Source organism: Pontibacter flavimaris (assembly GCF_001907195.1).
GTDB classification, from domain to species: Bacteria; Bacteroidota; Bacteroidia; order Cytophagales; family Hymenobacteraceae; genus Pontibacter; species Pontibacter flavimaris.
In genome coordinates this window covers 1-115,343 of record NZ_LVWA01000013.1, presented here as the reverse complement: position 1 = coordinate 115,343, position 115,343 = coordinate 1, and the positions used below count along the sequence as shown (strand labels likewise).

Genomic DNA, 115,343 nt, shown 5'->3' with positions numbered 1-115,343 from the left:
ATACCTGGAAAACGGGGCTCAGGATAAACGTGTAGAGAAACGTCACCACATGGATCGGGCCGCCTAAAAGGAAACCGATCACCAGCACAACACTTTCCACCGCCATCCGGGCCTTACTCACCGATAGCTTGGTGCGGTCCGAGATCGTCAGCATGAAGCCGTCGCGGGGGCCGGCCCCTATGCCTCCCGCCACATACAGGCCACCGGCCATGCCCGTAACAAGTATAGCCAGCAGCAGCCACACGTAATCAAGCCAGGTATGGGTTGCTTCCGGAAGAATGTCCAGCCACAGGAAAAAGTCCATGAAGGGGCCGATGAGCAGCGCGTTGAGGAACGTGCCGATGTTGACGTACTTCCGGCTAATGAAGAGCGAGACCAGTATGAGCGCCATGCCCACCAGCACGCTCCAGGTGCCGATGCTCCAGCCGAATCTCTCCGAGATGGCCACGTTCAGCACATCCCAGGGGTGCAGGCCCAGGTGCCGCACCTTCACCGAGATACCCACCCCGAGGCCAAACAAAACAAGCCCCAGGAAAAAGAAAGTATAGCGAATCACCCAGTTGCGCAGGGTATCCGATCCAGAAGATAAAGCCATACTGCAAGCTTAAGCAAATCCGGCCACTCTGCCATCGCCGCCGGCTAAAAAACGGGCCGGAAAGCGTGCAAAAAAAGACTCCCCGCCAACGCTGGCGGGGAGTCCGGGTAGATAGGTAGTAGTTATACTTTTGGGGCTTAGATGCCGCCGGCCCCGCCGTTGCCGTCGCCTTGCTTGGTGTCGTCGTTGCGGATGCTGCGCTTGCGGCGCGGCTGCTTCTGCTTCTCCATCTTTCCGAAGCGGTAATCGAAGGTAACGCGGGCACCGCGGTTGTAGTTGTTGATGCGCATGCGCTGGGTGAAGTCGATGGCCTCCACGTCGTTGTTCATCTTCATGCTCTTGCGGAAGGGGTTATCCAGGCCCAGGCTCAGGCCGCCTTTGCCTTCAAACAGCTCTTTCTTAAAGGCCAGCGAGTGGTACGAGAAGGAGGCAAACTTGCCCTGCAGCTGTATTCTGCGCGAGTTGAAGCCGCCGTTAAACTGGGCGCTGAAGCCTTTGCCAAAGTCATAGGAGGTATTACCGTTGATGTTATACATCCAGCCGCTGTTTTCGTACAGCGAGCTCTTCAGGTCCACGTAGTAAACGTTTCCGCTGCCGCTCACCGACCAGGCCTTTACAGGCTTAACAGATCCGAACAGGCTGACGCCGTAGGTCTTGTTCTGAGCCACGTTGGCAAAAGTGAGGATGGTGTTATCACCCTCCAGGTCCGGCACTGTCTCGATGGCGTTATCCGTTTCGCGCATGTACAGGTTGGCGCTGACGGAGGCCGTTTTGAAGTAGGTGCTGTAGCCTAACTCGTACAGGTTGGTCAACTCGGCATCCAGGCGAGGATTACCGCGCACGATTGTTCCGGGTGCCTGTTCCTGGTCAAATGGGTTCAGGAAGAACAGCGACGGGCGCTGGATACGCTGCGTGAAGTTGGCCTTTAGCGTATGCTTCTCCTTCAACGTATAAGACAAAGCTATACTTGGGATCAGGTTGTCGTAGCTGTCGGAGTACTTCTCACGCTCCTGGCTGCCGTTCTCCAGCACCTGAAAGTAATCACCCTCGATTTCGGTGTGCTCGTAACGGGTACCTACTTTAAAGTTGAGTTTCTTAAGGGCAAAGCCGTAGGTAAAGTAGGAGGCGTACACATCCTGCGCATAATCGAAGTTCAGGTTACTGTTAGCCGAACCGTTCTCTGCCACAAAAATATCGCGGTAGAAGCCGTCGCTCTTCACATCCCGGAAGATGGACTTGGCGCCCAGTTCCAGCGTGGTCTTGTTGTCGAAAGGCTGCACGTAATCGGCCTGGAAGGTCAGCTCGTTGTTGGCGCCGTCGTTGTTGTTGCGCTGCAGGAAGAATGGCTCCTCGCCGGCAGTATAGCGGTCCTGGTAGTTGCGGGTGTCGGTGTCGGTCATGGTGTACTGCGACAGGATCGCCAGTTCCTGGCCCTGTTTCCCGAACGTATGCACATAGTCCAGGTTCAGGTCCGTGCCCAGGCGCTTGTTGCGGTTCTCGATGTCGGTGTTGAACGTATAAGCCGGATCTTCCACGCCGTTCTCAGTGAAGCGCTGCAGCTGGTCGTTCTCCATTCTGAACTGGCCGCCGTTGCGGCGCACGCCACCCGAGATAGTGTTTTTGGCATTGATGTCGTAGTCGAAACCGAGCTGCGCATTCATAAAGGCACCCCGGATCTTGGTGTCGCCGTACTGCTCACGCCTGCTCTGCAACCCATCCTCATTGTTAAAGGTGGTAATGTTGCTCATGTCGCCGTGGTTGTAGAAGTGCACCCCGCTGCCGGTGGCATTGATGCCCAGCTTGCCGCGACGCACGTTCAGGCTGGCGTTGCCGTTGCTGGCGCGCGTGCCGCCCGTAACTGCTACAGAGCCGCTCACACCTTCCAGTCCATTGTCTTTTTTGGTAATGATGTTGATGATGCCTGCCGTTCCTTCAGCGTCATACTTGGCTGACGGGCTGGTGATCACTTCCACGGTTTTGATCATATCCGCCGGTATCTGCTTGAGTGCATCGGCCACGCTGCCCGCCATGATGGAAGACGGCTTGTTGTTGATGAGCACGCGCACGTTGCCGCTGCCGCGCAGCTGCACGTTGCCGTCGGTGTCCACGCTCAGGGCCGGCACTTTCTGCAGCACGTCGGCAGCGTTGCCGCCGGCGTTGGTAATGTCTTTCTCGGCGTTGTACACCGTGCGGTCGATTTTCTCTTCCACCAGCGGCTTCTCGCCGGTAATCACCACCTCGCTCAGTTTCTTGGTGTCAGAGGCCAGCGAGATCGTGCCCACGTTCACCTCGGCGTTATCAGAGGCGATGGTGACGTTCTCCACCACCTGCTGCTGGTAGCCCAGAAACGACACGTTGAGTTTATACTTGCCGGCCGCCACTTTCTGGATCGTGAAGCTGCCTTTGTCGTCGGCCATGGTGCCGTCGATCGCCTTGCCGGTGCTCAGGTTGATGAGGGCCACGGTGGCGAACTCCACAGGCTTCCTGGTGTCGGCATCCAGCACCACACCGCTGATTCTGGCGTTTCCTTTCGGGGCAGGCATGGTGGCTTGCTGTTGTTGCGGGCTTGCCTGCTGCGGCGCCTGTGCCCATCCCGCCGTGGTGCTCAGGCCAAGCAGGATCAGTAGTAAATGCTTCTTCATAGTTTATGCGTTCTGGTGGTCGGTTAATTTCATACTTGTAAACGTCTTCATACGCGCTGTTTCTGGTTCTTCACACTACAAAGTAAAGCGGCAAAACTGTACCGCTAAAACAGAATATACCAATGCACAGCGTTTCTAGATGAATAGCCTTTGGCACCCGATAAGCCGTTGGTGGGGATAAACCGGGCCTTGGTCGGCTGTGGAGTGGGGCAGCGGCAGAAAGAATGCAATTGCAGAAGTATAAAAAGCGGCTCAACCTGCTGTAAGGGCACAAGGTAGGGCAAGGCTTATACTTTGCAGGTTAGCCCGGGTGCAGGGATGATACCTGATCAGGAAGCATGAAAGTATGGATGGGACCGGAATGGACCTTATACTTTCATCCCATGCTTTGCTATAAAAGAGGCCTGTTTTAGTTGTAATTATCGGCGCGTTTGGCGGTATTCCGGTGGCTAGTGTGTAAATTTGGCCGGGCCTGCAGAAACATTTTTTCCGGTATCCGCACAACCGCCACAGGTCCTGCCAACCATTACACAACAGAGGCATCAGAATAGCATGAACACCCCCTTGAACAAAGCCACTGCTGCGCCTGCTCCGGAGGTAGGTGCGGCAGGAAAGGCTGAGCCGCTTTTCCCGGTTTACCTGAACATGCAGGAGCTACAGACGCTGCTGGTAGGCGGCGGTAACGCGGCGCTCGAACAACTGTCGGCCATACTTGAGGCGAACCCCAGGGCACAGGTACGGCTGGTAACACCGGAGGCAGGCGCAGAGCTGCGCAGGCTGGCGGTCGCGCACCCGAGGGTGGAGCTGGAGCTGCGCGAGTTTCAGGAGGAGGACCTGGAAGGGGTGGAGCTGGTGCTGCTGGCAACCGGGGACCTTCTCTTAGACAAAGCCATTCACGACCTGGCCAGGTCGCGCGGGGTGTTGGTGAGCAGGGCCGGCGCAGCACCCGTGTCTGCTGCAAAACCGAAAGTGCGGGAAGAGCTGGCGGTTCCGGTGCCTAAAATCCTGCTCAAGTATAACCTGACCTCGGTACTGGTGCTGGTATTCTCGGCCATCGCCCTGATGGTGACGGGGCACCTGTTGTTCAGCTACATCCCGCTGCAGACCATAGGTAACCTGGCCCTGGACGTTGCCGCGCAGATCGACTCGGATATTCTCATTTTCATACTTGCCGGCTTTGTGGCGCAGCTGATCGACGGAGCCCTGGGCATGGCCTATGGCGTGAGTGCCACCACGTTTCTGCTGAGCGTAGGGGTGAGCCCGGTGGCAGCCAGCGCCAGTGTGCACGCCTCCGAGATCTTCACCTCCGGCGTATCGGGCTGGATGCACCTCAAGTTCAGGAACGTGAACAACAAGCTGTTTAAGAACATCGTGCTGCCGGGGGTGCTCGGGGCCATCCTGGGTGCGTACCTGCTTGTTACGTTTGAAGAATACCTGTACGTCATCAAGCCGCTGGTGGCGGGGTATACCCTGGTGCTGGGCATCCTGATCCTGCGCAAGGTGCTGCGGAAGAAGGTGAAGAAGCAGCCGGTGAAAAAGCTGGGCGTCCTGGCTACGGCGGGCGGATTTCTGGACGCCATCGGGGGCGGGGGCTGGGGGCCGATCGTGTCGTCCACGCTCATCGCCAAGGGCCGTAACCCCATGTACACCATCGGCTCCGTGAATTTGGCTGAGTTTTTCGTTTCCATTGCCAGCTCGGCTACCTTTGTGGCCTTTGCCGGTATCTCGCACTGGCAGATTATCCTGGGGCTTATACTTGGTGGCTGCATCTCGGCACCCATCGGGGCCATGATGGCGCGCCGTCTGCCGGTTAAGACCATGATGATCATCGTGGGCATTGTAGTGATCATCGTCAGCCTGCGGCTGATCGTGATGGCGCTGCCGTTTTAAGGACTAACTGCTGACCGAGCCCCGCAGATGCAAACGATCGGGGATCTATACAAAAAAGAAATTATATGAGTGATAACACAACCGGGGCCATACGCCTGCAAGCACAGCAATCTCACTACCGGGAGCACTCGGTGCCTTTATACCTTACCTCCAGCTTCACGTTTGAGGACGCTGAACAGGCGCGCGCCGTATTTGCCGACGAGGAGCCGGGGCAGGTATACTCCCGCTACGGCAACCCGAACGTAGACGAGCTGATCCGGAAGATGTGCTTCCTGGAAAAGGCCGAGGATGGCTTTGCCTTCGCCTCCGGGATGGGCGCTATTTTCGGCAGCCTGGGGGCACTGCTGCAGTCCGGCGACCACGTGCTGGCCTGCCGTTCCGTGTTCGGCTCCACGCACCAGTTGCTTACCAACATCTTCCCGAAATGGGGCATTACCTATACGTATGCCGATGCGGCCAAACCGGAGGAGTGGGAAGACCTGATCACGCCCGCGACCAAGCTTATACTTATCGAGACACCTTCTAACCCGGGTCTGGAACTGATCGACCTGGCGTGGTTGGGGGAGCTCAAGCAAAAGCATAACCTGCTGCTGGTGGTGGATAACTGCTTTGCCACGCCCGTCCTGCAGACGCCTGCCGACTATGGCGCGGACCTGGTGCTGCACTCGGCCACCAAGTATATCGATGGGCAGGGCCGTGTGCTGGGAGGTATCGCGGTGGGTAGCAAGGAGCTGATAGCACAGGTACGTTTTTTCGCCCGCCATACCGGTCCGGCGCTCTCGGCGTTTAATGCCTGGATACTGTCGAAAAGCCTGGAGACGCTGAGCCTGCGCATGGAGAAGCACTGCGAAAATGCCCTGAAACTGGCGGAGGCCCTGGAAGGAAATCCGGCCCTGGAGAAGGTAAATTACCCGTTCCTGCCATCGTTTCCGCAGTATGAGCTGGCAAAAAAGCAGATGCGCCTGGGGGGCGGCATTGTCACGCTGCAGGTAAAAGGCGGCTATGAGGCAGCCAAACGTTTTATCGACAACCTGCAGATGGCCAGCATCACCTCCAACCTGGGCGATACCCGTACCATCGTGACGCACCCGGCCTCCACCACGCACTCCAAACTGACCGAGGAAGAGCGGCTGGCCACAGGCATTACGCCGGGCCTGGTGCGCGTTTCGGTGGGCCTGGAAAGTATAAACGACATTCTGGCGGACATGCAACAGGCGCTGGGGCGGGTGTAGCGTTAGCAAATAAGCATCCTCCTGCCCCTTCAGGAGCAGGGCCGTTTCATTTTCTTCGTTTTGTCATCCTGAAAGGATCTTTGTAGCAGATAGCAGTAGCTTAACCTCCCTTCTACCAAGCTTCTTAACAGAATGACAAAACTTAAATAGGCGTTAAATCTGAGCTTAATAGTTTCCCTTTGAAGAGGGTAAGTGGTGATAGCTAAAATCGGTGCAGTTTTTCGAACCATTCATCACGTATAAATTCACTTTTACACCACCTGCAATCGTAGCCTGCAGCCTTTTAATAAAAACACATGGAAGTAAACCTGACACGCGTAGACCAGGATTTTCACTTTGTAGCCACAGGAGCCTCAGGCGTAGAAATCAATATAGATGGCTCGCCGGAGATCGGTGGGCACAACGCCGGCGCCCGCCCGATGGAAATGCTGCTCATGGGCCTGGGCGGCTGCAGCGCCATCGACATCATCCAGATCCTGAAAAAGAAGCGCCAGCCGATCGACTCCTTTAAAATTAACGTGAAGGCCGAGCGGGAGCAGGGAGAATTGCCCTCCGTATTTAAACAGATCCACATCCACTTTATACTTGGCGGAGAACTGGAGGAACTGAAAGTACAACAGGCCATCCAGCTGTCGATGGACAAATACTGCTCGGTGGCGGCTATACTTTACAAGACTGCCACGATCAGTTATACTTTTGAGTTAGTGAAGTAGGGTAGTAGACGAACAAGCTGATTAAATATAAAGCTGCTGCAAGTATAAACCCTCGCTCGCCGGAGGCGAGCGAGGGCAAATGATAACCATATCGCCAGTTTAGCGATAGCGTAAATGTGGCAGTTAATGAAGCCAGTTTCAAACTGGCTGCCATATTTCACCACCTTTACAGCTTCGCTTAAACTGGCGGTAGGAACAGAAATAGAAAAGCCGCTGCAAGTATAAACTGCAGCGGCTTTTCTACTTTATCAGGAAGTATAAACCTGAGGTTAATACTCTACCTCTGCTACCATACCGGCTCCCACCGTGGCGAATGAGGTCTCATCTACCAGTATAAACCCGCCGTTGGAGCGGTTGTCGGCATACTTGTCGAGCAGGAGTGGGGAGGCCGTTTTGATCTGCACGCGGCAGATGTCGTTCAGCTGTATCTGGTCCACGTCCTCCAGGTGGTCGAGCGTGTTGATATCGATTTTATAATCAATATTACGCACCACGCAGCGTGTTTCGGTGGAGTTGTGGCGGAGCAGCAGCTTAGCACCTGGTTTCAGGGCTTTGTGGTGCATCCAGCATATTTCGGCCTCAAACTCCTGGGCTACTTCCAGTCCGTCAGCGGCTTTCACAATCATATCGCCGCGGCTAATGTCCACTTCATCGGCCAGTTGTAGCACCACCGACATCGGCGCAAAGGCCTCCTCCAGCACCCTGCCGCCCAGCTCCACCGATTTAATGGTAGTAGCTTGGCCTGATGGCTGCACGGTTACCTTGTCGCCTGCCCTATAGGTGCCACTGATCACCTTACCGGCGTAGCCACGGTAGTCGTGGTGCTCAGCCGTAAGCGGACGAATGACATACTGCACCGGAAAGCGGGCATCCTCCAGGTTGAAGTCCCGCGATACGGGTACCTGCTCCAGGTGCTCCAGCAGGCTCGGGCCTTTGTACCAGGGCATGGTCAACTCGGAGCCATCCACAATGTTATCGCCTTTCAGGGCGCTTACAGGTATAAAGGTGATTTCTTTGGCGCGCAGCTTGCGGGCAAACCGCCTGTAGTCCGCCACAATCCGGTCGTATACCTCTTCATCATAACCCACCAGGTCCATTTTGTTGATGCAGATAACCAGGTGCGGGATGCCCAGCAGCGAGGAAATGATGGAGTGGCGGCGCGTTTGCTCCTGCACGCCTTTGCGGGCATCTACAAGTATAATAGATAGGTTGGAGTTAGACGCACCCGTTACCATGTTGCGGGTATACTGGATGTGGCCCGGCGCATCGGCGATGATGAACTTGCGCCGCTCGGTGGAGAAGTACTTGTAGGCCACGTCGATGGTGATGCCCTGCTCGCGCTCCGCCTTCAGCCCGTCTGTCAGCAAGGAAAGGTCTACCTGCCCGTCCTCGTTCACGCGGCCGGAGCTTTCAATGGCTTCGAGCTGGTCGGCAAAAATCTGCTTGGTGTCGTAGAGCAGGCGTCCGATGAGGGTGCTTTTGCCGTCGTCTACGTTGCCGGCCGTGATAAATCGTAGTATGTCCATTAAAAATATCCTCCTTTCTTACGGTCTTCCATCGCTGTCTCCGACAGTTTGTCGTCGATGCGGGTAGCGCCGCGCTCACTGATCTTTGACTCCAGAATCTCGGCGATCACGCCGTCAATGTCATGCGCTATACTTTCCACGGCGGCGGTACAGGTCATGTCGCCCACCGTGCGGAAGCGCACCTGCTTGGTTACCACCACGTCGTCCGGCTCCTGGAAGATAAAGTCAGACCAGGCCATCAGCTTGCCGTCGCGCACCAGGCACTCGCGCTCGTGGGTGTAGTAGATGTTGGGCAGCGCTATTTCCTCGCGCTTGATGTAGTTCCACACGTCCAGTTCGGTCCAGTTGGAGATCGGGAACACGCGCACGTTCTCGCCCTTGCTGATGCGGCCGTTGTAGATGTTCCAGAGCTCGGGGCGCTGGCGTTTCGGGTCCCACTGGCCAAACTCGTCCCTAACCGAGAAGATGCGTTCCTTGGCGCGGGCCTTTTCCTCGTCGCGGCGGGCACCGCCAATGCAGGCGTCAAAGCCGAACTCCTCGATGGTCTCCAGCAAGGTATGGGTCTGCAGCGCGTTGCGGCTGGCGTAGCGGCCCTTCGGCTCCGATAGGTTCTTGCGTTTGATGGTTTCCTCCACGTTGCGCACGATCAGTTTCTCGCCCAGGCGCTCAGCCAGCTCGTCGCGGTAGCGGATGGCCTCCGGGAAATTGTGTCCGGTGTCGATGTGCACCAGCGGGAACGGGAACTTGCCGGGCCGGAAGGCCTTCTCGGCCAGCCGCACCAGGGTGATGGAATCCTTGCCTCCTGAGAAAAGCAGGGCCGGTTTCTCAAACTGCCCCGCCACTTCGCGCATAATGTGAATCGCCTCCGCCTCCAACTGATCGAGGTAATCCAGGTATCTCTGTGTCATATCAATTTTGAATGAGTAATGGAGTGACTGAATGACGATGGTTTGTCAAACCTTCACTTTCTAACTCTCTAACTTTTTAACTTTCTAACTTACTTGGCGTGCAGTCCGCACTCTTTTTTGGAGTTGTCCTCCCACCACCAGCGGCCGGCGCGGAAATCCTCTCCCGGCTGAATGGCGCGGGTGCAGGGGGCGCAGCCAATGCTCACAAAGCCTTTGTCGTGCAGCGGGTTATAAGGAATCTGCAGGGCTTTTACCGTGTCCCACACCTCGTCTAAAGTATAATTTAGCAGTGGGTTATACTTTATGAGCTGGTGCGCCTCATCCCACTCCAGCAGCTGCAGGTCCTGGCGTGCGCCTGACTGCCCGGCGCGGATGCCGGTTACCCATACCTGCACGCCCTGCAGGGCGCGGTTCAGGGGCTCCACCTTGCGGATATAGCAGCACTCCTTGCGGTCGTCGATGGAGTTGTAGAAGCTCATCGGGCCTTTGCCATTTACCAGCTGCTCCACGGCCTCGTGCTTCGGAAAGTATACTTCTATCTTTTTGCCGTAGCGCTGGTTGGTTTTGTGCAGCAACGTATAGCTCTCGTTAAAGAGGCGACCGGTATCGAGGGTAAACACGCGTATGGGCAGGTCCTGCTCAAAGATGTAGTGGGTGATGAGCTGGTCCTCCACACCCAGGCTGGAGGAGAAGGCAATGCTGCCGCTGAACTCCGCCGCCAGGTGGCGCAGGCCCTCAGCCGCCGGTAAACCGGCCACGGCGTTCCGCAACGCATCGAGCTTAGCCAGTATTTCCTGTGATATATTCATATAGTAACAAATTGAAACAGAGGTAAAACCAGAACCTTACAGTTCATTGTAAAATGGCGTCCCTGCCATACCCTTTCCGGATAAAGCGACAAAAAGAAACCTGTTTTGTGATGTTCCAAGGCCATACCTGCCACACAAGCGGTATGCCAGAAGCAAATCGGGCTGGTGCTACCTTAGCACGTGCAACAGCAACAACAGCAGGTCTTTAAGGTTTGGACATTTTGGGTAACAGTGGCCCGTGCCGAAGCGAAGCGACGGTTGGCCTTACATGGTGGTGGTGTGGTGTGGTAGGTTTGCATGGCATCGTGTATTTATATGCCCCGGTCCAGCCGGGATAGGATGTGGCACCTTGCTCTTCAACAGGTTGCCAGAGGGTCAGGGAGCCTATTCTCTCGCCTCTTCTCTATAAATTTAATTTACAGACGTTTCCGTCTTTTACTGATACCGCAAAATTAAGGCTTTTTCTGGATTGTGTAAATTTTGGGTAGGTTTTCTTCCGGACAGGCGGCAATTGCACCCTAAGCCGCCATTCTGGTGACATACTTTACCAGCGAGCGCTTGGCAATGGGCAGCAGCGACTGCTCCAGGGGCACCGGCAACGTAGACACGGCGGCGAAGGTGGCGGGGTTGGGAAGCTCCTTCCGCTCTTTTATAAGTTGGATTTTGAGGTGCTCGTGCGTGAGCGTGAGTCCCCGCCGCACGGTTTGCAGGTGCTGTGTTTGAATGCCCCTGTACTTCTCGTAGGTATTCTCAAATACGGTGATGAGGTAGCTGTACACCAGCGTTTCCCGGCCGGGCAAACTCTCCAGGAAAAGGTAGCCCTCGTTATGGTAAATAGGCGTGATGCCCACCGGGGTGATCTCGAGGTGCCGCTCCACGAAATCATACAGCTCTTTGCCCTCCTCCAGCGCCTGGCCGAAAAGTGGCGTGGCGTATTGGATGATCTCCTCTATCTGCTCCATCGTTTCGTCGTCCTGCACGATCTTTTCGTACACCAGCTCCAGCTTCTCGAAGTCGGCGCGGCTGATGCGCTGCGGAAACTTCTCGTACACCAGCTGCTTGTGCTCCTTTACCTGCCTGAGGTTGCGGTAGTGCATGATCAGGTCGGAGAAGATAGGGTAGAGGCGCTGCTTGCCAAACTCAGCTTTGGCGGCCTGCAGGTAAGCCAGCAGCAGGTATTTCTTGTACTCAAAATCCAGGAGTCCTTCGGTAAGCCAGTTGACAGGTAGGGTGTTCATAAGCCTTCAACTTTAATGGTTAATTCCTGTGCTATTAAACGGGGAAAGGGTGGGGGAGGGTTGGGGGTATGCGGAGATAAACAAGCTACAAAAGATGGTATTACCGTTACTCTATTAGCCATTCTGTCCTCAGCAAACCAAAGTATAAAATGCTGGCGCTCCTAGGACCGCTATACTTGATAGAATACTGCAATGCTTAATGTAGGTGTACTTTACAGGAAAGTATAAAGCCCTCCCGCATCTGCTGCAGGGAGGGCTTATACTTTTTTAAAGCTATGTTACCTGAGATGTTATCAGCGACACCATACTTTACCTAAACCCAAAAATCACCGGAAACAAAAACACCACCACAGCCGCCCAGACAAAATACACCGGCAGGTAAAAAGCGATGGTCCTGCCCACGGCTCCCATGTCCTCCTTCTTTGTGAGCGATCTGAGAAGCGTACGGGTTACCAGCAGCAGGTGCACCAGCATCAGGATGTTACTGCCCAGCACCGCCAGCCTGTTCGGCGTAATCCCCCACTCCGCGATCCGGAACAGGATGGCCGATAAGGCGATGCTGTTCACGATAACCGTCACGATGGCCAGGAGCAACAATACCCACGTACCCGCTGTGTCCTGCTCGCTCCTGGACTTATCGGCAATAGAGAAAAAGATAAGCGCCATCACCCCGATCAGCAGCACATTGAACAATATCAGGAAGTCCCGGTCGGTGTAGGGGTCCTTGCCGGAGAAGGGGATAGCGATGAGGTAGATAGTGAGCATGAGCAGCACCAGCGGACTAAAGATCTTGGCGATGACGGGCGATACCTTGTTTACCAGCTGCGGGTTGGTTTGCGTCAGGTAGGTGGCTACGATCGGGATGGCTGCCAGCCCGAAAACGCCGATGTATGCTGCGTAAAACTCCTCTATCTGAATCCCGATGATTGCGAAGAGCCCGATCGTAATCCCGGTCATGAGCACGCCCGCTATCACCAGCAGCGCAGCCATCACCAGCAGGTCGCCGTTGAAGCGGAGGTATCCGAGCCGCCTGTTATAGTTGTGGAAATCGTTGCCGGCAAAGGCTATCCCAAGCAAGGCCCATAGCACCAGGGGCAGGTGCAGACAGGCTAATATAAGGGTGTCGCTCGTGGGGGCGTCGGGCAGCAGGTTGATGTAGACCAGGAGGAGAAGTATGGCCCCGCCAAGTATAGCTCCCTTACCTGCCGGCAGTTTGTTCCGCCAGGCAAAGTATGCCGTGAGCAGCGGAAAGACAATGAAGCCGATGTTTCTGGGGTAAAAGAACGCCTCATCAACAGGCAGGAAAGCGGGGATTTTAGCCAGTATGCCTGCCACCAGCGACGCCATCACCACCAGCAGGATGTCGCGGGCGGAGCCCCAGGAAATGACGTCGCTCTCATAGCTGAGTCTTTCGTTCCAGAAATCCGCCAGCAGGTTTCCCCTCAGCTCGGGATACATCGCCCGGAACTCCTGGGCAAAAGGCGCCTTGTTGTTTCTGTACAGCTTTTCGAGCCCGCCGGGGTCGTGTAGGTGGGTAAGGATTTCGTCTTTCATGGCTGATGTGGTGGGTATGTGGAAAGTATACTGCTGGTGCCAGCGTGTTTTTACAGTTTATCGATCATATCCCCCAGGTCGCTCACGCCAAACGTGAACAGGAAGAGAACAACGCCCAGGATGATTTTCAGGATAAGTGGGACCGGGAAGCCGAGCTTTCGGCGGAAGTAGGCATTTGCCGGCGGAAAGTATACCAATGAGATCAGCAGGTACGCCACTCCCGGAACGGGGTGCACCAACACCATGTTCAGTATGCCCACTATGAGCAGGAGCAGGCCAAATAGCCAGCCGCCAATATCCCCGATGCTCGGCCTGTTGCGCATTTCAGTTTTGCTTTCCATTGTTACTTTAGTTTTTGTTGCCTTTTTATACTTTCTACTCCAGTCTGTGGCTTTTCAACTTTCAAGGTATCATGGCCTAACTTCCGGCGAACGGCGACCCGAAGATACCGACGGCCAGTTCTGCCCAAATGAGGAAGAGCGCTACCAGGAGAAGGGCAATCAGGCCGATCCGGTAATCCATGTTCCTCACTTTCCTGATCACAAGCTCGCACAGCAGGCCGGTGCCAAGCAGCAGCGCGCCCATGAGCACAAAGTCGAACAGGTCCCAGTCTACCTCGCTTGTAAACTGCATGGCTGTAAAGGGAATGAGAAGCAGGCATACTACGGTGAGCACAATGGCTGCAAGTCTTTTGTTTTGCGTGATCATAACGTTCTGGTTTTAAGTGGTTATCTGTTTAATTATTTGTCCCTACAGGTCATGCAGCATCAGCTCTACCTTGTCGAACAGCTCGCCCACGCCCATGGCTGCCCAGAGGATGAAGGCACCCACCAGGATTTTGACCAGCCACATCTTCGGGATAGAGAATCCGAGTACTCTCTGGATGATGACGTTCACGGGGAGGAAGTAGAGGAGCGAAAGCAGCAGGATGAAAATGCCAAAACCGGGGTCGTTCCCCCAGAAGGTATTCACAAAGCCGATGGCGAAAAAGAGGATGCCAAACAGCCAGCTGATGATGGTCAGGGCGGTGGCGCCGTCATTTTTTGCCACTTCTCCCTGGTAGTCGTTCTTGCCGTGCATGGTTTTATACTTTAGATTTTTTAAACACCTTTTCAATTCCGGTCAATCCCACATGGTGCTGGCCAGCCCTAAAACTGTCCCGAGCCAGAGCACGACGAGGAACACAACCAGGCTCAGGAAATAGGCAAAGCCCTCCCGCCACCCGCCCCGGGAGCGGAGATGGTCCATGTTGTAATAGAACAGGCCGCCGAGGGCACCGGCCGCCGGAACCACCAGCAGCGGCCTGATCCACCATAGCGCCGGCCACTCCGGATTAGGGTCTCCGGCACCGAGCAGGAAGAAGGAGATTAGGATCAGGCCAATCCCCGCGCCCGTTAGCATCCGCTTCCCCGCTGAAGCCGGATGGATGGGCTGATTCTGTGATTCGTTTTTGTGAGTCATGCCTTGTAAATTTTAATCGTTCTTAAATAATTCCGTTGTTTATAAAGTACTTTGAAAAGCAAAGTATAAGTATAAAAAAATTAGCTCCCGCTGCGGTTGCTTAAAATTAATTGCTCCAGCGCATCCAGGTGGCTGGTGAAAGCGTCGCGGCCTGCCTTGGTGGCATGGTAGGTCGTGTTCGGCTTGCGGCCCACAAACTGCTTTTCCACGCGCAGGTACTCAGCCTCTTCCAGGGCGCGCAGGTGGCTGGCCAGGTTGCCGTCCGTGAGCTGCAGCGTTTCCTTCAGGGTGTTAAAGTCCACCCGTTCCTCCACCATCAGCACCGACATAATGCCCAGCCGCGCCCTGCTTTCGAAGGCCTTGTTTATATTTTCAAGGTAATCTTTCACCGGCCTGTTAGCGTTCGTATTTATAGTATACCAGCGCCCCGTACACGATGTGCAGCACCCCGAAACCTACCGTCCAGGCCAGCAAGCCATACCCTATAAAGAAGCTGGCGACCAAGCCAAGTATGATTTCGCAGACCCCCAGGTAACGGATATCACTCAACGTATACTTGCTGGCATTCAGTAGGCCGCAGCCGTAAAACAGGAGCATGGCAGGCGCCACCAGGTACAGCAGGTCGTGGTAAACAAGTATGGCGCAGAACACACCGCCCGCCGCCACAGGTATGAACAGGTTCACGAGCATGCGCTCCGTCTTGCTATCCCACACGCGGTGGCTGTTCTTCCTGGCGTTGCGCGCCGTGAAGTAGGTAGCCGAGCAAAGGGCAAGTATAAACACCAGCCCCGCCACCGCCGCCAGAAACATCAGGTTCTCGTGGGTCAGATCGCGGCCCAGGTGCTGGCTGAAGTTGATGTTTTGCGTTGCCAGGTACCATCTGACCACAGCGGCCCCGATAAGCGCCGAAACGCCGGCAGCCACTCCCGAGAGCCCGCTCAGTGAGATAAACCGGGAAGAGCGATCCATGATGTTTCGGATCTCGTGCAGGGTGGCTAACTGGTCTTGCTGCTGGTTCATAATAAAGTACTTTGAGTTTCAAAGTTAATAGTGCTTTACGTAATGTCAAGCGAAAGGAATGAATATTTTAAAAATAATGTGCACTCGGTGCCTATTCGCCATAAGAAATGCCGGAAAGAAAGTATGAAAAGGGGCGGAGGGCCATGTACTAACGGAGGCAGCAGTAGTGGGCGGCTGCCAAACCAAAGCCCCGGCCTTACGTTTAACAGGCAGAACCGGAGCGGTACGCATAAAGTATAAAACCCGCCCATCCATACTTGAAACGAAACAAACTATGAACTACACCGAGCATTACGAAGGCATAAAACTAGACGTGCAGGCCGTTGATATCTCCATTTCCGACGCGCTGCAGCAGGGGGTGCGCGACACCATCGACAAGGTGAAGCGCCACGCAAAAAAGATCGACTCCGTGGATGTATACTTTAAGGAAGAGGCCAGCCATGCTACCAACAGCAAGAGCGTGCGCATGCGCGTGGGTATACCGGGCAACGATGTTTTTGCGCAGGACGAGGGCGACAACTGGTTTGAACTGCTCAAGAACGTGGAGGAGAAACTGAAGCGACAGCTGGAGAAAAGGTAAGCCGCCACCGGCGCAACAAGGCAAACCCGCTGCATTTATACCTGTAGATGCGGCGGGTTTGTCGTTTACCCTTTACCTGCGGGCGTATACTTGCCAGCACAGCCAGAACATCCATAATACTTATTCCACCACATCAGAAGTATAAAATGAGCGATTCCTACTATCGGCACAAAACCATACTTATAACCGGCGGCGCGCAGGGCATTGGCCTGGGCATGGCCTACCGGTTTGCCCAGGAAGGGGCCACCGTCATCATGGCCGATAAAGACGGGGAAGCCGGCCAGCAGGCGGAGCAGTGGCTGCAGGAACAGGGGCATCAAGCCGTGTTTATACTTTGCGATGTAAGTAGGGAGGAGGAGGTGCAGGCGCTGCTGCGGCAGGTGGGGGAAAAGTATAAATCCCTGGATGCGCTCATCAACAACGCCGGCATTGCCGACCCGTTTCAGGGGCCGCTGCAGGAGCTGGATATGGCCGCCTTCGACAGGGTGCTGACTGTGAACCTGCGCGGCCCGCTGCTGTGCGCCAAGAATGCCTTGCCGCTTTTGCAGCTGGCCGAGCACCCGGCCATCCTGAACATCTCCAGCACCCGTGCCTTTATGTCGGAGCCCGATACTTTTGCCTACTCTGCCTCCAAGGGTGGGCTGGAGGCGCTAACCCATTCGCTGGCGGTGAGCCTGGCCCGGGAGCGGGTGCGGGTAAACGCCATCGCCCCGGGCTGGATTGAGGTGGGCGACTGGAAAAAGCAGAGCGAGAAGTATGCGCCGCAGCACACCAAAGAAGACAGCGAGCAGCACCCCGTGGGCAGAGTGGGCCAGCCATCCGACATTGCCGAGGCCGCCCTCTTCCTCTGCTCCGACAAAGCCGGCTTCATCACGGGGCAAAGTATAACGATAGACGGCGGCATGACCGTGAAAATGATCTACGCTTAGCGTTAGAAAGTTGAGAGTGGCTGCTAACAAATAGCGAACATCTAACATCCCCATCCCCGTAGAAAGTATAGAAACAGAGCCAAGCCATGATGAGAGACCTGCCCGAAAACCTGTCGCTGCTTTACGTTACCAACCCCATGTGCGCGTGGTGCTATGGCTTTACGCCGGTGGTGCGCCGCCTGCGGGCCCTGTGGCAGGGGCGGGTAGAGGTGAAGGTGCTTTTCGGGGAGCTGCAGGCGCACGACACGCAGCCGCTGCAGCACGAGCACAAAGAGCGCCTGGCCCTGAGCTGGCACCGCGTGCAGGAGCGCACCTACCTTCCGTTCGAATACCGCTTTTTTATCCAGCGCAGTTTTGTGTTTAACACCGAACCCGCCTGCCGCGCCATGCTCTGCGTGCGCCTGCTGCGGCCCGTGCTTACGCTGGAGGTGCTCCGGGCCATGCACTCCGCCTTTTTCGTGGATAACATCGACCTGAAGGATACCATGGAGCTGGTGCGCCTCGTCCGCCTTTTCGGCATTCCTGAGAACCTGTTCCTGACCCTGTTTGAGTCTGAGGAGATTATGCAGCAGATGGAGGAGGAGTTTGCCTACGTGGACAGCATCGGGGCCACCACCTACCCAAGCGTTTACCTGAGCACCGAGGACGGTCCGCAGCGCCTCGCCGCCGGCTACGTGGACCTGGGGGAGCTGGAGCAGCGCCTGCTGCAGCTGCTGTAGGGCCTCCGGCAGGGGTTTATACTTTATTTATATCCAAAACCCTCTATATAGCTCTTCCAAAGCATCTACAACAACCTCTTTGCTTTTTTTGTCGTATATTAAAACTTCAGTATATTTAAGTGTTCTTGAGTTTTAAATCGAGTAGAGAACCCGACCCCCATATGAGAAGCAAAACGACCACAAACCAAGTTGATGAGTATATAGACAAACTATCGTCGGAGAAACAGTTGCTGGCCCAGGAGGTGCGCCGCATTATCAACGCCTCTGTGGCCCACCTGGAGGAGTGCGTGCGCTGGGACTGTGCCTGCTATTTCTTCTACGGCCCGGTGTGCTACTTCTCCTCCTCGCGCAGCGGTATTCATTTTGGTTTTTTCCGGGGCAAGGAGCTGTCCGACCCGCACCGCCGCCTGGTGAGCCGCAACGGCCAGTACCCGCACATTAAGATCCGCACCATCGCCGATATCGATGAGGCGTACTTCGCCGACCTCGTGCGCGAGGCAGTGCACCTGAACCAGAACTAACTTTTCAGAGGCTGCCCTCGTGGCTGCATTCCTCGCCCGGGCTCTCGAGCTCGATGGTGACGTGCTGTATGTCCATGGCGGCCATCTCCGAGCGCACCCGCTTCTTCAGCTCTTCGGCCTGGGGTAGCGGCAGCGCCGAGGTGGCGACGGCATGCACGGTGAGTACGTTGTAGGCGCCGTCCAGGGTCCAGATGTGCAGGTCGTGCACCGAGTTGATCTCCTCCATCTCCTGCAGCTTTGCCTCCACCGCCTCTGGCTTAATATGGGAAGGGGAGCCCTGCAGCAGGATGTTCATGGTTTCGCGCAAGTTGCGCACCACGTTATACAGCACATACAGCGTTATCACCACCGACAGCAGCGGGTCTATCCAGGGCAGGTCGAAGAAGTATAGGATGATACCGCCCACCAGCACCGCCACCCAGCCCAGCACGTCCTCCATCAGGTGCAGCCGCACCACGCGCTCGTTCAGCGAACTGCCTCCCTTCAGGCGCAGCACAGCCGCCCCATTCACGATCACCCCAAGTATGGCAAAGGCGATCATGCCCGGCACATGCACCTCCTGCGGGTTCCAGATGCGGGGCACTGCCTCCGAAAGTATGATGAAGGAGCCCACCAGCAGCACCACCGAGTTGATCACCGCCCCCAGCAACGCAAAGCGCTTGTAGCCAAAAGTATACTTATGGTCGCGCCCGCGCTTGGCCACATTCTCGAAATACCAGGCCAGGCCCAGCGAGAGCGAGTCGCCCAGATCGTGGAGGGCATCCGAAAGTATGGCTACGCTGTTTATCCAGATGCCGCCTATAATCTCGAGGATGGTAAAGCCCAGGTTCAGGAAAAAAGCCACTTTTATGTTGCTGCCGCTCTGGTGCTGCCCGTGGTGGTGGTGATCGTGTGCCATAGTAGTGTAAAACGGTAAATGCGGTGTTAAGGTGCCTGCCGTCCCGTTGCGGTTTGGCGTGTAGGTTGTACATTTGTAGGCTAATCCTCACAGAAGGCTAATGCAAGCATGCAAACACCCGCCATACATGAAGATACTGCTTATCGAGGATGAACCAAAAGTAGCCTCATTTATTAAGAAGGGACTGGGGGAGCAGGGGTACGAGGTAAGTCAGGCCTACGACGGCAGCCCGGGCGTCCGGCTGGCGCTGCAGAAAGGGTATGAGATCCTATCCCCGATATCATCCTGCCCTACATGAACGGGCTGGACGTTTGCCGCTAGATCAGGCGCCACAACAGCACGGCATCTATCCTGATGCTCACCGCGCTCGGCACCACCGATGACAAGATCACAGGCCTGGACGCCGACGATTACCTGACCAGGCCCTTCGAGTTCAAGGAGCTGCTGACGCGTATCAGGGTCATTCCCAGGCGAAACAGCGAGGGCTTTGGTCGAGCGCTTGGCATCGCCGACCTGGAGACGGACGTGGCCGTAATTGGACCTACATGAAGTATAAATAGTATAACCAGGACAAACATACAGTAAGCGTAACTTTATGGAGAAGATATTTGCGAACAATAAGAAATGGGTTGCCAACAAGTTGGCCGAGGATGGCGATTTCTTTATGAAGCTTGCCAATGGCCAGAAGCCGCGCTACCTCTACATTGGCTGCTCCGATAGCCGTGTGCCCGTGAACGAGATTACCGGCACGGGCCCGGGCGAAATATTTGTGCACCGCAACATCGCCAACATGGTCGTGCACTCGGATATAAACATGCTGTCCGTGCTGCAGTACGCGGTGGAGGTGCTGAAGGTGAAAGACGTGATCGTGTGCGGCCACTACGGTTGTGGCGGTGTGGCTGCGGCGGCCTGTAACAAGCAGTTTGGGCTAATGGACAACTGGCTGCGCAATATAAAGGACGTAATACGCCTGCACGAGCAGGAACTGATGGACATTAAGGATGAGGAGCAGCGCCAACGCCGCCTGGTGGAACTCAACATCATCGAACAGGTGCATAACCTGTCGAAAACGTCGATTATCCAGAACGCCAGGATTAGTAAGGAGGCTCCAAGGCTGTGGGGGTTGGTGTATGATATCCGGGATGGCCTGTTACGCGACCTGAAAGTAGCGGCAAAGGATTTTCAGCAGTATGACCACATCTACTGCGTAACCGGCAAAGTAACCACTACTACCTAAGTGCCTTTTGTTTAGGCTTGGTTGATAAGCGCCTCCCATAGGTAAGGGAGGCGCTTTACTTTTATACTTCTTAGAAGCCCGGCACGTAGCTCAGGGTCAGCTGGAAGGAGGAGTTGCGGCGCTCACGCCCTTCATAGGCACCCTCGTCGTCTATATTCTTCAGGCCGCCATTGTAGCGCAGGCCCAGCCCGATGCCGCTCGGCGCCCGGTAGCCAAGTCCGGCCGCGTAGCCGAAGTCAATAGGGTAAGGATCATCCGTGATATCGGTCTCGGTGGTGGTTGTGGTGTTAGCCCTGCTCACCTCCCGGATGCGCTTGGCCTTCAGCAGGAACGATGCCTGCGGGCCCAGCTCAAAAAACAAGCCGCTCACCTGCAGGTGCAGCAGCACCGGTATATCCAGGTAGTTCAGGCGCAGGCGGTCCTCGGTCTCTACGTCACTGGTGTTAAACGTATACTTGGAGCCTTTGGAAGTATAGAGCACCTCCGTTTGAATGCCGATCAGCTCGTTAAAGCCGTGGCGGGCCGTAATGCCGGCTGTGTAGCCCGGGCGGTAATCATAGTTTTCGGCGTGCTCGCCCCGGAGGGTGCCAAGGTTCAGGCCGGCCTTCACGCCCATGGTCTGGGCGCTGGCTGCTCCTGCCAATAGGGAAAAGCCTATGCCGAGGATAAATTTCTTCATGATAAAGTATAAATTAAAAGCTTTTAAATAGCGGCTAAGGCTATACTGGATCGCCCTGCTGCCCGCAAAAGTATAAAAAGCTTTGAATATAGCCAGCTTAAAATGCAAAAAGCCCCGCTACAGCTGTAGCGGGGCTTTTGTGTGGCGCTTTTGCCACTATCTTTCAGGAAGGCTCACCGACGGTAGCCGCTGGAAAGCGGCCGCCTCTCCGTGTGCCTACCACTCATAATCTCTTCGCGAAGATGATCCGTAAGAGTAGGGAGGTCCGCTATAGGTGTTTCCGTATCCAGACGAGCTCCCATACCGGTTGCCCGTGTTATAGTCGCGGTCTCTGTCGCGGTCGCGCATCTCGTCCATTCTTCTGCGGCGCTCCGCCTCCTCATCCCCGAACCAAGATCTTACCTCGTCGCCGGCGCGGTCGAAGAAGCCTCTGTCCTCGTCACGGTCCCTGTCGTGGCTGGAGGTGTAGCGGTCTCTGTCGTAGCTGCTGCTGCCATAGCCTGATGAGCCGTAGCCAGAGGTGCCCCGGCCTGTTGAGCCATAGTTACTGGTGGTATAGCCAGTGCCGTAGGTGCCGCTTCCGTAGCCTGTAGACCCGCTGCCACTGCCGTAATTGCTGCTGCCGTAGTTTCCGCTGTAGCTAGAGCCACTGCTGTACGTAGAGCCTGGGCTGTAAGACGAGCCGGAACCATAGGAAGAGCTTGGGCTGTAAGACGAGCCGGAGCCATAGCCCGACGAGCGGCCATAGTTAGAGGAGCCATAGTTGCTGCTGCCCCAACGATCGCTGTCGTGATCGCGCATTTCGTCTCTTCTTCTGCGGCGCTCTGCGTCATCATCGCCAAACCATGACTTTACTTCGTCTTTGGAACGGTCCCAGGTGTCGCGGTTGCCGCTGCGGTTGCGGTCATGGTCTGAGTTGTAGCCTGAAGAGCCGTAGCCATAGTTGGATGAGCCGGTGCCGGCAGAGCGGCCATACGATGATGTATTGCCGTAGCCTGAGCTGGAATAGGCGTCTGTGCCTGAGCCCAGATCAGATGATCTGCGGCTGCCGTAGCCACTGTTCGAGCTGTCGTATCCAGTGCGGCGGCTGCGGTTTGTCATGTCGTAATCGTTCGAGTAATAGTTTCTGGCAGATCCTCTTGACTGGGACCTGTCATTGTCATTGAACGGGTTGTAACCCGAGTTCTCATAGCTTCTCATAGGTTTTATTCGTTTTAATTTAAAGATGTTGAATACATGCCAAAGCAAGTGCCGGAAGCAGAAGCATCAGATACTAAATGCTTTCGACGTATTTTTCTACGGCGAGCAGGATGATATGTTATATTATCGCCTGTTTTCATCGCCTCAGGCATCTTTACCCTCCATCAAGCAATCACATCAATCCAATCCTTTACTTCAGTAACGCGCCAACGAGGCAGAGGCGGTGCAATTTCCTGTAAGTATGGACTTATAAGTATAAAGCATTATTGGTATTTTATAAATTGTATTTATACTATGTTTAACGCTGTTTAGAATATGCTCCATATTTTGTTGTTGCTTGTAACTATGTGTGAATGAAGGGTTGCTGTGTAGATTTAGCTGGCTTTTATTGTACTGGATTTGTTTGTTGAATTGTGATTTTTTATAGTAAAGGGTTAGGTTTATTGTTTCGACTTATATAATTTTGTGGCGTGTTGGTTTGAGGTGGCAGCGGTAATGGTTGGCTTAGGAGTACAATTTATACTGCAGATTACCCGATAGCTGCACCATACTTTTAGTCATATTACCTATGAAACTTAAAACTTTGCTCGCCTCCATGGTCGCTGTTGTCACTTTTACAGCCTGTGAGGATATCTTTGAGGGGGGAAGCCTGCAGCCAGATGGTTCTACGCCAAGCTTAACCATCAACAACCCCGGTAAAAACCAAGCCATTACGGCCGCAGGCGGGCTGCGCGTAAACATCACAGCCGTTGACAAAGACAACGTAGAGAACCTGAACTTTACGCTGAGAGGTGAGACGGCCGAGAAGGCGGTCCTGAACTTCAGCATGCAACCAGGCAAGCGCGTGGTGGAGTTTGATACCACCGTTAATGTGAGTGGCATCGCGCCGGGCACCTACAAGCTTGTTGTAGCGGCCACCGATAAGCGCACGAACCTGAGCACCAAAGAGGTAACGGTTAACGTAAAGTAATTGCGATTATTCTTTTCCTGATAAAAAGGCGGCCACGAGCAATCGTGGCCGCCTTTTTTGATGTTAGCGGGTCCGGTTAAAACTGGAACACTACCTGCCACTGCTCGTTCAGCGCCAGCGAGGCATCAAACGGCTCCCCGGTTTTCTGAGAGATAAAGCCCTTGATCTTCGGTGTTTTGCCTTTCAGCAACAGCGCCGCGATCTGCTTTTCCGACAGTTGTTTGCCGCCCATCTCGAAGGGTACTACAAACTGGCAACCCTCCCGGAACCGGCTGCAGCCATAGGCAGCCTTACCCTTCAGCAGCTTGCCCTGCTGGCAGCGCGGGCACTGGGCAAACGGGTCTTTGGCTTCCGCTTTCTCCACCAACTCTAGTTGCAACTGGTTATGGGCGTCCAGCTTCAGGATAGCGTCAAAGCTTTCGCCCTGCGCGTTCTTGAAACCTTTGATGGCAGGTGTCTTTCCTTTGCTGAGCAGGGCCTGTACCTGCTTCTCAGTAAGCTCTTTGCCGTGCTGCTCGATCGGAATCAGAAAGCGGCAGCCCTCTTTGAAGCGGATGCAGCCATAGGCTTTGGAACCTTTCAGGATGTGGCCTTCGTGGCAGGCAGGGCAGGAACCGAGTCCTTTGGTGGGGGCGGCTTCTTTCTTTTCAGCTGGTTTTATACTTGTCTTTTTACTTTTAGCAGCGATGGATTTCTCTTCCTGCTGCGGCTCCAGCGTGACAGTGGCGCGGTCATACTTTACCTCCTGCACCAGGTTGGTCACAAACTCCTGCAGCTCTCTCAGGAAAGCCTCGGCCTTAAACTCGCCGCCCTCGATCTGGCGCAACTTGCGCTCCCACTGCCCGGTCATCTCTGCTGATTTGAGCGTTTCGTTCTTGATCACGCCGATCAGGTCGATGCCCATCTGCGTAGGGATGATCTTCTTTTTGTCCTTGCGGATGTACTGGCGCTTGAAGAGGGTTTCGATGATGGCGGCACGGGTGGAGGGGCGGCCGATGCCGTTCTCCTTCAGTGCCTCCTTCAGCTCCTCGTCGTCCACCTGCCGGCCGGCCGTTTCCATGGCGCGCAGCAGGGTAGCCTCGGTATACTCCTTGGGCGGGTTGGTCATTTTCTTTTCCAGCAACGGCTCGTGCGGCCCATGCTCGCCCTGCTCAAAGTGCGGCAGCACCCCGGCTGTTTCCTCTTCCTCCTTACCCTCTTTTCCGGCAGGTGCGTCCGATGATTTTACCTCCTCAGCCCCGTACAGCACGCGCCAGCCCGGATCGAGAATCTGCTTACCGCGCACCCGGAATGAATAGCCCGCTGACTCAGCCAGCACGGTAGTATTGCTCACGGTACAATCCGGGTAAAAAGCAGCAATGAAACGGCGCGTGATGATGTCGTACACATCGGCCTCGCGGCCATACAGATTGCCGGCCGCATCGCCGGTCGGGATGATGGCGTGGTGGTCGGTCACTTTGTTGTTGTTGAAGACCTTTTTGGTCTTTCGGATCTTGCTCTGCAGCAGCGGCGCCACCTCCTGCCTGTAGTTGCTCAACCCACCTAAGATGCCCGGAATTTTGGGATAAATATCGTCGGGGAGGAAGGTGGTGTCTACGCGGGGGTAGGAGACCACTTTTTTCTCGTAGAGGCTCTGCACCGTCTTCAGCGTCTCGTCGGCCGACATGCCGTGCTTGTTGTTGCACTCGATCTGCAGCGAGGTCAGGTCAAAAAGTTTGGGCGGTGCTTCGGTACCTTTCTTGATCTCCACATCGGTGATGGTGAGCTCATCCTGCCGGATGGCCTCCATGATCTTCTGCGCCTCCTCCTCTTTTTGAAAGCGGCCGTTGGTGCTGGCAAAAGTGGTGTCGCGGTATAGGGTTTTGAGCTCCCAGTAGGGTTGGGGCACAAAGTTGGCGATCTCGTGGTGGCGGTTCACGATCATGGCCAGCGTGGGCGTTTGCACCCGGCCGATGGACAGGGTCTGGCGGCCGCCGTTGGCATACTTTAGCGTGAACAGGCGCGTGGCGTTCAGGCCCAGCAGCCAGTCGCCGATGGCACGGCTCTTGCCAGCCTGGTAGAGGGAATCAAACTCGGAGCCGTCCTTCAGCTTGGCAAAGCCCTGGCGGATGGCGTCCTCCGTGAGCGAGGAGATCCAGAGCCGTTTGAACGGTTTGCTATACTTGGCCTCGGTCAGCACCCAGCGCTGGATCACTTCGCCTTCCTGACCGGCATCCCCGCAGTTGATCACCTCCTCGGCATTGTTGAGGAGTTGCTTTATTATGTTAAACTGCTTCTTCACGCCCGCATCGTTCATCAGCTTGATGCCATACTTGTCGGGCAGCATGGGCAGGTCGTAGAGGCTCCAGCGCTTCCACTCGGGGCGGTAGTCGTCGGGCTCGCGCAGGGTGCAGAAGTGGCCGAAGGTCCAGGTTACCTGGTAGCCATTGCCCTCAAAGTAGCCGTCTTTCCTGGTCCTGGCGCCAAGCACCTGGGCAATCTCTCGGGCTACGCTCGGTTTCTCAGCAATGCAGACTTTCAAGCTGTTAAGAGTTTAGTGTGATGTTCATCAGACTCCAAATTTAGCGTTTTTATGCCGCATCTGCGAATTAAACACGGGCTTATATCGCTGTTGAATAAAGTATGAAAGTTGAAACATTAACTACGCCGGCCGGTTAGAAAGACACAATTTGATGATAGGCCAAATAGCAGTGAGCATATAAGTATACTTTTATAGTTATATGCAGACGGTTCAGGGTATAGCTATACAGGAAACTGTTTAACTGCTAAACCATAAGTAACCGATACCTGTAAAACCCAATGAAGAACGACTACACCACAGTAACATGCATGCTCTAAAAAAATGGCATAGCCGCGGCTTCCTGGCTGCGGGTATCTTATCGCTGGCCCTGCTCAACCAGGCCTGCGAGGAATTTGAATACAGCCCCTACGAGATCAGGCTGGAAGAAGATGAGAAGAACATCAACGGCCGCAACATCGAGCGGATAAACGCCCTGAACATTTCCCCTTCCGATACGCTGCGCTTTATACTTACCGCTGATGCCCAGGGCTTTTATGAGGAGAACGAGAAACTGGTGGCCCACATTAACCGGCGCGACGATACTGACTTCGTAGTGATTGGAGGCGACCTGACGGACTTCGGCCTGACGAAGGAGTTCCGGCTCGTGCATCAGGACTTTAAGACGCTGAAGATGCCTTACGTGGCGGTGGTGGGCAACCACGACGCCATCAACAACGGCAAGCAGGTGTTTACGGCCATGTACGGCGATTACGATACCAGCTTTGCGGTGGGGAATTCCAGATTCATACTTCTGAACACCAACTACCTGGAGTTTGACCAGCAGGTGCCCGACCTGGATTGGCTGGAGGCGGAGCTGCAGGCTGCTCAGGCGTATGAAAACATCTTTGTGATCTCGCACATTCCGCCCACCAACAAGGAGTTTGGAGAGGAGAACGGAGTGCGCTACGGGCAGCTGATGAACCAGTACAACGTTACCTACTCGCTGCACGGGCACAACCACAGCTACAAGCACCATTTTCCGTTTGGGGAGCAGGTGCCGGTGCTGGAGACAGCTGCCACTGAGAAACTGGAGTACATCGTCTTCACCGTGATCGGGAAAGAGGTGACTTTTGAGCGTGTTATAATCTAATCATGAAGCCAAGACTACTCATCCTTATACTTTGCCTCCTCAGCCTGCCCTTTTATACGTTGGCGCAGCAGGACAGCACTGCCATCCGCAAGTGGTACGCACCAGACGCCCTAACGCTGCAGTTTGCCGGCAACGTGGGCATGTTTGCCTTCGGTCCCAACTACAGTTTTGCGCAGGATAAAGTGAACGCCGAGCTGCTCTACGGCTTTGTGCCGAAGTTTGACGCCGAAGAAGTGCTGCACCTGCTCACCATTCGGGGCATCTACAAACCAATTAAAAGAGTGGAGCTAAATGAGAAGTATAAACTCACGCCCCTGCGCCTGAACCTGGGCCTGAGCTATTACTTCCGCGACCAGTTCTCCACCTCCTGGGACAGCTCGTACCCCAAAAACTACTACTGGTGGACCAGCAGCCTGCGTGTAACCGGCGGCCTGGGAGCCGAGCTGCACCGCCCGATCCAGGGCAGCAAAAGTATAAAGCAACTCACGCTATATGGGGAAGTAGGCACTTATGACTTGATCGTGACCTCGGCTGTGAAAGACCCCACGCTCACCGCCTGGGATATCATGAGTTTTGCCATCGGTGTGCGGGCGGGTTTTTAGCTGATAAAGTTCGAAGCATAAAGTATAAAACAGGAAATCAGATGCAGCCGATCGGGAAAACCATTGTTATACTTGGAGTTATACTGGTGGTAGTGGGGCTGGTGGTATGGCTGGCCGGCGACAAATTCAGCTGGTTCGGTCACCTGCCCGGCGACATCCGGGTGGAGAAGAAGAACATGCGCTTCTACGCGCCCATCATGAGTATGCTCCTGCTCAGCATCCTGCTCTCGCTGGTGTTGTGGCTATTCCGCAAGTTCTTTTAGGGGGATGCAGCGGTTTTATACTTTGGCCATACTTTCCTAACTTGCCGCCGTCAAAGTATAAGCCCCCGATGAAAGTCAAGCTCCACAAAGACCTTTACGCTTTGCTGGCCATGGTGCTGGTGTTCCTGCTGCTTTGGCTTTTGTTCTGAGCCATGTTTTTTATACTTTCCAAAACCCTCGATTTCCTGCTGATGCCCCTGGTATGGGTGCTGCTATTGCTGTTCCTGGCTGTCTTTCTAAAGTCTGTTAAGTGGCGCCGTGTTAGCCTGATCAGTGCGCTGGCGATGCTGCTGTTTTTCAGCAATCCCTTTTTCAGCAACCTGGCCTGGCGCGCCTGGGAGGCAAGGCCGGTGCCGGTGAGCGACGTGGGCAAGTATGATGTGGCCGTCGTGCTGACGGGTGTGACTTCCTTTAAGCCCGATATCGTAGACCGCGTGCACACCAACAAAGGAGCCGACCGCTTTTTGCACACGCTGCAGCTCTACCGCCTGGGCAAGGTGGATAAGATTCTGATCACGGGCGGCAAAGGCTTTCTGCTGGACGAGATGCCGCCGGAGGCAGAGCAGCTGCGGCAGGTCATGCTGCTAGCCGGTGTGCCGGATAAAGATATCATCGTAGAGACTGGGGCCGTAAATACCCGCGAGAATGCCGTGTACGCCGCCCAGGTACTGGCGCAGCACCCCAGCTGGAAAAAAATACTCCTGGTAACATCCGCCTTCCACATGCGCCGCTCCGAGGGCTGCTTCCGTAAAGTAGGCGTAACCTTCGACAGCTACCCCACCGATTTCTACTCCTCCGAGCCGGTCTTTACGCCGGATTATACTGTTATTCCCAGCGCCGTCGCTTTCGAGGGCTGGCATCACCTCATCCACGAGATGGCCGGGTATGTAGTATATAAGGTCTTGGGGTATTGTTAATTGCTTTTACTTGCGAAGCTGATCCCCTCACTGGCGCAAGCGTCCACTTGTGTCTTTTTATACTTTAGCCATACTTCCCTAGCTACTGCTTTTCTGCAGAGCAAGTATAGACTGTTCCCTTGGATGGGACTATGGGTGTGTTTATACTTTGACTATGCAACTCATACTTTAGAACTAGCAGTAACAGATTCCCCTCCTTGGATAAGGAGGGGCAGGGGTGGTTGGATTTCGAAGCTCTTAGTCTGGGCCTCACTCACCTCCCTTCCCACAAGATCCTTTCAGGATGACAGCAGAAGGACAAGTATCTTTTCCTTCTCAGGAGAGGTGGTTGAACCCGGTGCTGCATAAAACTCCCTCCCCTGTTTTGGGGGTAGGGGCCCTCGACAAAAGGGGAGGGCCGGGGTGGGGTGATACAGGCGGACCAGGAGGTCCGGAACAGCAGCGTAAACGGAGCCTGTACTGCAAGTCGAACAACCATCAACGAATAACGATCAACGAAAAAGTGTCACGCCACCCAGATACTTTTCTGGTTCACGAACTCGCGGATGCCCAGGTAAGAGAGCTCGCGGCCGTAACCGGATTTTTTGATTCCGCCGAAAGGCATCTCCGGAGAAGAGGCCACCATAGCGTTCACAAACATAGCACCGGTTTCTACTTTGCGGGCCACGCGCAGGCCACACTCCCTGTCCTGCGTCCAGACGGCACCGCCCAGGCCAAAGCGGGAGTCGTTGGCTACTTTTATGGCCTCTTCCTCGTCTTTCACCACCATCACGGCGGCCACCGGACCAAACATCTCCTCTTCATAAGCAGGCATGCCGGGCTTTACGTTCTTCAAAATCATCGGCTTAAAGTAGGCGCTGTCTTTGCCCTCACGGCCGCCGTCCAGCACCACCTCAGCGCCCTGCTTCACCGACTCCTGCACCTGCTTCTCCAGGTCCTCAGCCAGGTCCACGCGTGCCAGCGGGCCGAAGTCGATCTCGTCCTGCAGCGGGTCACCGGTCTTCAGTTTCTCCATTTTGGTCTTAAACTTTTGCAGAAAGGCATCGGCTATACTTTCCACCACGATAAAGCGCTTGGCGGCAATGCAGCTCTGGCCTGTGTTCACCATTCTCGATTTTACCGCAGTTTCAGAAGCCTGCTCCAGGTCGGCGTCCTCCAGCACTATAAAAGCGTCGCTGCCGCCCAGCTCCAGCACCGTTTTCTTTATTTCCTGTCCGGCTTTTTGAGCCACATGCGATCCCGCGCCCTCGCTTCCGGTTAAGGTAACCGCCTTTACGTGCGGATGCTCGATTACCGCATTCACTTCCTTAGATCCGATCAGCAAGGTCTGGAAAACATCCTCTGGAAAGCCGGCCTTGCGCACGATTTCCTCGATGGCCAGGCCACACTGCGGCACGTTGGACGCATGCTTCAGCAGCCCCACATTGCCGGCCATCAGGGCCGGGGCCAGAAAACGGTACGCCTGCCAAAACGGAAAGTTCCAGGGCATTACGGCCAGCACCACGCCCAGCGGCTCAAAGGCGATCAGGCTGCGCTCGGCCTTGGTTTCTATTTCCTCGTCAGCCAGAAAATCGGCGGCGTTATCGGCGTAGTAGCGGCAGGCCAGGGCGCACTTTTTCACCTCGGCTATGCCATCCTTCAGCGGCTTGCCCATCTCCAGCGAAATGATGCGGCCATACTTCTCCGCCTCGCTTTCCAGTATCTCGGCCTGCCGGTTCATGTGCCTGGCGCGCTCCTCAAAGCTTACGTCGCGCCAGCTCCGGAACGCTTTTTCAGCCGCCTCAATTTTCTGCTTTACTTCTGCTGATGTATGCGGGGTAAAGGATTTCACCACTTCGCCGGTAGCTGGGTTTACTGTTTGTATGGCCATAGTTTTATCTTTGTCGTGTTGGGATGTAAATATACGCAACAAGCTGCGCCTAGGCTGAGGCGGCCTTGCTTATACTTTGGTTGCGCTTTAGAAACAAATTCAGGTGGGATTGGGTTTTAAGAAAGATTTACTAGTATATTTTTGATTTTAGAAAACACAACTGAAACCTCAAGGCTGCCAGGCAGTAAGGGGAGTAGCACACATTAGATTCCTATATACCTATATTGACGATCACTTTGAAAAAATTACTGTTGTTTAGCGCCTTTTGTTGGCTTACGTTGCTGCAGGCCTGTGGGCAGGCCACGGACATGTCTTACGCGCTGATGCTGGAGGGGCTTTATAAAGAGACGGTGCCAACCATTGAGTCTGTTCAGTTGAAAACCATAATGGCCTCTGAAACCGAGAAGCCGCTGCTCCTCGATACGCGCCAGCAGGAGGAGTACGACGTTAGCCACCTGGCCGGCGCCCGCTTCCTGGGCTATGAGACGTTTCAGGTAGAGCAGCTGCAGGAGGTGCCAAAGGATGCCCCTATTGTGCTTTACTGCTCGGTGGGCTACCGCAGCGAGCGGGTGGGGGAGCAGCTGAAAGCGGCCGGCTATACCAACGTGCGCCACCTGTACGGGGGCTTGTTTGAGTGGGTGAACCAGGGACTTCCGGTGTATGACAGCAAAGGAAAAACAAACAGAGTGCACGCCTACTCCAGAACATGGGGTGTCTGGCTGCAGAAAGGGGAGAAAGTATATGGGAAAGAATAATCTACTGCTGCTATTTGTGCGCAACCCGGAGCTGGGCAAGGTGAAAACCCGGCTGGCTGCCTCCGTTGGGCCTGAAACGGCGCTGGAAGTATACATTCACCTGCTGCAGCACACCAGGCAGGTAACGCAGGCGCTACCCATGGATAAACTGGTGTACTATGTCGGCGGAGTGAATAAGGATGATATCTGGCCGAATGCTATTTACCAGAAGCGGGAGCAGGTAGACGGGGACCTGGGCCAGCGCATGCAGGCTGCTTTTGCCGCCGCTTACCTGGAGGGGTATACTTCGGTGGTGATCATCGGGAGCGATTGCCTGCAGCTCACGCCGGAGATCATCCTGAAAGCTTACGAAGAGCTGGAGACCCATGATGTGGTGGTGGGTCCGGCGCTGGACGGTGGCTATTACCTGATCGGGATGAACTGCCTGTACCCGCAGCTTTTCCAGAACAAGCAGTGGAGCACCGCGCACGTTTTCCCGGAAACCATCCAGGACCTGCAGCGCCTGAAGCTATCGTACGCCCTGCTGCCCCGCCTCTCCGACGTGGACCAGGTGGAGGATCTGGATGAGGAACTGCTGCGCGATTTCGGGCTGTAGTTTATACTTTGCGGGCATCAAACCTCGCTGTTCCGGACATGCTTGTACGGAACCTTCCTGCTGCGGATTTGTGAACTGCATTAGCCATACTTTATACTTGTACTTCATGGTGCAAGTCTTCAGACTTGTATCCTAACTATGGCGTCGGTTCTATGACCCGACTGGCTTGAAAAGCCATACTTGCATGAGCCATACTTGCTACTTTTCCTGGCGCAAGCGTCCGCTTGTGTCTTCCATAGCCGCTGTTTCCTGTTACTTGATATAAGCTATACCCACCGCTTATTTGTCATCTCGACCTTCGGGAGAGATATCTATAAATTCCAGATAGATCTCTCATTTCATTCGAGATGACAGTGAGAGTGAAAAGTATAAATCCTCTCCTGGAAGGGGCCAAGTTTGGGATTATACTTTGTAGGGACAGGTCGTGACCTGTCCGGGCGAGATAGGCTACTATGAAACTTATACTTTATACTTCAACAGGGGCAATTGCAGGTTCCCATCTCGGGAGCTAGGGCAGTTCGAACCTGTTTATGGAATCATTACACCCCAGCCATACTTCCCATGCTGTAAAGTATAACTCTCAAACTCCTAAACTCTCTAACTCCCCAACTCCCTACAGCCCCAGCAAAGCGTCGTAGCCGTATACGTCATCCCTGAAATGTACCTCCAGCTGCTCATCAACCCAGGAGGTAAAGTATATAATGTGCAGCGGCACGGGCTTCTTTACGCGCACGTAGTGGTTGGGCCTGCCTTGCTCCCAAATCTTCCTCACCCCCTCCGGAGTATAGCCGGAGCCGCGCTCGAGCAGGTAATACGCCAGTTCCACCGGTTTCTCCAGCCGGACGCAGCCGTGGCTGAAGGCGCGATTCGGGTAGTTGAAAAGCTGCTTGGCCTGCGTGTCGTGGAGGTATTGGGGCAGGCGGTTCGGGAACGGGAATTTCACCACCCCCAGCTCGTTATCAGAGCCGTTAAGCTGTATGACGCGGTAATTGAAGTTAGCTGCCGTTATTCGTTTCCAGTCCACCTCCCAGGGGTTTATGCGCACCCAACCGCTGCCGTCGGATTGCTCCAGCACCATGTTCTTTTTGGCTAGGTAGCCCGGGTTTCGCCTTAGAATGGGCACGATCTCCTTGACTGCAATGGACGTAGGCACCTGCCAGTATGGGCTCAGCACCACCATGTCGAGTCGCGAGTGGATCGGGTACGTTTTCACGACAGGCTTCCCCACGATCACGCGCATTTGCAGGATGGTTCTGCCGCTGTCCACCACCTGCATTACAAACTCTGGCAAATTGATGATGGCGTAAGGCTCCTGCTCGCTGGTGAACACAGAATCGTAGCGGGTGAGGTTGATGCGCAGCTGCTCCAGCCGCTTGTCGGGCAGCACGTTGAGGGCAGCCACCGTGTTAGGTCCAATCACTCCGTCGGCAGCCAGGCCGTGGCGCCTCTGAAAGTGCCGCACGGCCGTGCTTATTCCTGAAGTATAAAGAAAGGCACCGGAGGCCGAGTCAAGGGGCAAATCGCCGGTCAGCAGGAGGTTGTCCTGCAGCAGCGCAACGAGCGGGTTGCTGTCGCCGGGGCGGAGCAGGAGGGTGTCGGGGAAAGTATGCCAGCAGCCAGACTTGGCAATGGCCTCGTACTGCAGCAGGGCCTGCTCCATCCTCTCCTTGCTGTAAGGCCTGTAGGGTTGCAGCTGCTCCTGCGCGCGCACCTCCGTCAGTAAGAAAAAGAACAACAAGAGTATGTAGCTTGAGCGGCGCATGTGGAACTGTATAGTAGCTATTAAAGTATACGAAGCGGGACTACCGTCCGGCATGGCTTGCCTCTTTTTCATTTCCGACTAAGGTAGTAGCTTTGCACACCGTAAAAAATGACATTTGTCGCCGCTGATCTATTCACACACCTATGGCATCCTCCATTGATAAGAGCACACTGCGTTTCCTGGCTGACCTGGCCGACAACAATACCCGCGAGTGGTTTACCGACAACAAGTCCCGCTACGAACAGGCGCGCCAGAACTACATCGGCTTTCTGAATGAGCTGTTGCAGGAGATGCAGCAGTTTGAACCCGCCGCCCGGGGCCAGCAAGGCAAGGACCTGGTGTTCCGCATTTACCGCGATGTGCGCTTCTCGAAGGACAAGCGGCCGTACAAGGATCATTTCGGCGCCTATGTGGCGGAAGGAGGGCGCAAATCCATACTTCCGGGCTACTACCTGCACCTGGCAGGCGGCAACAGGTCTTTTTTAGCGGGTGGATTATGGTTCCCTCCGGCGCCGGAACTGAAGGCGGTGCGGCAGGAGATAGACTATAACCTGGAGGAGTTCAGGGCGCTGGTGGAGTCGGAGGAGTTCAGGGAGAAGTTTGGCGCTATTGAGGGCGAGCAGCTGAAAACCACGCCCAAGGGTTACGACAAAGATAATCCTGCCATCCATTACCTGCGCTTTAAGAGCTGGAACGCCGTAATGCCGCTTCCTGATGAGATCGTGCTAGGCCCGGATTTCCTGCAGGTGGTGCTGGATGGGTTCCAATCCCTGAAGCCGCTAAACGATTTCCTGGCCCACCCAATCAGGGATCTGGGGGAAGCGGAAGTATAGCCCGTGCCATAACTATACTTTATCGACCCGGGCACCCTCCTAAAGGATCATACTTAGCAGCAGCACCATCCCGAAACCAGTCAGCGCGATCAGGGTTGTCATGACGCTCCAGGAGCGGAGGGTCTGGCGCTCAGTCAGGCCAAAGTATCTGCTCACCAGCCAGAAGCCGCTGTCGTTTACGTGCGAGAGTATACTTGCCCCGGACGCAATAGCGATCACCACCAGGGCGCGGTGCATGTCGCTAAAGGCTGCACCCTCCAGAAAAGCGGCCGTCATGCCGGCTGCCGTGATCATGGCCACCGTGGAGGATCCCTGCAGGATACGAATGGCCGCAGCCGTCAGGAAGGCGAAGAAGAAGGCGGAGAGACCGTAGCTTGTCATCACCTCGGCCAGCATTTTGCCGGCCCCTGTTTCAGTGAGGATCTGCTTGAACACCCCGCCCGCACCGGTTATAAGGATGATCAGTCCGGCCGGACCAAGGGAGCTGGAGGTAATGGCGAGCAGTTCCTGCCGGCTGAAGCCGCGCTTCACGCCCAGCAGGTACCAGGCCAGCAGGTTGGCCAGGATAAGGGCCACAAACGGATGCCCCAGCATTTTGATCCAGCTTTTGACTCCTTCAGAGAGCGGTAAGGCGGCTCCTAGGGGACTGTCCAGGTAGGTGTTCATCAGGATGAGCAGCAGGGGAAGGCCCAGCAGGCCCAGGATCATGGCAGGAGACGGGAGCTTTTGCGGCGTGGCCTCTGCCTCTATAAAAGAAGCAGGCGTTTCGATATGGATCCTTTTGGCGATGAAACTGGCGAAAAGCGGGCCGCCCACAATGGTGGCAGGGATACCCGCCATAAAGCCCGCCGCGATCACCATGCCCAGGTCGGCACCCAGTATGTCGGCTACGGCCACGGGGCCGGGGGTGGGCGGGATGAAAGCATGCGTAACGGCCAGGCCGGCAAGCAGCGGTATGCCGTAAAACAGCAGCGAGCGGCCTGTCTTTTTCTGCAGGGCATACACCACCGGCACCAGGATCACGAAGGCCACATCAAAGAAAACCGGAATACTCACCAGAAACCCGGTAGCCGCCAGTGCCCAGGAAGCGCGTTTCTCGCCTGTCTTCCGAAGTATAAAACCTGCCAGCGACTGCACCCCGCCCGAGCTCTCCAGGATAGCGCCGAACATGGCCCCGAGGCCTACCACCACCGCAATAAACCCCAGCGTACTGCCCATGCCCTTCTGTATGTTCAGGATGATATCCATGGGTGGCATGCCCGCCAGCAAACCCACCGCAATACTGGCAATGAGCAGCGAGAGGAAGGCCTGTAGCCTGAAGTATAAAATCAGTAAGAGCAGCAGCGCAATACCAGCAACAACGGCAAGCAGCAGGGTGTAGTCGAACATTTTATACTTTGTTTCCGGGGTGGGGGAGGGGTTTGTTTATTTCTTGAAAGCTTCAAAGCTAGTTCGATGGCCTCGTCTCCTTTTCGGAGGCCATAGTATAAACTTCTTAGAAACTCTTCCTCATCTTTAGGGTATCCCAACTCTATATGAGGAGCCACTCCGTCCCCTTCAAGGTGCTGACCCAAACTGTTTTCATAAATTTCATTTGACAGGTATAACGTCCAGCCATTTGGCAGCTTCTTCTCGAGTGCGTCAGAAAGTATGCCCATGGTGCTAGAGCCAATTCTGGTAATCTGACTGACTGCCATGGAGCCAAGGACAAGAGTTTCAGGTGCGCTCGAAGTCTGGTGGCTTGTTAAAAGAGATATAGGTTTGGTATATTTATGCTGAGATGGCTGTAGCGTAATCTTCTGTTCTTTGGTGAAGCCATTAACAGTTTTGGCCCGCTTACTGAATAGATGAGTCTCTTCGTTAAGGAAACGCTTCAATACTTCCATTGAGACGACATCATAGCCTCCCAAATTAAAGCGTAGGTCTAAAATAACCCCTCTCGTATCTCTAAAATCCTGTATAATGGAGTCAAGCAAGGTGCTGATTCCCTTTACCTCGTCTTGCTGATAATTAGGGTTTGAGTCAGACTGCTCCAGGTAGGAGAATAAGTAATCATAACCTGTAAGGGAATCAGGTATGTTGTAATCAGCAAAGAAGAGCATGTTGTTTAGCTGAATATATCCGACATTCCTTTTAATGATTCCCCAGCTAAGTAATCCATCGCCATTCATGTCTTTGCCAAACGTTTTTGGCTTCTTCACATAGTGGCGGAGCAGTTTCCTCTTCACCTCCCCAACCTCAATAGCTTCTACTTCTGCTGTACTATCCTTGTTTGGTTGTCGGTGGCTTTCATATTGCTGCATTACCTCATCTGGTGCCCTAACAGTAGTATGTTCATCTCCAAGTTTGTCTGTTATCTCTCTAAGGAGGAAAAATAATTCTTCATCTGTCGTTTGCTCCGATATCTTACCACTGTATGTCTCATAAACCTGCTGCCAGTCCATTCCTCGTTTGTAGAAAAAAGGGTAGTTCTCCTCAAGTGTATGCCAGAATACATCGAAATTGAATCTTGGATTTCTAAGCGCTACTGAATCGGTGCCAATAAAGGAAAGGGGTAAATTCGCGATACGCCTCAGTGTATATTTTGTGATGCCTAAGGTGCGTATCATTGAGTCCGGTGTTATAAGCTCAAACTTTCCAAGTCTGTCTATATGCTCTCTCCTGAGTGTAAACTTCAGTGTACAGGAGATTTTGGTATGGTCATAAACCTTTACTTCGGTATCTGAAATCTCGAGAATTCTCCCGTACCCATTCATCAACCAGATCCCATTAAGTGAAGGATTAAGACCGTCAGTGGAGTACGCCGGGCTTACCAATATGAATGATAGGATTAGGCTAATAAATACCCTGCATTTTAAGCTTGCTGCAAATTTTTTATATATCCATGGGCTGCTCAGGCTCTTCATCTAATTATGGTTTAGGAGAATCTCTTGATAGTTCACTGTTGAATTCTACTAATTAAAATTGTTGAGTAGGAGTATAACTCCGTTCAACCCATCGAACTTAAGCATCCAAACAGAGCACAAGTCCTTCTAAATATAAGTAATTCTGTTTATACTTTACCCATTCAAATTAGCATGGCTGCGACGCTGGCGGTAGAGGTACACCTCGGCGGCGAGCCACAGGATCACCAGGCCGTACTCCAGCATTAGCAGCAGGGTGTCCTCGCGGTGAGCGGGGGTGCGGTAGGCAGCGTAGGAAAGTATGGCAAGTCCGCTCCAGGCGACAGCAAAGCGGAAGTGGCTCATGGCGGTAAGGGCCAGCAGTGTGGTGAGGTACCAGGGATGCACGGTGGTGGAGAGCAGCAGGTAGACTGTGAGGGCAGCGCCCATGTAACCGGCCAGCCGCCTCACGGAGCCCAGCTTTTTAACCGAGGCCATACTTAGTATCACCACCAGCGTGACCAGCGAGAGCAGTGGCCCAAGTATGAAAATAGCGTTGTAGCCCACCAGCTGAAAGCCCAGCCAGCGCAGCAGGTAGTAGATACTGGCGTTGAACTCGAACCTGGTCAGGTACAGGTCCAGGCTCTGGAGGATGTTGTGGAGCACCTGCTGGTTTACCAGCGGCGCGAACTGAGCCACCACCGTTATCAGCACCACCGTACCGTAGAGTATAAACCGGCGCATGCCCAGCTTGCTGACTAGGAAGGGCAGGAACATGAGCGGCAGCAGCTTGGTGCCAATGGCAAGCCCGAACGCAAAGCCCGACCACACCAGGCGGTGGTAAAACAGCTGGTAGAGCGCCAGCAGCAGGAAAAAGATCATCAGCGCCTCGAAGTGCAGGTTGCCCACCAGCTCCAGGATCACCAGCGGGTTGAGGGCGTAGAGCAGCACATACTTCTCGGGGAGGCCCATTTTGCGGAGCAGGCGCCAGAGCAGCAGTATACTTCCCGCCTCGGCCAGCAAAAGTATAAGCCGCATCACCACCACACTGCCGGTTATACTTTGCGGCGAGAGCTGCACGGCCAGCCAGAACACCGCCTGCGACACCGGCGGGTACACGCTGTAATACGCCTGCGAGTTGAGCTGCGCGAACAGCTCCGGCGTGATGCCTGGCACCTGTGGCGCCTCCGGCTGCATCAGGAACTGGGGCAAGTATAGGTATGGATTTACTCCGGCCGCCAGCAGCCGCCCGTCCCACACAAACCTGAAAAAGTCATCGGAGAGGGCGGGGGTAGCCAGCAGGAAAATGAGCCGGAAAAGCAGGGCCGCCGCCAGGCCGTGCCGCAGGCTGAAGCGCTGGTTCAGTACGAACAGGTAAGCGACAAACACCACCGCGTAGAGCAGGAGCAGCTGCGTAAAGTTGGTGCGGGGCGTGGCATAAGCCAGGGCTGCATAAGCCGCTGCCGAAACAGCCAGGGCTGCGTAGCTAAGTAGGTTGCTTTTTGCAGGTGCCATACTTGGGGGAGCTTATGCTGCTTTGTTCATCATGATTCTACCCAATACGCAAACTTTATTTACAGGTATTTAAATATAGTCAGGATGATCTTATATCCTGCCATCACGGTGCCTTTCAGCGTGCCCGATACTTTGGATACGCCGATGCGCCTGCGGTACGAGACGGGCAGCTCAGTATATCTTATTCTCTGTTTGGCAGCCTTGGCCTGCATCTCCACCGTCCAGCCATAGTTGCGGTCGCGCATGCCCAGGGCCAGCAGCGTGTCCAGCCGGATGGCGCGGAAGGGACCCAGGTCGGTGAAGCGGGCGCCGTAAAGCAGGCGCAGCAGGGTGGTGGCAAGCCAGTTGCCGAAGAGCTGCTGCGGCATCATCGATCCGCGCTCCCGCTGCCCCAGCGCCCTCGACCCGATCACCATATCGGCCTGCCCCTGCACAATGGGCTGCACCAGCTGCACCATCTCCTCCGGGTAGTCCGAGTAGTCGCCGTCCAGAAACACCAGGATGTCGGGCCTGGTTTCGGCGGGCTTGGCGGCCGCGTAGGCGATGCCCTTCAGGCAGGCGTTGCCGTAGCCGGGGTTTGGCTCGTGCAGCACGATGGCCCCTGCGGCGGCGGCTACCTCGGCGGTGCGGTCTGTGGAGTTGTTGTTCACTACAATCACTTCGTCCACAAACCCTGCGGGGATGTCCTGCACCACGTGCGCAATGGAGCTCTCCTCGTTGTAGGCCGGTATAATGACGTTGATGCGGGGCTTAGATAACATACGTAAGGCAAAGATGTCCAAAATCCTTCACACCTCATTCTGATGCCTATACTTATTAATATGCCTTTTCTTTGAAGTTGTGGCTTATGCGGCACTACCTTTGCATCAAACTTTTTGCCTGTGAGCAGGTTAGACACTTAATAAAGAATACAATAAGTATGAAAGAGGAAGCCATAAAGGTTGGAGACAAGGCACCCGATTTTGAGCTTGAACGCCAGGATGGGGGGCTTTTCCGCCTGTATGATCTGATTGGAAAGAAAAGCGTGGTGCTATACTTTTACCCGAAGGACAGCACGCCCGGCTGCACCAAGCAGGCCTGCGAGTTCCGCGACCAGTACGAGGTGTTCAAGGAGCATGGCGCGGAGGTGGTGGGCATCAGCTCAGACAGCGTGGAGTCGCACCAGAAGTTCGAGGAGGCCTACAAGCTACCGTTCCTGCTGCTAAGCGACAAGGGCGGCCAGATCCGGAAACTGTTTGGGGTGCCGCGCAAACTGGGCCTGTTGCCGGGCCGGGTTACCTACATCATCGACCAGGAGGGCGTGGTGCGCTACGTGTTCAACTCCATGACCAAGCCGCTGGAGCACGTGAGCACGGCCCTGGAAGTATTAAACGAGATCAACAGCAAAGAGAAACACTTCAAAACAGCCTAGTTAGTTTAAAAAGAAACATAAAAGGGGCCGCCGGATGTACTTCCGGCGGCCCCTTTTATACTTATAGCCCTGGAATGGCTGATTTATACGTTGCTGCCTTGCTTCAGGCCGGTTACTTGGCGCGGTTAAACACCCCGATCAGTTCCAGCTTTTTGCCGTTGTTCATCTCCACGTACACAAAGCCCTCGTCCTTGGTAAAGTATACTGTCCTGGGCTCGTCTGCGGTAGTGGTGGTGCCGGCAAATACATAGGCCTCAGGATAGACCGTCTCCCCGACGGTTACTTCCTGGGTTACATCGCTGCTCTTTATTTCCCAGGCGCTTTTACTGCCCACGCCGATCTTCACGATCAGGGAGTCGGGTTTTTTGAGGATGTAGGTGCCCAGGTAAGGCTGCTTTCGTTCTTTGTCTTCAATAATGTTGGTTACCTGCGTGTTGCGCTGGTCTATGCAGTCGTCGGTGACGGAGAAGCCGTCGCCCGGCACGTTCTGGGCATAGATGCCGGTGCGCAGGTAGGTGAGGGTGTCGCCCTCCTCGTTGCGGAACAGGGCCGTGTCGCCGGTGCCGTAGACCAGCCACTGGCTGTCTTCAGCGGTGGGCTCGGTAATGCTGATCTCGCCGCAGTTTTCGCAGGAGGCCAGGGTGGCAGAGGCGAACATCAGGAGAAAGAAAGATTTAACGGTAGTCTTCATGCGGGTGTCAGATAGTAATTTGGGTTCGTAAGTTAAACAATAAAATTCGTTGTCTATCAGGCTGACCCCGTTTGGGTGGGTAAGGGTTGCATGGCCGCTGCGTTTTTTTAACCACGCACCTCCTCCCGCGGCAAGTAATAACCCTGTGGTAGGTCGGTTTGCCCAGGCAGGGAGGATGCGCAGTAAAAAAAGGACACAAAAAAGCCGGCACCCGGAAAACAAGTATACCTGGTTCCTGGGTGCCGGCTCTGCCCTGAGGCCAATCCTCCGGCGTGCCTACCTTTTTACGGGGATGGGCTGCGGTTTCAGCTTAGGTCGGAGGAGAAGCCAGGCCAAAGCGCCGGCGATGGTACCCGTAAAGAAGGTCATGCCCGCAATTAACCAACCATTCAGTCCGCGCTGTTGCGCATCAAAGTACACGTAGGCCAGAATCATGCCCAGCAGCACCACGTACAACCCAACCACCAAGAGGAAAATCATATTGGTCGCATCTATCATCATCAGTTCCATAACTCCATTTCTAAATTGTACACTCACGTGGGTATATCTGCCCCCGTTATACTTAGTTAAACAGGTTTGCCGGTTTTATGTTTATAATTTTAAAAAGAAAACTGTAGGATGGGGAAATAATTTAAGGGAACGCAATTGTACTGAGCCGGATTATGGGTCGGGTTAGGATAAGGCTTGGAAATTATATACTTTTTCCATTTCACTTGAGCGCGCCAGATACTTTTGCTGCGACACGCTCCGGCTGCTGGTGTTGGCAAGAACTGCTCCGGCTATACTTATTTCCTGAGCTGGTGCTGCTGTAGCTGGCGCAGCATGATCTCGGTAAGAAAGCTGCCGCCATAGGGGCCGAAGAAGTTCATGCTGCGGGTCTCGTATTCCTTCAGGTTGTAGTACTTATCCGGGGTGATGTAGCCGATGTAGCCGCCGTTGAAGCTCGTGACGATGGCCTGCTGCCCCTGCGCCAGGGCCTGCTGCCTGATCTGCGCCACAAACTCGCCGGAGTAGTCGGCCGGGGCGCCCAGAAACACCACATCGCCCACCTGCAGGCTGGTCACGTGGGCCGGATGCTCGCCGAAGATGCTGTTGAACAGGAACGGCGCCAGCCGCAGCCCCTTGCTGATGCGCCAGCTGGGCTCTGGCAGCTCCAGCGGCACACGGCCATAGCCCAACGTATAAACGTAGTCGGTTTCTACGTGCAGCAGCTCCTTGCGCAGCAGTTTGGCCAGCCGGTCGCCCACATTCTCAGTGCTCTCAAACGTATCGCCCTCAAAGTAGACGGTGCTCTGGCTGCCCACCGCACCCGCCGAGAACGAGGCGAAGCCCACGCGCTCCTCCAGCTCGTCCACCAGCACGCCCGGGTAGTCGCGGGAGAGGGTGGGATCATCGGAGGGAAGTATGGTGGCGTGCGCCGAGAAAACCGAAAGTATGGCCGTACTGCCGTCCTGCTGTTCAAACTTCAGGAAACGCAGCTCGGTGTCGCGGGTGGCATGGCGGTCGGCATAATAGGGGTTGTCCTCGTCGCCGAGCAAACGGTTTTTCACCAGGCTGGCGGCGCTGGTGCTGCCGTAGCCAATTTTAGTGGGCTGCAGGTGCTGACGGGCCAGTTTTATACTTTGCACGATCTGCCGCGCCAGCCGCTCCACCAGCTCCGCATCATACTTGCCCGACATCAGCTTTACGCCCAACTTCTTGCCCCATCCTCCAAAGCTGGTATGGCTGTGGGTGGCGGTCAGGTACACCTGTTCCGGTTTCAGGCCCAGTTCCGGGTATACTTTCTCCAGCTCCTGCAGCACCTGCATTGGCACGATGAGCAGATCCAGCGCCACGTAATAGGCTTCCGTCTTTCCGTTGCTGAAGGCAAACGTGCGCACCCAGGCCGAGTCGTGCACCTGCTCGTAGGCCATGCCCATGCGCTTGCCGTAGCCTGCCAGCGGCGTTCCTGCCGGCGGCGTAATGTTCACCTTCGCCCAGCCCACCTGCACCGTGTCGCCGTGGCTCACCATAGCCGGGGTTTCCTGCAGGTCGCTGATGGTTTCCTGGTAGTAGTCGGTTTGCTGGTAGGGGGTGCGGTCCAGCGGGCGCACCACGCAGGCCGTCAGCAGCAGCAGGAAGAGCAGCAAATACAGGTACTTGTAGCGTTCAGGGTTTTTCGGGTTCATCTCAGTCTGATAACAAAACAGCAAGTACCCAGAAGGGCACTTGCTGCGGCTGCATTTGCAAATATCCTGCCTTAATTCTGCATGGGCTCCGGCATGTAACCCGGCATGCGCGAGCCGGCCAGGGCGTTGCTCAGGTGGCGCATGTCATCGGCTGCCGGGTGCTCAAACACCTCCAGGTCGAAGTACTTGACCGCTGCCAGTAAATGGTCAAAGATATCGGCCATAATGACCTCATAGTAGGCCCAGCGCACATCGTTGGCAAACACATACAGCTCTATCGGCATACCGGTGGTGGTGGGCTCCAGCTGGCGCACCATCATCGTGAGCTCCTTGTGCACAAACTGGTTCTGCTCGATATAGGCACTGGCATAGGCCCTGAAAACCCCGGCGTTGGTCAGGTTGCGGCCGTTGATGAGCAAGCTTTTGTCGATCTCGTTCTCCAGGTTATAGGCGTCTATCTGCTGGCGGCGCTCCTCCAGGTAATTGGTGACAAGCTGTATCTTGCTCATGCGCTCAATGTCCTGCTGGGAAAGGTACTTGATGCTGGAGATCTTGAGGTGAATGGAACGCTTGATGCGCCTGCCGCCCGTGCGCTGCATGCCGCGCCAGTTCTTAAACGAGTCGGAGATCAGGTAATAGGTGGGGATGGTGGTGATGGTCTTGTCCCAGTTCTGCACCTTCACGGTGGTCAGATTGATCTCGGTCACGTCGCCGTCGGCGCCATACTTCTCCATCGTTATCCAGTCGCCGATGCGCACCATGTCGTTGCTGGAGACCTGTATGCTGGCCACAAAGCCAAGAATGGTGTCCTTGAACACGAGCAGAAGTATGGCTGAGGCTGCGCCCATGGCCGTGATGAAGGCCCATACTTCCTTGCCGGTCAGTAGCGAGAAGATGAGTAGGCCGCCCACAAAGTATAAAAAGATGGAGATCACCTGCAAAAAGCTGTCAACGGGTTTGTCCTTGAAGAGCTCTGTCGTTTTTAGATAATCTTTTAAGGACCGTAGCAGGGCCCGGACTATGGCGATGGCTAGCACCACCGTGTACATATCGGTTAGCGTCCGGAGGGGCTTTATCCAGCCCGGGAAATCAGAGAACACGACCGGAAGGCTCTGCACCACTATAATAAGCGGTATTATTTTGGCCAGGTGCTTAAAGGTTTTGTTCTGGATCAGGAAATCATCGAACTGGGTGGAGGTTTTATCCGAGAACTTTTGCGAGACGCTCAGCATTATTTTCCGGGCCACCACTGCTGTACTATATACCAGCACCAGTACTATCCCCAGCAACAACAGCATGTTCAGGTACATGGCCGATGTTTCGGGCAGGCCCATGCTGGTAAAGTGATTGTAAAAGAAATGGCTGATCAGGGAGTCAGGATTTGCAGTTTCCATGTCAGGTTGTAAGAGGTTGGAAGAAGGATTGCCGTGCAAAGGTAACAAAAATACAGGGAGGGTAGGGGAAAATGCACTATTGCCGTTCGCTCATCCCGGCCAGACCAGCCGTTTTTATACTTTCCATCCCAGTCATTTCAGCAGATAAAGTTTCCAGGTTTGGCAATAAGGTTTAATTTTGACGTTTCGTAAGCCTTGGTTTATACTTTAAAGCAGGGCAAGGGCTAGGAAGGCAGGAGGGGAAGGAGCAAAGGCCTTTCAGATCAGGAGTTATACTTTCCCGCCCTACTTGCCGCTTATCAAACCAGATTATTGTCTTATATCAATATATGGAACCTAATTTAGAACACTTACTAAAGATTGCCTCAGAGCTTTCTATCACCATCAAGCAGGTAGAGGCTACGGCAACCTTGCTGGACGAAGGGGCGACCGTTCCGTTTATCTCCCGATACCGCAAAGAGGCCACCGGCTCGCTCGACGAAGTACAGATCGCCGCCATCCGCGACCGGATGGAGCAGCTGCGCGAGCTCGACAAGCGCCGCGAAAGTATACTTAAATCTATCCGCGACCAGGAGAAGCTGACGCCGGAGCTGGAGGCGCAGATCCTGGCGGCCGAGACCATGGCCGTGCTGGAGGATATTTACCTGCCTTACAAGCCGAAGCGCCGCACCAAGGCCACCATCGCCCGCGAGAAAGGGTTGGAGCCACTGGCAGCGCGTTTGTTTGCCCAGGAGAGCTTCGATGTAGAAGCTGAAGCCGCCAGTTTTATCTCGGAAGAGAAAGAGGTGAAGGATGTGAACGAGGCCCTGGCCGGTGCCCGCGACATCATGGCTGAGTGGATGAACGAAAACGCCGAGGCACGGGCCGCCATGCGCCAGCTTTTCGAGAAGCAGGGCGTGTTCAAAAGCCGCGTGATGATGGGCAAGGAAGAGGAAGGACAGAAGTTCAAGGACTACTTTGAGTGGGAGGAGCCGATCGAGAAAGCGCCTTCGCATAGAATATTAGCCATGCGCCGCGGCGAAACGGAGATGGTGCTGATGCTGAGCGCCCAGCCCGACGACGAAGCCGCTTTGGCAAAGCTGGAAAACATGTTTGTGCAGGGCCATAACGCTGCCTCCGAGCAGGTAAAACTAGCTACCAGAGATTGCTACAAGCGCCTGCTCAAGCTAAGCATGGAAACCGAGGTGCGCCTGAGTTCGAAGAAGCGGGCCGATGAAGAAGCCATCCGTGTGTTTGCCGACAACCTGCGCCAGCTGCTGCTTTCCTCGCCGCTGGGGCAGAAAACTGTACTAGCACTTGACCCGGGCTTCCGGACCGGCGTGAAGTCGGTAGTGCTCGACAAACAGGGCAAACTGCTGCACAACGAAGCCATTTTTCCGCATACGGGCCAGCACAAGGAGCAGGAAGCCGCGCAGGCGGTGCGCTACATGGTCACGCGCTTCGAGGTGGAGGCCATTGCCATTGGCAACGGTACCGCCAGCCGCGAGACAGAAGCATTCATCAAGAGCCTGAAACTGCCGGCCTCTGTGCAGGTGGTGATGGTGAACGAAAGTGGTGCCTCCATTTACTCCGCATCAGACGTGGCCCGCGAGGAGTTCCCGGACCAGGACGTGACCGTTCGCGGTGCCGTTTCCATTGGCCGCCGCCTGATGGACCCGCTGGCCGAACTGGTAAAGATAGACCCGAAAAGCATCGGCGTGGGCCAGTATCAGCACGACGTGGACCAGTCGGCCCTGAAGCACTCTTTGGACGATGTGGTGATGAGCTGCGTGAACGCGGTGGGGGTGGAGGTAAACACGGCCAGCAAGCAATTGCTGACCTACGTTTCCGGCCTCGGACCTGCCCTGGCACAGAACATAGTAGAGTATAGAAACCAGAACGGTCCTTTCAAGACCAGAACCGAGCTGAAGAAAGTTGCCCGCTTAGGCGATAAGGCTTTTGAGCAGGCGGCAGGATTCCTGCGCATCCGCGATGCTAAAAACCCGTTGGATGCCTCGGCGGTGCACCCGGAAAGCTACCCGATCGTGGAGCAGATGGCGAAAGACCTGGGCGTAACGGTGCAGGATTTGATGAAAAGCGACGAGCTGCGCAAGAAGATCAACCTGAAAAACTACGTGACCGAAAAAGTAGGTTTGCCCACGCTGCAGGACATCGTGAGCGAGTTGGCCAAGCCGGGCCGCGACCCGCGCCAGACGTTTGAGGCATTCAGTTTTACCGAGGGCGTGAACGAGATCAAGGACCTGCGCGCCGGCATGAAGCTGCCGGGCATCGTGACAAACGTAGCGGCCTTCGGTGCGTTCGTGGACCTGGGCGTGCACCAGGACGGCCTCGTGCACGTGAGCCATTTGTCTGACCGCTTTGTGAGCAACCCGAACGAGGTGGTGAAGGTAGGGCAGAAGGTGGAAGTGACCGTGCTGGAGGTGGATGTAAGCCGCAAACGCATCTCGCTGAGTATGAAGGGCGACCCAGCGGCTCCAAAACCAGCCGGAGGCGGACGTGGCAAAAGCGGCAGCAAGCGCGAGGAAGAGCCGATGAACGACTTTCAGGCGAAACTGGCCCAGCTAAAGGGTAGATTTAAATAAGCTGGAAAGTATAAGTATAATACAAAAAGCCCCTGCTATACTTTAGCAGGGGCTTTTGTATTAATAACTCAAGTTGCGATTTACTAATGCAGTGCAAGTATAAACCTGCCCTTCCGAAGAGAGGAATTACCTACTCTTTTGCGAAACTCCCCTCTCCAGAGTGGTAGGGATGGGTTAATCGCAACTTTGGATAATAGTAAATAATACTTATACTTTAACGGCGGCTCCTGCACCAGCGGAACCGCTGTTTTTTTGCACTGATAGGTAGGCATCGTTTACATCAACAGTTGCAGTGCAGGGTAAATGATCTTGTACTTTATGGCTGCTATAGAAGAAAAGTGACTTGATTTAGGGAGCTGGAAGTAGACTACATAATCGATCTGCAATAATTTCATTTATATAGTTATGGTATTATATTTTGGAAAGTATATATAACTTCTATTTTTGCACCGTAAATCATTAAAAACTTTAAATTCATAGTCTATGAAAACATTTTTACTAGCATTAGTGGCAGTGGTAATGGCTGCAGGAACAACGTTTGCCCAGGAGCAGGGAAGTATGAAATTGGGTGCCGGGCTGGCCTTTGGTACGGAAGCGGCACTGGATGAGGAAGGCTCAAAAGGTGGCTTGGGCATTTATGTCGGCGGTGAGTACTTCTTCACGGAGAAAATCAGCGCTGCGCCGAGCTTTACCTATTTCTTTAAGTCGAAGACAGATTTCTTTGGCGGAGAAATGTCAGCAAACAATAGCGCTTTGGACATCGACGGTCGTTATTACTTTGCCAGCACCAAGCAGGTATCGTTCTATGGTCTGGCTGGCTTGTCGGTTGGGTTTTCCAAGGTAAAGGTAGAGGGTGTCGACGGGTGGAGGGATTCCGAGTCCGCATCAAACAACAAGGCTGGTGTTAACGTTGGAGCCGGGATGGTATACCCTCTCACCGAAACGCTTGACCTCAATGCCCAGATCAAGTATAACACGCCGCTGGAGCAGCTTGACATCCAGGTAGGCATAGCTTTCCCTATCAACTAAGAACCCTACAGGTTTATAAAGTATAACAAAGGCGGCTCCTGCAACAGCGGGAGCCGCCTTTTTGTGGGAAAAGGGGTAGAATACACACTGCTACAAGCCTAAAGACAGGTCCGAGTCCCCGAACCACACATAAGCATCCTCTATTTTCTCAAAGAACTGCATCTGGAACGGGAAAATGTTTCTTCCCTCGTCCATCATGCCCTCCAGTATCAGGTGGCTCAGTACATCCTCTGGTTCGATAATCGCCATTTTAGCAATGGCAGTCTTATAGGCCAGCTGCGGCGCAATCACTTCATTCGCCCAGTTCTGGTCGTCCGGTGAGATGATTCCCCCGGCCCGGTTATTTATGAGCCAGTACTTCAACCGCCCTTCAATGGCTGCGTCTGTCGCGGCTTGCAATCCCTGGCGGTAAGTGGCTGAGGGCACCACGCCATTCGCCTGCACCACCATCAACTGATGTTTTGGTACCATGTAGATGAGCAGTTCGGGCTCGTTGAAAAGTACAACACGGGGTGCAGGCATAGAGCAAGTTACCTAAAAAAGCTTAAAAATGCATCTCCGGATCCGCCTGTCAAAGCCGTGCCGGCGCGTTGTTGGCCGCTTTCTACATTAAAAGTATAGGAGTAAAAGTATAAGAGGCATTGTTTAATGATGCGTTACAAAGTATGAAATTGTATTTCTGGCAAAGTACTTGCTATTATACTACCCGCAGCGGCGCCCACGTTTTAAAATAGCCGCATCATCCATAAGAGCTTTACAATGCCATACTTCAGAAAGATTGCGTTTGCGCTGGGGCTTCTACTTGCCCCGGTACTGGGCCAGGCAGCCTCCGCCGCTACGGTGGCTGCCCCTGCCGCCATAACCGCTACCCCTACCGACACCCGCGACATCGTGCAGGAGATCATCAACGTGGTGGGCCTGAAACCCCGCTTCGAGCTGCAGGCCGCCGATATTGACAACGCCGCCGCTGTGATCTACAACGGCAAGCGCTATATCCTTTACAGCGAACGGTTCCTGGATGCCATCAACAACGCCGTGCACACCGACTGGGCCGGGGTGAGTATACTTGCCCACGAGATCGGGCACCACCTGAACGGCCATACCCTGAGCCGCAGCGGCAGCAACCCGGCCGATGAACTGGAGGCCGACGAGTTCTCCGGTTTTGTGCTGCGCAAGATGGGGGCAAGTATGGCCGAGGCGCAGGCAGCCATCAACCTGCTGTCGGAGGAGGAAAACTCGCGCTCGCACCCGGGCCGCAGTTACCGTTTGGCCGCTATCAGCAAAGGCTGGCGCAGTGCCAACGAGCAGTTGCTGGCCAGCGCAAGCGGCCCGCAGCCCGACCAGCGTGCCATAGAGCCGGTGCGCCGTCAGCCGCGCATCGCGCAGCAGGAGCCGCAGCAGCAGCGTGCCGCCCAAACCGCCTCCCTTAGCAGCCGCATGGTGCTCTCGAAGGTGGTGTTCAGCCAGGCGCCGCGCGAGCAGTTTTACCTCACTTCGCGCCTGCACCTGGTGCACCTCACCAAAGACGGGCCAAGGGTAATCGGCAAGCTGGCCAAAACCGGCAACCCCGACTATCCTTATTACTTCGAGAGCGATTACCTTCAAACTGTCTTCATCACCGACAGGGGTATTCTAGTCAACAGGCAGGGGCAGCAGGTAGGGCATCTGTCCTAAGCCGCCGCACCCGCCGGCAGAAAGGCCACATCGTAACGCGCGGTGTGGCCTTTATACTTTTATACTTTGGAATTTAATATATTGCAGCACTATCATTCCGCTAACCCCTGAAACTATGAAAATCCTGAAAAAACCGGTGCTGCAGCTGGCCTCCGCGGCTTTGTTGATCTCCTTGTCTTCCTGCGGTGGCCTGCTGTGCCTGGAGGGGGAGGGCGATGTGGAGCGCCGCACACTGGAACTCTCCCGCTTCAGCGGTGTTGAAGTAAGCGGCGGCACCAAAGTATACATCCGGCAGGGAAACCAGCAAAGCGTGGAGGTGCGCGGACAGGCCAATATCCTGGACGAGCTGGACACCGAGGTACAGGGCGACGGCACGTGGGAGATCGAGTTTGAGCGCTGCCTGGGCTCGCACGAGACCGTGGAGGTATACATTACGGTGCCGGAACTGGAGAAGGCCGGCGTGGGAGGGTCTGGGTCGGTGGAGCTGGTGGATGTGTTTAAAAGCCGCTCGTTCCAGTCCAGCCTGTCGGGTTCCGGTGATGTGCTACTGCGCCTGGCCACGGAGAACCTTGATGCCCGTATCAGCGGCTCTGGCACTATTCGTGCTGCAGGTGTGGCCGATGCGCAGGAGGTCTCCATCTCCGGCTCAGGCAAGTACCTGGGCTATGACCTGGACAGCCGCAGCGCTGAAGTGAGCGTTTCGGGCTCGGGCAGAGCCGAGGTGGAGGCAGAAGACCAATTGAAGGCCGATATCAGCGGCAGCGGGCGCGTATACTATGGTGGTAGCCCCGATGTCAGCTCCAGCGTCTCGGGCTCCGGAAAAGTGATCAGAAAGTAAATTAGATGATGATAATGAGAAAGATAGGAAAATATACACTGTTGCTGCTGCTGTTGGTAGCCGGCTTTTCGTGCAGCACCAAAAACGATGTGGAGGCCTTTAAGGAGGCCAAGTATGACCTGGAAAGTATAGAACGCATGGAGCTCAACGGCATCGACCTGCTCAAGAAGAAGCGTCCGCAGGATTTCTCGTTCAGCGATGCCGCCACCCTGTACACGGCCTTCTCCGACAACTCGCTGAACGCCGTGTCCACCATCGGCCTGAAGGTGGAGCTGCCGGAGGGCAGCCAGGAACGCACCATGACGGTAACGCAGCTGAAGTGGCAGCTGCTGGTGGATGATCAGCATACGTTGGATGGGCTGGTGAGCGAGCCGGTGGAGCTGCGCAACGGCCTGAACACCATCACCGTTACCTCGCCGCTTACCTTTGCCACCAGCGAGGGCAGCAGCCAGCCCGACCTGAACAAGCTACTGCGCCTGGCCACGCTCCTGAACAAGGACAGCGCCGACCGCCCCAAGGTAACGCTGCAGATAAAACCCACCATTCAAACCTCGGTAGGGCCTCTGGAACTGCCCTCTTACATCAAGATAAAGGGATAAGGAGAAGCCAGGTAGAGCACCTGGCTTTTTTGTTTTCTTAAAAATATTATGATGTGTTTGTAACTTTTAAGGGAATGCAATCGTAGTGGCACGCTTTTTATACTTCTTCTGTTAGATTTTTTTAGCCATAGTATAAATTTTCAACTGAAGAAGCAGATGAACTACAACGATTTAAGAACCGAGGAACTGTTTGTAGAAGCGAGTGCCATAAGATTTTACATGCGCCAGGAGGGATGGGTGAACCGCGGGGAAATGGTAGGTTACAAAGAAGCCTATACCCCGGAAGCCGATCGTTCTGAGACAGATTTAGAGCATCACATGCAGCCTGGCCCCCAGCGCAACTGGATTGAGTGGGTGCGGTCGCTGTAAGAAGATAGAAATAGTTTGAAGGGAGCAGCTCCTGCTGTGCTGGCTTTTGCCGGCGTAGCAGGGGCTGTTCTGTTTTTATACCTGTTCAATATGCAAAGCTGCAGCAGTTTATACTTGGGTTATACTTTTATACTTCCAGTTTCTGGCGCAAGCGTCCGCTTGTGCCTTACTATGATGTCGAGTCTGTAACTCGGCTGGCTTGAAAAGCCATACTTGCTTCTGCTATGCCCGATGCTGGCGCAAGCGTCCGCTTGTGCCTCTCTTAGCCCCTGCTTCCTGCAACCTGAGACAAGCTATACTTACTAGCTCCTGCTGATCCTCTAGTTCCCACAAACCTATCTTTGCACCTCTAGCTTTGGCTCCCTCCAGCCCGGGAGGGCTCGTCTTCCCGCATCGCGCTGTGTTCCCTCCTGCGCCAGGGCGCTGCCACTATCGTGGCACCGGATCTCACAAGGCGCTCAACCCAAGGACTGGGATCAGTTCGATAGCTACGGCCTTACTGTCATCTCGAATGAAATGAGAGATCCCTTAGAATTCCCGATAGATCTCTCGCGCTGCTCGAGATGACAGGAAAAGGAGCAAGTATAACTCCCCTCCTCGGAAGGGCTAGGGGTGGGTTTATACTTGTAGGGACAGGTCGCGACCTGTCCGCGCGAGAACAGCAACTATGAAACCCATACTTTGGAAGTGGTAATTACAGACTCCCCTCCTTGGACTACTGAGAACACGAGTTCGATGGTAGCGAGCGAAGCTCTGAGGGGCAGGGGTGGTTGGATTCTGTACTGCAGAGCTCCCTCCCTTGTTTTTAGGGGAGGGCTGGGGTGGGGTGAAGCAGAGGGACCAGGGCAGGGGCAGATAACACACTATTTATGGACATCCCTGAATTTGCCAAAACCATACACATCACCTATCTTCGGCTTTTAGCTCCCATGAAAAAGACCCTTGCCCTCGCTTTTATCCTTGCCACACCCATCCTTGGCCTGGCGCAGAAAAGTAAACCTGATGCCGCCTTGCTGTTGCGGGATGTTAAAGTGCTGTCGGCCGACTCGATGCAGGGGCGTTTGAGTGGCACGGAGGGCAACCTGATGGCGCAGGAGTATATCCTGAAGCGTTTCGAGGAGATAGGGCTGAAGCCGTTTAACGACAGCTACAAGCAGCATTTCCAGATCAATAACAGGCGGGCGCAGGTAGAGCAGGCCACCAACCTGCTGGGCTACCTGCCGGGTAAATCAGACAAGGTGATCGTGGTAACGGCGCACTACGACCACGTGGGCCAGCGCAACGGCAAGATCTACAACGGCGCAGACGACAACGCCTCCGGGGTGGGCGCGCTTTTGGCCGCTGCCGCCCATTTTGCGAAGCATCCCCCAAAGCACACCATTATTTTTGCCGCCCTCGATGGCGAAGAACTGGGCTTGTCCGGCGCGAAGGCGTTTCTGGAGCAGCCACCGGTGCCGCTGCACAACATCCTGCTCAACGTGAACATGGACATGCTGGGCATCAACCCGAAGGGCGAACTTTACGCCAGCGGCACTTTTCATTATCCGCAGCTGAAGCCATATCTGCTGAAGGTGAAGCCGAGAAAACAGGCGCGCCTGGTGCTGGGCCACGACCGCCCCGAGCAGGGCAGGGACGACTGGACCGGCCAATCGGACCACTTCCGGTTTCATGAGCGCGGCATACCCTACGTATACTTCGGCGTGGAAGACCACCCCCATTACCACCAGCCCACCGACGATTACGAGAACATCACCCATGCCTTTTACCCCGATGCGGCGGCGCTGGTGCTGGATTTCCTGGAGCTGATGGACAACAACCTGCAGCGGCTTCCGGTGCAGCAGCCAGCCAAGCCGTAGTAAGAACAGGTGCAATCCCCATCCATACTTTAAAAATCAGCTGCTGTCCTCAGACGCGTATATTTTATACTTTAACTATTCCGATATTCGTATATATTTATCGCGAAAGCACCATCTTTCTGCCCGCGGAACCGTAGAGAAGAAGAGGCTACAGGCACGTGCAAGGGCATGGCAGCGGCAGCTGTTTCCCCGCCAACAGGCCTGGCAAAATGATGTTAAACCTGTCTGAGGATATGAACAGGAAACCATACTACTTACTCATACTTTTCTCTCTGCTTATACTTTTTCCCTGGGACGCACTGGCGCAACAGCAGCAGTATCGCTACAAACGCAGCAGCAAAACCACCAATGTGCAGGAGCGCGGCTGGGTGATACTGGTGGGCGGTGGCGTTACGGCTGTCAGAAGTGATATTTGCGGCAGCGTGGACTGCATCGACTTTGGCCCGAACGTGAGTGTGGGCGGCCTCTACAAGCTCTCGCCATACTTCGGCGTAAGCGGCACGCTGGACTACGTGAAGCTGGGCGCCGTGGAGAAGAATCCCGAAGCCCCGCTAAACATTGCGTTTGAGTCGGAGGTGATCGAATTGTCGGCCTCTGCGGTGATCAACCTGCTCGACACCTATGCCGGATCGGGGAACTACCGCGCCAAGCGCAAGCGGTTCGCGGTGCCCTACCTGCGGGTGGGCCTGGGAGGCTTATACTACACCGCCTCCTCGTTCCCGGCCAACCGCAGCCTCGACGACACCCAGGCCACCTACGACCCGGAACAGGAATACCCGGCTTTCGCGGCGGTGGTGCCTGTGGGCGGTGGTGTCCGTTTTTTCATCAACGATGAGTTCAGCATTGCCGGGGAGGCGGTTTACCGCGTCACGAGTACCGACCTGCTCGACAACATCCCGCCCGTGCTTTCCAACGGCTCCCGCCGGGATGAGTACGCGGTGCTGGCCGTGAAGCTGCAGTACACGCCCGTGCTCAAGAACAAGCTCAAGCTCTTCTCCAAGTAGCAAATTATACTTAACCCCGCTATTCCTCCCGCGTAGAGGTAAAGGCAGATGCGCCTGTGCACCTGCCTTTCGTTTTATACTTCGCTACCTATGGAAACAACAGATAAGAAAAAGCTTTTCTGGCTTGCCGCCGGGTTAAGTGCGCTGGCCGTGGGCCGTGCCGTTACCCGCCAACTCACGGCCTACGACTTTAGAGGGAAAACAGTGCTGATAACGGGCGGCAGCCGGGGGCTGGGGCTGGTGATGGCGCGGCAGCTGGCACAGGAGGGAGCCAGGCTGGTGCTCTGCGCCCGCGACAAAACCGAACTGGAGAACGCCCGCCTGGAGCTGGCCGGAAACGGTGCCGAGGTGCTGGTGCAGCAGTGCGACGTGACAGACCAGCAGCAGGTCAACGACATGATCACCAACGTGCAGAACGAGTTCAGCCCGATCGACGTGCTCATCAACAACGCCGGGATCATCCACGCGGGTCCGGTGGCCGAGATGACAGTGCAGGAGTTTGAGGAGGCTATTAACGTCCACTACTGGGCACCGATTTATACCACGCTGGCCGTATTGCCCGCCATGAAGGCCCGGGGCGGAGGCCGCATCCTGAACATCGCCTCCATCGGCGGGCGCGTGAGCGTGCCACACCTGGTGCCCTACAGCGCCAGCAAGTTTGCCCTGGTGGGCTTGTCGGAAGGGCTAAGGGCCGAGCTGAAGAAGTATAACATCCTGGTCACCACGGCCACGCCCGGCCTGATGCAAACGGGCAGCCCGCGCAACGCCCTCATAAAGGGGCACCACAAGCAAGAGTATGCGCTGTTCAAGATCATGGACTCAAGCCCGCTGACCTCGATCCCCGCCGAGGACTCGGCTAGAAAGATGCTGAACGCCCTGCGCCACGGCGATGCCACCGTCACCACCACGGCCCTGGCTACTATCGGGGAGCTGCTGCACAGGCTTTCTCCGGGGCTCACCACCGATGTGCTGGCACTGGTAAATGCCCTACTGCCTGGCGAAGGAGGCATCGGGAAAAGCAGGGCCAGAGGCTACGAGAGCGAAACGCCGCTGTCGGAGTCGTGGCTGACGGAACGCACGCAAAAGGCCGCCATCAAAAACAACGAAGTATAAGCTCATACTTGTGCCAAGTATAAAACAGGCTGTATTTTGGATTTGCTATCTTTATACTTGCCACAGCATTCACCCTTATGAAAATCAACAACAGAGAGAAAGCCTATGACGGCTATTTTAAGATCTATAAACTCACCGTAGAGCAGCAAGGCCATACGTTTACCAGAGAGCAGTTCGACCGCGGTGATGCCGTAGCCGCCCTGATATTTGACACCGAAAAGCAGCAGTACATCCTGACCCGGCAGTTCCGGGTGGGCTCGGAGTCGGAGCTGGTGGAGGTGGTAGCCGGCATGGTGGACAAAGGAGAGCAGCCCGAGGAAAGCATTACCCGCGAAATTGAGGAGGAAACCGGCTACCACGTGGACAAGCTGCAGCACCTGCACACCTTCTACTCCTCGCCGGGCGGCACCACTGAGCGGGTAATGCTATACTATGCCGAGGTAACGCAGCAGAACGGCGCAGGCGGCGGCAACGCACACGAGCACGAGTTCATCGAGGTGCTGCACCTGAGCCCTGAGGAGTTGGACGCGCTCGAGACTCCTGACGCCAAAACCATCATCGCGCAGCAGTGGGCAAGGCTGAACCGAAGATAAGGGCACGCATTTTCATACTTCCCCGGGAGCAATGCCGGCTATACTTTGAAGTATGGCCGGCATTGTTTTTTAGCGGCATTGCCAGCTGGGAATCCGTTGTCTCCGGTGCGTTTAAGCTAAGGAGTTGGGCTAAGGAGAACATAGCGGTGCCCTCCTTCTGAAAATGACACGAGCTAAAGGATTACCGGGCGTGAAAACTGCGCGGGCAGCGGAGCAGGTAAAATAAAGAAGCTGAATATCAGCCATGTTTCAAGCAACCTTGCTGTCTGTATTACCGTGTACTGTTGTATCGGATGCTCCAGGACATGGCAGGCCGAGAGGGTGCTACAGGCGCAGGCCTGCAAGGCCTTACCCAGGCTGACAGAAGCGGGACAGGCCGATATGTAAAAGCAATTAAAACCAAAAATAGAACTATGGAAAAGTATAAGATCGCTGTATTCGTGGGGAGTCTCCGCAAAGAATCCTTCAACCTGAAAACAGCGAAAGCGCTTAAGGCGCTTGCACCGGAGTCACTGTCGCTTGAACTGGTAAGCATTGGGCAACTCCCGATGTTCAATGAAGACCTGGAAGACACACCACCCCGGGAATGGGAGGAGTTCCGGCAGAAGATCAGGGAGGCCGATGGCCTGCTTTTCCTGACGCCGGAGTATAACCGCTCGGTGCCGGGCGTGCTCAAAAATGCCATCGATGTGGGCTCGCGCCCATACGGGAAGAACTCCTGGGACGGAAAGCCTGCGGCGGTGGTGAGTGTCTCCATCGGAAACATAAGCGGGTTTGGCGCCAACCACCACCTACGCCAGTCGCTGGTTTTCGTGAATGTGCATACTATGGCCCAGCCCGAAGCCTATATCGGGGATGCAGCGTCGCTGTTCGACGAAAACGGCAACCTGACCAACGACTCCACCAAAGATTTTTTGAGAAGCTTTATGGAGGCGTTTGAGCAATGGGTTAAAACGCACGTCAACAAGCCTGAAAACGTAAACTGAGTGTATGATAAACAAGGGGCTCCTGTCAGGAGCCCCTTGTTTACCTCAACCTATAAGTCAAGAGCCGAAAAGTATTAATAACTATCGATGGCGCTGCCGGGATTGACCTGGAAACAGTGAAGGCATTTACGGCCACAGGAGCCACTGTTTTTGTGTGCGATGTCAACGAAGAAGCTTTGGAGGAACTGAAGCGGCAAGTGCCCGGCGTGCTTACCTATACATGCGATATCTCTTCCGACCCTGTTTATCTCAACAGGACTGAAGCACCAGCATGCCTTCAGATTCCGTTTATTGCCGTTGCGCAATGGATTTGCTGAGACCTTAAGCTACCTGCATAGTTCACAAGATCCCGGAACAAACTTCTGGAAAAGATGAAGGCGGGCGCGAAGGTATAAAGTTATACTTTACCGATTCCCCATCGCCTAATAGCCGGCAAGGCTATCGCCTCTCCCGCTACTCCTCCACGTTCCGGAGCATATCCTTGGTATCGGCAGCACCTTCCAGCGTTAAATATTCTGCCTGCAGGGTACGTATCTTAAGCTTATCGGACGTGCTGATCTGGCTCTCCAACTGGCCTCGGCGCACGTTCAGTTTGCCGTATACATGGTCCACATAGTCCCAGTCGCCTTGGGTCCAGTTTTTGCGTTTGGTGCGTACGGTGCCCATAAAGGTCAGGTATGCCTCGCGCATCTGGGAAGGCTGCAGTTGTGCCAGGTCATCGTACTCACGGAGGAGCTGTTCCTGCCAAGTCGTTACTTTCCTGGCATCCAGCGGCTGCTGCATGCGGCGTTCCTGGCGCTCTTCCCAGCTTTGGTAGCGTTGCTGCAGGTCTCTGTACTCTGCCTTTGATTTTTCAGAAAGGCTGTCGAACCTGCTCTCCAGCTGGGCGTTGCGGCGGCGCAGCTCCTCTTTTACCTCTGGCCACTCTCTGCGGATGGCGGTATCCCCCTTCTCGGCCTGCTTGTTCATCCAGCCCCTGAACTCATCGAGTTCCTGCTCCGCCGTCTCCCCCGATTTTACTACCGTGGCGGTGTCGCCCTCCTCCGTGGTGGCAACCACCGTCTCATCGCCCTCCACCTCCCGGCGGCCGTCGCAACGCCAGAGCAGGGTGGCAACACAAAGTATAAATGTTATTTTAAGGGTATGATGGGCCTTTTTCATCAGCATGTTTCTTATGGATTTTGTTGTGTAGCTATAGTACGAAACTTGCCGGCTCAGGATGCTTAAGGCGCCGAAGGGCCTGCCATAAAGGGTTTATTGAGGTAAATGCCGTCGCCGAAAGTATAATGCTTGTTCACGGTGACAGCCAGCTTGCCCCGGGCGGGCACCTTGCCGAAGATCACCTCGGCCGCGGCCGCCTGCGCATGGAAGTATCCCTGGTAACCTACCAGCAGTGCCCTGCTGTTCTCGATGTCCGGGAACTGGTTTAAGGTATAGGCATTATTAAATAGCGTGACCACGGCCTTGTTCGACTTTGCCAGCTGCTGCACCAGTTTAGTGGCATCCTTAGAGTAACCCAAGTTATTGCCCGGTTGCATACTTGGCCCGTAGAGCGCCACCAGCACCACATCGTACTTCTTCAGCTGCTTCCACATTTTCCTGGTTTCCCGCGCATCAGCTTTCCGGGAGATGAAAAAATCGTCGGTTTCGGTAGCGTGGTGCTTCACCTGCCGCTGAAAAGCCGTCACGCGGCTGGCCCCCACCGATAGGGTGGCGATAGACATGCGCGGTGTCTGCTGCAGCGGGAGCATCTTCTTCCTGTTGTTGAGCAGCGTAATGGCGTTGTCGGCAATGTTTTTATTGATGAGGTCGGCAATGGGCGGGTTCAGGTCCTCGTAGAGGTTCTCCAACTGCACCGGTTTATACTTGTCCAGCCCCAGCCACTGCTTGGCCGCCAGCACCCGCTTGCAGCGCCTGTCAATCTCCTCCTGCGTCAGGTCGCCGTTCTCGATCGCCTCTTGCACGGCCCTGATGGCTTTGGGCACACTGTTCAGGCGCTCCAGCACGTCGTTGCCGGCCATCAGGGCGCGGGCCTCCGCCTCACCTGGCTCAAAATATTTCGTTACGCCTTTCATCACCATGGCATCGGTAAAGATCAGGCCTTTGTAGTTGAGCTCCTGCTTGAGCAGGCCGGTCACGATGGGTTCGGAAAGGGTGGAGGGCACGTTCTTGGCCGGGTCGAGCTGCGGGATGTGCATGTGGGCCACCATCATGCCGCCCAAGCCGTGCTTTATCAGCTCCCGGAACGGGTACAGCTCCAGCGAGTCCAGGCGTTCGCGCCCGAAATTGATAACCGGCAGGTCGTAATGCGAGTCCACATCCGTGTCGCCGTGGCCGGGGAAGTGCTTGGCAACGGCCATAATGCCGCCGTCCTGCATGCCCTGCATGTAGGCGATGCTTTTGGCGGCCACCTCATACTTGTCCTCCCCGAAGGAGCGGTAGCTGATGACCGGGTTCCGGGGGTTGTTGTTCACGTCGGCCACCGGTGCGAAGTTGATGTGCATGCCCAGCCGCTTAAACTCCTGCGCCACTTCCACGCCCATGCGGTAGATCAGGTCGTTGTCGGTTAGGGCGCCCAGCATCTGCTGCGAAGGGTACTCCACTGCTGAGTCCAGGCGCATGCCCACGCCCGTTTCGGCATCCATCGAAATCCACAAGGGCACTTTGGAGGCCGCCTGGTACTTGTTGGTGAGCCTTGCCTGCCGCACCGGGCCGCCCTGGAAGAAGATGATACCGCCTACTTTATACTCTTTGATCAGGCGCATGACATCGGCCTCATACTTTGCTCCCTTGTTGGAGAAGGCCTCGATGATGATCAGCTGCGCGATACGCTCCTCGGGTGTGAGGGTATTGAAAACAGAATCCACCCAGTACGAGGAACTGTCCTCCAGCGCGGCGATGAGCGAGGAGGGGCGGTGATAGGCGGCGGGGCGCTCCACCGGGTAAAACTGCCGCTGCTCTTCCGAAAAGCTCCTGCGCTGCGCATCGGAGCCCTCGCAGGAGCACAGGAGGATGGCCAGCAGGGGCAGCAACCATAAACGGCAGGATATAAGGGGGTTCGCTTTGTGTAGGATACTTTGCATGATACTCTGAATAACGCACCGATTTGTACTTTCTTGCCTCTGCCTGGTGCCGGCAGGGCTGTAACCGGGTAACTGATATACCTTTGCTTGGGACCGTAACTGTCTGTCTACGATAAAGAATGCTTATAGGATAAAGTATACCGAAGCGGTTTTTGTTCATTTTGGCTTATCTTTAAGGAAACGCACGTTGGCCTATGTCCTTTTTCTCCCCAACAGACCATGCACATACTTTAGCGGAGGATGCGCCTCATTTTGGCTACAGTTTTCTGCCGGGCTTGCTGTTTGCGGCGCTCATCTGGCTTGTGGCCCTGCTCAGTTACCTCACCGGGGCCGATCTGGCCTTTCTGGGCATTCTTCCGCGAAATATCCTGGGGCTGGTGGGCGTTCTCTTCGGTCCGCTTATCCATGGGGGACTGCTGCACCTGCTCTCCAACACCTTTCCGCTGGTGCTGCTCTCGGGGCTCATCCTTTACATGCACCGCAGGGTGGCGCTAAAGGTTATTGTGCTGGTGTACCTGCTCAGCGGGCTGCTGACCTGGCTCATCGGGCGGCAGGCGTACCACATCGGGGCGAGCGGGCTGGTGTATGGCCTGGCGGGCTTCCTGCTCTTCAACGGGTTCCTGCGCCAGAACCGGGGCGCCATGGCCGTGTCGCTGGCGGTGCTGTTTCTGTACAGCGGCCTGTTCTACGGTTTGTTTCCGGGGGAGGAACGGGTGTCGTGGGAGGGGCATGTGGCGGGCTTGCTGAGTGGACTTGTGGCGGCCATTGCCTTTGGCGGGGGCGAGCCGGCGCCAAGTATAAACCGGCCCCTGGAGCCGGATGTGGTGCAGCGGCACGTTAGCAGCACCGTGGGGCGCCACTACCAGCACATGTTCATCAGCTACAGCGTACGGCCAGACAGCGTTCCTCAAGTCTACACCTATACGTTCGATGCAGCCAGTTTCTCGGTAAAAATGTCAACCAAGGAGGCTGCAGGTGCGTCTAAGGTACAGACGAAGCCAAGGGCAAATGTATGAGCGAAGAACAGAAAGACATAAAGCGGCACCACGACCGGGTAAAGGAAGGCCAGAGGCACCTGGATCCGGCGCTTTTTGACCGGCACCAGGATGGCGCGGCGCAGCAACAGCAACAGGAGGAGGTGAAGCAAAGCAAGTGGCCGCTGGTTGTCACAGCCTTGCTGATTGGTGCTTTGGTGGCCTCATACTTTGTTTTCCCGGGATTTCAGGCGGGGGTTGATACCAGTTGGGAGGTGCTCACGAGCGGCGACAATAACCGCATTTCGGAATGGGTGAGCCAGTTCGGTTTCTGGGGCCCGTTCTTTATCGTGGCGGCCATGGTTGCCCAGATGTTTCTGTTGGTGATAAACGTGGTGGCGCTGATGCTGGTGGCCATAATCGCCTACGGGCCCGTATGGGGCTCTGTCATTGCCGTATCCGCCGTAGCGGTGGCCTCAACGGTGGGCTATTGGATTGGGCGTGGCATGGGCGAGACAGGCGTAAGCAAGCTGATCGGGCAAAAATCGCAGCAGAAGGTAGCGGGCTTCATGGATAAGTATGGTATCTGGGCCATCATTATTGCGCGTATTTCTCCTTTCCTCTCTAACGATGCTGTCAGTTTAGTGGCAGGCTTGGCCGGGATGGGCTATTTTAAGTTCATGGGAGCCACGCTGGCGGGCATTGTGCCGCTCACCATACTTCTTGCCTGGCTCGGCGAAAACAACGAGCGCCTCAAGAACGGACTGATCTGGGTTTCCGTCGTCAGCCTGGCGGCCTTTATCGGTTACATTGTCTACGAGAAATACCTCCGGAAAAAATAAACGACCCTGTACTTCTGCGGCTTGGTTTCTACTGTAGCGCCACCAAGGGAAGGCAGCAACTGCGGCTCTTGGTTATACTTGTATCAGCTTTAGGAACAGGTGTGTTGTCGCTCAGGCGGAGAGGGTAAAGTATAACCAGCATTTTGTTTTAAATTAAGTTTATATATGATAAATCTAACGACATTGATTTTGCCCTAAATTGGCCCTCCCATACTTTTCCTGCAACATTGCAAAACCCTTGCTTCAAAGCGTCGTTTAAGCGGGTTGTTATTAGAAAATCGATGTTTCACGAAAAGGACTGCATATGTTTAGGGTTAAAATACTCGCGGCCGTGTTCTATGTTGTTATAGCACTGGCTGAAGAATTATCCTTCTTTGAAGCTGAATCCTCCGCTTTGAAAGTCGAAGAAACGCTGCCCAAAAAGCCCCTTGAATGGCCCCCACTGGAAACAGAGGCACAGGCCGATGAACTGGCAGCACTTCCCGAACCAACCCCCACGATTACCGTTTCTGCCTCCATATACCATCCCGAGCCAGGCCAAACAGACAGCACGCCCCTCATCACCGCCGACGGCTCGCGCATCAACCCCAGAAACCCCAAAAAACACCGCTGGATTGCCGTATCGCGCGACTTGCATAGCAGGTGGGGCGGTGAGATGCAATTTGGTGACTCCCTGTGGGTAACCGGTATTTCCGATGAGCTTGACGGGCTGTATATTGTGCGCGACATCATGAACAAGCGCATGCACCGGCAGATTGATATTTTGGTAGGAAAGCACGACAAGGACTACGGCAAGTGGAGAAACGTGCAGATTGCCCGGCTGGATTAAGCCCTGAAGTGTGGGTTTCGCTTCCAGAAGTATGATCATGGTTTTGGCGCTTGTGGGATAATCGTTATTTTAGGATTTTCAGAAATCAAGTATAAAGAGCGATGATAACACACCAGGAAGCCAGAGCCCTACTGGAAAGCATGACCAAAAGCGACAGCCTGCTGCGCCACGCCCGCACCGTAGAACTAGTCATGCGTGCCTACGCCGCCAAACTGGGAGAAGACGAGGAACAGTGGGGGATAACCGGCCTGCTGCACGATGCGGATTACGAAGCTTACCCCGATCAGCACCCGAGCGTGATCGTGAGTCAGCTGCGCGAGCGGGGCGAGGAGGAAATTGCCCATGCCATCTCGGCGCATTACACCAAGTGGGGCGTGCCATATAACGCGCTGCTGGACAAGGCGCTGTTGGCATGCGACGAGGTAACCGGGTTTGTGGTAGCCTGCGCCCAGGTGCGGCCAACCAGGCTGCAGGGACTGGAAGCAAAATCGGTGCTAAAGAAGCTGGGCCAGAAAAGCTTTGCCGCCTCCGTGGACCGGGAAGAGGTAAGGCTGGGCGCCGAGATGTTCGGCGTGGACCTGAAGGAGCACATCGGCTTTATCATCCAGGTGCTGCAGCAACACCAGCAGGAACTGCAACTGCAGCCGGTGGAGGAGCAGGCGTAGGGTAAAGTATAAAGTATAAAAGTAAAGCGGCAGCTGCTCGTAGAGTGGCTGCCGATTTTATGTTTGGGACGTTTGCATGCTAATATGTCCAACCACCTCTGCTTTCATCCCGCCCCAACCTTCCCTTTTATCGAGGGGCCCTACCCCAAAACAGGGGAGGGAGTTCTGCAGTACCGAATCCAACCACCCCTACCCCTCCTTATCCAAGGAGGGGAGTTTCTTTAGCTGTTTTGGCTGAGGTATGAGTTTCATAGTTGCTGCCGTTGGGTGGACAGGTCGCTACCTATCCCTACAAAGTAAAACCCACTCCAACCCCTCCGAGGAGGGGAATTCATTACATGTTATACTTTATTGTCATCTCGAGCAGGGCGAGAGATCTATCCAGAATTCTATAGAGATCTCTCCCGAAGGTCGAGATGACAATATTAGCCGTAGCTATCGAACTGATACCCAGTCTTCCCGTTGAGCGCCTTGTGAGATTCCGGTGCCGAACGCAAGTGAGGTATTGCGACGTAGGAGCAAAGGAAGGGAACACAGCGCGATGCGGGAAGACGAGCCCTCCCGGGCTGGAGGGAGCCAAAGCAGGAAATGAAATGATTGGTAAGTAAGACTGAGGATCTGCAGTAGCTAGCAAGTATAGCTTGTCTCAGTTTGCAGGAAGCAGGGGCTAAGAGAGGCACAAGCGGACGCTTGCGCCAGTGAGTATGAAATATAGCTCAAGTATAAAAGTAGAGGCTGAGGCAAGTATAAATCAGCAATTATAAACTATAGCTGAAGTATAGCGCAGTATTAAGCGGCCGAGTTACGAACCCGACTTTATTATACGCCACAAGTATGAAGTCCTGCGCAAGACAGCGGGAATTATAAGTATAGCTGCTCTTACAAAGTATAATCCTTTAAAATCTCGAACCCCTCCTTGTCATCTTTCGCCTCTACCACCTCGTTGATTACAAACTGAATTTCCTGCTCCGTCCAGTTCTCCTTTTCGGCGGCTTTTACAAACGTGTCGAGGGCGGCAAAGCGGGAGCCTTGTGCGGGTATGGTAGCTTTTACTTTCTTTCGGATGCGCATGACGTGATTTTTGCCCCAATTTACGAAGTCCCCGGCAAATAGTGCCGATGCAGCTGCCCTGAATATTACCCCACAGAACCAACACCAGCAACTTTATACTTGCAAGCGTGGTAGCGGGCTTAACTCTTTCCGTCTTTGCCCGTTTTAAAAGGCTACACCAGTTTCTGGCCCCCTTTTGTATGGAGAAAGAGTTATACACGTTTGAGGAACTTCAGCGGCTGGACGAGCTTACCATTATGCACTATGCCGCCCCGGTGATCGTGCTCTCGGTGGTAGGAGAGTGGCTGTACGGCCTCTACAAAAACCGGAACACCTACCATAAAACAGAGTTTGTGTCGGCGCTGACCATCGGGGCCGTGAACGCTATGCTGGGGGCGCTACTGAAGCTGTGGCTTTTCGGGGTTGCCCTGGTGATCTACAACAAGGTGCCGTGGGCCATGCCACGGGCGTGGTGGGCATTTATCGTGTGCTTTGTAGCCATTGATCTCTGCCGCTACTGGGCGCACCGGGTGGCGCACGAGCAGCGGTTCTGGTGGGCCACCCACGTCACGCACCACTCCTCGGAGCGCATGAACTTCTCCGTGTCGTTCCGCACAGGCTGGACGCAGCACATCAAGTTCATCTTCTTCATACCCGTGCCCCTGCTGGGCTTCGACCCGTTCACCTTCTTTATCTGCCACCAGGTGGCGGTGCTATACCAGTTTTTCGTGCACACCGAACTGGTGCGCAGGCTCCCCAAACCCATCGAGTACCTGTTCGTGACGCCCTCGCACCACCGGGTGCACCACGGCTCCAACCCCGGCTACATCGATAAGAACTATGGCTCCACCTTCATCATCTGGGACAGGATGTTCGGTACCTTTGAGCCGGAGCGGGAGCAGGTAAAGTATGGCCTCACCAAACCTGTCACCTCTTTTAACCCGGTATACCTGGTGTTTCATGAATGGATGGACATTTGGCAGGATATGAAGCACACCAACAGCTGGAAGGAGCGGTTTCTCATACTTTACAAACCACCGGGGGCGGTGGTAACCGAGCACCAGCGGAGAAGCCTGCAGCAGGAGCAACCAGCGCAGGCAGGCATGGCACAGGATGTAAGCCTGGCATCAGGGGCGATGGGAGCCGGGTAAAGTATAAAAGTATAAAAACTCACGCATCGTTGTCCAGGAGCCAGTGCAGGGCGCTCTCCTCCTCCACGAACGACTCGAACTGCAACTCACTTGCCTTAACCCCCTCTGCTTCCAGCCTTCTCCTTACCTGCAGCGAGTTAAGCTCCACCATAGAGGCGGGGCCCTCCACACGGGCCCATTTAAGTATGGTAGATGCCCTTAGGGCGGTCAGGGTGTGATTCCAAACCCAGTTGGCGTCCTCCATGCTAAGGTAGTGCAGGGCGCGCGCATTGCTCATCAGGTACTTTACTTTGTACGCGTCAACAATTTCCAGCAGGGCCATACAGGTCTGCCGCACCTCCTCACTCCCCATATGGCGTTTGCAATGCAGGGTGAGCAGCGAAAGCGACAGATATACTTTGATCGTATAGTCACTGTTCTCCTTCACAAGAGTTACCTTCTCTTTCTCTCTCGTTTCCATCTGTGCTAAGTAATAACCTGAGGAATGTTTTCTGTCTATCCGGCTAATGGGCTGTAAATTATACCTTTATATTCTGATTCAGGCAAAAATGGTTAGCGGATTCGGGCAATAGATTTTAAAGGCAACGATTTAGAGGACGGACGGAAGCGTAGGGGTGGTGAAGGGATTTAAAGGTAGGATAGGAAGTGAGGGATGGGGAACGGCAATAAAAAAAGCATGGCGTGGGGCCATGCTTCGGGTGTTAGTAACTGTCCTGGTAAGCGCCGTTCTGCTGCCTTGCCGCCGGGTTGCTCTGCATCTGGCTCGGCACGCCCATTTTTTCCTCGCGCCGCTGCTGGTACTGCTGGAACTGCTGCGGCGTCAGCACGTCCTTCAGCTGCGAGAGGCGCGTCTGGCTGATCATGTCCATCTGGCCCACCAGCTTTTTGGGGTTGCTTTTATACTTTACCTTGGCCTCCTCCGCGTTTTTAAGGCTGGTGAGGTTGATGGTATATACTTTCTGCGTTTGCTGCGGCGAAAGACGCAGGTTTTTGGCAAAGCCGGTGGTGATGGCCTCGGCGCGCTGCTCCAGGCTGGGCTGGGCTTGTGCTGCCCTGGCCTGTGGTTGCTGGGCCTGCGCAAAGGCAGCCGGGGCGGCCAGGGCAAAAGCGATGGCAAAGACAATCTTCTTCATACTTTTTTGTCGTTTTTAATCCTGCTGATACAGGCAATTATCGTTCCGGTTCTAACAAGAAGTATAAAACAGCTTTCGGCTGACTATAGTTTCAGCTAGCTCTCGCTGTAAAAGTATACTTTGTAGAAGTGCATGCCCCGTTCCTGGTCAAAACCGCGCTCCACGTACTGCTCGCTCTGCTCCGGGTTGTAGCCGCTGAACTTGATCTCGATCTGCGTGTCGAGCTTGATGAAGTTGCGGAACTTGCGTTTCATGTTGCGCACCGTATTCTTGTTGATAGCAAAGTCGGTGAAGCCCTCTATGTCGCGCTCCTCGGCAAAGGCCTGGCTGTAGTCTTTAAAGCGCTCCTTCGTCTCCGGCTCGTCAATCACGCTGCTGGTGAACTCCTCCAGGTCAAAGGTCTCGCTCTTGGAGAAGTAGTCCACGGAGCGGCTGATGAAGTCTACCTGTGCCTTTTTGCTCTCGGTGCGGGCAAACACCTCCTCCGAGAAATCCTTGCACAGGTTTAGAACGGTTTTGGTGTTGTAGTTCGTATCCTGCAGTTCGGCCACGTTCAGGAAATCATCCTTCCAGAAAACCGCATCGTAGCTGTTGGCATCCACCAGCTTCACCCGAAAGCCGTCCTCGGCCTGCGTGTTGTAGATCATGCAGCCTTTGTCCACGCCCTTCAGGTTCACGCCGAAGTGGTAGTTCACGTTCAGGTCATCCGCCTCATCCTGGAAAGTCAGGAACGTGTCCTTATTCTCTGATTTAAAAATACCGATCGCGTCCACCACCTCTTCCTCCATCACACAGCCCTCAAAGTGCACCACGTACAGCTCGCCGCTCTTTACCTTGGGATGGTCCGACTGCTGGTAGAGGTGATTCAGGATGTGCACCGAGTACTCGTGGAAGTTGTGCGGCTCGGCAAAGATCAGGGCTGAGTAGGCGAACATCTCGTTCAGGGCCACATCCGAGGTATGGGTGAAGCGGAAAAACTCCTCCTGCTTAAATGGCGTCAGGAAATAGTTCACCAGCAGGTCGTAGAGCTGCTCGTCGCGCAGGTCCACCAGTTCCCGGCTGGCCACCACACCTTCCTCCTTTGCTTTGTTTCCCACCCGGTGCACGGCCAGTTGCTTCAGGCGCACCTGCGTTCTGTCTTTCATCTCTGTTCTCGGCTTCAAGTTGAGGGGGCAAAGCTACGCATTTACCAGCTTTTAACAGCGCATATTTATACTTTCTCATTCCTTAAGAAGCGGTAAGTATAGGAAGTATAAAATTTTAAATTATTGATTTATAATCGTTTATGCTCTGTGTGATACAGGGTGCAGTATAAAAGTTCCCTTTTGGCACGGTTCTTTCATTCAACCGAATTAAGCAGGCCAGCTTACCGGAAAAGAATGAGGAAACTTAACCACTACTACCATGAAAAGGATTTTTCTACTTATAGCTGTAGCTATGGGGCTGGCCGCCGTGAGCGCTGAGGCCCAGCAGCAGCCTGTTCGATACAACAAGCAAGCAACTTATAACAACCCCGGCCAGCTCCGTTTTGGCATCAGGGCCGGCGTGAACCTGGCCGACTGGGAGGGCGAGACCATGCAGAGCGTGCAGGACCTGATCGACATGTCGGCGGGGTATGCCAGCCGCGAGATGCGCACCGGCTTTCATGTGGGCACTTACCTGAGCATACCGGTAGCCCCTGGCTTCGAGATTGAGCCGGGGCTGCAGTACTCCCAGAAAGGGATGGTGCTGCGGGGCAGGATTCCGCTGGAGCAGTTCGATTTCGTGAACGCAAACGTGACCCTGACCAACAAAGCCGAGTACCTGGACCTGCCTGTGCTGGCCAAAGTATACGTAGGCGAGGGTTTCCATATTTTCGCTGGTCCGCAGGTGTCCTACCTGTTGTCTAACAAAGTATCGGCTGAGGCGGGCGCCTTTGGGTTCAAGGCCCTGAACCAGGAGTGGGACATGAAGAGTGGTTTCAGAGAGCTGGATGTGGCCGTGACAGGCGGTTTGGGCTATAAGTTTGCCAGCGGCCTCAACATCAGCGCCGGCTACGACTACGGCCTCAGCTCCATCGACAGCAGAAACAACTTCGACACCTTTAACCGGGTTATCAAGGCATCCGTTGGATTTACCTTTTAGGTATAAAAATAAAGTTTAGTGTTTAGTAATTTATACAAGGCCCACCGCAGCTGCGGTGGGCTTTTTTATACTTTCCGGCAGGCCGTAGAGCAGCGCCAGGTATAACAAGTGTCCTGAAAACTAAAAAAGCCCGCTACCAAACCTGGCAACGGGCTTCCTGTAAAGGCAGATGCTATCTTCTGCTTAAGACGCTTTCTCGTAAGGGGAATTTTTTGGAGGAGTTTTTCATCAGGGCGTTGGAAAGCGACTGGCGGCTGCTGAAAACGCTACCCGGGCCTCATAATCATACTTCCACATCAGTTGCTACTCCGCGATCCGACGATTCCGGAACAATTATCCGTTGAAGTAGTTAAGCAAACTGTACAAAACGCTTTCCCATGAAACGTCTACCCTTACTGCTGCTAAGCATGCTGGCCTTTGCCTGGGCCGTGCAGGCACAACAAGTACCCGCCTCCCTCAACGCCACCCTGGATGGGTACAACTACCCGCATGAGGTAAAGTATTTTGAGGCGGAGGTAGAGGGACAGAAGTATAAAATGGCTTATATGGATGTGGCCCCGGCTAAAAAGGTGCAGAACCCGCAGACGGTGCTGCTCCTGCATGGTAAGAACTTTATGGGTGCCTACTGGCGGCAGACGATCCAGTTCCTGTCGGAGAACGGGTTCAGGGTGATAGTGCCGGATCAGCTTGGCTTCGGGAAATCGGATAAGCCGGAGATACATTATACTTTCCACCAGCTGGCCCAGAACACGCAGCGGCTTTTGCAGCAGCTAGGGATAAAGCAGGTGGCGGTGGTGGGCCACTCGATGGGTGGCATGGTGGCTACGCGCTTCGCGCTGATGTACCCCGGTCTGACGACGAAGCTGGTGCTGGAGAACCCGATCGGCCTGGAGGATTACCGTGTGTTCGTGCCTTACAAGAACCTGCAGGAGCTGTACCAGTCGGAGCAGAAGCAGACGGCGGAGGCCATTAAAAACTATCACCAGACCTACTATACTTCCTGGAAGCCCGCCTACGAGGAGTGGGTGCAGGTGCCGGCCGCCCAGATCAGCCATCCCGATTTTCCGAAGGTTGCCAAAGTGTCGGCGCTGACTTATGACATGATCTATCAGCAGCCGGTGGTGTATGAATTCGGGCAGGTAAAGGCGCCTACGCTTGTTTTGATTGGGCAGGAGGACCGCACGATTGTGGGCAAAGGCTTTATTGAAGACAAGCAAAAGCTAAAGGAGCATGGCCAGTATCCGCAGCTCGGCAAGCAAACGGCGAAGGCTATACCCGGAGCTAAACTGGTAGAGCTGGAAAAAGTGGGCCACATTCCGCACCTGGAGGCCACAGAGCGGTTCCACAGGGAGTTGCTGCAGTTTCTGAGGCAGTAGCGCTGTTAATGATGGTGGTGATCGTCGCCGCCGGGCTTGCTGTTGAAGTTAGCGATGGTGCCGAGGGTGAAGAACAATAGCCAGCAGATATACAGCGCGTTAAAGTTCTCCACGGTCTTGCCCAGCAGCAGCAGAATTAAGTTGGCCAAAATGGTCATCACCAGGCCGGTGGTGGCCACAAACTGGTAAGAGTTCATCTCCCGCGGGTCGTAAATCTTGGAAAGCTTCATGCGTTGCTCTTTGTGGGTTAATGTCTTGCTAACGCTTTTCAGGCAGGAGAGGTGCCATCCAGGCTAACTTTAGGCAAAGATAAAGGAACAGCCCATACTTGCCGCAGTTTATACTTATACTTATACTTATACTTCGTCTGGATCAGCCTGGTGCTGAATGCTTATACTTTGGCAAGGCACCCTTGCAACACAATGCGCCGGTGCCATAGGAAAAAGACTTATTGCGGCAGTATTCGGTTGCTACATTATGTAAAGTATGAGTGTGGGGCAGCCAACCAGCCATACAATGCAGCGTATACCTGTGTGTAACTAACCAGACTTCAACGATGAACAATAGAGAAGAAGATAAAAAGAAGGCTCCCTCGGAAGAGAAAAACGTGCACAGCGATTACAACAAGCGCGTAAGTATGGGCAATAACCCCGATCCGTCGGCCAAAAGGAATATAGGACCAGAGGGATATACCGAGCGGGCCGGCCAGAAAGACAAACTCAAGAACCTGCACATTGGTGGAAACGAAACCACCGGTTACGGCGCCAACGACCCCAAAAACCATGAGGCCACCGCGCAGGGACCGGGCTTCGAGTTCGAGGGCAGCGATACGGGCATGGACGATGATGTGGCCGGAATCCGCCGCGGCGACCAGCCGCTGGGGGAGGACGAGAAAAGACCTGACGACGCCGATTACAGCCGCAGGTAAGCTCGGCCATACTTTAAAAGCAGGAGGGGGAGCCGATATCGGCTCCCCCTCCTGCTTTTAAAGCTATTCCGTTCGAAGAAGGCCGACAGGTGTGGCGGCCTTCTTCATCTTGGGGTGTTGCGGGTTTACTCCTCGTTGGTTACGGCCACAAATCGGCCGGAAGGTGCCGGCTGGTTTTTATAGTTGGCGTAGGCCTGCAGTTGGTTAGAGTTCAGGAAGGAGGTTACGTTCTGGTCGTAGGAGGCGGCCAGCTCTTCCAGTTTCTGCTCCAAAAGGTGTGTGTCGTTGCTGTGGTTGCTCAGGATCTCCTGCGTGGCAAGCATGCGCTCGCGGTTCAGCTCCTTCAGTTTAATGTAGCCAAGCTCGTTCAGGCGAAGCTCCTGCGCCATGGCGCGGGTAATCTGGGTGCAGCGCTCTTCGGCCTCCCGGCTCAATTTAAAGGGTGACTGGGCAAAGGATGCGGTACTGATAAGGAAAGCGGCAATAACTAGTAAAACGTTTTTCATAGGGATAGTAAGCTAAATTATAAGTTAAGTTAAGACTCCCACGAAAGCTGCAATATAGCTATATAGCGCCTCTGGAAGTTATTTAACATTACGCACCCGAAAACAGATATGTTGTGTATTATTTATTATAAATATTAAATATATTCAGGAATGTTAAATTTAATATTCTAATATTTATATTATGGTATATAGTAGTTTGTGAGTTATTCAGTGTACGGATGAGTAGCCGGAAGGATAGGGGAGAGGCATAAAAAAGCCACTGTTATCACAGTGGCCAAGTATAATTTGCGGTGGCAGGAGGCTAGGAAATATAATCCTCCCGGATCAGGTTCAGGATCTCCGGGGAGAGCGGCTTGGAGAAGAAGTCCCGTACCTCGGCATGTGTTTTGGCGCAGATAATGTCTTCTCTGTCCACTGCCGAGGATAGCATGAAAAGGCTGCACTTTTTGGTGGCCTGCTCCGGCAGTTTCCTGTACTCCTCCAGAAACCGCCAGCCATCCATGCCCGGCATATTTATATCCAGGAAGATAAGGTCGGGAAACTCCTCCGGATTCTGCACTGCCACCTGTTTCAGGTTGTTCAGCGCATCCTCCGCCCACTCAAAGCTCATTACCCGCTCCGCAAAGTTTTCACTTCTGATGATCGTCTCGCACACAAAGTTGTTGATCTGATCATCATCAATAAGAACCACCTTTTTTAGCATATCCATTCCCTAAGCCTGATTTATATATAGATCTTAAACGTAGTGCCTTCACCTACCCGGCTGTCTACCTCAATTTTACCGCCCAGTAGATCCACCTGGGTTTTTACAAGGTGCAACCCCAGGCCCCTGCCCTCAATGTGCTGATGAAAGCGTTTGTAGAGGCCGAAAAGCTTGCCTTTTACCTTTGAAAGATCAATCCCCAGTCCATTGTCGGAGATTTCGATGCAAATATAATCCTTTTGTTTATAAGTTCTTATACAAATCTCAGGCTTCCGCTGCGGATCCCGGTACTTCAGCGCGTTCGTCAGCAGGTTTTGGAAAACACTATGGATGTAGCTCCTCAGCGATAGGATGGAGGGGGCGTGGCTGAAATCGTATGCAACGATGGCCTGGGTGCTTTCCAGCTCGATGGATATACTTTTGAGGATGTCCTGGAGCAGTTCCTCGAAGCAAACCTGCTCCGAAACATTCAGAATCTGGCCGCGCACGGTCAGGATATGGTTCAGGTCGCGGATGGTGTTGTCCAGGTGCCGCGCCGACTGGCCCAGGTTGTCTATAATGTGCTTGTTCAAGTCCGCCTCCGGCCGCGCGCGGTCGTAGATGCTGGTAAGGCCCATGATGTTGGCGATGGGCGCACGCAGGTTGTGCGACACGATGTAGGCGAACTGCTGCAGGTTCTGGTTCTGCACCTGCAGCTGCTCCGTGAGCAGGGTGCGCTTGGCTTCCTCCTGCTTGCGGTCGGTAATGTCTGCCGCCGAGACGTCGATGCGCAGCACTTCCCGGTTCTTGCCTAGCATGGGCGACATCCGCAGCAGCACCCACTTCTGCCTGCCGTCGCGGGTGATGATGCGTATCTCCTGCTGTGTCTTCTTGCCCTGCTGCACCTCCTCCTGCAGCCGCTCCTGCAGCAAAGGCAGATCATCTTTATGCACTACCTCCGGCCACAGGTGCTGCTGCGTAAAGTCTTTCTCGGTGTAGCCCGTTATCTCGCCACATTGCGGGCTGATGTAGGAAACACGCATTTGTGCATCGGCAGAAAGTATGATTTCCGGGATGTTCTCAATCGTAGACTGGAAGCGGTCCTTGGCCTCGCTGATCTCCTGCTCCCTTGCCTTGTGCTCGGTTATGTCCTGGGTAGTGCCGAGCACTTTGACTACCTGGCCCTCATAGTTCAGCAGGGGCTCCATGGTCTGGTGCAGGTATTTCTCAGAGCCATCCCGCAGCCGGATGCGGTGCTCCGTGGATACGATCGTTTTCTCCTCCAGCATGCGCTCGTAGTCCTGCAGCGCACTGTCCCTGTCTTCGGGGTGGAAAAAGGCCTGCAGGCTGTTAAACGTGACTGAGAAGGACTCAGGGGAGACGCCGTAGATGGTGTACAGGTTGTCAGAGATGCTCAGGCTGTCGCGCAGCAGGTCATACTCCCAGCTGCCGATCCTGGCCAGGTTCTGCGCGCGTGCCAGCTGCGCCTCGCTGTTCTTAATGGCACTGATGATGTTCCGCTGCTCGGAGATATCGTGAATACTCAGGGCCACGGAGATAACCTGCCGGTCATGGGTGAGCACCGGGCGGAAGGCTACCTCAAACCACAGCTCACCGCAACCGGTTTCGTACTGTGTTGGCTTGCCTTGCAGCGCCCGCGCGTGGCTTTCGATCAGGGTTGCCCTCTCTTCCTCAGTGGTAAGGTCCAGCATGTTCTGGCCCGGTTGCAGTTCCTTTAGCGCCAGCTTCCTCACCTCCTCGGCGGCCACGGCGTTATAAAGCAGTACGTTCAGATCCTTGTCCAGCAGGTAAATGGCCTGGGGCGAGCTGTCGAGCAGGGCGCGCAGGTTCGCCTCACTGGCCACCAGCTTCTCCTGTGCCTCTTTCTGGTCTGTTATATCGATGAAAGTGCCGTTGTAGAGCATGATGCCGTCTTTGTTGGAGGAAGGCAGGCCGTGGCCGCGAATCCAGGTCCACTTCCGCCTGGCTTTGTTCCAGATGCGCAGGTCCTGTACCCAGGGGAGAAAGCTTGCGGTGGCGGCGGCTATACTTTGCCCCACCTCGTCCAGGTCATGTGGGTGCACGGCTTCGAAAAGAACGTTCGGGTTGCTGTATACTTCCTCCGGCGTCACGCCAAAAAGGCCTGTTATGCCATCGCTCACAAACGGGAAGGTCATTTTGCTTCCCCCCTCCACCTGGAATTGGTACACGGCGCCCGGTATGCTGGAGCTTACCTCACGCAGCTGCTTCTCGCTCTTTGCCAGGGTCGCAATAAACTCCTCCTGCTTCTGTATGTTCTCAGAGGTAACGAGCCGTGGGTACACGCCTTTCTTTGCCTTGAACGCATGAGACCGCAGCAAAACCCGGAATACGGAGCCATCCTTGCGCATGTGCTTCACCCCCACGTTGTTATCGTCAGCAGCTTTGTCCATGCGGCTGATGCGGTTTCTGACCGCCTCCTTTTCCTCCTCGGGCAGGATGTCGAAAACGGTAAGCTGCAGAAACTCCTCCTGCGTGAACCCATACTCCTGTACCGCAGCCTCATTCACTTCCAGAAATCTGAACGTATGCTGATCATACACGAACATCGGGATCGGGTTCTGCTCGAAGAGGCGCTTGAAGTGTCGCTGGGTGAACCTCAGGTTCTGCTGCAGCGCCTCCCGCTCCTTTATCTCTTTGTTGAGGCGTTGGTTTTCGTGCTGCAGGCGCTTTGTTATCTGGTTAAAGGCAAAGGAGGCCCAAAGTATGAACGGCACTACCAGCAGCAGCAGGAGAGTGTAATCATCCACCAGGTTCGAGAAGGCGGGGGAAAATTGATTGGTATAGGCGCGCGCCGCGTTGGTCAGCTCGTTGTTGAGGCTAATGAGATGGGCCTGGTGTTGGGCGTAAAAGGGTGCCAGCTGGGTAACCTCATAACCTAGCGCTGCCGCCCTTTGCCTATTATTGGATAGCCGGAGGAGGCTGTCCACGTGGGTGTGATAGCTTTTCAGGTCGGTACTCAGGTTATGAAGAATCTGCAGGTGCCCGCGCCCTTCCAGCAACTGATGCAGTTCCTGAATGGTAGCCTCATTGGCTTTGTAGGCCTGAGAAAGTTCACCCCGCAAGCTGTCTTTCTCAGCCTTGCTTTCAGCCGTAATGTGGGCTCTCACTAAAGCCTGCGTTCGTTCCTTGTTCTGGAAGAGTTTGTTTACCAGGTCCAGCCGTTGGTAGGAGTGTTGCATGCTGGACGTATACTTGCCCTGGACCTCCCTGGTCTGTATATAAAAGAACGCGCAAACCAGCAGCACGGCAGCCAGCATGCTCAGGAAAGAAATACCAATATACCGTATAACGCGATTATACTCCTGTTGTGTATCCTTCACTTCCAAATAACCTGTCTTCGTCAGTAGTGCTAAAGGTGTCTTGTATTAAATATCTGCAAGAAATATTCAACTTTTAAAAATAAGGATATATAAAGGGATTGCAAGGCCAATTCCTATAAACATATATTATTGATTATTTTTCTCCGAGGAGTATAATTGGTGTTAGGCCATTTTACAGTGGCCATACTTTTTTAAGTACAACTTGTCCGTGGGTGCAGGTTTAAACAGGCAGAAGCGGAAAGCGTGAAAACTTGCAAGGCTTCGCAAGAATTGTGTAACACAACGGCGGGTTGGAAGGCGTATGTTTGTAACAGATATAATGATGAAAGAAATGGCAACTGTAAAAGATAGAAAGCTTACCAAAGCCACCTTTCCGGTAGAGGGCATGACCTGTGCCTCCTGCGCCAACAGTATACAAAGTATGCTGAATGCACGCGAGGGAGTGGCAGAGGCAAACGTGAACTTTGCTGGCAAGACCCTGCAGGTGGCCTACGACGAGAGTGAAGTAAACCCGGCCCAACTGCGCGAGACCGTGAAGGAGATCGGCTTTGATATCCTGATCGAGGATACCACACAGGAAGAGTTGGAGGAGCGGCAGGCAAACGCACTGGCTGCCCTGAAGCGCAAAACCATCATCGCCGGCGTGCTGGCTTTTCCGGTGTTTGTACTGGGCATGTTCTTCCACGACACCTTCGCCTGGGGCAACTGGGCCATGCTCATACTTACCACGCCGATTTTGCTATGGGCGGGGCAGCGCTTTTTCACCGGCGCCTGGGCACAGGCCAAGCACGGCCGCGCCAACATGGACACGCTGGTGGCGCTGAGCACGGGCATTGCTTTTATTTTCAGCGTTTTCAACACGGTTTACCCGGAGTTCTTCCTGGATAGGGGGCTGATGCCGCACGTCTACTTCGAGGCGGTGGCTGTGATTATCGCGTTTATACTTCTGGGCAAGTACCTGGAGGAGGGCGCCAAGGACCGCAGCTCATCGGCTATTAAAAAGCTGATGGGCCTGCAGCCCAAAACCGTGCGGGTGCTGCGCAGCGGCACCGAGATGGAGCTGAAGATTGAGGAAGTACAGCTAGGGGACCGCGTCGTGCTGCTGCCTGGTGAGCGCGTGCCCGTGGATGGAGAGGTAGCCTCCGGTACAACGTATGTGGATGAAAGTATGCTGAGCGGGGAGCCGCTGCCGGTACAGAAGAATCCGGGCGATCTGCTTTATGCCGGTACCATTAACCAGAAGGGCAGTGTGCAACTGATTGCGCAGAAAACAGGTGGCGAAACCATGCTGGCCCACATCATCAGACTGGTGCAGGAGGCGCAGGGCAGCAAAGCCCCGGTGCAGAAGCTGGTGGATAAGATCGCAGGTATCTTTGTACCTATCGTGCTGGTGATCGCCCTGCTTACCTTTGCCGCCTGGCTGGTGTTCGGGGGCGAGGCTTACCTGACCGAGGCGCTGCTCTCTACTATCTCGGTGCTCGTTATTGCCTGTCCGTGTGCGTTGGGCCTGGCTACGCCCACGGCGATTATGGTGGGCGTGGGACGTGGTGCCGAGAACGGCATTCTGATTAAAGACGCTGAGAGCCTGGAGCACGCGCATAAGGTGAACGCTGTTATACTTGACAAGACCGGTACCATCACCCTGGGCAAGCCCTCTGTGACGGATGTGGTATGGGCGCAGGATACGCCGGAGCAGGCGCAACTCGAAACCCTGTTCTTCTCCATGGAGGCACAGTCGGAGCACCCCATCGCCCAGGCGATTTATACTTTCTACAAGGAGCAGGGGCAGCAGGCCGTGCAGCCGGATACATTCAACAGTCTGACGGGTTTGGGGATTGAGGCCACTTTTGACGGCACCCGCTACCTGGCCGGAAATGAGAAGCTGCTACGTCAGCAGGACGTACAGCTGCCGGAGCACTTGCTGCAGGCGGCGCGGCAACTGCAGGAGGATGCTAAGACCGCTATCTTCTTTGCCAACTCGGAACAGGCGCTGGCCGTGTTTGCCGTAAGCGACCCGATTAAGCCTGCCGCCGCCGAAGGCATCAAAGCCCTGCACGAGGCGGGGCTAGAAGTATACATGCTCACAGGCGATAACAGGCAAACCGCCGAGGCCGTAGCCAGGCAAGTGGGCATCGATCATTTCCAGGCGGAGCTCCTGGCAACGGACAAATCTGATTTTGTGAAAAAACTGCAAGGTGAAGGCAAGGTAGTGGCCATGGTGGGCGACGGTATAAACGATGCACAAGCCCTTGCCACTGCCGACGTAAGTATAGCCATGGGGCAGGGCACAGATATTGCCATGGAAGTGGCCGGCATCACGCTCATGCGCTCCGACCTGACGCAGGTAGCCAAAGCCGTGAAACTGTCGCGGGCCACGGTGCAGACGATCCACCAGAACCTGTTCTGGGCCTTCTTCTACAACGTGATCTGTATTCCGGTGGCAGCGGGTGTGCTGTTTCCGTTCACTGGCTTCCTACTGAGCCCGATGATCGCGGGCGCGGCCATGGCCCTGAGTTCGGTATCGGTGGTGACCAACAGCCTGAGGCTGCGAGCCAAGAAATTATAAACGTTAGAGAGTATAGAACTTATACTTCGGTGGTGTGAACTTTCAACTCGCACCGCTGCCTTTACAAGTGTAAAGTGTAATTAATATGTTAAATCAATAAATAAGAATTAGTATGGAAACCTATAAATTCAAGACCAACATCAACTGCGGAAACTGTGTAAAAGCTGTAACCCCACACCTGAACAAGCTGGAAGGCGTGCAGGAGTGGAAAGTGGACACCGAAAACCCAGACAAGGTACTGGAAGTAAAAGCAGATTCTGCCAATGCTGAGACGATCAAGAACACGGTGCAGAAGGCCGGTTTTGAGGCGGAGCAGATCTAGACAAGTATAAAGTTAAAGCTGTAGGAGAGGGCTGATTGGTATTTTACCTGTCAGCCCTTTTCTGTTTGTGATACGTATCGCGTAGGGCGTTGGAAGTGGGGGAGGAGCCGGGCAGAGACTTTTTTTATACTTTGCCATCAGCCTAAAAAGAAAAGGGCAGCTAAAATAGCTACCCCGTTTCTGTACTCTCAAACTAAACCATTATTTAATATCTACCAGGCCCATTCCGGGCAAATGACCTTGCGTGTGTTGCGCAGCTTAAACCCAAGCACCACCTCGTGGCTTCCGGCGCTAGCCTGCCCCAGCGGGGAGGTGGTGGCGTCGTAAGAGTAAGCCAGATCCAGCAGGTGGCTGATGTTGATGCCCGCCATGGCCGCCACCGACTCTTCGTGGCGGTACGTAACGCCGGCCCAGAGCCTATCGCCATAAACAACCTTCATCGTGGCATCCACCGACGCGGGGCTGGGCTGCGCCATTTTCACCATCACCGATGGGATTAGCGAAATGTAGGGGGCCACATCCAGGCGGTAGCCACCCGTGACGTAGTAGTGCTGCTGCAGTGCGCCGTCGTTGTCGGATGGGGTGTTGTCGGTGAGGAGCTGGCGCTTGCTGGGCACCAGCTGCGCCCCGGCCACCCCTGCGTAAAAGTTGCGCGAGTAAAGCCACAGCCCCATGCTCAGGTCGAACTTCACCTCGTTGGCCCGACCGTCGTAGATGGCGGGGTCGTGGAGGCTGTTGTTGGCCAGCTTCACCTTCGCAGGGTCCAGGCTGTACTGGATGATGCCCGGTTGCACACCCGCCGACACCTTCAGGGTGCGTGTGATGGGCTGGTGGTAAGCATAGCTGGCCGACACGCTGCCGCGCTTCAGCGGCCCCGTCTCCGTAGACATCGCCATTAAACCAAACCCATGGTGCGAGCGGGACCTGCGGTATATGTTCGAGGGTTTCATACTTGCCTCCTTGGCCAGTCCGCCAGTGCGCCTGCCCTGGTATGCGCCGCCGCTGGAGGGCTTGTTGATCGGCATGTGCAACGTTACATAGTAGGACTGCGGCGCTCCCTCCAGCCCCGACCATTGGTGGCGCGTGCCCAGTTTCAGGTCCGCGTAATCCTCTATACCCGTGATGGCGGGGTTAGCGAGGTAATTATTCAAGGTATATTGTGTGTACTGAGGCCGCTGCTGGGCAAAAGCACTGCCAGCCGCCACCAGACACATCACTCCCAGGGCTAAAAGTTTGTTCATAGAATGGCTTATTTAACGATGGTCACACTGCCGGTTAAGGGCTTTTCGTTCTGGTCTAATTTTATGATGTAGTAATAAGTGGCCATGGGTAGCGGCTTGCCGTTCTGGCGTCCGTCCCACGGTTGCTTGTACCCGTCGGAGTTGAACACCAGGCTGCCCCACTGGTTATAGATCTGCACCTTGCAGTTGCCGTACTTCCCGATGTTCTCAATCTCCCAGGTGTCGTTGATGCCGTCCTGGTTTGGCGTGAACGTGTTCGGGATATCGACGAACGGCAGCACAACCACCACCACCTCGTCAGTAAAGGTACAGCCGCCCTCGGTAGTGGCCGTCACGGTATATACTGTGGTCTTCTCCGGCGTCACCGTCGGGTTGGCGATGTTGGGGTTGTCCATGCCTTCGGCCGGGGACCAGCTGTAGGTAAGGCCGCCACTGGCGCGCAGCTGCGTTCCCCTGCCGCTCACCACCGTCACGTCCGGTCCGGCGCTAAGCTCCGGCTCCGATACTTTCACCGTTACCGGCAGGCGCTTGCTGGCGCAACGCTGCACCTCCTGCACATAGAAAGTGGTGGTGTGGAGGAGCGCCGGTGTTTTGAAGGTGCTGCCTGTGGCAAGCAGCGTTCCGCCCGCTGCGCTGGCGTACCACTCCAGCCTACCGCCTTTGCCTGTGGCCGTTAGCGTGGTGCTCAGGCCGGCGCAGATGCTGGCTCCCTGCGCCACCGGCATATCCGGCAGCGGGGTTACCCGCACCTCCACCGCGTTGCTGGTCAAAGAGCCGCAGGAGGCGGATGTTACCACACGGCGGAACCAGGTGTTCTCGGTGAGCGGGTAAGGCGTGTAATCCTTTCTGTCGTTCTGGCCCGGGGCCGGAGTATAGATGCCCTCGCGGGAAGTGCTTTGCTCCCACAGGTAAGCAGGCTTGCCGCTGCCTCCGGCGGGTTCAGAGCCTGCCAGGGTAGCCGGTGCCTCCCCGGAACAAACCGTCTGCGTGCCCGACAGCACCACGTTGTTGCTCAGCGCCGGCTTGACCGTGATCAGGATCGGGTTGCTGACGTCGGTGTAGGAGCCGGAGGTGGCCACGCGGCGGAACCAGGAATCCTGGCTTACCGGGCCGGGCTGGAAGCCCTGGCCATCGTTCGGGGAGCCGTTGTAGCCCTGCGCCGTCACAAAGCCTGTTTTGTCGCCTTTCACACTGCTCTCCCAGCGGTAGTTGAAGTTGCCTTCGCCGCCCTTGGGCAAGCCGCCTTCCAGTCGCTCCGGCACGCTGCCGATGCAGATGGTCTGGTCCGACTTGATCACGTTATTGGCGATCTCGGCGATCACGGTAATCTGAATCTCATTGGAGATCACCTCGCAGCCACCGGATAGCACCACACGGCGGTACCAGGTGTCTTTGTACAGGCCCCTCGGGAAAGTATAGTCGGCGCTCAGGTTGTTGCCTTCGGCTGGAGCAAAGTTTACCCCATCCGTGCTGAACTCCCAGCGGTAGCTATACTTGCCGTTGCCTCCTTTTATTGGAGCCGTGTTGAGGCCGGTGAGCGTGGCGGGCTTGGTGCCGGCGTAGATGCTTTGGGAGGCCTTGATGTTATAGTTCTCAATGGCAGGGTTCACGGTAACTTTCACCGGCTCAGAGAAGCTGGTGCAGCCGCCGGAGGTTACCTTGCGCCGGAACAGCGTAGTTCTACTCAGGTTGCCTGGCTGGTAGCTACCGTCGGCGCGGGTGTTGTTGCCCGGTGCCGGCATAAAGTTGGCGTCTCCCTCCAGTTTATACTCCCAGGCATAGCTGTACTTGCCTGCTTCGCCGCCGGTGGTAGGGGTGAGGCTGGTAAGCAGGGTAGGAGTGCCGCCCTGGCATACTTCCTGATCGCCCGCAATCATGTTCAGGAGCTTCGGATTTACCGTAACCGTTGCCGGATCACTGGTGCTCACGGTGCAGGAGCCGGAGAGTACGACTCTTCTGAAAGTGGTGGTCTCGGTCAGGTTGCGGGCTGTCCAGTCTTTGGTGCTGGTGCCGCGGCTGTTCGGAATCTCGCGGTACTCACCGCCTGTTGTCTTTGATTCCCAGTAAAAAGTATAACTGTCGGCTCCGTAGCCTCCCTCAGGCAACTGACCGGAAAGTATGGCTGCGTCGCCCTCGCAAACGGTTTGGGTGCCGGTGATCAGGTTTTTGCTGATCGGAGGCATTACCCGAATCAGGATGGTATTGCTGGTAACCGCCTGGCAGGAGCCCGACTGTACCACGCGCTTGTACCAGGTATTGCCGGTAAGCGGAGCAGTAGGCTGGTAGCTGGCCGTGTTGCTGTTCTCGATCTTTGTGAAGTTGGCATTGTCCGAGCTTACGTACCAGGTATAGGTATAAGGCGCTGTGCCTCCTGCCAATACACCCTGTATCTCCTCCGGCACCTGGCCATGGCAGATGGTGGGCACCTCGCGCAGTTCGTTTTTGGTGATGGCCGGAATCACGTTTACCTTCACCGCCTCAGACACCAGCATACAGCCGTCGGAGTATACCACGCGCTTAAACCAGGTGGGCAATAAGAGCCCCTCCTGCGACTGGTATACTTTGCCCGTGGCACCCGGTATGTTGGTGAAGGTTGTGCCGTTGAGGCTGCTCATCCACTGGTACGTGTAAGTGCCCGCCCCGCTGCCGCCAATTGGCTCGGTGCCGGTTATACTTAGCGGCGCGCTGGCGCAAATTATCTCCGGTGCCGTGATGGTGTTGTTGTCAAGTATAGGGTTCACCGTTACCTGCACCTGGGTGCGTGGCCCGGCGCAGTTACCGATTACCGCCTCAGCGTAAAAAGTAGTGGTTTTCTCAACAGTGGGCTCGTATACTTTGGCACCCTCTTTTACCAGCAGGTTGCCGCTGGCGTCGTACCAGTTAAACTTGCTGGCGGCACCTTGCGCCACCAGCGTGGCTTTGCCCGCGCCGCAGATGAGGACCGGGGCAACCACCGGCGCAGCGATCTCCGGACGCACGATCACCGTGACGCGGGTGCGCGGGCTGGCGCACTGGTTCTCGCCCACATGCTCGGCATAGAAATCGGTAGTTTGGGTAAGCTGGCCGGTTTCGAAACCTGTTCCGGCTGGGGTAGTGCCCAGTAGCTTGCCGCCGTTCAGTTGGTCGTACCAGTTGATGGAGCCTGTCTGCACCTCCGCCTGAAGTATGGTTTGGGTGTTAAAGCAGATGTCTTTTATACCTGCAACCACAGGCGCGGCTGGCAGCGGTCTAACGGTTACCTGCATCTCGTCCGTCGTGAAGCAGGTGCCGGTGTACACGGTGTAGGTTAAGGTATAAGTGCCTGCTTCGGCTGGCGTGAAGGTGCCGTCTACTGAAACATACTTCGAGCCGCTCCATTTGCCGCCTGCAGGGCTGGCACCAAGTATAAACTTGCCTGAGTTCAGGCAGACTTCCATTGCTTTCTGCTCTACTGCCGCCTGCGCCACATCGGTCACGTGCACTGTCATCTGGTCGGAGTTGGTACAGCCTTTGGCGTCGGTGTAAGTATACGTCAGCACAAAGGAGCCCCTGCCGTTCGGGATGAAGACGCCCTCAGCGCTCACGTGCTCGCCACTCCACACGCCTCCGGCCGGGCTGGCCTTCAGGGGCAGTGGGGTAGGGTCGTCGCAGACGGTCAGGTCCGGGCCGGCATTTACCTCTGGCAGCGGATTAACGGTTACGGTAACAGTAGCCGTGCTGCTGCAGCCGGTGGCGCTGTTATAGCCGGTTACGGTGTAGGTGGTCGTTTCGGCAGGAGAAGCCGTAACCTCTGCCCCGGATGTGGCGCTCAGGCCGGTGGCCGGCGCCCAGGTATAAGAATCGGCGCCTGTGGCGGTAAGTAGGGCCGTGCCCTGGCCCAGGCAGATTTCCTGTGCCGTGGCCGTGATTTCTACTACTGGAAGCGGGTTCACCTCCACGGTAAAGGTAGTGGTGCTGGTGCAGCCTGTTACCGAGTTGATGCCGGTGATAGTATAGGTTGTGGTCTCTGTTGGGTTGGCGGTTACGGTACTGCCGGTCGTGGCGCTCAGGCCCGTGGCAGGCGCCCAGGTATAGGTATCCGCACCTTCCACGCTGAGGGTAGTGCTACCGCCGATACAAAGTGCCGGAGCAGCGGATGTTACCTTGAGTTCAGGCAGTGGGTTGATCACCACCTGCTGCGTTGCCGCCTCAGAATCACCGCACTCGTTGGTGGCCATCACATTAACAGTGTAGGTGCCCGATTCAGTGAAATTTATACTTGGATAGGCCGATCCCGCGTCAGATCCGTCTGCAAAAGAGACGCCGCCGGGCCCCGTAACCACCCAGTTATACTTGCTGATGGTACCAAACTGCGCGTCGTACACGGGTGTGTGGGCGGCGTTTTCTGAGGTAAAGGCAACTGTCTGCGGACCGCAGTATACTTGCTGTGCCGGCAGCTGCACCTGTGGCTTGTCTTGTATCGTGATGGTTGTCTCCTTCAGGGAGGTCTGGCAACTGTTGCTCGCTGTGAGCGCGATGGTATATGTGCCGGACTTGGTAAACCGGAAGGCGGCGTCTTTCGCGTTTGCGCTGGTACCTTGGGTAAACTCCCATCCCTCGGCGGGGCTTACACGCCAGGTATAGTTAGCCTGGGCTCCGGTGGAGGTGTTGATGGCTTCAAAAACGGCCGGCAGGCAGGTGTTGTCCCCACGCAGGGTAAAGTCGGCCACCGGGGGCTCCTCTATCGTTATCGTTTTCTCAATGGTGCTGGATGTACACTTGGTGTTCAGGCCAGTGGGAGTGGCGGTCATCCGGATGAGGTAGGTGCCTGGCTGGGTAAACTTCACCGACGGGCTCTTCGTCTTGTTGTTGCCCGTGGTGTACGCCCATCCCTGAGCCGGGAGAATCTCCCAGTCCACCACATAGCTGCCGGCGTTGGTGCCGTTGCTGGCGTTGGCGTTAAAGCCCTCTATAGTTTTGTCCGTTAATTTGATAGGCGCGTTCAGGCAGGCCGTGCCAAAGGCAAAGTCAGCGATAGGACCCTTGGATACCTTGATGCCGCCTACAGTGGCGGGGGTGGTGCCGCAGGGGTTGGTGGCGGTAGCGGTAAGCGTAAAGGCACGCCCCGGCTTGTTCATCGACGACTCTGTGAATGTATGCTCAATGGTGAAAGGCAGGTTGGCGTGCGTAAACGTCATCGGGGCCGAGCCGTCATCGAACTGGAAAGTATAAACCGTTTGCGGGGAGTTATACTTGGTGATCTCTTTGTCGATGTCGAAGATGAACGTGGCGGGGGAGCAGTCGTTGGTGTTGCCCCGGCTGGAAATGCCCAAGCTGGGGTTACTGCCGATGAAAACGCGCTCCTCGTGGGTGCTGCTGCAGCCATGGGCATCATAAGCCGTAACCAGCAGGCGGAAAGAGCCCCCTGATCGATACGTATGGGTGGCGGTCTCAAATCCTGAGCCCAGGGAGGTGGTGTTGCCATCGCCCCAGTTTATCTCGTAGCGGGTATTTGTTGCCTTGGTGGTGGAAGCATTCTCAATGGTAAGCTCGAAGGTGGCCACGTTGCCCGCGTAACTACAGGAGGTGAAGAAGGTCATCGGGTCCACCACGGTGGCATCCGGGCCGTTTGCTACGACCACTTCTTCTGAGGTGCCCTCACAACCATCCGCTTGCAAGGTTTTTACGGTGTAAGTGCCGATTTTTGAGACGGTTATACTTTGCGTAGTAGCGCCATTAGACCACAGGTAGGACGCTGCCTCACTTGCGGAAAGAACAACTTGGCCTTCCTTGCAAAGGCTGCCGGAAGTAGAAACAGTGGGAGTACAGGTTTGGGCGTAGGCTACGTTTGAGAAGGCACTCCAAAGCTGCAGCAGTAGCAGACATAAAATGCCTTGGGCAGGGAATCGCATATACTTTGGCTGTAAATTTTCTTTATATAGTTCTGTTTTTAATGCTACATCTGTTTTTAAAGTCCCGCAAGTGGCCTAACCCGTTTCTGCTGTACCTCACCTAAGCTCCGTCGGATACTTTATAAAAGCCTGTAAACCGTTGCCTGCTTCGCCTTTGGTGCTTCAGGTATAAATCCAAAAGAAATTGTGGCAGGTATTCAAAGGGTAAGTGCATTTTGAAGGGCTAAAGTTCAAAGAATGGGTGCTTTTTTTGAAAATACTTATTGCTTCACGAAACCTTCTCTTTTTGCATTCCGTATATAGCTGATTTTTTGAGCTTTAGGAAAATATGATCTGCGGGAAGGGAAGAGAAGGGATTTGGCCCAGTTTTTTGTAGTGCACCACGGTAATGGGATGTACTGGCTGTAGCTTCCTGTAACACGGCTATTGCACTCTTTCCTGTTGCGGCGAGTTCCGTTTCGACTGTTGCTTCACAGAAAAAGTTTTACTTCCGATATATACCACTATTATTGATTTGGTTTATATAATTATTGAAAAAATTATAATATATGGTTCAGCGGGTGCGCCTTCGCTACAACCATACCCCCACCTCGGCTTATTATAGCAGCCTCCCCTGCATATATTAATTATGTCATATATCTCCTTGAAAGCAATTTTTAGTAATGCCAACAGCTAAATAGCTAGGGTATAGGGTTATAGATTAAAATAGCCCTTTTTTAATATATAGATATCGGAATTAAGGTATATTATTAAATCGTTCTTTTTTAATAGAACTTGATAAAATCATAAACCTTCCCGTGGATAAGGTCGTATTTCTCACTAAACACACAAGACCTATGGCTGCAGCTTGAATGCTACGGTTAATAAGACGAAAAACTGAATCCCTGACAAAGGTTCGGTAGAAGCCGGAGACGCCGGGCTCGCTTTACAACTGTTATAAGTATAAAGGCACAGCGATTAGACCTGAAAAGGTAGTTTGTGAAGATGGTAGGTGTGAGGCAGTGTAGAATTCCAAAGTTTACTTATGACCCCAAAACGTACGCAACCAAATGAATAAATATAGACATTACTACAGCTTTAACAGGGTGCTTCTGTTATTCCTTGATGTTACCCTCATCGCTTTTGCGTTCAAGTTGTCGAACCTGATCCGCTACGGCAGCCTGGAGCTCGACCACCAGTACAACATCTTCTTCGTGCTGTTCGCCCTGGTGTGGTGGATCGTGTCGGGCTTCTCGAATTTCGTGGTGAGGATCGACAGCTTCCTGCCAATAGACAAGCGCTTCAGCAACCTGATCAACGTGTTTATGATGCACGCGCTCATCCTGGCGAGCTGTATCGTTATATTTAACCTGGAGGAGCTTTCCCGACTGCTGCTGCTCTACACGTACCTGTCTACGGCCCTGCTGATCGGCTTTAGCCGCCTGATCCTGTTCCAGGTGAACCGCTACTTTACCAACTCTGATATGGCGCACACACGTTATGTTATCGTTGGTACGGGCCCTGCGGCAGCCTCCCTGCACCAGACGCTGAGCAACAACGATGAGATAGGCACCAAGTTCATGGGTTTCTTCGATGACGAGGCCGATATGAGCAACCCCTACAGCAGCCAACTGCAAGGCGGTTTGGACGACCTAAAGGATTACTGCCTGCAGCACAGCATCGACGAGATCTACTATACCAAGCCGCTGACCGATTCAGCGCAGATCAACGAGCTAACGGAGTTCGCGAACGATAACTTTATCTACCTGCGCCTTGTGCCGGACTTTAGCGCGATGGTGAAGAAGGACGTGAACGTATACTTCTACCACAACATCCCGATGCTGAGCGTGCGCAACGAACCGCTGGAGCTTGCCTCTAACCGCGTGGTGAAGCGCATCTTTGACGTGGTGTTCTCGCTGAGTGTTATACTGCTCATCTTCCCGATCCTGTTCCCCATCATCGCCCTGCTGATCAAGCTGGAGTCTAAGGGTCCGATTTTCTTTAAGCAACTGCGCCCGGGCAAAAAGAACAGGCTGTTTGTGTGCTATAAATTCCGCACCATGCGCGTGAACAATAACACAGAGCTTCAGGCCACTAAGAACGACCCGCGTATCACCCGCTTCGGTGCCATCATGCGCAAAACGAGCCTGGACGAACTGCCGCAGTTTTTCAACGTACTGCTGGGAGACATGTCAGTAGTAGGGCCGCGCCCGAACCTGGTGTCGCAGCTGGACCAGTACTCCAAAGTGATTTCCAAGTATAAAACACGCCACTTCGTAACGCCGGGCATTACGGGTTACGCCCAGGTGAGCGGCTTCCGCGGAGAGACCAAGGAAGTGCATCTGATGGAAAAGCGCGTAGAATACGATGTGATGTACATGGCCAAGTGGAGTTTGATGATGGACATGAAAATTATCTTCCTCACTGTCTGGAACATGATAAAAGGCGAAAAGAATGCTTACTGAGACGATACAAGAACTACCTGTTGCAGCCGAGCCACCCATAAAAGAGAAGCGCCAGCTTCTCGGCTCCCTTATCTCGGCCGGCTCCTTTGATGATTTCGTGAACCATGTTTTCTGGCTCACCGACCATAAAGACTCCTCCTACGTGTGCTTTACCAATGTGCACATGCTGATGGAGGCCAAGCAGGACAAGGACTTCCAAAGCCTGCTGAACAACGCTGACATCGCCTCGCCGGACGGCGGGCCGGTATCAAAGCTCATGAAACTGCTCTACGGCCAGCACCAGGACCGCGTACCAGGCATGGACCTGATGCCAAGGCTGTTGCAGGAGGCTGCGCAACGCGGGAAGTCTGTCTTTTTCTACGGCTCCACCGATCAGGTGCTGGAGGCGGTGGTGGCGAAAACGAGAACCGATTTGCCGAACCTGCGCGTGGCCGGGTACTACTCGCCGCCTTTCCGCAAGCTCACCCATATCGAAGACACGGCTATCACCAATATGATCAACGACTCCGGGGCAGACATTGTGTTTGTGGCCCTGGGATGCCCGAAGCAGGAGCGCTGGATGGCTGACCACAAGGGGCAGGTAAAGGCCTGCATGCTGGGCGTGGGGCAGGCCTACATGACCTATGCCGGGCTGGAGAAGCGCCTGCCGAAGTGGGCCCGCGACCTGAGCCTGGAGTGGACTTACCGCTTGTGGCAGGAGCCCGGCAGATTATGGAAACGTTATTTGCTTACAAACAGTAAGTTTCTGTATGAGGTGGCCAAAGTGGTGCTGTTCAGGCGCAGGCGCAACATACAACTTACCAACTAAAGTACAGGTTCTATGCTGGAGGAGCAGGATGAGATGGAGAAGGTTTATAGAGCATCATTACCGACAGAGACAGGTTTACAGCCGTTACCGGCGGGCTGTTGTACAATTTTACAGCAAGGTGAAGTGCGCCAGAAAACGGACCCAGACCTTTCCGCTCTCCTCCAAACAGGACTGCTTTACACGGTACGCCGGCATAAAAACGGCCCACGTGCGCAACTATGCCTGAGCGGCTTATACCTGAGAGCAAATTCTTCAGAAAAAGTCTATTCAAATAAATCCAAATATATGAATCTCCGTATCGATCCTTAGTGTGCTTGCCTGAGATAGTGCAAATTCTCAGAGCACGCGTTGGTACATTGTTTCACCCTTAACTCCTTTACGATAGAAATGAAAGCTGTTATACTTGCCGGCGGTTTCGGTACGAGAATTAGCGAAGAAAGCGGCGTTCGTCCGAAGCCCATGGTAGAAATTGGTGGTAAGCCAATCCTGTGGCACATCATGAAAATCTACTCCCACTACAATATCAATGAATTTGTGATCTGCTGCGGCTACAAAGGCCACATAATCAAAGAATACTTCGCCAACTATTTCCTCTACAACTCAGATGTTACCTTCGACATGCGCAGCAATGGCATGGAGGTGCACAAGAACAATACCGAATCGTGGAAAGTGACGCTGGTGGATACCGGTGAGGGGACCATGACAGGTGGACGTCTGAAGCGCGTGAAAGACTACGTGGGCGACGAAACCTTCTGCCTGACCTACGGCGACGGTGTGAGTGACGTGAACATTGCGGAGGCGGTAGAATACCACAAGGCGCAAGGAACGAAGGCTACCCTGACGGCCGTGCAGCAGCCAGGCCGTTTCGGAGCGTTCACGCTTTCCTCTGAGGCTACCCTGGTGCCGCAGTTCAAAGAGAAGCCAACAGGCGGCGACATGCCCTGGATCAACGGCGGCTTCTTTGTGCTGGAGCCAAGCGTGTTCGACTATATCGAGGATGACAGCACCATCTGGGAGCGCGGCCCGCTGGAGTCGCTGGCCGAGGAGGGAGAGCTTTCAGCTTACCGCCACCGCGGCTTCTGGCAGCCCATGGACACCCTGCGCGACAAGCATGTGCTCGAAGACCTGTGGCAGAGCGGCAAAGCCCCCTGGAACGTATGGCACAAGATGCTGTCAGGCGTGGTTAACTAAGCTGCCATACTTTTTCGTTTTAAAGAACCCAAACCCTTTTCTTACTATATACACTTCATTCAAATGAAAATACTGATAACCGGAAACATGGGCTATGTTGGCCCGGGCGTGGTAGAGCGCCTGCGTGCTGCATACCCCGAAGCTACCCTTGTAGGCTACGACATGGCCTATTTCGCCTCCTGCCTTACCAATGCTCCCATACTTCCTGAAAGCCGCCTGGATGTGCAACTTTACGGTGATGTGCGCACCATGCCAGCCGAAGTGCTGGAGGGTGTGGACGCTGTGGTGCACCTGGCTGCCATCTCCAACGACCCGATGGGCAAGAAGTATGAGGACATCACCATGGATGTGAACTACAAATCAAGTGTGCGCATTGCCGAATTGGCCAAGGCTGCCGGCGTGAAGAACTATGTGTTCGCCTCCAGCTGTAGCATGTATGGCGCAGCCTCCGAGCATGCCAAAACCGAAGATTCGGAGCTGAACCCGCTCACGGCCTATGCCCGCTCTAAAGTGGCCACCGAGAAAGAGCTGAAGCCATTGGCCGGCGACGGCTTTACTGTTACCTGCCTGCGCTTTGCCACCGCCTGCGGCATGAGCGATCGCCTGCGTCTGGACCTGGTGCTGAACGACTTCGTGGCAGGAGCCGTGGCGACGGGCAAGATCAACATCCTGAGCGACGGTACCCCTTGGCGTCCGCTGATCCACGTGCGCGACATGGCGCGCGCCATTGAGTGGGCCGTAACCCGCCAGCCTTCCAACGGCGGCGAGTACCTGGCCGTGAACACCGGTTCTAACGCGTGGAACTACCAGGTTTACGAGCTGGCCAATGCTGTGGCAGAACTGATTCCGGGTGTGGACGTGACCGTGAATACGGATGCCGCGCCGGACAAGCGCTCTTACCGCGTGAACTTCGATCTCTATAAGCAGCTGGCCCCGAACCACCAGCCCCAGTATACATTGGCGCAGGCCATAGAGGAACTGTACGTAGGGCTGAAGGCGATGGAGTTTAAGGATGGTGATTTCCGCAATTCGCTGCTGATGCGCCTGATGGTGCTGAACAGCCTGCAGGATGCCCAGAAGCTGAACGAGCAGCTGCAGTGGCAGTGCGATAGCTCCAAAGTAGCCGAAACCGAACTGGAAACCGCCTAAACCCAAGCCCATGATTTTTACAGAAACCAAGCTCAAGGGAGCATACATTATAGACGTAAAGCGCATCGAGGACGAGCGGGGCTTCTTTGGCCGCTCCTTCTGCCAGAAAGAGTTTGAAGAGTATGGCCTGACCAACGACATCCGCCAAACCAATGTCTCTTACAACAAAAAGAAAGGCACCCTGCGCGGCATGCACATGCAGCTGGCCCCGAATGAGGAGACCAAGCTGGTACGCTGCACCCGTGGCGCCATCTACGATGTGATCATCGACATGCGCCCTGACTCGGAGACCTATAAGCAGTGGATTGGCGTGGAGTTGACTGCCGACAATTACCGCATGCTGTTCGTGCCGGAAGGCTTTGCCCACGGCTTCATCACGCTGGAGGACAACACGGACGTAACGTACCAGGTAACCGAGTTCTATACTCCGGGAGCCGAGCGCGGCCTCCGCTGGAACGACCCGGCCTTCAACATCGAGTGGCCGATCGAGCCGGTCATCATTTCAGAAAAAGACCAGGCTCATCCAGACTTTGTGGAGGAGCAGGAAAAATCTAAAGGAAAGCTGCTGGTGTAATGCCGGCAGCTTTTGCTGCGTTAACCCTTAATTTTATACCTCAAAGATGATAATAGTAGATACCGCCCTGGCCAAACGCCAGGCAGAAGGCAATCCGGTACGTGTGGCCATGGTAGGAGCCGGCTTCATGGGCCGTGGCATTGCCCTTCAAATCTGTAAATATACCCAGGGCATGGAATTGGTGGCCATCTCCAACCGCACCCTGGATAAAGCCAAGCTAGCCTACAGCCAGGCTGAGATCGAGGAAGTGCAGGAGGTGACGTCTGTCACGGAACTGGAGGAGAACATTCGCCAGGGCAAGTATAGCGTGACCGAGGATGCCATGCTGTTGTGCCAGGCCGAGGGCATTGACGCCGTGATCGAGGTGACCGGCGCTGTCGAGTTCGGTACTAACGTAGCTATCACCGCTATCCAGAACGGCAAGCACATCATCATGATGAATGCCGAGGTAGACGGTACCATCGGACCGATCCTGAAAGTATACGCCGACAAAGCCGGTGTCGTGTTCACCAACGCCGATGGCGACCAGCCGGGCGTAACCATGAACCTGTACCGCTTCGTGAAGGGCCTTGGCGTGAAGCCGGTGCTGTGCGGCAATATCAAAGGTTTGCACGACCCGTACCGCAACCCAACCACGCAGGAGGGCTTTGCAAAGAAATGGGGCCAGCAGCCATCCATGGTAACCTCGTTTGCCGACGGCAGCAAAATCTCGTTTGAGCAGGCTATCATAGCCAACGGAACCGGTATGCGGGTGGCTAAGCGCGGTATGCATGGTCCAACCGTGGCAAGCGGCACATCGCTGAAAGACTGTGTGCACAACCTCTACCCGCTGGAAGATTTGACAGAAGGCCCCGGCATTGTTGATTACGTGGTGGGCGCGGAGCCAGGCCCGGGCGTGTTTGTACTGGGCACGCACGACAACCCGATTCAGCAGCACTACCTGAACCTGTACAAGCTGGGCGAAGGCCCGTTGTATCTGTTCTACACGCCGTACCACCTGTGCCATTTTGAGGTGCCGAACACCGTGGCGCGCGCCGTGCTGTTCAACGATGCCGCCCTCACGCCAATGGGAGCGCCGCAGGTAGAAGTGGTAGCCGCCGCTAAGATTGATCTTAAGGCGGGCGAAGTGATTGATGGCATCGGCCACTATATGACCTATGGCCTGTGTGAGAACGCTGACACCACTGCCGCAGAAAGACTATTGCCGATTGGTGTGGCCGAGGGCTGTGTGCTGAAGCGCGATATCCCGAAAGACCAGGTGATCACGTATGATGACGTGGTGATGCCGGAAGGACGTTTGGTAGATCAGCTGCGCGAGGAACAGGCGGCATACTTTGCCGCGACGGATGAGGCCGGTCGTGCCAATGCCCTGAAACAAATAAATACAAAAGCGGTGGCATCCGTTTAAGTTTATACTTTTAAACCAAACCATTTGCCGCGCATCGCAGACCACAGGGGGCGGTGCGCGGTTTTTGTATGATGAAGGCATCTGATGTAGTTGGACTGATACCCGCCGCTGGCCTGGGCTCCCGGCTCTCGCCGCTGCCGTGCAGCAAAGAGCTGTTTCCGGTGGGGTTTGCGCCGCACCCGGAGCACGGCGAACCGCACCCCAAAGCCGTATCGCAGTACCTGCTGGAGCACATGCAGCGCGCCGGTGCCGGACAGGTATACGTTATACTTCGCAAAGGCAAGTGGGACATCCCCGACTACTTCGGCGACGGCAGCCAGCTGGGGCTGCAACTGGCTTACCTCATTATGCAGAAACCCTATGGTAGTCCCTTTTCCCTGGACCAGGCCTATACTTTTGTGCGGGGGCAGCGGGTGGTGTTCGGTTTCCCGGACATCCTTTTTGAGCCGGAGGATGCCTTTGAGCAGCTGTTGCAAAGGCAGGAGCAAACCGGTGCCGACGTGGTGCTGGGATGTTTTAAAGTGCCGCATCCGCACAAATGGGACATGGTGGAAGTAGGAGAAGGCGGAGAGGTGAAAAACATACTTCATAAGCCCGCTGTTTCAAACCTAACCTATGGCTGGGCCATTGCCAGCTGGGGACCGCGCTTCACGGAGTTCATGCACCAGCACCTGCAGCAGGTAGAGGAGCAATTCCATACTTCCGGCAAAGAGCTGAGCGTGGGGGAGGTGGTGCAGGCGGCCATACTTAAGGGGCTGAGGGTGCAAGGCGTATACTTCGACACAGGCAACTGCCTGGATGTAGGCACCCCGGAAGACCTTCTAAAAGCCATTCATACTTTATCCTGACAATCGTTCATACTTCATGCGCATACTTTTAGTTCATAACCACTACAAGCAGACGGGGGGCGAAGACACAGTCTTTTTTGCGGAAGCCGCACTGCTGGAGGAATACGGGCACATAGTAGAAAAGCTGACCTTCTCCAACAATGACGTGAACAGCCTCACAGAGAAGCTGCAGGCAGCCCTGGGCATTGTGTATAATCCAAAAGGCGCTCGGGCTGTGGAAGAAAAGATAAAGGAGTTCCGGCCTGACGTGGTGCATGTGCACAATTTCTTTCCGCTGGTGTCGCCGGCGGTTTTTTATGTGTGCCGGAAACTAAAGGTGCCGGTGGTGATGACGCTGCACAACTACCGCCTCATTTGCCCCAGTTCCTACCTACATTACCACGGCAAGCTGCACATGGAGAACGTACACAAGGTTTTTCCGCTGCCGGCCATCTGGGACAGGGCCTACCGCGACTCCCGCTTCCAGACAGCTTCTGTCGTACTAACCTCCGGGGTGCACAAGCTCCTGGGTACCTGGCGCAATCAGGTAGACTTGTTTATCACCCTAACCCCCGGCGCTGCCAGGCTATTTCAGAACTCCTCCTTAAATCCCCGCCCGGAGCAACTGGTGGTGAAGCCAAACTTTACGGCAGACCTGGGCCTCGGCAAACAGAAACGTGAGGCATATTTCCTGTTTGTGGGCCGGCTGTCGCCTGAAAAAGGACTGGAAACCCTGCTAAAAGCCCATGCACAGCACCCGTTTAAACTGAAGGTAGTAGGGGATGGGCCACTCAGAAGTATGGTGGAGGCGCACGCGGCCAGTTACCCGTCCCTGGAGTATTTAGGTTACCAGCAGCGGGGAAGAGTAGTGGAGGAACTGAAGTCGGCCAGGGGATTGATTTTTCCGTCGGAGTGGCCGGAGATGTTCGGGATGTCCATTATCGAGAGCTTTTCCACGGGAACACCTGTGATTGCCTCTAAAATAGGAGGCGGAGAGTACCTGGTGCAGCACCAGCAAAATGGGCTGCATTACAGACCAGGCAGTGCCGAGGAGTTGGTGAGAAGCGTAAAGACCATGGAGCAATTGCCCGAAATGGTGTATAACCTGGGTAAAAACGCGCGCATGAGCTACGAGCAACTTTATACGCCGGAAGCGAATTATCATACTTTGATTTCCATTTATGAAACGGCCAGGCGCCCTCAGAACCAAAAAATCGCCACACTTGAAACGTTGCAGGCGCTTCCGAATCTCTAACCAGGCCTTTAGCGCCTGTGTTTTAGCAGCAAAAAGCGTTAGTATATTCCGATAGCACCATATGAGCCACTTATGATATTCAAACAACAAGGGCAATTCAATTAAAAAAACTCAATATGTAGCAGACACTATATAGGATCTGCCGTATAAGCTAGCATATTTTATGGGCAAGTTTTGTTTGCCTGAATAAGATAAAGCGACAAGAAAAGTATAAAGATAAAGTAACAACAGTATGTCAATAAAAAAATACGATACCATCGTTATCGGAGCAGGTTTGGTAGGGCTTTCCGTAGCTTATCACCTGAAGCTCAAAAACCCGGATAGCAAAGTACTGCTGATTGAGAAAGAGAATGGTGTAGCCAAGCATCAGTCAGGCAACAACAGTGGCGTGATTCACAGCGGCATTTACTACGCTCCGGGCAGCCTCAAGGCTAAAAACTGTATAGCCGGATATAACTCCCTGCTAGCATTTGCTGAGGAACACAACATCCCCTACGAGCTCTGCGGGAAAATTATAGTTGCCACTACGCCGGCAGAGGTTGTTAAGCTCAGGGAAATCCATGAGAGAGGCATTCAAAACGGCCTAACGAACCTCAGGGAGCTGACCTCGCTGCAGGAGATACAGGAAATTGAGCCGCATTGCACCGGTATCCGGGGCATTCACGTGCCGCAGACGGGCATTATCGATTACCCGAAGATGGCCGAGACGCTGCTGGATCTATACCAGAATAAGTATGGGGGCGAGGCCGTTTTTGGCGAAAAGGTGATCAATATTCATTCGCAGAACAGCACCGTGCATGTGGAGACGGATAAGCACATGTATGCGGCTGACAACATGGTGAGCTGCGCCGGCTTGTTTTCAGACAGGGTGGCCAGTATGACGGAGAAAGAAAATGACCTGCGCATCATTCCCTTCCGAGGGGAGTACTATAAGCTGAGCAAGGAGAAAGAGCACCTGGTGAAAACGCTCATATACCCCGTGCCTGATCCAAGCTTCCCATTCCTGGGCGTTCATTTTACCCGCATGATACAAGGCGGTGTGGAAGCCGGCCCGAACGCCGTGCTTGCTTTTAAGCGGGAAGGGTACAAATTCCAGGACCTCAACCTGGGGGATATGAAGGATACCCTAAGCTGGCCCGGCTTCTGGAAGATCGTTGCCAAGTATGGCCAGACCGGGATGGGCGAGATGTACAGGTCTTTGTCCAAAGCGGCCTTTACGAAAGCGCTGCAAAAGCTGATACCGGAAGTGCAGGAGAGCGACCTGGTGCCAGGCGGTGCGGGCGTAAGGGCACAGGCCTGCGACAGAAACGGAAAACTGATCGATGATTTTAACATCTTGAAGAGTGCCAACATCGTGCACGTTCGCAATGCGCCGTCACCGGCAGCCACCTCCTCCCTGGCTATAGGCAACTACATTGTGAGCGAACTGATTGGCGAGAAAACCGCTGTGTTGTAGCAGTCACTGCTTTTTAAACCGAAAACGCCCCGGGCTTCATACTTACTCTAAAGTATAAAGCCCGGGGCGTTTTCGATTAATCTGTTTTATACTTTCCTTTAGAAGTTCAGGCGATTTTATACTCTTTGCCAACGTTTGAGTGCATCCGCTCCAGTATCTCCACCACTTTTTCTATTTCTACCACCAGGTGCTCGCGCTGCCCCTGATCGGCGTTGCGCACGCGCTTGTTGCCCTGGCAGATGATGTAGTCGTAGTCCAGGTCAATCTTGGTGGCGATATCGTAGAAGGGCTCAATCACAAAGCCCTCGTTAAAGATCTCGATCATCTTGGTGCCCGGCTTGCAGAAGAACATGCTGATCAGGCCCGCACCGGTGGCGCCCAGCACCACCTTGGCCCTGGAGAACAGTCGGATCTTTTCCTTTATACTTAACTCGCTCGAAACGATGCTCTTGAAACCGTAGGGCTTCAGCGCCTCCAGCAACTCCTGCTCGTTCAGCACGTTGCGTATCTTGGAGTCGGAGCGGCTGATGTACAGGTAGGGCGTTTCCGGAACGATCGTATCGGTTTCTTCCTCGGCGTACGGCAGGAAGGCCTCCTGCAGGTAATCGCAAAGCCACTTGGGAACGAGGGTATGATTGCCGCGCGGAGCCGTGGAGGCAATGATGCAGTCGGCGGCGATGTGCGGAAACTTGCCGCCCTCAATGATCTTGTCCTGCGGGATGCCCAGCAGCTCCAGCGTTTCACGCTGGAAGTCGTAGCGGGTGCTGGGCACGTAAAACCAGTCCACCTTGTCGTAAAGGCCGCTTTCGCGCAGCAGGTGCAGGCGTGGCAGCACATCCAGGAACCAGTGCCCGATGTTGTTTAGCCCGGCGCCCCCGGTGAGCAGCGAGAACACGGTGCCGTTATACTTTACAGGCGCGTTGAAGTAACGCTGCTCAAAAATATTGTTCAGGTTCGGCTCCGATACCTTGCCGCCGCTCAGGCTCAAAGATACGTTCTCCACCAAGCGGTTATACTGCGACACCACCGCCACGCTGCTCTCGTTGTCGGTATAGATGCGGCCGTTAGGCACCTCCACCACCATGTAGTCCGTCTGTACCTTCCTCTTGGGCTTCCAGTACTCCGAGCAGGCATCGTAGAGGTTCTCAGAAATAAGGAGCTCGGTGGTAAGGGCGGGGTAGATAGGGTGGACCCTGATCTCGCGCGGGTTATTAGCTGTTAACTGCTCCAGGTTGATGCGACACACATCGCCAGGGCGATAGTGGGTGTTGTGCGGCACGTATCGTCCCAGGATCTTTTTAAATCTCTTTGTGCCCTTTGTATAGTAAGCTTTAAGTTTCATGGGTATAGGTAGGGTTATTCGTATAAAATCCGTTTCTGGTCAATCTTCTTTCTGGTTAACCAATAATCGTTCGTCCTTTTCGGACGGAGTTTCCTGCAGTTGTGCCACCGTGGAATGGCGGGTTAGCAGTTGCGCAGCTACTTTTACGGCTACTTCGTTCCAATGGGCATCATCCACGGGGTAAAGTTGCACCTGCTGCTGATACAGTTCCCTGAAGGCAGGTTGTACGTCCACAAACTCCACGCCACGATCGCTTAGCCGGCTTAACAGCCGGGGCAGAAAGGTGGCTTCCTTCTGGCTGGGCAAAAGCTGGTAGTATATATTCTCCTTGTTGGGGATGGGCAGGAAAACGAAGTGTATGCCCCGCTCCTGCAGCGCATCGTGGTAGCCCTGCAGCACATCGGCCAGGTAATCCAGCTCCTCGTCCGAGAAGTCGCGGTTGGCGTGCTCGCCCTCCATAAAGAACTCGTTGTTGTAGCTGATGTACTCCTTTTTGCCAAGCGCGCGGTCTATCTCGGCGAGCGTGCGGCGGTACAGCGCCAGCTTGGAGATGCGATCGGCGGAGACAGCCAGGGAGGTGAGGAAAGGGGAGGAGTTGATCAGGTTGCCCGTATGGTTCCTGATCCTGGAACCAAGGCCATTGTCGCCCACGGGGGGCAGCTCAGGAATGCGGCGCTCGATGCTCGACACGATCACCAGCTGGGGCGGGTTCTCCAGGAAGCGGTCGGTGGCCAGGAAGCGGTTTATGGTGGCCGGTGCGAAGGAGTATACATCGCGGCCCAACTGCCGCTCCAGCACCTCGGCCAGCGTCTCTTCCTGCGATAGCTTGGCCCCGGTGATGTTGGAGTCGCCGATCAGGAGCACGTCGTTTTTGGTGTCGCGGTTGCGGTAGCCATACTGATCGGTGTACCACTCCACCTGGCGCTTCTGCGCAAAGGGCGTGCGCGGGGCCAGCTCGCCCTCTTCCTCCATCTGCATGTGCACATTCGGGTAAAAAGGGCCCGACATCACGCGCATGGAGTTCACGGAAATGGTTTCCCAGATACGGAACGTGAAGAAGTTCATGGGCAGCACAAACACCTCTATCAACGGCCAAAGTATAAACGGCAGGGCCAGCAGGGCAAGTTTGCTCAGCAGCCTTTTCACACCTTTGTCGACTTTTACGTTGCGTGCCATACTTCCTTAAAACTGAAAATAGATAAACTCCTGGTTCCCGAACTGCCCGAAGAGCAACACGGCAATGATGGCTGTATAGTAGATGCCCCAGCGCACCCAGGCCGGCCGCTGCATGATGAGCTGCGAAACGCTGCCGTTGCGCTGTATCAGGTGCACCGTCTCCATGACAGTGATGGCGACAACCGACACGGCGAAGACCTTAAAGCCCTGGTCCATGAAGACGTCGTGGCTCCAGTCGAGGGCGAAGACTTGCGCCGGGTTGGTGAGCACCGAAAAGCTTTGGCCCACGATGTAAAAGGCATCGGTTATGCTATTGGCCCGGAAGAAGATCCAGCTGAAGCACACGAGGAAGAATACGGTGAATACCTGCACCCATTTGTATACTTGCGGGTTGCTGGTCAGGCCCATACGTTGCGCGATCACGTTGCGCTTTTCCTTCGTCACCATGCCAAACACCTGGTACATCCCGTGCAGCGCGCCCCATACGATAAAGGTCCAGTTAGCCCCGTGCCAAAGCCCGCTCACCAGGAACACGATGAACAGGTTGTAGTACCAACGCCACTTCACCACGCGGTTGCCGCCCAGCGGGATGTAGAGGTAATCGCGGAACCAGGTGGAGAGGGAGATGTGCCAGCGACTCCAGAATTCAGGAATGGATTTGGCAAAGTAGGGGCTGCGGAAGTTCTCCATGAGCCTAAAGCCCATCACCTGCGCCGCCCCGATGGCAATGTCGGAGTAGCCCGAGAAGTCGCAGTAGATCTGGAAGGCAAAGAACACCGTGGCGATGATGTGCGAGACACCGTCATGCTCGGTCGGGTTGTTGTAGACCTGGTTCACCATCAGGGCCAGGTTATCGGCAATCACAATCTTTTTAAAGAAACCCCAGGCCATGCGGCGAAGGCCGGCCACGGCGCGGGGGTAGCTGAACGCATGGTATTGGCGCAACTGCCCCAGCAGGTTGCCCGCGCGCTCTATCGGGCCGGCCACCAGCTGCGGGAAAAAGGTAACGAACAGCGCGAAGATACCCAGGTGCCGCTCCGGTTTGATGCGCCCGTTGTACACATCAATTGAGTAGCTCATGGTCTGGAACGTATAGAAGGAGATGCCCATGGGCAGCAGCAGCTCAAAGGCCGGCATGGCATAGGGCACGTTGAGGGCAAGGGCTATGTCGCGGGCGCTCTCGTTAAAGAAGTTGTAGTATTTGAAGAGGCCCAGTATGCCCAGGTTCGTGCAGAGGCTCAGCCAGAGCCAGGGCCTGCGCTTTGCCTTTTCCTCGTGGCGGCCCATCATCAGACTGCAGCCATAGTCTATCAGGGTGGAGAAGACAAGTATAAGGGCATAGGCCGGCTTCCACGACATGTAAAAGTAGTAACTGGCAAGCAGCAGGATGAGCCATCGGTGCCTGAAGGGCGTCAGGAAGTATAGGGTAAGGACTACCGGGAAGAATATGAAGAATTCTGTAGAGTTAAACAGCATACTTTCTCCAGGTTGTAAGGGTGTTTGTCGCTGGTAGTATCAAAAGTTCACTTACTTCAGGCACTGGTACGGGGGGTCGGTTAAACAAAGGCTCAGAGAGAGCCCTTCTGTGATATTATATAGAAGTTGCACTAAAAAGTTGTGCATTTCAGCATATATTTTTCTTAATACTTTAAAATAGGCATGTAGACATTGTTTCAGGAGCAGTCAAAGTACTTTTTTACGATGTCGTGCAAGTGGGGTTTATCCTGGCGGGAAATAAAAAATTATACTTTTGATAAGAGTGGCCAAGGTATTTGGCAACCATGGTATAGGATTGACGTTATATAGGGAGTTCAATTGAGAGCTTAACCGCACCCTTACTATATGCCCTTATACTTTTACTTCAGACAGCGGCTTGCCTGGTTGCTGCCAATTATCTGTATAGCAGGCTTTTGCCATAAGTCCCTGGCCGCAACGGCGGCTGTTGAAACCCCTGCTTCCCTTTCCGCCCCAAGCGTAAGCGCCAGACCCTCGCTGGTAGGAGCCATCACGGTGACCTGGACAAAAGTTGACGGTGCCACGGGCTATGTGCTGGAAAAATCAGCTACCGGGGAGGCTGCCAGCTTTACCCCACTCAAGACCCTGGGCGCCGCAGAAACCTCCTTCCGCGATACGGAGCTGTACTACAGCCAAAAAGTATTTTACCGGGTGAAGGCAACGGGCAGCGGGGCCACGCCCTACAGCAATACTGCCAGCGCCACTACCCACGCCAAAGACAAAAAGTATAGCATCATGCCGCTCGGCGACTCCAATACAGAAGGAGGGGGCAGTAAGGTGCCCGCTGACCGGAAAGCAGCCTATCGTGCCCGACTGGAACAACTGCTTAACGGCTCCGCCTCCAAAGGCCTCTACGATTTTGTGGGCAGCCAGAAAACAGGTGGCGCCCTGATGTCCGACAGCGATCATGCGGGATTTGGCGGGGCAAGAGACGAGGATATCGCCCTGCTTCTGCGGGATGGCCGGTTTGAGTTCTACGATACCGGCGAGTACCTCGGCCCCGGTGGCGGACCTTACCTGGACAAGTATAACCCTGATATTATTCTGCTGCACATCGGCACCAACTGGGTGAGCGGCAGCGCAACGGCCATGGACGATGTGCGGGACATTCTGGATGAGGTGGACAAGTATGAAAGCCGCGCCAATAAAGAGGTGACGGTCATTGTGGCCAGGATCATCAGGCGCGTTTGCTATACCGGCTCCGACGGAACCAACCACTGCCCGACACCTAAGGAGGCAGAGAATACCATCAAGTATAATAACATGCTGGAAGCCTATGTGAAGGAGCGTATTTCCGCAGGCGATAGGCTTCACTTGGTGGATATGCAGGACGGCGCCGGCCTGGTGTACAAGTATGTAGCGGACGGAGGGGATATGGACGATCATCTTCACCCCACCCAGAAAGGCTACGATAAAATGGCCCCTGTCTGGTTTAAGGCGCTGGACCCGCTGCTGAACCGTGCGCTAAAGCCGACTGACACCGTAGCCCCGGAAACCACCATCGCCTCCAAGCCTGGGGAGCTTTCCAACAGCAGCACGGCTAAATTCGGGTTCAGCAGCAACGAGAGCGGCGTAACCTACCAGGTAAGTATAAACGGAGGCGATTTCACCACCGTGGCCACTCCGTATACTGTAAACAGCCTGACCGACGGAAAGCATACCCTTCAGGTGAGAGCCGTAGACGCCGCCGGAAACATAGACGCCACGCCCGCCAGCTATTCCTGGACCATCGATACCAAGGCACCCGCTGCACCTGTAGTGGCTGCCCCCGAGGAAGGTAAAGTGCTGAGCAACAACAAACCAAGTATAAGCGGCACGGCAGAGGCAGGCAGCACGGTAAGTATCGTTAGCGGCACCACCAAAGTTGGGACCGTTACTGCGGGGAAAGACGGCAAGTGGAGCTTTGTGCCCGCCACTGCCCTGGCAGAGGGGGCGCAGCAGCTTTCGGCCACAGCCACGGACGCCGCCGGCAACACCAGCAAACCCAGCACCACCAGGAACATCACCATCGATACCAAAGCCCCGGAAACCACCATCACCGCACATCCGGGCGCGGCGAGCAACAGTTCCGAGGCGAAGTTCAGCTTTAGCAGCAGCGAGAAAAATGTGACGTATGAAGTAAGCCTGGACGGAGGAGCATACCAAGAAACCGGCAACAGCTACACCGTCCCGGACTTAGCAGAGGGAAAACACACGCTGGCCGTGCGTGCCCGGGACGCCGCCGGCAACACCGATCCAAATCCGGCCACCCATACCTGGGAAATAGACACCAAGGCCCCGGAGGCACCCATTCTTGCAGGCATTACAGAAGACCGTGGCCCTGCGGGGGATGACCAGATCACGGCGGATAATACTATAAAATTGAATGGGAAGGCTGAGGCCGGGGCAGTAGTGACGGTGCTGGAGCAGGGCAAGGTGCTGGGCAAGGCAACAGCCAAAAACGACGGCACCTGGGAGTACAGCCACGAAAGCACCGCCCTGCAGCAGGGGAAGTATACGTTCACCGCCACCGCCACCGACGCCGCCGGCAACACCAGCGAGCCCAGCAAAGCCTTTGCCGTAACCATAGACCTGACCGCGCCGAAAGCCACAATCACGAGCCAAAGCGGCGCCAGGGTAAATGCGCCATTTGCTGTAAGTATAACTTTTACAGAGGAGGTGTATGGTTTGGAAGCATCGGACTTTGCATTGGTTAACGCGAAACTGGAGGACTTCAAATCCACGGACAAGGCAACGTACACCGCCACCGTTGTGCCAGTCGCAGATGGAGCAGTGCGTATCAGCTTGCCTGCCGGAAAGGTAACAGACCTGGCGGGTAATCCGAATACAGCCTCCAACGCCCTGGAGACCACCTTTGATGCCTCCGCACCGGAAGGCTATGCTGTGAAGTTCGGTACAGAAAAAGTGGACGTGAACAACCAGGTAAGTATAAACCTGGATGTGAGCGGAGCGGAGAAAGGCGCCACCTATTTTTATACTATAAGCAGCAGCAATGGCGGCGATGAGGTATCAGGCACGGCTGGAGTATCGGCAGCATCGTTTCAGATCAAAAACCTGAACCTGACCGGCCTGTCCGATGGCACTCTGACCGCTACGTTATACTTAGTGGATGAAATCGGAAACCGTGGAAAGGAAGTGACGGCGCAGGTAGAGAAACTCACCAAAGACATCACCAAAGTGCACCACCCAGCCGACGTCACGGTAAAGTTCAAAACCGGGTTCGACGCCATCGGCTTGCCGGATAAAGTAAAAGTGAGCTATACTTATGGCGATGATGAGGAACTGCAGGTGGCGTGGGCACAGGGCGACTACAACAGCGAGGTGCCGGGCAGTTACGTGATTATTGGGCAGTTGGAGTTGAACGAGAACACCAGCAATAGCAAACAGATGACCGCCCGTGTAACCGTGGTGGTGGCGCCGAACCAGCCACCAACCGGCCTCACCCTCAGCACAGATACCTTCAGTCCCGATATTGATTCGGATACGATGATCGGTATTTTCTCCACTACCGACCCTGATGACGAAGAATTTACCTACACGTTGGCAAGCGGGCAGGGCGATGAGAACAACAGCCTTTTTGGGCTCCGAAACAACAACGAGCTGTACCTGAAATCCAACAAAGGGCTTTCGGGGAAGTCCACCTTTAACATCCGCGTGCGCAGCACCGATCCCTACGACAACGTGATCGAGAAAGCCTTTACTCTCACCAAATCGCTCTATAACCCGGAGGGAGGCATTGAACTGGTAAACGCCTTTTCCCCGGACGGGGACAACATAAACGACACTTGGCTGGTGCCGGAACTGCGCTACTACAACAGCGTGGAGGTGCAGGTGTTCGATCGCTCGGGCGTGCTCCTGTTCCATACTTCAGATCCTGAAAAAGGCTGGGACGGCAGAGGGAAAGATGGCCGCGTGGTGGCCGGCTCATACTTCTACGTCATCCAGGTAAAGGATATCAACCTGGTGCAGAAAGGGGTTTTAACTGTACTTAACTAGCAGCAGATGACAAGATTTATACTTTGGGTTTGCCTGGTGATGATCGTTGGCGGGGCACAGGCCCAGAACAGAAAGCAACTGGCGAACTTCTCCCAATACAAGCACTACTATAACCCTTCGCTTACCGGCCACGAGGGCGCCGTGCTCAGAAGCGCGTACCGCAACCAGTGGACGGGCTTCGAGGACGCCCCCAAAACCATCCTGGCCTCGGCGGAGCTGGACCTGCAGAAGCTTGGCAGAAGCAACAGGACCTTCTTCAGCAGCCAGTCGGCAAGCCGGGAGTCGGAGAGAGAGCTAAGCGCCCAGCACGGCCTTGGCCTCACCCTTTTTCACGATCAGTTCGGGCCGGCAAAAGAAACGCAGGCAGCGCTGAGCTACGGCGCCGGGGTGCGGTTGTCGGAGGAGTTGAGTTTGCGCTGGGGAACGGCGGTAACGTATACCTTTCATCGCCTCGATGGCAACAGCCTGACGGTGGACCAGGAAAACGACCCCCGGTTCAGCCATGTGCTGGGCGGGGAGAACCGCAGCGGCAGGGCAGACATTAACCTGGGCCTCTCGCTTACGGGAGATAACTTTTACCTGGGCTACGCAATGATGGAGGTGACGGAAGGCAAGCTAGCCTCGTCCGGAGGCGACTACCTGAACGACTTCTACGCACGCCGGCATGTGGGACAAATCGGCTACCGCCAAAGTATAACCGATGTGCTGGGCCTGACGATCAACGGCATCTACCAGCACGATAACGTAAACAAATCCACCCTGGAGGGACAGTTAAAGGCCGTGTACGACAACCTTTTCTGGGTAAGCGGCGGCTATCGCAACGACCTGGCCTATACGTTGGGAGCCGGCCTGCGCCTGAACCAACTGGCCATCGGCTATACCTATGAAACCCCCACCCAGGAGGCCAGGGCCATCGACAAAGCCACGAACGAGGTGACGCTTAGCTATCACTTATCTGCTTTAAAGCGCAGCAGTGGTAACGGAAGAAGAAGGGGTGCTGACCTGCTGATCTGGTAATCATGCACTTTTCGTCAGGATTATTTTGTGCCCCTAAATGGTAGGATTACGCGCACTTTCCAGGTAACACCCTGTATTAATAGGAGTAATCCTATTTTAATGTCATAGCTGTTGATAGTGAGCGCTGTAGATGAGAAACTAAATAATTGCTATAGAAGTATATAGGTTTTCTTTGAAATGATTTAAGTAAGCCTTCCCCCTATAATGTTACTACTTCCGTTTCTCCTGTGCCTTTTCCTTGCAGTTACTAGCCTCACACAGCAATCGCTTGCTGGCTCTGAAATCAGCAGCCCTGTGCCTGACCAACCCCAGGGTGTGTTGGCACGCGCCTCCCTGGTTAGGGCGATTGCCATTAGGTGGCTTCCTGTAGCAGGTGCCGGAGGCTATGTTCTTGAGAGATCAGACACAGGGAGTGCGGACAGTTTTACACTGCTGGCGCGAGTGGCAGGGGATGTGAGCTCTTACAGGGATACGGACCTGGGGCTGAGCAGGACTTACTATTACAGGGTAAAAGCCACTGCTGGAGAAGCTGAGTCGGCGTACAGCCTGACGGTAAGCGCGACAACCAACCCGGATGAAATTATCAGGATCATGCCTTTGGGGGATTCAAACACAGATGGTGGGGCAGGCTCTGTGGCCCAGGTGGATCGTATTGGCTACAGAAAAGAGCTCTACCGGGGGCTACAAGAGCAGGAAGGGTATAAGATAGATTTGGTGGGCAGTGAGCGGTCTGGTGAAAGCCATCAAGCAGAGGGCGGCATGGTGTACGACCTCGACCATGCCGGCTTCGGGGGCTTCCGCAACCGGGACCTGGTCGAAATCATTGAGCGAGGGTTTGCCAACCGTTCGTACGATGGTGTGCGGTTCGGCTTGGAGAAGGAGGAAAATTACCTGCAGCATTTCGCCCCTGATATCATACTGCTGCACTCTGGCACCAATGACATTAGTAACGATGGGCTTGATAACTCCCAAAGTGCCATCGATGATCTGGAAAACGTGCTGTTGGCTATCGATGCTTATGAGGCAAGCTCCGGAAGAGACATAACCGTCATTCTGGCCAAAATCATCAAGAGTGTTTGTATTGAGACCTTCTGCTACAGAGGAAAGCAGTACTCCAAAAATGATATTATCGACCTCTACAACGCTAAGATGGAGGTGCTGGCAAATACCCGCAGAAGCAATGGCGATAACATTATATTGGTGGATATGGCGGAAGCAGGCATCATTTACGATTGGGTCGAAAATGACGGAGATATGGCTGATGGCCTTCACCCCACCCAAGGCGGGTACGATAAAATGGCGCAGGTGTGGCTTGATGTGTTACTATCGCCAGCTGTTCCGCTGCCTGTCGAGCTGAAAAGCTTTCATGCAGCCCTATCAGCTGGAGGTGTGCTCCTGGAGTGGGAAACCGCCTCTGAGGTAAACAATGACCGCTTTGAGGTGGAGCGGAAGCTGGAAAATGAGTCGTTTACCTTGTTAGGAGCCGTGCCCGGAGCCGGAGACAGCCAGCTGCCCCTGAAGTATACTTTTCGGGATGTCGAGTTAATGGAAGGACAGGTCTACTATCGGCTGAGGCAGGTAGATACCTACGGCACCTCTTCCTACTCCAAGGTAGTGGCGGTACACAGCAAAAGAACCACGGCACCCACTGCCCGCCTGTATCCAAACCTTGTGAATGGTTCAGAAGATTTAAATCTCACCATAGGTGGCCTTGAGGAGCATGTTCTTGTTTCGGTGGCGTTAGTGAACTCAATGGGCGAGTTCTTATCTCAGCAAACGATGCAGACAGGCAGGCAAGGTGGGGTGCGGGAAAGATTCCGGCTGCCACCTAACCTGCCTAAAGGAATGTACTTTCTTGATCTCAGGACGCCGGGCCACGTTCAGAGACTGAAACTGCTTGTGAGGTAATGAGCAGTGCTAGTTTAACCAGGTATAGTATAAAACAAACATATATTATCGGCGTACTATACTCAGGAGATACCTTAACCGCTTGGCAGGTAGTGAGATAATTCCTTAGTCCTTAAGGGATTGGGTGGTTGAGCTCCGGAATAAATTTGTACAAATCCACTGTGCTTTTTGCCGTGGACACCTGATAAGCCAATTTCCATGACATATCGCGCTAGAACGCACAGAAGCCTAAGGGGCTGGGCGCACTTTATACTTTGGTCCTTGCTTGCTTTGCTCTCAAACGGGTTTATAGCTACAACGGCTGAAGCCCAGGCTACATGCCCTGATGGGCTGGTACATCACTTCGGCTTCGACGAGACCTCTGCCGGCAACTACCAGGACTACGCTTCCGATGCCACGGCCATTTGCTCGACCTGCCCTAATCCGGAGGCGGGGCTCTTTGCCGGGGCGCAGAAGTTCACCGGCCGCAAACCCGCCCTCACCATACAAGGGCTGGAGCATTTCGAGTGGGGCCCCAACAGCAGCTTCACCATTGAGCTCTGGATGAAAGCCTCCGGCACCGCCTCCGACAACCAGGTGTTCATCGGCCGTGATGCCAAGGACAACAACATGATCTGGTGGCTGGGCATGAACACGGAGGGATACCCGCAGTTCGACCTCTTCGACAACAACCCCGACCGCAGCAAGGGGGGCTTTAGTTTGGTGGGCAGGGATATCAAGGTAAATGACAACAAATGGCACCACATTGTGGTGGTACGCGATGGCCGCCTGCGCCTGAACAAGCTGTACGTGGATGGCTACTCGGTTGGAAACTTCCAGTATGATTACACCCACAACTTCGAGAGCGGCTCCCCGGTGAACATTGGTTTCCTGGACCTGAACAACGGTTACGGCTACAATGGCCTGCTGGATGAGTTGATGGTGTACAACCGTGACCTGACGGAGAACGAGGTGCGGGCGCGCTACAACAACGGGGCCGGCAGCTACTGCGGTCCGCAGCAGGTAAAGCCGGTGATCATGTCTGAGGCCGTTACCCACGGGGTGGTGGAGCAGCAGTATACCTATGATGTCAAGGCCGTAGGCGAGGCCAAGCCCACCTTTGCGCTGGCTGAAGCCCCTGCAGGTATGACGATCAACGCCTCCACAGGCGAGATCCGCTGGATTCCCACGGCTGCGGGTAATTTTAAGGTAAGCGTTACGGCCACTAACGGCGCCGGCTCCGATCGCCAGGACTTTACCATCGCTGTAAAGCCGGGTGTGGGAGAGAAGACAGGCATGCTGCACCACTGGATGCTGCACGAAATGCGCGGGCCGACCTACCGGGATTACTACACCCCCAGCCATGCTTCCGGAGGCGATGACAACCAGCCACAGGCCGTAAGCGGGGTGGTGTCTGGCGGGCAGGCGTTTGATGGCCTTGATGATGGCCTGGACGTGGTGGAGATCAGGAACTTTAACTGGGACGCCAATGAAAGCTTTAGTATAGAACTCTGGATGCGCAGCACGGCCAGCACCGCCGGCAACCGCGTGCTGATCGGCCGGGACGCCAAAGACTCCGAGGCGCACTGGTGGCTGGGCTTGGATGGCGAAGGCCGCGCCATCTTTACTTTGCTGGACCTGGAGTGGGGTGGACCTAAGCTCAGTAACGGCAGCGGCCCCAAACTCAACGATGATAGGTGGCACCAAGTGGTTGCCGTCCGGAACGGAGGCTCGGGCCTGACGGAAGTATACGTGGACGGGGAGCGGGTGAACGCCATGACCCATACTTACACCAACGGCTTTGCCAGCAGGTCCCCGGTGAACATTGGCTACCTGAAAGATGGAGGCGGGTATTATTATGAGGGCTTACTGGATGAGGTAAAGCTTTTCGGCCGTGTACTCTCCGCCGAAGAGATCAAACAAAGGTACAATGATGTGTATGACGCCATCACCGAGGTGGTGCGCTTTGACGGGGAGTTTGTGAATGGAGCCGTGCAGCTTGCCTGGGAGACAGCCGCAGAGGCGAACCTTTCGCACTTCGAGGTAGAACGCGCGCCGGACATGGAAACTTTTGAGAAACTGGGGGACGTAGCGGCGGCCGGCAACAGTAATGTGCCACTTTCCTATACTTTCACGGATGTGGACCCACTCTCAGGCATAGGGTACTACCGGCTCAAGATCGTAAAGCTCGACGGCAAGTATACTTACTCCAACATCATCTCCATTGAGAACAAGAGCCTTTCGGCCACCTCTTTTAAAGTATACCCCAACCCCATAGAGGAAGGAGAGGTAACAGCGCAGCTCTATGGTCTGCCTGCTAGCGAGCAAGTGCAGTTCTCCGTTACCGACCTCCGTGGAAAGGTGCTGTTGCAGGAACAGCTTCAGGTCGATGATCTTGGGCAGTTGCAGGTGCAGGTGCCCATAACCTCAGCTTACAGGCCCGGCATCTACATGCTCACCGTCACCTCAAGCAAGCACATCGTAAGCCGTAAGCTGGTGGTGCGGCGATAGGTGCAGAGGCGTTTCTGTGCTTGCCATGTTGGACTATATTTTCGTACAAAATATAGAACTATAGCATTATGGCTACGTATCAAAACAGACCAACAGGCTGCTCTTAAGTCGGCGTGGCCAAAAAACTTCCGGATCGCTGGGGTCCATCTGCTGAGATGCCCTTTCAATCTATCAAACCATGTTTAAAAGCTGAATTATTTATGAGAGAACTTTACGAAGCGTGGAGACGCAAGTCTTCGCTTTTAAGGGACAAGCATGCGTGTAGCGTACTATTTCGCTATGTCTTTATTTTGTTTTTATTGACAAAACTTTTTATAAGCCCGCAACAAGTATGGGCCCAGCCTACAGGCTTTGTAGAAGAGCAGGTAGGCGGTGACTGGGACGCAGCCGTTGGGCTTGAGTTTTCTCCCGACGGCGAGCGCATGTATGTGTGGGAGAAAGCGGGCAAAGTATGGATAGTGGAAGACGGAGAAAAAAGACCGGAGCCGCTTCTGGACATTAGTGAGGAGGTAGGCAATTGGGGAGACCACGGTCTGCTGGGCTTTACCCTTGATCCTGACTTTAAAAACAACCATTATGTATACCTGCTTTATGTGGTAGACCGGCATCACCTGATGAACTACGGCAAAGGCAGTTATAATCCCTCCGCTGACGAGTACAATGATGCCACGATTGGCCGCGTGACCCGTTACAAGGTGCGCAACGACGGTTTGACCACAGATATGTCCAGTAGAAAGGTGCTGTTAGGAGAAAGCGTATCGACGGGAATACCTATCCTGTACGTATCACATGGTGTGGGCACGCTGATGTTCGGAGAAGATGGCTCTCTATTAGTATCAGTGGGGGATGGCGCAACTGCCAATGGCACAGATACTGGCTGGCACGGACAGGAAACAGATAACTTTGTGGAGCAGGGGCTTCAGGATGGCATTTTATCCGAGGTAAACAACGTCGGGGCCTTACGCGCGCAGCAGGTCCACTCCCTTAACGGTAAGATTCTTCGCATAGATCCTGCTACCGGAGACGGGCTTCCTTCCAACCCCTTTTTCGATTCCGCTAACCCACGGGCAGCGGAGTCAAGAGTCTGGGTACTTGGCTTGCGTAACCCTTTCCGCTTTACCATACGCCCGGGCACAGGCAGTGCCACTAATCCCGGAAATTTATACATTGGAGATGTAGGCTGGCAGGACTGGGAAGAGATCAACGTGGCTACAGAGCCAGGCTTGAACTTTGGCTGGCCACTGTTCGAAGGGCTTGAGAAGCAGCAGTACTACGGAAACACGGGCTGGCCTACGCCAGATATTCCCAATCCGCTGTATAATGGGAAAGATGGCTCCTGTCCTAGAGAAACCTTCTACTTCAACGAGTTGATTTACCAACCCAAGGCAACGGGAGAACCATACTTCGGCAACTACTGTGACTGGAATGTGACGATTCCTGAGGATGTACATACTTTTGTGCATACAAGACCGGCTATCGACTGGGCTAACGCAGCAGTTACGGACGATACGCCTCCGGTAGCAGCCACCCGAACAGGTACTTTTGACGGAGAGGAAGCGACCGTTGTGAACGTAGGGGAAGCCGGTTCCCCAGTAACAGGAGAGCCTTTTTATGGTAGCTCTTCTACAGGGGGTATCTGGTACACAGGTGATAACATGCCGGCTGAGTATCAGAACGTGTATTTCTTCGGGGATTATGGCGCTGGCTGGATAAAGGCGCTGGAGTTTGACAGCAACAACAAGCCTACCGCCATAAAGAACTTTATAGATGAAGGAGCCACGGTAACAGCGTTCGCCCAGCATCCTGCCACAGGTGAACTGTACTATATCAACTATGGCGCACAGATCAAGAAGCTAACCTACTACGAGGGCAACAGACCACCAAAAGCTGTTGCCGAGGCTGATAAACTATATGGCCCTAGCCCGCTTACGGTTAAGTTTACAGGCAGCAACTCAACGGACCCGGAAGGTCAGGATTTAAGCTATTCCTGGGATTTTGGCGATGGCTCTGCTAAAGTAATGGAAGCAAACCCAACCCATACCTTTACAGTTGAAGGTGTGAAAACCTATGAGGTTACGCTTACCGTAACTGACCCTGAAGGCTTGACATCGACGGCAAGTATCGCTATCACCCTGAACAACACACCTCCCGTGGTGACTATTGTGAGCCCGGCAGAAGGGCAGCAATACCCCATGAACCAGCAGACTACCTACGACCTCCGTGCGCAAGTGACGGATAGCGAAGATACGGATGAGCAGCTGACATACGAGTGGATGGTGGCGTTGCACCATAACACGCACTCGCATCCAGAACCAACCGACAGCAAGCACGAAACGACTGCCACCATTGCTGCGGTAGGCTGCGATGGTGACACCTATTTTTACAGGTTCTCCCTGAAAGTGACTGACTCCGGAGGACTTTCTGCCACAGACTATGTAGATGTTTATCCGGATTGCAGCGGCGGCATTGTAGCGGCTGTGGCTTTGGCCTCTCCCGCTAACAACGCCACTTTCGAGGAAGGCGCTCCTGTTGAGCTGACTGTTAGCTTCGCGGATGAAACGCGGGAATGGGCATCAGTTGAGTATTACAGTGGCACTAACCTGATCGCGACTGTAAATACCAGCCCTTTTAGTTACACCTGGGAAGGCGCTGAGGCGGGCACGTACAGCATAAAAGCCAAAGCCACAGACAGCGAGGGGCACTCGGCGGAGTCAGAGGCAGTTAAGCTGGTGATTGGTGACGGTGGAACTACCGGTGAGCCAACCGTTGATTTGTCAGACTGTTTGCCTGGCCTGGTGCACTATTACAGTTTTGATGCAGCAGAGGAAGGCAACTTAACAGATGCGGCCACCGCACGTTCTGCAGCCTGCCAAACCTGCCCTGAACCGGTGGAAGAAGGGCTTTTTGGAGAAGCCTTGCGCTTTAATGGCACTGATACCCGCGTAGACGTTGCAGATGTAGAGAACTTCAACTGGACTGCAACCGATAACTTTAGTATTGGTTTCTGGCTAAAAACTACTGCAAGTGATGAGGGTAACATGGTGATTGTGGGGCGGGATGCCGCTGCCACCGATGCTGGAGTGCACTGGTGGGTTGGCCTGAGCGAGAAAGGGCAGGCGATGTTCTCTCTCAAGGATGCCAACCACGCAGGTGAGGAGTTATTTCATAGCGGCCCTTTCTTAAACGACGGGGACTGGCACTACATAACGGCCGTCCGTGACGGCAGCAACAACATGAACAGGTTGTACGTGGATGGAGCGCTTATCCGGGAGGAACAAGAGCAGTACAACTATGATTTTGCAGATAGTGCACCCGTTAACATTGGCTACCTGAACCGCTCCCCTTATTTCAATTACAAGGGCGACCTGGATGAGCTGAAGGTATACAACAGAGCGCTGACATTGGAGGAAATCAAGGGAATGTATAACGGGGGCAGTGGCACCTTGTGCGGGCAATCACCGCTGGGGCTAACGGATAATAAAACCTTCGCCGGAACCTTTGATGTTTTCCCTAACCCGGCTACCCAGCAGCTGCTCAATATCGCAGTCTCGGGTCTAAAGCCAGGGGAGGTGACTACGTTATCACTGATAGACATTACCGGAAAGACCGTGCTGAGCCAGACTGTAACTGCAGGGACAGATGGAGCTGTTCGTACAGCGATTTCCACAGATGCAAGGCTTTCGAATGGGTTATACAACTTGCTGTTACTTTCTGAGGAAAGGAAGCTAAGCAGGAAAGTGATTCTGTCAAGATAATCCACTGTCGCTTTGTACTTAATAAAAAAGGGCCTGCAATGCTGCAGGCCCTTTTCTTTATTGGCTAAAAGTTGTGATGTTTTATTCTTTCACGATTTTGATGCTGTCAGACTTGCCGGCCTTGTCTGTGTACTTCAGGATATAGAGTCCGGTCTTCAGCTCAGCCAAGTCGATAGACAGTTTGTTGTTTACCAGCTCCAGCTTAGACTCCTTGTATACTGTGCGGCCAGTCTGGTCCAGCACGGTTACGTCTGCTAGCTCTACCTGCTTGTCTCCGAAGTCCAGTGTTACCACATCGCGGAACGGGTTAGGGTAAGCGGTTGTCTGGGCGAAGAATGGGTTTGAGTCAGCTACCTCGGAAACCTGCATGGCAGAGATGTTCTCGAAAGAGTCACCGAAAGGCGACAGGTTCTTGCCAGCGATCGGCATTTCCTTGGCGCCGCTCGGCAGCTGCCAGGCCACGGCCAAGTTGTCGCCGCCGGCTCCCTCCAGGTGCAGGGCCTCGATGTAGTAGCGCTTGCCAGCCTCCAGGGTCACCTTCACCGACTGCTGGGAGGCGTACTTGGTCCACTCGCGTGGGTTGGTCCAGCCGTTCACGTGGGCCAGCTGCTTCTTGGCGGCCGGGTCCTCCGAGGTGCTCAGGTAGAGTGCGGCGTGGTTGTCGCCTGCGATCCAGAAAGTATACTGGCCGCTCTCCGGCGCCGTCACGTAGCCGCGGATGCGCTGGCCGTAGTTGTCGCCCACGTTGGAGGGTGCCTCGAACAGGGTCAGCTCCTTGGTGCTGCTAGGTGCGGTGTTCACCGGGATGTCGTTTACGTTCTCGCTCTGCACGCCCTTCCAGTGCTCCAAAACAATCTTGCCAGTTGGTTTTATGGAAGTGATAATTTCAGGGGCTTTGCTTCCCATTTCAGATAGTCTGTTACCAGAAATTGGCATTTCCTTGGCGCCGCTCGGCAGCTGCCAGGCCACGGCCAAGTTGTCGCCGCCGGCTCCCTCCAGGTGCAGGGCCTCGATGTAGTAGCGCTTGCCAGCCTCCAGGGTCACCTTCACCGACTG

General features: G+C 54.7%; 100 protein-coding genes and 1 riboswitch (1 of these 101 running past the window's edge). Of the genes, 56 read left to right on the top strand and 44 right to left on the bottom strand.

Going from position 1 to position 115,343, the window contains the following annotated elements; translation table 11 throughout:
- Nucleotides 1–595, bottom strand: the 5' portion of a protein-coding gene (locus tag A3841_RS19745) for a YczE/YyaS/YitT family protein (protein WP_235861523.1). The gene continues 68 nt to the left of window position 1, outside the view; only the first 595 of its 663 coding nucleotides appear in the window; the start codon lies at nt 593–595; the stop codon falls past the left edge of the window.
- Between the two features lie 137 nt (nt 596–732).
- Nucleotides 733–3,237, bottom strand: coding sequence for an outer membrane beta-barrel family protein (locus A3841_RS19740; RefSeq protein ID WP_073855196.1), 2,505 nt, complete (start codon nt 3,235–3,237; stop codon nt 733–735).
- 552 nt (nt 3,238–3,789) lie between these two features.
- On the opposite strand from A3841_RS19740, the gene A3841_RS19735 reads away from it, so the two are divergent.
- From A3841_RS19735 to A3841_RS19725, 3 genes are all read left to right on the top strand, one after another.
- On the top strand, nt 3,790–5,127 hold the full coding sequence (locus A3841_RS19735; RefSeq protein WP_073855194.1) for a TSUP family transporter: 1,338 nt from the start codon (nt 3,790–3,792) through the stop codon (nt 5,125–5,127).
- 65 nt (nt 5,128–5,192) lie between these two features.
- Nucleotides 5,193–6,359 (top strand): trans-sulfuration enzyme family protein, encoded by a 1,167-nt coding sequence (locus A3841_RS19730; protein WP_073855192.1) that lies wholly within the window; start codon nt 5,193–5,195, stop codon nt 6,357–6,359.
- Nucleotides 6,360–6,655: 296 nt separating this feature from the next.
- Complete coding sequence (locus A3841_RS19725) at nt 6,656–7,072, top strand: OsmC family protein (RefSeq protein WP_073855190.1); 417 nt, start codon at nt 6,656–6,658, stop codon at nt 7,070–7,072.
- 269 nt (nt 7,073–7,341) lie between these two features.
- Here A3841_RS19725 and A3841_RS19720 read toward each other — a convergent pair whose 3' ends face one another.
- The 11 genes from A3841_RS19720 to A3841_RS19670 form a co-directional block, all read right to left on the bottom strand.
- Entirely contained in the window at nt 7,342–8,598 is a 1,257-nt protein-coding gene (locus A3841_RS19720; protein ID WP_073855188.1) for a sulfate adenylyltransferase subunit 1, read from the bottom strand.
- Nucleotides 8,598–9,506, bottom strand: a complete 909-nt coding sequence (gene cysD, locus A3841_RS19715) for a sulfate adenylyltransferase subunit CysD (RefSeq protein WP_073855186.1) — start codon at nt 9,504–9,506, stop codon at nt 8,598–8,600. Before cysD ends, A3841_RS19720 begins: the two co-directional genes overlap by 1 nt.
- An 89-nt stretch (nt 9,507–9,595) precedes the next feature.
- A complete protein-coding gene (locus tag A3841_RS19710; RefSeq protein WP_073855184.1) occupies nt 9,596–10,315 on the bottom strand; it encodes a phosphoadenylyl-sulfate reductase in 720 nt (239 codons plus the stop codon).
- A 308-nt stretch (nt 10,316–10,623) separates the two neighbouring features.
- Nucleotides 10,624–10,727, bottom strand: a riboswitch (SAM riboswitch).
- A 106-nt stretch (nt 10,728–10,833) separates the two neighbouring features.
- Complete coding sequence (locus A3841_RS19705) at nt 10,834–11,553, bottom strand: hypothetical protein (RefSeq protein ID WP_073855182.1); 720 nt, start codon at nt 11,551–11,553, stop codon at nt 10,834–10,836.
- A gap of 309 nt (nt 11,554–11,862) precedes the next feature.
- Entirely contained in the window at nt 11,863–13,107 is a 1,245-nt protein-coding gene (locus A3841_RS19700; RefSeq protein ID WP_073855180.1) for a DUF4153 domain-containing protein, read from the bottom strand.
- A gap of 50 nt (nt 13,108–13,157) precedes the next feature.
- Nucleotides 13,158–13,448, bottom strand: coding sequence for a hypothetical protein (locus A3841_RS19695; protein ID WP_235861521.1), 291 nt, complete (start codon nt 13,446–13,448; stop codon nt 13,158–13,160).
- A 76-nt stretch (nt 13,449–13,524) separates the two neighbouring features.
- The gene (locus A3841_RS19690) at nt 13,525–13,815 is read right to left on the bottom strand and encodes a hypothetical protein (protein ID WP_073855178.1); all 291 of its coding nucleotides are present in this window, start codon (nt 13,813–13,815) and stop codon (nt 13,525–13,527) included.
- Nucleotides 13,816–13,857: 42 nt separating this feature from the next.
- The gene (locus A3841_RS19685) at nt 13,858–14,187 is read right to left on the bottom strand and encodes a hypothetical protein (protein ID WP_073855176.1); all 330 of its coding nucleotides are present in this window, start codon (nt 14,185–14,187) and stop codon (nt 13,858–13,860) included.
- Between the two features lie 42 nt (nt 14,188–14,229).
- Nucleotides 14,230–14,568 carry a potassium transporter KefB gene (locus tag A3841_RS19680; RefSeq protein ID WP_073855174.1) on the bottom strand — a complete coding sequence of 113 codons (339 nt, stop codon included), beginning with the start codon at nt 14,566–14,568 and terminating at the stop codon, nt 14,230–14,232.
- Nucleotides 14,569–14,648: 80 nt separating this feature from the next.
- Nucleotides 14,649–14,957 (bottom strand): winged helix-turn-helix domain-containing protein, encoded by a 309-nt coding sequence (locus tag A3841_RS19675; protein ID WP_073855172.1) that lies wholly within the window; start codon nt 14,955–14,957, stop codon nt 14,649–14,651.
- A gap of 7 nt (nt 14,958–14,964) precedes the next feature.
- Nucleotides 14,965–15,588 (bottom strand): hypothetical protein, encoded by a 624-nt coding sequence (locus A3841_RS19670; protein WP_073855170.1) that lies wholly within the window; start codon nt 15,586–15,588, stop codon nt 14,965–14,967.
- 274 nt (nt 15,589–15,862) lie between these two features.
- Here A3841_RS19670 and hpf point away from each other — a divergent pair, with 274 nt between their 5' ends.
- From hpf to A3841_RS19650, 4 genes are all read left to right on the top strand, one after another.
- On the top strand, nt 15,863–16,168 hold the full coding sequence (gene hpf / locus A3841_RS19665) for a ribosome hibernation-promoting factor, HPF/YfiA family (protein ID WP_073855168.1): 306 nt from the start codon (nt 15,863–15,865) through the stop codon (nt 16,166–16,168).
- 146 nt (nt 16,169–16,314) lie between these two features.
- Nucleotides 16,315–17,097, top strand: a complete 783-nt coding sequence (locus A3841_RS19660) for a glucose 1-dehydrogenase (protein WP_073855165.1) — start codon at nt 16,315–16,317, stop codon at nt 17,095–17,097.
- Nucleotides 17,098–17,183: 86 nt separating this feature from the next.
- A complete protein-coding gene (locus tag A3841_RS19655) occupies nt 17,184–17,816 on the top strand; it encodes a DsbA family protein (protein ID WP_235861519.1) in 633 nt (210 codons plus the stop codon).
- A gap of 161 nt (nt 17,817–17,977) precedes the next feature.
- A complete protein-coding gene (locus tag A3841_RS19650) occupies nt 17,978–18,337 on the top strand; it encodes a DUF1801 domain-containing protein (RefSeq protein WP_073855161.1) in 360 nt (119 codons plus the stop codon).
- 4 nt (nt 18,338–18,341) lie between these two features.
- Here A3841_RS19650 and A3841_RS19645 read toward each other — a convergent pair whose 3' ends face one another.
- Complete coding sequence (locus tag A3841_RS19645; protein ID WP_073855159.1) at nt 18,342–19,235, bottom strand: cation diffusion facilitator family transporter; 894 nt, start codon at nt 19,233–19,235, stop codon at nt 18,342–18,344.
- 127 nt (nt 19,236–19,362) lie between these two features.
- Between A3841_RS19645 and A3841_RS20135 the strand changes: the two genes are divergently transcribed.
- The 3 genes from A3841_RS20135 to A3841_RS19635 are packed head-to-tail and all read left to right on the top strand — an operon-like array spanning nt 19,363 to nt 20,472.
- Nucleotides 19,363–19,533, top strand: coding sequence for a response regulator (locus A3841_RS20135; protein ID WP_139308026.1), 171 nt, complete (start codon nt 19,363–19,365; stop codon nt 19,531–19,533).
- 56 nt (nt 19,534–19,589) lie between these two features.
- Entirely contained in the window at nt 19,590–19,784 is a 195-nt protein-coding gene (locus A3841_RS19640) for a response regulator (RefSeq protein WP_073855157.1), read from the top strand.
- 46 nt (nt 19,785–19,830) lie between these two features.
- Nucleotides 19,831–20,472: a carbonic anhydrase gene (locus tag A3841_RS19635; protein WP_073855155.1), complete on the top strand. Its 642-nt coding sequence runs from the start codon at nt 19,831–19,833 to the stop codon at nt 20,470–20,472.
- 70 nt (nt 20,473–20,542) lie between these two features.
- Here the strand turns inward: A3841_RS19635 and A3841_RS19630 are convergent, their stop codons facing one another.
- Both A3841_RS19630 and A3841_RS19625 read right to left on the bottom strand, forming a co-directional pair.
- Nucleotides 20,543–21,151 (bottom strand): porin family protein, encoded by a 609-nt coding sequence (locus A3841_RS19630; RefSeq protein WP_073855248.1) that lies wholly within the window; start codon nt 21,149–21,151, stop codon nt 20,543–20,545.
- A gap of 216 nt (nt 21,152–21,367) precedes the next feature.
- On the bottom strand, nt 21,368–22,351 hold the full coding sequence (locus tag A3841_RS19625) for an SWFGD domain-containing protein (protein ID WP_073855153.1): 984 nt from the start codon (nt 22,349–22,351) through the stop codon (nt 21,368–21,370).
- 568 nt (nt 22,352–22,919) lie between these two features.
- On the opposite strand from A3841_RS19625, the gene A3841_RS19620 reads away from it, so the two are divergent.
- Nucleotides 22,920–23,321 carry an Ig-like domain-containing protein gene (locus tag A3841_RS19620; RefSeq protein ID WP_073855151.1) on the top strand — a complete coding sequence of 134 codons (402 nt, stop codon included), beginning with the start codon at nt 22,920–22,922 and terminating at the stop codon, nt 23,319–23,321.
- A gap of 76 nt (nt 23,322–23,397) precedes the next feature.
- On the opposite strand, the gene A3841_RS19615 is transcribed toward A3841_RS19620, so the two are convergent.
- Complete coding sequence (locus tag A3841_RS19615; RefSeq protein ID WP_073855149.1) at nt 23,398–25,842, bottom strand: type IA DNA topoisomerase; 2,445 nt, start codon at nt 25,840–25,842, stop codon at nt 23,398–23,400.
- A gap of 304 nt (nt 25,843–26,146) precedes the next feature.
- Here A3841_RS19615 and A3841_RS19610 point away from each other — a divergent pair, with 304 nt between their 5' ends.
- The 4 genes from A3841_RS19610 to A3841_RS19595 all read left to right on the top strand — a co-directional run bounded on the left by A3841_RS19610 (nt 26,147) and on the right by A3841_RS19595 (nt 28,753).
- Nucleotides 26,147–26,971: a metallophosphoesterase family protein gene (locus A3841_RS19610; RefSeq protein WP_073855147.1), complete on the top strand. Its 825-nt coding sequence runs from the start codon at nt 26,147–26,149 to the stop codon at nt 26,969–26,971.
- Between the two features lie 2 nt (nt 26,972–26,973).
- Entirely contained in the window at nt 26,974–27,573 is a 600-nt protein-coding gene (locus tag A3841_RS19605; RefSeq protein ID WP_073855145.1) for a hypothetical protein, read from the top strand.
- A 41-nt stretch (nt 27,574–27,614) separates the two neighbouring features.
- Nucleotides 27,615–27,836 (top strand): DUF2905 domain-containing protein, encoded by a 222-nt coding sequence (locus A3841_RS19600; protein WP_073855143.1) that lies wholly within the window; start codon nt 27,615–27,617, stop codon nt 27,834–27,836.
- A gap of 152 nt (nt 27,837–27,988) precedes the next feature.
- Nucleotides 27,989–28,753 carry a YdcF family protein gene (locus A3841_RS19595; RefSeq protein WP_073855141.1) on the top strand — a complete coding sequence of 255 codons (765 nt, stop codon included), beginning with the start codon at nt 27,989–27,991 and terminating at the stop codon, nt 28,751–28,753.
- A gap of 505 nt (nt 28,754–29,258) precedes the next feature.
- Here the strand turns inward: A3841_RS19595 and A3841_RS19590 are convergent.
- On the bottom strand, nt 29,259–30,623 hold the full coding sequence (locus A3841_RS19590; RefSeq protein WP_073855139.1) for an NAD-dependent succinate-semialdehyde dehydrogenase: 1,365 nt from the start codon (nt 30,621–30,623) through the stop codon (nt 29,259–29,261).
- A 236-nt stretch (nt 30,624–30,859) separates the two neighbouring features.
- Between A3841_RS19590 and A3841_RS19585 the strand changes: the two genes are divergently transcribed.
- A complete protein-coding gene (locus A3841_RS19585) occupies nt 30,860–31,378 on the top strand; it encodes a rhodanese-like domain-containing protein (RefSeq protein WP_073855137.1) in 519 nt (172 codons plus the stop codon).
- Nucleotides 31,365–31,973 carry a TIGR04282 family arsenosugar biosynthesis glycosyltransferase gene (locus tag A3841_RS19580; RefSeq protein WP_073855135.1) on the top strand — a complete coding sequence of 203 codons (609 nt, stop codon included), beginning with the start codon at nt 31,365–31,367 and terminating at the stop codon, nt 31,971–31,973. Before A3841_RS19585 ends, A3841_RS19580 begins: the two co-directional genes overlap by 14 nt.
- A gap of 613 nt (nt 31,974–32,586) precedes the next feature.
- Here A3841_RS19580 and A3841_RS19575 read toward each other — a convergent pair.
- Complete coding sequence (locus A3841_RS19575; RefSeq protein WP_083610457.1) at nt 32,587–33,807, bottom strand: L,D-transpeptidase family protein; 1,221 nt, start codon at nt 33,805–33,807, stop codon at nt 32,587–32,589.
- Between the two features lie 71 nt (nt 33,808–33,878).
- On the opposite strand from A3841_RS19575, the gene A3841_RS19570 reads away from it, so the two are divergent.
- The gene (locus A3841_RS19570) at nt 33,879–34,568 is read left to right on the top strand and encodes a DUF2461 domain-containing protein (protein WP_073855131.1); all 690 of its coding nucleotides are present in this window, start codon (nt 33,879–33,881) and stop codon (nt 34,566–34,568) included.
- 39 nt (nt 34,569–34,607) lie between these two features.
- Here A3841_RS19570 and A3841_RS19565 read toward each other — a convergent pair whose 3' ends face one another.
- From A3841_RS19565 to A3841_RS19550, 4 genes are all read right to left on the bottom strand, one after another.
- A complete protein-coding gene (locus tag A3841_RS19565; protein ID WP_073855129.1) occupies nt 34,608–35,957 on the bottom strand; it encodes a GntP family permease in 1,350 nt (449 codons plus the stop codon).
- A complete protein-coding gene (locus A3841_RS19560; RefSeq protein WP_073855127.1) occupies nt 35,897–37,474 on the bottom strand; it encodes a S41 family peptidase in 1,578 nt (525 codons plus the stop codon). The genes A3841_RS19565 and A3841_RS19560 overlap by 61 nt, the downstream gene beginning before the upstream one ends.
- A gap of 153 nt (nt 37,475–37,627) precedes the next feature.
- A complete protein-coding gene (locus A3841_RS19555) occupies nt 37,628–38,965 on the bottom strand; it encodes a glycosyltransferase 87 family protein (protein ID WP_073855125.1) in 1,338 nt (445 codons plus the stop codon).
- A 59-nt stretch (nt 38,966–39,024) separates the two neighbouring features.
- Nucleotides 39,025–39,726: a glycosyltransferase family 2 protein gene (locus A3841_RS19550; RefSeq protein WP_073855123.1), complete on the bottom strand. Its 702-nt coding sequence runs from the start codon at nt 39,724–39,726 to the stop codon at nt 39,025–39,027.
- A gap of 158 nt (nt 39,727–39,884) precedes the next feature.
- On the opposite strand from A3841_RS19550, the gene A3841_RS19545 reads away from it, so the two are divergent.
- The gene (locus A3841_RS19545) at nt 39,885–40,376 is read left to right on the top strand and encodes a peroxiredoxin (protein ID WP_073855246.1); all 492 of its coding nucleotides are present in this window, start codon (nt 39,885–39,887) and stop codon (nt 40,374–40,376) included.
- A 112-nt stretch (nt 40,377–40,488) separates the two neighbouring features.
- Here the strand turns inward: A3841_RS19545 and A3841_RS19540 are convergent, their stop codons facing one another.
- The 4 genes from A3841_RS19540 to A3841_RS19525 form a co-directional block, all read right to left on the bottom strand.
- Entirely contained in the window at nt 40,489–41,067 is a 579-nt protein-coding gene (locus tag A3841_RS19540) for a hypothetical protein (RefSeq protein WP_073855121.1), read from the bottom strand.
- A 276-nt stretch (nt 41,068–41,343) separates the two neighbouring features.
- On the bottom strand, nt 41,344–41,604 hold the full coding sequence (locus A3841_RS19535; protein WP_235861517.1) for a hypothetical protein: 261 nt from the start codon (nt 41,602–41,604) through the stop codon (nt 41,344–41,346).
- 248 nt (nt 41,605–41,852) lie between these two features.
- On the bottom strand, nt 41,853–43,235 hold the full coding sequence (locus A3841_RS19530; RefSeq protein WP_073855119.1) for a neutral/alkaline non-lysosomal ceramidase N-terminal domain-containing protein: 1,383 nt from the start codon (nt 43,233–43,235) through the stop codon (nt 41,853–41,855).
- 71 nt (nt 43,236–43,306) lie between these two features.
- Nucleotides 43,307–44,629: a mechanosensitive ion channel family protein gene (locus tag A3841_RS19525; protein ID WP_073855117.1), complete on the bottom strand. Its 1,323-nt coding sequence runs from the start codon at nt 44,627–44,629 to the stop codon at nt 43,307–43,309.
- Between the two features lie 329 nt (nt 44,630–44,958).
- Here A3841_RS19525 and A3841_RS19520 point away from each other — a divergent pair, with 329 nt between their 5' ends.
- Both A3841_RS19520 and A3841_RS19515 read left to right on the top strand, forming a co-directional pair.
- Nucleotides 44,959–47,211, top strand: coding sequence for a Tex family protein (locus tag A3841_RS19520; RefSeq protein ID WP_073855115.1), 2,253 nt, complete (start codon nt 44,959–44,961; stop codon nt 47,209–47,211).
- Between the two features lie 483 nt (nt 47,212–47,694).
- On the top strand, nt 47,695–48,240 hold the full coding sequence (locus tag A3841_RS19515) for an outer membrane beta-barrel protein (protein WP_083610455.1): 546 nt from the start codon (nt 47,695–47,697) through the stop codon (nt 48,238–48,240).
- A 90-nt stretch (nt 48,241–48,330) separates the two neighbouring features.
- On the opposite strand, the gene A3841_RS19510 is transcribed toward A3841_RS19515, so the two are convergent.
- Nucleotides 48,331–48,762 carry a hypothetical protein gene (locus tag A3841_RS19510; RefSeq protein WP_073855111.1) on the bottom strand — a complete coding sequence of 144 codons (432 nt, stop codon included), beginning with the start codon at nt 48,760–48,762 and terminating at the stop codon, nt 48,331–48,333.
- Nucleotides 48,763–48,999: 237 nt separating this feature from the next.
- Between A3841_RS19510 and A3841_RS19505 the strand changes: the two genes are divergently transcribed.
- The 10 genes from A3841_RS19505 to A3841_RS20865 all read left to right on the top strand — a co-directional run bounded on the left by A3841_RS19505 (nt 49,000) and on the right by A3841_RS20865 (nt 57,589).
- Nucleotides 49,000–49,914 carry a M48 family metalloprotease gene (locus A3841_RS19505; RefSeq protein WP_073855109.1) on the top strand — a complete coding sequence of 305 codons (915 nt, stop codon included), beginning with the start codon at nt 49,000–49,002 and terminating at the stop codon, nt 49,912–49,914.
- Nucleotides 49,915–50,029: 115 nt separating this feature from the next.
- Nucleotides 50,030–50,752, top strand: a complete 723-nt coding sequence (locus A3841_RS19500; protein ID WP_073855107.1) for a head GIN domain-containing protein — start codon at nt 50,030–50,032, stop codon at nt 50,750–50,752.
- A 14-nt stretch (nt 50,753–50,766) separates the two neighbouring features.
- Nucleotides 50,767–51,351, top strand: coding sequence for a hypothetical protein (locus A3841_RS19495; protein WP_235861516.1), 585 nt, complete (start codon nt 50,767–50,769; stop codon nt 51,349–51,351).
- A gap of 156 nt (nt 51,352–51,507) precedes the next feature.
- A complete protein-coding gene (locus A3841_RS19490; protein ID WP_073855103.1) occupies nt 51,508–51,720 on the top strand; it encodes a hypothetical protein in 213 nt (70 codons plus the stop codon).
- A 929-nt stretch (nt 51,721–52,649) separates the two neighbouring features.
- Nucleotides 52,650–53,576, top strand: coding sequence for a M20/M25/M40 family metallo-hydrolase (locus tag A3841_RS19485; RefSeq protein WP_073855101.1), 927 nt, complete (start codon nt 52,650–52,652; stop codon nt 53,574–53,576).
- Between the two features lie 233 nt (nt 53,577–53,809).
- Nucleotides 53,810–54,580 carry an outer membrane beta-barrel protein gene (locus tag A3841_RS19480; RefSeq protein WP_083610454.1) on the top strand — a complete coding sequence of 257 codons (771 nt, stop codon included), beginning with the start codon at nt 53,810–53,812 and terminating at the stop codon, nt 54,578–54,580.
- A gap of 90 nt (nt 54,581–54,670) precedes the next feature.
- Nucleotides 54,671–55,693 carry an SDR family NAD(P)-dependent oxidoreductase gene (locus A3841_RS19475; protein WP_073855099.1) on the top strand — a complete coding sequence of 341 codons (1,023 nt, stop codon included), beginning with the start codon at nt 54,671–54,673 and terminating at the stop codon, nt 55,691–55,693.
- 77 nt (nt 55,694–55,770) lie between these two features.
- Nucleotides 55,771–56,286: an NUDIX domain-containing protein gene (locus A3841_RS19470; RefSeq protein WP_073855097.1), complete on the top strand. Its 516-nt coding sequence runs from the start codon at nt 55,771–55,773 to the stop codon at nt 56,284–56,286.
- A gap of 413 nt (nt 56,287–56,699) precedes the next feature.
- Nucleotides 56,700–57,272, top strand: coding sequence for an NADPH-dependent FMN reductase (locus A3841_RS19465; RefSeq protein WP_073855240.1), 573 nt, complete (start codon nt 56,700–56,702; stop codon nt 57,270–57,272).
- 77 nt (nt 57,273–57,349) lie between these two features.
- On the top strand, nt 57,350–57,589 hold the full coding sequence (locus A3841_RS20865) for a Rossmann-fold NAD(P)-binding domain-containing protein (protein WP_139308028.1): 240 nt from the start codon (nt 57,350–57,352) through the stop codon (nt 57,587–57,589).
- A 136-nt stretch (nt 57,590–57,725) separates the two neighbouring features.
- Here the strand turns inward: A3841_RS20865 and A3841_RS19455 are convergent, their stop codons facing one another.
- Together A3841_RS19455 and A3841_RS19450 are read right to left on the bottom strand one after the other, a co-directional pair.
- The gene (locus A3841_RS19455; RefSeq protein ID WP_073855093.1) at nt 57,726–58,439 is read right to left on the bottom strand and encodes a hypothetical protein; all 714 of its coding nucleotides are present in this window, start codon (nt 58,437–58,439) and stop codon (nt 57,726–57,728) included.
- Nucleotides 58,440–58,495: 56 nt separating this feature from the next.
- Nucleotides 58,496–60,355: a glycoside hydrolase family 3 protein gene (locus tag A3841_RS19450; RefSeq protein WP_073855091.1), complete on the bottom strand. Its 1,860-nt coding sequence runs from the start codon at nt 60,353–60,355 to the stop codon at nt 58,496–58,498.
- A 194-nt stretch (nt 60,356–60,549) separates the two neighbouring features.
- Between A3841_RS19450 and A3841_RS19445 the strand changes: the two genes are divergently transcribed.
- From A3841_RS19445 to A3841_RS19430, 4 genes are all read left to right on the top strand, one after another.
- Nucleotides 60,550–61,371, top strand: a complete 822-nt coding sequence (locus A3841_RS19445) for a rhomboid family intramembrane serine protease (protein WP_073855089.1) — start codon at nt 60,550–60,552, stop codon at nt 61,369–61,371.
- Nucleotides 61,368–62,171, top strand: coding sequence for a TVP38/TMEM64 family protein (locus A3841_RS19440; protein WP_083610453.1), 804 nt, complete (start codon nt 61,368–61,370; stop codon nt 62,169–62,171). Before A3841_RS19445 ends, A3841_RS19440 begins: the two co-directional genes overlap by 4 nt.
- Nucleotides 62,172–62,565: 394 nt before the next feature.
- Nucleotides 62,566–63,000: an RlpA-like double-psi beta-barrel domain-containing protein gene (locus tag A3841_RS20125; RefSeq protein WP_206073117.1), complete on the top strand. Its 435-nt coding sequence runs from the start codon at nt 62,566–62,568 to the stop codon at nt 62,998–63,000.
- 101 nt (nt 63,001–63,101) lie between these two features.
- A complete protein-coding gene (locus A3841_RS19430; protein WP_073855085.1) occupies nt 63,102–63,665 on the top strand; it encodes an HD domain-containing protein in 564 nt (187 codons plus the stop codon).
- An 879-nt stretch (nt 63,666–64,544) separates the two neighbouring features.
- Here A3841_RS19430 and A3841_RS19425 read toward each other — a convergent pair.
- On the bottom strand, nt 64,545–64,736 hold the full coding sequence (locus A3841_RS19425; protein WP_073855083.1) for a hypothetical protein: 192 nt from the start codon (nt 64,734–64,736) through the stop codon (nt 64,545–64,547).
- A gap of 179 nt (nt 64,737–64,915) precedes the next feature.
- Here A3841_RS19425 and A3841_RS19420 point away from each other — a divergent pair, with 179 nt between their 5' ends.
- Nucleotides 64,916–65,866, top strand: a complete 951-nt coding sequence (locus A3841_RS19420; protein WP_073855080.1) for a sterol desaturase family protein — start codon at nt 64,916–64,918, stop codon at nt 65,864–65,866.
- Nucleotides 65,867–65,885: 19 nt separating this feature from the next.
- On the opposite strand, the gene A3841_RS19415 is transcribed toward A3841_RS19420, so the two are convergent.
- From A3841_RS19415 to A3841_RS19405, 3 genes are all read right to left on the bottom strand, one after another.
- Nucleotides 65,886–66,326, bottom strand: coding sequence for a hypothetical protein (locus A3841_RS19415; protein WP_073855078.1), 441 nt, complete (start codon nt 66,324–66,326; stop codon nt 65,886–65,888).
- Between the two features lie 241 nt (nt 66,327–66,567).
- On the bottom strand, nt 66,568–66,999 hold the full coding sequence (locus tag A3841_RS19410) for a hypothetical protein (RefSeq protein ID WP_073855076.1): 432 nt from the start codon (nt 66,997–66,999) through the stop codon (nt 66,568–66,570).
- Between the two features lie 95 nt (nt 67,000–67,094).
- Nucleotides 67,095–68,162: a nucleoid-associated protein gene (locus A3841_RS19405; protein ID WP_235861514.1), complete on the bottom strand. Its 1,068-nt coding sequence runs from the start codon at nt 68,160–68,162 to the stop codon at nt 67,095–67,097.
- Between the two features lie 241 nt (nt 68,163–68,403).
- Between A3841_RS19405 and A3841_RS19400 the strand changes: the two genes are divergently transcribed.
- Both A3841_RS19400 and A3841_RS19395 read left to right on the top strand, forming a co-directional pair.
- Nucleotides 68,404–69,123, top strand: coding sequence for a porin family protein (locus tag A3841_RS19400; RefSeq protein ID WP_073855072.1), 720 nt, complete (start codon nt 68,404–68,406; stop codon nt 69,121–69,123).
- Between the two features lie 377 nt (nt 69,124–69,500).
- On the top strand, nt 69,501–70,499 hold the full coding sequence (locus tag A3841_RS19395) for an alpha/beta fold hydrolase (RefSeq protein WP_073855070.1): 999 nt from the start codon (nt 69,501–69,503) through the stop codon (nt 70,497–70,499).
- Between the two features lie 5 nt (nt 70,500–70,504).
- Here A3841_RS19395 and A3841_RS19390 read toward each other — a convergent pair whose 3' ends face one another.
- Nucleotides 70,505–70,729, bottom strand: coding sequence for a hypothetical protein (locus tag A3841_RS19390; RefSeq protein ID WP_073855068.1), 225 nt, complete (start codon nt 70,727–70,729; stop codon nt 70,505–70,507).
- Between the two features lie 326 nt (nt 70,730–71,055).
- Between A3841_RS19390 and A3841_RS19385 the strand changes: the two genes are divergently transcribed.
- Entirely contained in the window at nt 71,056–71,427 is a 372-nt protein-coding gene (locus tag A3841_RS19385; RefSeq protein WP_073855065.1) for a hypothetical protein, read from the top strand.
- A 125-nt stretch (nt 71,428–71,552) separates the two neighbouring features.
- On the opposite strand, the gene A3841_RS19380 is transcribed toward A3841_RS19385, so the two are convergent.
- The 3 genes from A3841_RS19380 to A3841_RS19370 all read right to left on the bottom strand — a co-directional run bounded on the left by A3841_RS19380 (nt 71,553) and on the right by A3841_RS19370 (nt 75,977).
- Nucleotides 71,553–71,933, bottom strand: a complete 381-nt coding sequence (locus A3841_RS19380) for a hypothetical protein (RefSeq protein ID WP_073855063.1) — start codon at nt 71,931–71,933, stop codon at nt 71,553–71,555.
- 301 nt (nt 71,934–72,234) lie between these two features.
- The gene (locus A3841_RS19375) at nt 72,235–72,642 is read right to left on the bottom strand and encodes a response regulator (protein WP_073855059.1); all 408 of its coding nucleotides are present in this window, start codon (nt 72,640–72,642) and stop codon (nt 72,235–72,237) included.
- Nucleotides 72,643–72,656: 14 nt separating this feature from the next.
- Nucleotides 72,657–75,977: a PAS domain S-box protein gene (locus tag A3841_RS19370; RefSeq protein ID WP_139308025.1), complete on the bottom strand. Its 3,321-nt coding sequence runs from the start codon at nt 75,975–75,977 to the stop codon at nt 72,657–72,659.
- A 331-nt stretch (nt 75,978–76,308) separates the two neighbouring features.
- On the opposite strand from A3841_RS19370, the gene A3841_RS19365 reads away from it, so the two are divergent.
- Both A3841_RS19365 and A3841_RS19360 read left to right on the top strand, forming a co-directional pair.
- Nucleotides 76,309–78,543 carry a heavy metal translocating P-type ATPase gene (locus A3841_RS19365; protein WP_083610461.1) on the top strand — a complete coding sequence of 745 codons (2,235 nt, stop codon included), beginning with the start codon at nt 76,309–76,311 and terminating at the stop codon, nt 78,541–78,543.
- Nucleotides 78,544–78,655: 112 nt separating this feature from the next.
- Nucleotides 78,656–78,865 carry a heavy-metal-associated domain-containing protein gene (locus A3841_RS19360; protein WP_073855055.1) on the top strand — a complete coding sequence of 70 codons (210 nt, stop codon included), beginning with the start codon at nt 78,656–78,658 and terminating at the stop codon, nt 78,863–78,865.
- A 212-nt stretch (nt 78,866–79,077) separates the two neighbouring features.
- On the opposite strand, the gene A3841_RS19355 is transcribed toward A3841_RS19360, so the two are convergent.
- Nucleotides 79,078–80,106 (bottom strand): PorP/SprF family type IX secretion system membrane protein, encoded by a 1,029-nt coding sequence (locus A3841_RS19355; protein WP_073855053.1) that lies wholly within the window; start codon nt 80,104–80,106, stop codon nt 79,078–79,080.
- 8 nt (nt 80,107–80,114) lie between these two features.
- On the bottom strand, nt 80,115–85,976 hold the full coding sequence (locus A3841_RS19350; protein WP_083610451.1) for a gliding motility-associated C-terminal domain-containing protein: 5,862 nt from the start codon (nt 85,974–85,976) through the stop codon (nt 80,115–80,117).
- Between the two features lie 1,049 nt (nt 85,977–87,025).
- Here A3841_RS19350 and A3841_RS19345 point away from each other — a divergent pair.
- From A3841_RS19345 to lhgO, 10 genes are all read left to right on the top strand, one after another.
- Nucleotides 87,026–88,420, top strand: a complete 1,395-nt coding sequence (locus tag A3841_RS19345; protein ID WP_073855049.1) for an undecaprenyl-phosphate glucose phosphotransferase — start codon at nt 87,026–87,028, stop codon at nt 88,418–88,420.
- The gene (locus A3841_RS19340) at nt 88,410–89,228 is read left to right on the top strand and encodes a WecB/TagA/CpsF family glycosyltransferase (RefSeq protein ID WP_073855047.1); all 819 of its coding nucleotides are present in this window, start codon (nt 88,410–88,412) and stop codon (nt 89,226–89,228) included. Before A3841_RS19345 ends, A3841_RS19340 begins: the two co-directional genes overlap by 11 nt.
- 12 nt (nt 89,229–89,240) lie before the next feature.
- A complete protein-coding gene (locus A3841_RS20120) occupies nt 89,241–89,537 on the top strand; it encodes a hypothetical protein (RefSeq protein WP_139308024.1) in 297 nt (98 codons plus the stop codon).
- 78 nt (nt 89,538–89,615) lie between these two features.
- Entirely contained in the window at nt 89,616–90,419 is an 804-nt protein-coding gene (gene rfbF, locus A3841_RS19335) for a glucose-1-phosphate cytidylyltransferase (protein WP_073855045.1), read from the top strand.
- A gap of 63 nt (nt 90,420–90,482) precedes the next feature.
- Complete coding sequence (locus A3841_RS19330; RefSeq protein ID WP_073855043.1) at nt 90,483–91,568, top strand: NAD-dependent epimerase/dehydratase family protein; 1,086 nt, start codon at nt 90,483–90,485, stop codon at nt 91,566–91,568.
- A 10-nt stretch (nt 91,569–91,578) separates the two neighbouring features.
- Nucleotides 91,579–92,142: a dTDP-4-dehydrorhamnose 3,5-epimerase gene (gene rfbC, locus A3841_RS19325; RefSeq protein ID WP_073855041.1), complete on the top strand. Its 564-nt coding sequence runs from the start codon at nt 91,579–91,581 to the stop codon at nt 92,140–92,142.
- 46 nt (nt 92,143–92,188) lie between these two features.
- On the top strand, nt 92,189–93,550 hold the full coding sequence (locus tag A3841_RS19320; RefSeq protein WP_073855039.1) for an NAD(P)H-dependent oxidoreductase: 1,362 nt from the start codon (nt 92,189–92,191) through the stop codon (nt 93,548–93,550).
- A 68-nt stretch (nt 93,551–93,618) separates the two neighbouring features.
- The gene (locus tag A3841_RS19315) at nt 93,619–94,398 is read left to right on the top strand and encodes a nucleotidyltransferase family protein (RefSeq protein WP_206073116.1); all 780 of its coding nucleotides are present in this window, start codon (nt 93,619–93,621) and stop codon (nt 94,396–94,398) included.
- 16 nt (nt 94,399–94,414) lie between these two features.
- Nucleotides 94,415–95,632 carry a glycosyltransferase family 4 protein gene (locus A3841_RS19310; RefSeq protein ID WP_073855035.1) on the top strand — a complete coding sequence of 406 codons (1,218 nt, stop codon included), beginning with the start codon at nt 94,415–94,417 and terminating at the stop codon, nt 95,630–95,632.
- Between the two features lie 232 nt (nt 95,633–95,864).
- Nucleotides 95,865–97,088, top strand: a complete 1,224-nt coding sequence (lhgO, locus tag A3841_RS19305; RefSeq protein ID WP_073855033.1) for an L-2-hydroxyglutarate oxidase — start codon at nt 95,865–95,867, stop codon at nt 97,086–97,088.
- Between the two features lie 106 nt (nt 97,089–97,194).
- Here lhgO and A3841_RS19300 read toward each other — a convergent pair whose 3' ends face one another.
- The 3 genes from A3841_RS19300 to A3841_RS19290 are packed head-to-tail and all read right to left on the bottom strand — an operon-like array spanning nt 97,195 to nt 101,082.
- Nucleotides 97,195–98,430 (bottom strand): glycosyltransferase family 61 protein, encoded by a 1,236-nt coding sequence (locus tag A3841_RS19300; protein ID WP_073855031.1) that lies wholly within the window; start codon nt 98,428–98,430, stop codon nt 97,195–97,197.
- A gap of 39 nt (nt 98,431–98,469) precedes the next feature.
- Nucleotides 98,470–99,606: an alginate O-acetyltransferase AlgX-related protein gene (locus A3841_RS19295; RefSeq protein ID WP_073855029.1), complete on the bottom strand. Its 1,137-nt coding sequence runs from the start codon at nt 99,604–99,606 to the stop codon at nt 98,470–98,472.
- Between the two features lie 6 nt (nt 99,607–99,612).
- Complete coding sequence (locus A3841_RS19290; RefSeq protein WP_073855027.1) at nt 99,613–101,082, bottom strand: MBOAT family O-acyltransferase; 1,470 nt, start codon at nt 101,080–101,082, stop codon at nt 99,613–99,615.
- Nucleotides 101,083–101,448: 366 nt separating this feature from the next.
- Between A3841_RS19290 and A3841_RS19285 the strand changes: the two genes are divergently transcribed.
- From A3841_RS19285 to A3841_RS19265, 5 genes are all read left to right on the top strand, one after another.
- On the top strand, nt 101,449–105,117 hold the full coding sequence (locus A3841_RS19285; protein ID WP_073855025.1) for an Ig-like domain-containing protein: 3,669 nt from the start codon (nt 101,449–101,451) through the stop codon (nt 105,115–105,117).
- 6 nt (nt 105,118–105,123) lie between these two features.
- On the top strand, nt 105,124–106,134 hold the full coding sequence (locus tag A3841_RS19280; protein WP_073855023.1) for a PorP/SprF family type IX secretion system membrane protein: 1,011 nt from the start codon (nt 105,124–105,126) through the stop codon (nt 106,132–106,134).
- Between the two features lie 453 nt (nt 106,135–106,587).
- Entirely contained in the window at nt 106,588–108,042 is a 1,455-nt protein-coding gene (locus A3841_RS19275; protein ID WP_206073115.1) for an SGNH/GDSL hydrolase family protein, read from the top strand.
- 198 nt (nt 108,043–108,240) lie between these two features.
- Entirely contained in the window at nt 108,241–110,532 is a 2,292-nt protein-coding gene (locus tag A3841_RS19270; protein ID WP_083610450.1) for a LamG-like jellyroll fold domain-containing protein, read from the top strand.
- Nucleotides 110,533–110,831: 299 nt separating this feature from the next.
- Nucleotides 110,832–114,287, top strand: a complete 3,456-nt coding sequence (locus A3841_RS19265; protein WP_073855017.1) for a PQQ-dependent sugar dehydrogenase — start codon at nt 110,832–110,834, stop codon at nt 114,285–114,287.
- 81 nt (nt 114,288–114,368) lie between these two features.
- Here the strand turns inward: A3841_RS19265 and A3841_RS19260 are convergent.
- Nucleotides 114,369–115,343 (bottom strand): PA14 domain-containing protein (locus tag A3841_RS19260; RefSeq protein ID WP_139308023.1); only part of this gene is annotated, 975 nt, incomplete at its 5' end.

Excerpts from the sequence above, each read along its gene's own strand:
- lhgO (WP_073855033.1), top strand. The coding sequence starts at position 95,865 with ATGTCAATAAAAAAATACGATACCATCGTTATCGGAGCAGGTTTGGTA.
- A3841_RS19725 (WP_073855190.1), top strand. The coding sequence starts at position 6,656 with ATGGAAGTAAACCTGACACGCGTAGACCAGGATTTTCACTTTGTAGCC.
- A3841_RS19650 (WP_073855161.1), top strand. The coding sequence starts at position 17,978 with ATGAGAAGCAAAACGACCACAAACCAAGTTGATGAGTATATAGACAAA.
- A3841_RS19415 (WP_073855078.1), bottom strand. The coding sequence starts at position 66,326 with ATGGAAACGAGAGAGAAAGAGAAGGTAACTCTTGTGAAGGAGAACAGT.
- A3841_RS19330 (WP_073855043.1), top strand. The coding sequence starts at position 90,483 with ATGAAAATACTGATAACCGGAAACATGGGCTATGTTGGCCCGGGCGTG.
- A3841_RS19695 (WP_235861521.1), bottom strand. The coding sequence starts at position 13,448 with ATGGAAAGCAAAACTGAAATGCGCAACAGGCCGAGCATCGGGGATATT.
- A3841_RS19610 (WP_073855147.1), top strand. The coding sequence starts at position 26,147 with ATGCATGCTCTAAAAAAATGGCATAGCCGCGGCTTCCTGGCTGCGGGT.
- A3841_RS19475 (WP_073855099.1), top strand. The coding sequence starts at position 54,671 with ATGGAAACAACAGATAAGAAAAAGCTTTTCTGGCTTGCCGCCGGGTTA.
- A3841_RS19285 (WP_073855025.1), top strand. The coding sequence starts at position 101,449 with ATGCCCTTATACTTTTACTTCAGACAGCGGCTTGCCTGGTTGCTGCCA.
- A3841_RS19620 (WP_073855151.1), top strand. The coding sequence starts at position 22,920 with ATGAAACTTAAAACTTTGCTCGCCTCCATGGTCGCTGTTGTCACTTTT.
- A3841_RS19730 (WP_073855192.1), top strand. The coding sequence starts at position 5,193 with ATGAGTGATAACACAACCGGGGCCATACGCCTGCAAGCACAGCAATCT.
- A3841_RS19600 (WP_073855143.1), top strand. The coding sequence starts at position 27,615 with ATGCAGCCGATCGGGAAAACCATTGTTATACTTGGAGTTATACTGGTG.
- A3841_RS19340 (WP_073855047.1), top strand. The coding sequence starts at position 88,410 with ATGCTTACTGAGACGATACAAGAACTACCTGTTGCAGCCGAGCCACCC.
- A3841_RS19510 (WP_073855111.1), bottom strand. The coding sequence starts at position 48,762 with ATGCCTGCACCCCGTGTTGTACTTTTCAACGAGCCCGAACTGCTCATC.
- A3841_RS19685 (WP_073855176.1), bottom strand. The coding sequence starts at position 14,187 with ATGCACGGCAAGAACGACTACCAGGGAGAAGTGGCAAAAAATGACGGC.
- rfbF (WP_073855045.1), top strand. The coding sequence starts at position 89,616 with ATGAAAGCTGTTATACTTGCCGGCGGTTTCGGTACGAGAATTAGCGAA.
- A3841_RS19345 (WP_073855049.1), top strand. The coding sequence starts at position 87,026 with ATGAATAAATATAGACATTACTACAGCTTTAACAGGGTGCTTCTGTTA.
- A3841_RS19520 (WP_073855115.1), top strand. The coding sequence starts at position 44,959 with ATGGAACCTAATTTAGAACACTTACTAAAGATTGCCTCAGAGCTTTCT.
- A3841_RS19720 (WP_073855188.1), bottom strand. The coding sequence starts at position 8,598 with ATGGACATACTACGATTTATCACGGCCGGCAACGTAGACGACGGCAAA.
- A3841_RS19425 (WP_073855083.1), bottom strand. The coding sequence starts at position 64,736 with ATGCGCATCCGAAAGAAAGTAAAAGCTACCATACCCGCACAAGGCTCC.
- hpf (WP_073855168.1), top strand. The coding sequence starts at position 15,863 with ATGAACTACACCGAGCATTACGAAGGCATAAAACTAGACGTGCAGGCC.
- A3841_RS19530 (WP_073855119.1), bottom strand. The coding sequence starts at position 43,235 with ATGAACCCGAAAAACCCTGAACGCTACAAGTACCTGTATTTGCTGCTC.
- A3841_RS19300 (WP_073855031.1), bottom strand. The coding sequence starts at position 98,430 with ATGAAACTTAAAGCTTACTATACAAAGGGCACAAAGAGATTTAAAAAG.
- A3841_RS19290 (WP_073855027.1), bottom strand. The coding sequence starts at position 101,082 with ATGCTGTTTAACTCTACAGAATTCTTCATATTCTTCCCGGTAGTCCTT.
- A3841_RS19450 (WP_073855091.1), bottom strand. The coding sequence starts at position 60,355 with ATGCAAAGTATCCTACACAAAGCGAACCCCCTTATATCCTGCCGTTTA.
- A3841_RS19580 (WP_073855135.1), top strand. The coding sequence starts at position 31,365 with ATGGGAAAGAATAATCTACTGCTGCTATTTGTGCGCAACCCGGAGCTG.
- A3841_RS19315 (WP_206073116.1), top strand. The coding sequence starts at position 93,619 with ATGATGAAGGCATCTGATGTAGTTGGACTGATACCCGCCGCTGGCCTG.
- A3841_RS19385 (WP_073855065.1), top strand. The coding sequence starts at position 71,056 with ATGAACAATAGAGAAGAAGATAAAAAGAAGGCTCCCTCGGAAGAGAAA.
- A3841_RS19655 (WP_235861519.1), top strand. The coding sequence starts at position 17,184 with ATGATGAGAGACCTGCCCGAAAACCTGTCGCTGCTTTACGTTACCAAC.
- A3841_RS19590 (WP_073855139.1), bottom strand. The coding sequence starts at position 30,623 with ATGGCCATACAAACAGTAAACCCAGCTACCGGCGAAGTGGTGAAATCC.
- A3841_RS19550 (WP_073855123.1), bottom strand. The coding sequence starts at position 39,726 with ATGTTATCTAAGCCCCGCATCAACGTCATTATACCGGCCTACAACGAG.
- A3841_RS19365 (WP_083610461.1), top strand. The coding sequence starts at position 76,309 with ATGGCAACTGTAAAAGATAGAAAGCTTACCAAAGCCACCTTTCCGGTA.
- A3841_RS19660 (WP_073855165.1), top strand. The coding sequence starts at position 16,315 with ATGAGCGATTCCTACTATCGGCACAAAACCATACTTATAACCGGCGGC.
- A3841_RS19540 (WP_073855121.1), bottom strand. The coding sequence starts at position 41,067 with ATGAAGACTACCGTTAAATCTTTCTTTCTCCTGATGTTCGCCTCTGCC.
- A3841_RS19465 (WP_073855240.1), top strand. The coding sequence starts at position 56,700 with ATGGAAAAGTATAAGATCGCTGTATTCGTGGGGAGTCTCCGCAAAGAA.
- A3841_RS20135 (WP_139308026.1), top strand. The coding sequence starts at position 19,363 with ATGAAGATACTGCTTATCGAGGATGAACCAAAAGTAGCCTCATTTATT.
- A3841_RS19635 (WP_073855155.1), top strand. The coding sequence starts at position 19,831 with ATGGAGAAGATATTTGCGAACAATAAGAAATGGGTTGCCAACAAGTTG.
- A3841_RS19645 (WP_073855159.1), bottom strand. The coding sequence starts at position 19,235 with ATGGCACACGATCACCACCACCACGGGCAGCACCAGAGCGGCAGCAAC.
- A3841_RS19490 (WP_073855103.1), top strand. The coding sequence starts at position 51,508 with ATGAACTACAACGATTTAAGAACCGAGGAACTGTTTGTAGAAGCGAGT.
- A3841_RS19440 (WP_083610453.1), top strand. The coding sequence starts at position 61,368 with ATGAGCGAAGAACAGAAAGACATAAAGCGGCACCACGACCGGGTAAAG.
- A3841_RS19390 (WP_073855068.1), bottom strand. The coding sequence starts at position 70,729 with ATGAAGCTTTCCAAGATTTACGACCCGCGGGAGATGAACTCTTACCAG.
- A3841_RS19565 (WP_073855129.1), bottom strand. The coding sequence starts at position 35,957 with ATGTTCGACTACACCCTGCTGCTTGCCGTTGTTGCTGGTATTGCGCTG.
- A3841_RS19710 (WP_073855184.1), bottom strand. The coding sequence starts at position 10,315 with ATGAATATATCACAGGAAATACTGGCTAAGCTCGATGCGTTGCGGAAC.
- A3841_RS19705 (WP_073855182.1), bottom strand. The coding sequence starts at position 11,553 with ATGAACACCCTACCTGTCAACTGGCTTACCGAAGGACTCCTGGATTTT.
- A3841_RS19270 (WP_083610450.1), top strand. The coding sequence starts at position 108,241 with ATGACATATCGCGCTAGAACGCACAGAAGCCTAAGGGGCTGGGCGCAC.
- A3841_RS19295 (WP_073855029.1), bottom strand. The coding sequence starts at position 99,606 with ATGGCACGCAACGTAAAAGTCGACAAAGGTGTGAAAAGGCTGCTGAGC.
- A3841_RS19485 (WP_073855101.1), top strand. The coding sequence starts at position 52,650 with ATGAAAAAGACCCTTGCCCTCGCTTTTATCCTTGCCACACCCATCCTT.
- A3841_RS19555 (WP_073855125.1), bottom strand. The coding sequence starts at position 38,965 with ATGGCACCTGCAAAAAGCAACCTACTTAGCTACGCAGCCCTGGCTGTT.
- rfbC (WP_073855041.1), top strand. The coding sequence starts at position 91,579 with ATGATTTTTACAGAAACCAAGCTCAAGGGAGCATACATTATAGACGTA.
- A3841_RS19455 (WP_073855093.1), bottom strand. The coding sequence starts at position 58,439 with ATGCTGATGAAAAAGGCCCATCATACCCTTAAAATAACATTTATACTT.
- A3841_RS19545 (WP_073855246.1), top strand. The coding sequence starts at position 39,885 with ATGAAAGAGGAAGCCATAAAGGTTGGAGACAAGGCACCCGATTTTGAG.
- A3841_RS19680 (WP_073855174.1), bottom strand. The coding sequence starts at position 14,568 with ATGACTCACAAAAACGAATCACAGAATCAGCCCATCCATCCGGCTTCA.
- A3841_RS19430 (WP_073855085.1), top strand. The coding sequence starts at position 63,102 with ATGATAACACACCAGGAAGCCAGAGCCCTACTGGAAAGCATGACCAAA.
- A3841_RS19375 (WP_073855059.1), bottom strand. The coding sequence starts at position 72,642 with ATGGATATGCTAAAAAAGGTGGTTCTTATTGATGATGATCAGATCAAC.
- A3841_RS19595 (WP_073855141.1), top strand. The coding sequence starts at position 27,989 with ATGTTTTTTATACTTTCCAAAACCCTCGATTTCCTGCTGATGCCCCTG.
- A3841_RS19395 (WP_073855070.1), top strand. The coding sequence starts at position 69,501 with ATGAAACGTCTACCCTTACTGCTGCTAAGCATGCTGGCCTTTGCCTGG.
- A3841_RS19575 (WP_083610457.1), bottom strand. The coding sequence starts at position 33,807 with ATGAAAAAGAGGCAAGCCATGCCGGACGGTAGTCCCGCTTCGTATACT.
- A3841_RS19410 (WP_073855076.1), bottom strand. The coding sequence starts at position 66,999 with ATGAAGAAGATTGTCTTTGCCATCGCTTTTGCCCTGGCCGCCCCGGCT.
- A3841_RS19500 (WP_073855107.1), top strand. The coding sequence starts at position 50,030 with ATGAAAATCCTGAAAAAACCGGTGCTGCAGCTGGCCTCCGCGGCTTTG.
- A3841_RS19400 (WP_073855072.1), top strand. The coding sequence starts at position 68,404 with ATGAAAAGGATTTTTCTACTTATAGCTGTAGCTATGGGGCTGGCCGCC.
- A3841_RS19360 (WP_073855055.1), top strand. The coding sequence starts at position 78,656 with ATGGAAACCTATAAATTCAAGACCAACATCAACTGCGGAAACTGTGTA.
- A3841_RS19280 (WP_073855023.1), top strand. The coding sequence starts at position 105,124 with ATGACAAGATTTATACTTTGGGTTTGCCTGGTGATGATCGTTGGCGGG.
- A3841_RS19380 (WP_073855063.1), bottom strand. The coding sequence starts at position 71,933 with ATGAAAAACGTTTTACTAGTTATTGCCGCTTTCCTTATCAGTACCGCA.
- A3841_RS19355 (WP_073855053.1), bottom strand. The coding sequence starts at position 80,106 with ATGAACAAACTTTTAGCCCTGGGAGTGATGTGTCTGGTGGCGGCTGGC.
- A3841_RS19470 (WP_073855097.1), top strand. The coding sequence starts at position 55,771 with ATGAAAATCAACAACAGAGAGAAAGCCTATGACGGCTATTTTAAGATC.
- A3841_RS19690 (WP_073855178.1), bottom strand. The coding sequence starts at position 13,815 with ATGATCACGCAAAACAAAAGACTTGCAGCCATTGTGCTCACCGTAGTA.
- A3841_RS19505 (WP_073855109.1), top strand. The coding sequence starts at position 49,000 with ATGCCATACTTCAGAAAGATTGCGTTTGCGCTGGGGCTTCTACTTGCC.
- A3841_RS19735 (WP_073855194.1), top strand. The coding sequence starts at position 3,790 with ATGAACACCCCCTTGAACAAAGCCACTGCTGCGCCTGCTCCGGAGGTA.
- A3841_RS19525 (WP_073855117.1), bottom strand. The coding sequence starts at position 44,629 with ATGGAAACTGCAAATCCTGACTCCCTGATCAGCCATTTCTTTTACAAT.
- A3841_RS19420 (WP_073855080.1), top strand. The coding sequence starts at position 64,916 with ATGGAGAAAGAGTTATACACGTTTGAGGAACTTCAGCGGCTGGACGAG.
- A3841_RS19700 (WP_073855180.1), bottom strand. The coding sequence starts at position 13,107 with ATGAAAGACGAAATCCTTACCCACCTACACGACCCCGGCGGGCTCGAA.
- A3841_RS19560 (WP_073855127.1), bottom strand. The coding sequence starts at position 37,474 with ATGAAGAGCCTGAGCAGCCCATGGATATATAAAAAATTTGCAGCAAGC.
- A3841_RS19630 (WP_073855248.1), bottom strand. The coding sequence starts at position 21,151 with ATGAAGAAATTTATCCTCGGCATAGGCTTTTCCCTATTGGCAGGAGCA.
- A3841_RS19670 (WP_073855170.1), bottom strand. The coding sequence starts at position 15,588 with ATGAACCAGCAGCAAGACCAGTTAGCCACCCTGCACGAGATCCGAAAC.
- cysD (WP_073855186.1), bottom strand. The coding sequence starts at position 9,506 with ATGACACAGAGATACCTGGATTACCTCGATCAGTTGGAGGCGGAGGCG.
- A3841_RS20120 (WP_139308024.1), top strand. The coding sequence starts at position 89,241 with ATGCTGGAGGAGCAGGATGAGATGGAGAAGGTTTATAGAGCATCATTA.
- A3841_RS19495 (WP_235861516.1), top strand. The coding sequence starts at position 50,767 with ATGAGAAAGATAGGAAAATATACACTGTTGCTGCTGCTGTTGGTAGCC.
- A3841_RS19740 (WP_073855196.1), bottom strand. The coding sequence starts at position 3,237 with ATGAAGAAGCATTTACTACTGATCCTGCTTGGCCTGAGCACCACGGCG.
- A3841_RS19350 (WP_083610451.1), bottom strand. The coding sequence starts at position 85,976 with ATGCGATTCCCTGCCCAAGGCATTTTATGTCTGCTACTGCTGCAGCTT.
- A3841_RS19515 (WP_083610455.1), top strand. The coding sequence starts at position 47,695 with ATGAAAACATTTTTACTAGCATTAGTGGCAGTGGTAATGGCTGCAGGA.
- A3841_RS19480 (WP_083610454.1), top strand. The coding sequence starts at position 53,810 with ATGAACAGGAAACCATACTACTTACTCATACTTTTCTCTCTGCTTATA.
- A3841_RS19320 (WP_073855039.1), top strand. The coding sequence starts at position 92,189 with ATGATAATAGTAGATACCGCCCTGGCCAAACGCCAGGCAGAAGGCAAT.
- A3841_RS19310 (WP_073855035.1), top strand. The coding sequence starts at position 94,415 with ATGCGCATACTTTTAGTTCATAACCACTACAAGCAGACGGGGGGCGAA.
- A3841_RS19570 (WP_073855131.1), top strand. The coding sequence starts at position 33,879 with ATGGCATCCTCCATTGATAAGAGCACACTGCGTTTCCTGGCTGACCTG.
- A3841_RS19445 (WP_073855089.1), top strand. The coding sequence starts at position 60,550 with ATGTCCTTTTTCTCCCCAACAGACCATGCACATACTTTAGCGGAGGAT.
- A3841_RS19625 (WP_073855153.1), bottom strand. The coding sequence starts at position 22,351 with ATGAGAAGCTATGAGAACTCGGGTTACAACCCGTTCAATGACAATGAC.
- A3841_RS19605 (WP_073855145.1), top strand. The coding sequence starts at position 26,974 with ATGAAGCCAAGACTACTCATCCTTATACTTTGCCTCCTCAGCCTGCCC.
- A3841_RS19640 (WP_073855157.1), top strand. The coding sequence starts at position 19,590 with ATGCTCACCGCGCTCGGCACCACCGATGACAAGATCACAGGCCTGGAC.